Genomic DNA, 115,004 nt, shown 5'->3' on the forward strand with positions numbered 1-115,004 from the left:
GTGAGCATGTGCACTTCTTCACCGCGTTTGAGCTCGCGGGTAGCCAGGGACAGTTCGTAGTCACCGAAGGTCACGCTTTCATCTTCGCTGCCCGGCGCGCCCGGCACCGGTGCCGACTGACGGCGCAGTACGGCTTTGACACGGGCCATCAGCTCGTCGGGGTTGAACGGCTTGGCCAGGTAATCGTCGGCGCCCAGTTCCAGGCCCTTGATACGGCTCAGCTCATCGCCCTTGGCGGTCAGCATGATGATCGGAATCTGGTTGTTCGCGCTGCGCAGGCGGCGGCAAGCGGTCAGGCCGTCTTCGCCGGGCAGCATCAGGTCGAGGACGACCAGGTTGAACACTTCACGCGCCAGCAGGCGGTCCATTTGTTCAGTGTTCGGTACGGCACGGGCGCGGTAGCCCTTGCTGACGAAAAAACGCTCCAGCAGGCTGCTGAGGCCCGGATCGTCGTCAACAATAAGAATCTTTTCGCCTTCAGCAATGTTTGCAGTGCTGCTCATTGGATGCTCCTTTTAGCTCGGCGCGCATTATGGCGTAGCTGCCGTTATACGCACCGTGTGCATTGTTAGCAGATTTTTCCTGTACCGCCAGGAAACCGGCCTTTGCACCCGCAGCCCGTGATGCCCCGAATGACTGATCGCTGGTTATAATGCGCGGCCTTTTGTGTCAGGCAACGTCTGATCATTACGCCCGGTGGCCGCTTTTTATTTTCATGGCACCGGCAGTAATTGTTCGATTTCACGGGTCAACGGGATACCTTTTGATCCAGGCAGCGGCGCAGGCCAGGCCGCTCAACCAGACTCGCCAGGGCCCTAAGTTGCGCCTGCGAGCCTGCTTTCACAATTTGTCAGGTGGTTTTATGGACAGCATCAACAGCCGCATCGCCGAGGAACTCGGCGTCCGCCCACAACAGGTCGAAGCGGCCGTCGCGCTACTCGATGAAGGCTCTACCGTTCCCTTCATCGCCCGTTACCGGAAAGAAGTGACCGGCAGCCTCGATGACACCCAACTGCGTCATTTGGAAGAGCGTCTGCGCTACCTGCGAGAACTCGACGAACGGCGCATCAGCATCCTTGCCAGCATTCAAGAGCAAGGCAAGCTGACCCCTGCGCTCGAACGCGACATCAAGCTCGCCGACACCAAGACCCGCCTCGAAGACTTGTACCTGCCGTACAAGCAGAAGCGCCGCACCAAGGGCCAGATCGCCCTGGAAGCCGGCCTCGGCGAGCTGGCCGACGGTCTGTTCAACGACCCGAGCCTGACCCCGGAAACCGAAGCGGCGCGCTTCGTAAACGCCGAAAAAGGCGTCGCCGACGTGAAGGCCGCCCTCGAAGGCTCCAAGTACATCCTGATGGAGCGCTTCGCCGAAGACGCAAGCCTCTTGGACAAGCTGCGCAATTTCCTCAAGCAGGAAGCCACGCTCAGCGCCCGCGTGATTGCCGGCAAGGAAGAGGAAGGCGCCAAGTTCCGCGACTACTTCGAACACGACGAACCGCTGAAAAGCATGCCGTCGCACCGCGCACTGGCGATTTTCCGTGGTCGCAACGAAGGCATTCTGAGTTCCGCGCTGAAAGTCGGCGATGAACTGCCGGGCACCATGCACCCGTGCGAAGGCATGATCGGCCAGCACGTCGGCATCCAGAACCAGAACCGTCCGGCCGACAAATGGCTGGGCGAAGTGGTGCGCTGGACCTGGAAGGTCAAGCTCTACACCCACCTGGAAACCGACCTGCTGGGCGAACTGCGTGACGGCGCGGAAACCGAAGCGATCAACGTATTCGCGCACAACCTGCACGACCTGTTGCTGTCGGCCCCGGCCGGCCCCCGCGCCACCCTGGGCCTCGACCCGGGCCTGCGCACCGGCTGCAAGGTCGCCGTGGTCGATGCCACCGGCAAGCTGCTGGATCACGCCACCGTTTACCCGCACGTGCCGCACAACAAGTGGGATCAGACCATCGCGATCCTGGCCGCCCTGTGCGCCAAGCATTCGGTGGACCTGATCGCCATCGGCAACGGCACTGCCAGCCGCGAAACCGACAAGCTGGCGATTGAGCTGATCAAAAAATACCCAGCCATGAAAATGACCAAGGTCATGGTGTCCGAGGCCGGCGCATCGGTGTACTCGGCATCGGAACTGGCTGCCAAGGAATTCCCGGACCTGGACGTGTCGATCCGTGGCGCGGTCTCCATTGCCCGTCGCCTGCAGGATCCGCTGGCGGAACTGGTGAAGATCGATCCGAAATCCATCGGTGTCGGCCAGTACCAGCACGACGTGTCGCAGCTGAAGCTGGCCCGTGGCCTGGACGCCGTGGTCGAAGACTGCGTGAACGCCGTTGGCGTGGACGTGAACACCGCGTCCGTGGCGCTGCTGGCGCGCATTTCCGGCCTCAACGCGACCCTGGCGCAGAACATCGTCAGCCATCGCGATGAGCACGGTGCCTTCAAAACCCGCGCAGCCTTGAAGAAAGTCGCGCGCCTGGGTGAAAAAACCTTCGAACAGGCTGCCGGCTTCCTGCGGGTCATGAATGGCGAAAACCCGTTGGACTCGTCCGCTGTGCACCCGGAAGCCTATCCGCTGGTGCAGCGAATCGCCGCCGAGACCGACCGTGACATTCGTTCGCTGATTGGCGACGCCGCGTTCCTCAAGCGCCTGGACCCGAAAAAATTCACCGACGAAACCTTCGGCCTGCCGACCGTCACCGACATTCTGCAAGAACTGGAAAAGCCGGGCCGCGACCCACGTCCGGAGTTCAAGACCGCCGAGTTCCAGGAAGGCGTCGAGGACCTCAAGGACCTGCAATTGGGCATGATCCTCGAAGGCGTGGTGACCAACGTGACCAACTTCGGTGCTTTCGTCGATATCGGCGTTCATCAGGACGGTTTGGTGCACATCTCCGCACTTTCGGAGAAGTTCATCAAAGATCCGCGTGAAGCGGTGAAGGCCGGCGACGTGGTGAAAGTGAAGGTCATGGAAGTCGACATTCCGCGCAAACGCGTGGGCCTGTCGATGCGCATGAGCGACACCCCGGGCGAGAAAATCGACGGCGCTCGCGGTGCACGTCCGGGTTCGGCGCCGCGCCAGTCCCAGAACAGCGCACCACGCAAGGAAACCACGGCGGCGGCTCCGAGCAACAACGCCATGGCGTCGCTGTTCGCCAATGCCAAGCAGTTGAAGAAACGCTGATGGAGATCCCTGCCGGGTACACCGAAAGCGCGTTTTTCAAGCTGTTGGGCTGCCGTTTGCACAGCCTGGAAACCGGGGTGGCGCAAGTCGCCCTGGTGCTGGAACCCGAGCTGCGCAATCGCGCCGGCAAGCTGCACGGAGGGGCCTTGTTCAGCCTGGTGGACATTGCCATGGGGCTGGCCTGCTCCAGCAGCCACGGCTTTGACCAGCAGAGCGCGACCATCGAGTGCAAGATCAACTACATCCGCGCCGTCGAAGGCGGCGAGGTGATGTGCACGGCGCGGGTGATCCACCCGGGCCGCCGCACACTGGTGGTCGAGGCCGACGTCATGCAAGGCGACAAACTGGTCGCAAAAGCACAAGGCACGTTCGCTGTCCTGTAGCTAGTCGCCATCAATTTGAGTTAATTTCGGCGCAATGCCTTTCCCTGTAGGAGCGAGCATGCTCGCGATGGGCGTCAACGATGACGCTGCAACCCTGACACCCAGCGGTGTTCTCGGGTCCATCGCGAGCAGGCTCGCTCCTACAGGGGATCTGTGCAGTTTTTGATCAATCGGCGACAAAAACCAGGCGATAACGCCAGTTTTAACTTCACCCTTGTAGACCGTCTTGCCCACCCCCATATTGGGGCGACTGACGCGTGAAGGAATCCAACTTGAGCGAACTTCTCAACCGCCGCCTGGCCCTGCTCGGCGAGCGCGCTAACCTCTCTCTGCTCGAACAGTGCCTTCACGGCATCGAACGTGAATGCCTGCGCGTGACCGGCGAAGGTCGCCTGGCGCAAACGCCGCACCCGGAAGAACTGGGTTCCGCGCTGACCAATGAACAGATCACCACCGACTATTCCGAGTCGCTGCTGGAGTTCATCACCCCTGCCCTGACCGATCCGGCCGATACGCTGGCGAGCCTGGACAGCATTCACCGCTTTGCCTACAGCAAGCTCGGCAACGAGTACCTGTGGAGTCCATCGATGCCGTGCCCGCTGCCGGCCGAGGAAGATATCCCGATCGCCTACTACGGCACGTCCAACATCGGTCAGCTCAAGTACGTGTACCGCAAGGGCCTGGCCCTGCGCTACGGCAAGACCATGCAGTGCATCGCCGGGATTCACTACAACTTTTCCCTGCCGGAAAAACTCTGGCCGCTGCTCAAGGCGGCTGAAGGTTTTACCGGTACCGACCGCGACTTCCAGTCGTCGTCCTACATTGCCCTGATCCGCAACTTCCGCCGCTACAGCTGGCTGCTGATGTACCTGTTCGGTGCCTCGCCGGCGCTGGATGCCGGTTTCCTGCGCGGTCGCGCGCACCAGCTGGAACAACTGGACCCGGACACCCTGTACCTGCCATACGCCACCAGCCTGCGCATGAGCGACCTGGGTTACCAGAGCAACGCCCAGGCCGGCCTGACGCCGTGCTACAACGACCTCGTCAGCTACACCGACAGCCTGCGCAAAGCGGTGGCCACGCCCTATGCCCCGTACGTCGAAGTCGGTACGCACAAGGATGGTGAGTGGGTTCAGCTCAACACCAACATCCTGCAGATCGAAAACGAGTACTACTCCAACATCCGCCCGAAACGCGTGACCTATTCCGGCGAGCGTCCGATCCAGGCCCTGATGGCCCGTGGCATCCAGTACGTCGAAGTACGCTGCCTGGACATCAACCCGTTCCTGCCGATGGGCATCGACATCACCGAATCACGTTTCCTCGACGCCTTCCTGTTGTACTGCGCCCTGAACGACAGCCCGCTGCTGACCAACACCAGCTGCGGCAACGCGACTTCGAACTTCCTCAGCGTGGTCAAGGAAGGTCGTCGTCCGGGTCTGCAACTGCAACGCGACGGTCACCCGGTAGACCTGAAGGAATGGGCCAGCCAATTGCTGGAAAACATCGCGCCGTTGGCTGCATTGCTGGACCAGAGCCATGGCGGCGATGCTCACAGCAAGGCACTGGATGCGCAGATGGCCAAGGTCAAGGACCCGTCCCTGACACCATCGGCCCAGGTCCTCGCGGCGATGGCCGAGCACAAGGAAAGCTTTGCCCAGTTCTCCCTGCGCCAGAGCCAGGCCCATGCGGAATTTTTCCGTAGCGAGCCGCTGTCCAGTGAAGAACAGGCGAAATTCGAAGAGCGCGCGCGTTCGTCGCTGGCTGAGCAAGTGGAGCTGGAGCAGAACGAAGTCGGCGATTTCGATGTATTTGTCGGGTCGTATCAGGCCAGTATCCTTGCCATCAGCAATTAATCAGCGCCTGTAAAAAGATCGCAGCCTTCGGCAGCTCCTACATTGGAACGCATTCTCTTGTAGGAGCTGCCGAAGGCTGCGATCTTTTGCTTTTAAATGATCCCTAAAATCTTCCACTCATAAGCTCATTCGAAAAAGTTATTTATTTTCGAATTCTTAGATCATTTAGTCTCCATTCACGCCGAGCCTCGGTCGCCTGATATGGAGCTTCCCCATGAAACTGCACTTCCCTCTTCGCCTCCTGGCGGCCGCGTCTTTGGCTGCGGTGAGTTTCCTTGCCCAGGCGGCTGACGTCACCGTCGCCTACCAGACCACCGTCGATCCGGCGAAAGTCGCCCAGGCCGACGGCGCCTACGAAAAGGCCACCAAGGCCGATATCAGCTGGCGCAAGTTCGACAACGGTGCCGACATCATCGCCGCCATCGCCTCCGGCGACGTGCAGATCGGTTACCTCGGTTCCAGCCCGCTGACCGCGGCCATCACCCGCAAGGTTCCCGTGGAAACCTTCCTCATCGCCACCCAGATCGGTGCCGCCGAAGCCCTGGTGGCGCGCGACGGTTCCGGGATCAAGACGCCGCAAGACCTGATCGGCAAGAAGATCGCCGTGCCATTCGTTTCCACCGGCCACTACAGCCTGCTGGCCGCGTTGAAGCACTGGAACATCGACCCGTCGAAAGTCACCGTGCTCAACCTCGCGCCGCCCGCGATCATTGCCGCCTGGAAACGCGGTGACATCGACGCCACCTACGTCTGGGACCCGGCGCTCGGTGTGGCCAAGGAAAACGGCAAGGTGCTGATCACCTCCGGCGAGCTGGCCAAGTTCGGCGCGCCGACATTCGATGCCTGGATCGTGCGCAAGGATTTTGCCGAGAAGCACCCGGAAATCGTCACTGCGTTCGCCAAAGTGACGCTGGATGCCTACGCCGATTACCGCAAGGATCCGAAAGCCTGGCTCGCCAACCCATCCAATGTCGACAAGCTGGTGAAGCTCTCGGGTGCCAAGGCCAGCGACATTCCGCTGCTGCTGCAAGGCAACGTCTACCCGCTGGCGGCTGATCAGGTCGTCACCCTCGGCGCGCCAACCACCAAGGCCATCACCGACACCGCCGTGTTCCTCAAGGAGCAAGGCAAGGTCGAAGCCGTACTGCCGGACTACGCGCCGTACGTCAGCGCCAAGTTCATCACCAACTGATCGGGAGTTAATCGCGATGGCCTTGCTACAGCTGGAGCGCATCAGCGCACAGTACCCCGGCAGCCCTGAACCTGTGCTGGCGGACATCTCCCTGAGCCTGGGGCCCCAGCAATTGCTGGTCGCCCTCGGCCCGTCCGGCAGTGGCAAGACTTCGCTGTTGAACCTGATTGCCGGTTTCGTCGAACCCAGCGCCGGGCGCATCACCCTCGATGGCGTGCCGGTCAAAGGGCCGAGCGCCGAACGCGGCGTGGTGTTTCAGGACGATGCCCTTCTACCTTGGCAGGACGTGCTGGCCAACGTCGGCTTCGGCCTGGAACTGGCCGGCGTTGCACGAGAAAAACGCGAACTGCGCGCCCGCGAGATGCTCTCGCTGGTGGACCTTTCCGGCTTCGAACACCGTCGCATCTGGCAACTTTCCGGCGGCCAGAAACAGCGTGTCGGCCTGGCCCGCGCCCTCGCCGCCGACCCACGGGTGCTGCTGATGGACGAGCCGTTCGGCGCCCTCGACGCCTTTACCCGCGAACAAATGCAGGAACTGCTGCTGCAAGTCTGGCGGCGCACCGCCAAGCCGGTGTTCCTGATCACCCACGACATTGAAGAAGCGGTGTTCCTCGCCACCGACCTGATCCTGCTGGCACCGAACCCCGGGCAGATCGTCGAACGCCTGCACCTGGATTTCGGTCAGCGTTACGCCGCCGGCGAGTCGGCGCGCTCGATCAAGTCAGACCCGCGCTTTATCGAAACCCGCGAACACGTGCTCGCCCGAGTGTTCTCCCAACGCAGCGCCGCCCAGCGGCAGGAGCACGCATGAGCAGCTATGAAATTCCCGTCGCGACGGTAAAACCCGGCGCAACCGCGATACCGGTTCGCCGCAGCTTGAGCATTCGCTGGATCAGCCTACTGACACTGGCCGCCTTGGTAATCAGTTGGTGGGCCGTGACAGCCAGCGGACTGATCGAACCGCTGTTCCTGCCGCCACCCTCCGCCGTGCTGCAAAAAGGCTGGCTGCTGGCGACTACCGGCTACATGGATTCGACCCTGTGGCAGCACTTGGGCGCGAGCCTCAGCCGCATCGGCCTGGGCCTGGGTTTTGCGGTGCTGACCGCCGTGCCGGTGGGCATTGCCATTGGCGCCAATCGCATTGCGCGGGGCGTGCTCGATCCGCTGATCGAGTTCTACCGCCCTATTCCACCGCTGGCCTATCTGCCGCTGATCGTGATCTGGTGTGGCATCGGTGAGTTGTCGAAAGTCCTGCTGATCTACCTGGCGATTTTCGCGCCGATTGCCATCGCCACCGCCACCGGAGTGCGCACCGTCGACCCGGCGAAATTGCGCGCCGCACAGTCCCTGGGTGCAACCCGCACGCAATTGATTCGTCATGTGATTCTGCCAAGCGCCCTGCCGGACATCTTGACCGGCGTGCGCATCGGCCTGGGTGTGGGTTGGTCGACCCTGGTCGCCGCCGAGCTGATCGCCGCCACCAGCGGTCTGGGCTTCATGGTTCAGTCCGCCGCGCAGTTCCTGGTCACCGATGTGGTGGTGCTGGGGATTCTGGTCATCGCCCTGATCGCCTTCGCCATGGAAATGGGCCTGCGTGCCCTGCAGCGCAAACTGGTGCCGTGGCATGGCCAGGCTCACTGAAAAATTGAACCCTGAATCCTTGTGGGAGCGAGCCTGCTCGCGATAGCAGAGTGTCAGACGACACTGCGCCGACTGATAGACCGCCATCGCGAGCAGGCTCGCTCCTACAGTTTGTAATGAAGAGAACTTTCATGAGTATCTTGAACATCGTCCCTTTAAGCTCCGCCCTCGGCGCGCAAATCAGCGGCGTCGACATCAGCCAGCCTCTGAACCTGGAACAGCGCGATGCCATCCAGCAGGCGTTGCTCAAGCACCAGGTGTTGTTCTTCCGTAACCAGCCGGTCACCCCGCAACAGCAGGCGCGTTTCGCCGCTAACTTCGGCGATCTGCACATTCACCCGATTTACCCGAACGTACCGGAACAGCCGGAAATTCTGATCCTCGATACCGCCGTCACCGACGTGCGCGACAACGCGATCTGGCACACCGACGTTACGTTCCTGCCGACCCCGGCCATGGGCGCGGTGCTCAGCGCCAAGCTGTTGCCGGAGTATGGTGGCGATACGCTGTGGGCCAGCGGCATTGCCGCGTATGAGGCCTTGTCGGCGCCGATGAAAACCCTGCTCGAAGGGCTGACCGCCACCCACGACTTCACCCGTTCGTTTCCGCTGGAGCGCTACGGCAACACCCCTGAGGCGCTGGCGCAATGGGAAGAAGCGCGACGCAAGAATCCGCCGCTGTCGCACCCCGTGATCCGCACCCATCCCGTGAGCGGGCGTCGTTCGCTGTTCGTCAGTGAAGGCTTCACCTCGAAGATCAACGAGCTGTCGGAAACCGAGAGCGAGGCGATTCTGAAATTCCTGTTCGCCCACGCCACCCGCCCGGAATTCACCATTCGCTGGCGCTGGCAGCAAGACGACATCGCGTTCTGGGACAACCGCGTGACCCAGCATTACGCGGTGGACGACTACCGCCCGGCCCGGCGAGTGATGCAGCGGGCGACGGTGTTGGGGGATGTGCCGTTCTTTCGCTGATCCACTGATCGTTCCCACGCTCTGCGTGGGAATGCCTCAACGGACGCTCTGCGTTCGGCTTTGAATGGGACGCGGAGCGTCCCGGGCTGCATTCCCACGCAGAGCGTGGGAACGATCGGTACTCGTTTACTCCGCCGTCGAAGGCTTCTCCCAAAGATTGATCCCACCCTCTTGGGCAAACCGGTCAATCTCCGCCAGTTCCTCTGCGCTGAATTGCAAATTCTTCAACGCCCCGACGTTCTCGACAATCTGCTCCGGCCGGCTCGCGCCGATCAGCGCCGACGTCACCCGCGGATCGCGCAGGGTCCAGGCCAGCGCCAGTTGCGCCAGGCTCTGGCCACGACGCTGGGCGATCTCGTTCAACGCCCGCACCTGAGCGATGTTGGCCTCGGACAAGTGCGAGGCCTGCAACGAACCGCCGCCCGGACGATTGACCCGCGCATCCGCCGGCACGCCGTTGAGGTACTTGTCCGTCAGCAACCCTTGGGCCAGCGGCGTGAAGGCAATCACCCCGGTGCCGAGCTCGTCGGTGGTATCCAGCAGGTCCTTTTCCACCCAACGATTGAGCAGGTTGTAGGCCGGCTGGTGGATCAGCAACGGCACCTTCCACTCTTTCAGCAACGCGGCCATCTCACGGGTTTTCACACCGGAATAAGACGAGATCCCGATGTACAACGCCTTGCCCTGCTGCACCGCCGTGGCCAGGGCACTGGCGGTTTCTTCCAGCGGGGTGTCCGGGTCGAAACGGTGCGAATAGAAAATGTCCACGTAGTCCAGGCCCAGGCGTTGCAGGCTCTGGTCGAGGCTGGCCAGCACGTACTTGCGCGAACCGCCGCCCTGACCATAAGGACCGGGCCACATGTCCCAACCGGCCTTGCTGGAGATGATCAGCTCATCGCGATAGCGCTTGAAATCCTCGCGCAGCAAACGGCCGAAATTGATCTCGGCGCTGCCGTAGGGCGGGCCGTAGTTGTTGGCCAGGTCGAAATGGTTGATCCCCAGATCGAACGCCGTGCGCAACAGCGAACGCTGGATATCGATCGGCGTGCTATCGCCGAAGTTATGCCACAGGCCCAGGGACAACGCCGGCAGCACCAGCCCGCTGCGGCCCACGCGGCGGTAAGGGATGGAGTCGTAGCGGTTTTCGGCAGCGGTGTAAGTCATCGAATCCTCTCTTGTCTGTCTTGAATCTGGTCTCGACTGCTTCGCCAGTCGCCCAGCATACGCCCGGACAGACACCAAAAAACCTCTGACTCGACTAATTGCTGAAACGTTTCACATATTTCATCAAAACCCTATGCCGACAACTCGCGCAACGCTGCCGCGGCCAAAAAGCCGGATCGTGAACTGTAGCGCTGATCACGTTTGACGGTCTGGTCGATACGCTCAAGCAATTGCTCTGGCAGCGTGGCATTGAAACGCACCGACTTGCCGAAATAAGGCGTGATATCGAAATCCACCACCGCCCACACCCCACCGGCGTAATCGGGGTTATCCAGATGTGCGTCGATTTCCTGCACCTGCGGCAATGGCTCGCCGTCGGCCACCAGACCTTCGTAATGCAGGGACAGCGCCTCTTTCACGCTCTCGAGTGCCTGCGCCACTGTGCTGCCAGCGGAGAAACATCCCGGTACGTCCGGGATGATCACGCCGTACTCCGAGTCGGCATCCTTGTGCAGAACGACTGGAAATTTCATGTCGATGAATCCTTCCTGAAAGGTGTCCCTGCCGGGACTTTCGTATCCGATGACGGGCATCACTTCAGCCCTGCCTGTTTCAAAATGCTGTTGATCGTTCCTTTTGGAAGATCCGAATCAGGGTGCTTGATAGTCACTCTTCCCGACTTGCGGGGATGCTTGTATTGGTGATGGCTACCTTTCACCGCAACCAGATACCAACTATCGTCCTCGATCATCCTGATCATTTCCCGACTTCGCATTTCCTTCGCCTTTTTCGACAGCAACGGCTGCGCAATTTAGGCGGAACGACACAGCGAATATACACACCGTACACACTATGAAAAATAATAGCCGGTCCGTGCTGATGCGACTCTTCTCTCGGACCGAGGGCTACCGCGCATCGGCAAACACCTCCCCCAACCAATCCACAAACACCCGAACCCGTGGCGACATGTGTCGGTTGTGGGGGTACAGCACCGAGACCGGCATGGGTGGCGGTGGGGTGTCGGTGAGGATTTCCTTGATCAGGCCCTGGGCGATTTGCGTTTCCATGCGGTAGTGCGGGCATTGGATCAGGCCGAGGCCGGCGATGGCGGAGGCGGCGTAAATTTCGGCGCCGAAAACCGACACAGCGCTGTCGATGGCCACGTCCCTTTGTTCGCCATCGACCATGAATTCGAAGGGGAACACCTTGCCGTCGGTGCGCGAAACGTAGTTCACCGCGCGATGGTTTTTCAGGTCGTCGAGGCTTTTCGGTTCGCCGTATTTGCGCAGATAGGCAGGGCTGGCACAGGTGATCTGGCGCAGGCTGGCGACCCGTTTGCCGATCAGTGCCGAGTCGCTCAAGGTGCCCGCGCGCAGCACACAGTCGACGCCTTCGGCGATCAGGTCGACCAGGCGATCGGCCTCGCTGATGGACAGTTCGATGTCGGGATAGCGCGCCATGAATTGCGGCAGTGCGGGAATCACGAAATGCCTGCCCAGGGTGCCATGCAGATCCACCCGCAAGCGCCCTTTTGGCGCGACGCTGCGAAAGGCCAGTTCCGCCTCTTCGAGTTCCGCGAGCAATTGCACGCAGCGCCGGTAGTAGGCCTCGCCATCCAGCGTAGGGCGCACCTTGCGCGTGCTGCGCTCCAGCAGGCGCGTGCCGAGCCAGGCCTCGAACTGGTTCAAGGTGTGGGTCAGGGTTGCGCGCGGCAGGTTCAGGTCCTGCGCCGCCAGGGTGAAGCTGCTGCGCTCGTAGATACGTACGAAGACCTTCATCGCTTTGACTTGATCCACCACGATCTCCTGACCTTCGATTGTTGGCGATTATTGAACAGTCAAGGCAACTCTCGTGCATTTATCGGCCTGAGTAAACATGTGAAATTGGCTCCACACCTCATCAACTGGAACCACTGCCATGACGACTCAAGACTCGAAAGTTGCCCTCGTAACCGGCGCCTCCCGCGGCATTGGCGCGGTCATTGCCAAAACGCTTGCCAGCGAAGGTTTCGCGGTCGCCATCAATTACGCCAGCAGCGCCAGCGAAGCCTCCAGGCTGGTGGTGGAATTGCGCCAGGCTGGCCATCGGGCCATAGCGATCAAGGCGGACGTGGCCAAGGCCGACGACGTGCGGCGGATGTTCGACGAGGCTGAAGCGCAACTGGGCAAGGTCGATGTGCTGGTGAACAACGCCGGTATCCTCAAGGTCATGCCGCTGGCGCAGCACAGCGACGAGCTGTTCGAGCAGGCGTTCAACATCCACGCGCGCGGTACTTTCAACACCCTGCGCGAGGCTGCCACGCGCCTGAACGAGGGCGGGCGCATCATCAATTTTTCCAGCAGCACTGTCGGCCTGAACCTGCCGGGTTATGCGGTGTATATCGCGAGCAAGGCGGCGGTGGAATCCCTGACCCAGGTGTTCGCCAAGGAAATGCGCGGGCGCAATATCACGGTCAACGCCGTGGCGCCGGGACCGGTCGCGACCGAGCTGTTTTTGCATGGCAAGAGCGAAGAACAGATCCAGACCTTTGCCAAAATGGCGCCGCTGGAGCGTCTTGGGCAGCCGGAAGATATCGCCCGCGTGGTGTCCTTTTTGGCCGGGCCGGAATCGGCTTGGGTCAATGGGCAGATTTTGCGGGCCAATGGTGGGCTGGTCTGACTATGCTCTAGCCGGATACCGAGGTGACCCGATCGCGAGCAGGCTCGCTCCTACATTGGATCTGTGTCGTTCACAAAACCCCTGTAGGAACGAGCCTGCTCGCGATAGCGGTCTCAACGGCAATGAAAATCTGCAGGGTAAAACCCACCATGCACACCACCATCATCATCACCTTCGGCCTGATCCTCCTGGCGCTGATGCTCTACATCGGCGAGAAGATCGGCTTCACCCGCCAGACCCTGGCCTACTGCTTCATCGTGCTGTGGCTGGCGCTGACCTTGATCAATGGCGCGGTGGGCATGGTGCATGCCGGCCAGCCCCTGAGCACGGAACTGGCGGTTGGCAGTGCAGTGTTCGGTGTACCGGTGGCCGCGCTGGTGCTGTTCATGGTGCTGACCAGCGAGGCCTGAGGCCGATCAACGCACCAGATGCAAAAACTGCATGTGCCGCTCGTACTGATCGAGGATGTCGTTGATCACCTGCTCCTTGCTGTAACCCACCAGATCGTAGTCCTGGCTACCCTCGCTCAAATGCACCTCCGCCCGGTAGTAGCGACGGTTGTTGAGCTGCTTGGAGCCCATGCCGCCACGGGCGAACGACGGGGTGAAATAGCCGCGCATGCGCACCTGATAGATGAACGGATGCAGATCGCCGTGACCGATCTCCAGGCTGACGCTGTCGTGGGCCGGGTCCGGCACCGTGATAACGCTCAAGCCCTTCTCGACAAACACCGCGGTGACTTCTTCGATCGCCGGGCGAACCGTGGTTTCCATGAAACGGTACACCTCATCCCGCGACGGGAAATGCACGGCCTGGCTCAAGCGTTGACGCCAGCCACCTCGCCGCGCGCCGGACACCGGCGCCAGGGAATGCATCTGCGCAATCTGCTTCTGCGACTCCAGATAGAACGCCTTGTGCAGCCCCCACATCATCGTCAGCAAAATCAACGAGAACGGCAGCGAAGTCAGCACCACCGCCGACTTCAACGCATCGATGCTGCCGGAGAACAACAGCGCACTGGTCACCAGCGCCGTCATCGCGCCCCAGAACACCCGCAGCCATTTCGGTCCGTCTTCATCGGGGTTGCCGCCCTTGGCCGACAGCGTCGACAACACCACGGTGCCGGAGTCGGCCGAGGTGACGAAAAACACGAAACTGATGAACACCGTGACCGCGATGACGGTTTTGCTCCACGGGTAGGTTTCCAGCAACAGGTAGAGGGTCATCGACGGGTTATCGATGGCCGACATGCCCAGCGCCGACATGCCGTGGTTGAGCACCTGGTCGATGGCGCTGTTGCCGAAGATCGACATCCAGGCCAGGGTGAAACCGAGGGGAATCAACAGCACGCCGAAGACGAATTCCCGGATGGTCCGGCCACGGGAAATCCGCGCGATGAACAGCCCCACGAACGGCGACCAGGCAATCCACCAGGCCCAGTAGAACACGGTCCAGCCACCCAGCCAGTCGCTGGGTTTGTCGTAGGCGTACAGGTCGAAACTCTTCATCGGCAAGGCGCCGAGGTAATCGCCCAGGTTCTGGATCAGGGTGTTGAGCAGATGCTGGGTGGGGCCGGCAAACAACACGAACAGCAGCAACGCACAGGCCAGCAGCATGTTGATGTCGGACATCACCCGCACGCCCTTGTCGACGCCGGAGACCGCGACGATGATCGCCGCGCCCATCATCAGCGTGATCAGCCCGACCTGAACCCACTGGGTATGGGCGATGCCAAACAGGTAGTCCAGGCCCGAGTTGAGGTGCAACACGCCAAAGCCCATGTCGGCACCCAGGCCGAACACCGTGGCGATGATGCCGAAGCCGTCCACCGCGTAGCCGATGGGACCGTTGATGCGCTTACCGATTAGCGGGTACAGCGCCGAGCGCAGGGCCAGCGGCAGGTTGTGCCGATAGGCGAAGTAGGCCAGCGCCATGCCGACGAAGGCGAACACGCCCCAGCCATGCAGGCCCCAGTGCAGAAACAGGATCTGCATTGCCTGGCGCGCCGCATCCGCCGTACCCGCCTCGCCCTGGGGCGGCTGGATCATGTGGGTCAGGGGTTCGGACACGCAGAAGAAAAACAGGGTGATGCTGATCCCGGCGGCGAACAGCATGCCGGCCCAGGACAGGTAACTGAATTCGGGCTCGTCGTGGTCGGCACCGAGTTTTATCTTGCCGTAGCCCGATAACGCGGTGACCACCACGAAGACCAGATACAGGGTCATCGCCAGCAGGTAATACCAGCCAACCGTGTTGGCCGCCCAGTTTTGCGCCGCCAGAAGCCAGGCACCGGCCTGTTCGGGCATGGCGATGACCACGATGCCGAACAGCAGGATGAAGCTTGCGGCGAACCAGAACACCGGGGGATTCATGCGGACCAGGCCGCTGGAAGGAAGGGACGATGCACTCATGCAGGGTGCACCTCGAAGCGGTAAAACGCGGCTGTAGAAATCGGACTCAGCAAAGGCAAGCCTCCTGTTGTGAGCGGGCGGCGAACCACCGGTTTAACTTGAATGAACGTTCAAGTTAAACATGGATAGGGTGCTAAGGACTAATCGCAGGGCTGGGCGGTCGTGTTTGCAAGCCAGTTCAACGACCGAAATGACGCGGGGTTTGCGCCATGATCGTTCCCACGCTCTGCGTGGGAATGCAGCCCGTGACGCTCTGCGTCACATCGGTGTCAGGCGCAACGTCGGTGGCGATAGCGGAACGCGGAGCGTCCCTTGAGGCATTCCCACGCAGAGCGTGGGAACGATCAGTGAGAGGAGTTACTTCTGCGTCCCATCATCCAGCTGCAGACTCGCCTGGGTCAGGTTGCTGCCCGGTGGCACGCTGCGGGTCAGCCAGACGTTGCCGCCGATGGTCGTACCCTTGCCGATGGTGATCCGTCCCAGAATGGTCGCGCCGGCATAAATCACCACGTCGTCCTCGACAATCGGGTGCCGCGGCTGGCCCTTCTGCAACTGCCCATCCTCGTCCGCCGGGAAGCGCTTGGCGCCCAGGGTCACCGCCTGATAAATGCGCACCCGCTCGCCAATGATTGCGGTCTCGCCGATCACCACACCGGTGCCATGGTCGATGAAGAAACTGCGGCCGATCTGCGCGCCAGGGTGGATGTCGATACCGGTGGCTGAGTGGGCGATTTCCGCGCTGATCCGCGCCAGCAAAGGCAGCCCGGCGCGATACAAGTGATGAGCCAGGCGATGGTGGATCACCGCCAGAATGCCTGGATAGCACAGCAGCACTTCATCGACGCTACGCGCCGCCGGGTCACCGTGATAGGCCGCCAGCACGTCGGTATCCAGCAGGCTGCGCAGCCCCGGCAGGGCGAGGGCAAAGTCCTGAATGATCTGGATGGTCTTGGCTTCGACCTCGGTCTCGGCCTTGGCGCTGTGGCGCGCGGCATAACGCAGTTCGAGCCGTGCCTGGGCCAGCAATGCATTCAAGGCCACGTCGAGGGTGTGGCCGACGTAGAAATCTTCGCTCTCCTCCCGCAGGTCGACCGGCCCCAGACGCATCGGAAACAGTGCCCCACACAGCGCTTCGAGAATCTCCGCCATGGCCGCCCGGGAGGGCAACTCGCGACCGCCCTGCTCGGTGCTGGCGCGGCCGTTTTGCGCGCGCCACTGGTCACGTGCGCTGCGCAGTTGGGTGACGATGGTCTGCAATTGCCAATGGCTGGAACGCTCACTCACGGTAAAAACTCCTCACGGGCGACCGGACTGTCTGGCCGCGCTGACGGCGATTACTTTACGGCAAGGTTCGCGAGCCAAATTAAGAACCAATTGTGCTGGCATAAGCACTATTGGCTATAAGCGATTGGCGGTTGCCCCGGCTTTTGGCCGTGCCTATAGTCCTGAGATCATTCCCCGCCAGTACGGAACCATGACCAATCAACAGCAGATCAAACAACAGCTTGCCCGCTTTAACCGTCTCGACCTGCTTGGTCAGCCCACCGCCCTGGAAAAACTCGAACGCCTGTCGACCTGGCTGGGACGCGATGTGTACGTCAAACGCGATGACCTGACACCACTGGCGATGGGCGGCAATAAGCTGCGCAAACTCGAATACCTGTGCGCCGATGCCCTCGCCCAGGGTGCCGACACCCTGATCACTGCCGGTGCGCTGCAGTCCAACCACGTGCGCCAGACCGCAGCGATTGCCGCCAAACTCGGCCTGGGTTGTGTTGCCCTGCTGGAAAACCCCCTCAATACCGAAGACCCCAATTACATCGGCAACGGCAACCGCCTGTTGCTGGACCTGTTCGATGCCAAGGTCGAACTGGTGGAGAACCTCGACAACGCCGACGAGCAACTGCATGCCCTCGCGGCGCGCCTTCGCAGCAATGGCAAGAAACCCTATCTGGTGCCAATCGGCGGCTCCAATGCCTTGGGCGCCTTGGGTTACGTGCGCGCCGGCCTGGAACTGGCCGAGCAGATCAAGGACACCGGGCTGAACTTCGCCGCCGTGGTCCTCGCCTCGGGCAGTGCCGGCACCCACAGCGGGCTGGCGCTGGCGTTGAATGAAGCCTTGCCGGATCTGCCGGTGATCGGCGTCACGGTGTCGCGCAGCGAAGAAGATCAACTGCCGAAGGTCCAGGGCCTGGCCGAGCGCACCGCCGAACTCCTGGGCGTGAGCTTGCCGGAAAGCTTCAAGGTCGAACTGTGGGACGAGTATTTCGCGCCGCGCTACGGCGAGCCGAACGCCGGGACACTGGCGGCAGTGAAGCTGGTGGCGAGCCAGGAAGGCCTGTTGCTCGACCCGGTGTACACCGGCAAGGCCATGGCGGGGTTGCTGGACGGGATCGGTCGCCAGCGTTTCGATGATGGCCCGATCATCTTCCTGCACACCGGCGGGGCGCCGGCGTTGTTTGCCTACAAGGATTTTCTGTAATCGCCGTAAAACTGTAGGAGCGAGCCTGCTCGCGATGGATGACAGGGCACTGCGGGGTGTCAGGCTGCCAGCGTTATCGTTGACGACCATCGCGAGCAGGCTCGCTCCCACAGGTAAAAAATCGAATATTCCATTTGGGAATAAACGTTAGAAAAATCATTATTTTCTAATCTAAAAACGCCATCATATAGTCATCCTATAGGCGAATTTCCCGAGAGACGCATATGCTGCTTTAAGGCAGGATAGCGCTGTCGTCCAATTCCCGATTTCGCCAAACTTTCCAAACGCGTCTTCCATAAGAAAACACAGGGGCTAGTCATGAATTTTTCCGCACTACGTCGAAATCTGCTGGTGGGTTCGCTGGGCCTGGCATTGAGCGCTGGCCTGATCGGCCAGGCCGTTGCCGGTGAGCAGCTGCAAAAAATCAAAGATGCCGGCGTGATCAACATCGGCCTGGAAGGCACTTACCCGCCATTCAGCTTCGTCGACGCCGACGGCAAACTGGCCGGTTTCGAAGTCGAACTCTCCGAAGCCCTGGCCAAAGAGCTGGGCGTGAAGGTCAAACTGCAACCGACCAAATGGGACGGCATCCTCGCGGCGCTGGAATCCAAGCGTCTGGACGCCGTGGTCAACCAGGTGACCATCTCCGAAGAGCGCAAGAAAAAGTATGACTTCTCCGAGCCGTACACCGTTTCCGGGATTCAGGCGCTGGTGCTGACCAAGAACAAGGACACCATCAAGTCCGCCGATGACCTGGCCGGCAAGAAAGTCGGTGTGGGCCTGGGCACCAACTACGAGCAGTGGCTCAAGGACAATCAGCCAAAAGCCATCATCAAGACCTACGACGATGATCCGACCAAGTTCCAGGACCTGCGCATCGGCCGTATCGACGCCATCCTGATCGACCGTCTGGCTGCGCTGGAATACGCCCAGAAGGCCAAGGACACCAGCGCCGCCGGTGAAGCATTCTCCCGTCAGGAAGCCGGTATCGCCCTGCGCAAAGGCGAGCCTGAGCTGCTGGACGCGCTCAACAAGGCCCTCGACAAGCTGCGCGCCGACGGCACCCTGGCCAAGCTCTCGCAGAAATACTTCAACGCTGACGTCACCAAATAATGGAAGCAGCTTTTCAACTCGCACTGGACTCCGCGCCCTTTCTGCTCAAGGGCGCGTACTACACAGTGATCCTGAGCCTGGGCGGGATGTTTTTCGGTCTGGTGCTGGGCTTCGGCCTGGCACTGATGCGCCTGTCGCGTTTCAAGCTGGTGAGCTGGATCGCCCGCATCTACGTGTCGTTCTTTCGCGGCACGCCGTTGCTGGTACAACTGTTCGTGATCTATTACGGCTTGCCGCAATTGGGCATGGAACTCGATCCGATCCCGGCGGCCATGATCGGCTTCTCGCTGAACATGGCTGCCTACGCCTGTGAAATCCTGCGCGCCGCGATCAGCTCCATCGAGCGCGGCCAGTGGGAAGCGGCGGCCAGTATCGGCATGACCCGCGCGCAGACGCTGCGCCGGGCCATCATTCCGCAAGCGATGCGCACCGCATTACCACCGCTGGGCAACAGCTTCATTTCCCTGGTCAAGGACACCGCGCTGGCAGCCACAATCCAGGTGCCGGAGCTGTTCCGCCAGGCGCAGCTGATCACTGCCCGTACCTTCGAAGTGTTCACCATGTATCTTGCCGCCGCGCTGATCTACTGGGTCCTGGCCACGGTGCTGTCGCACCTGCAGAACCAGCTGGAAGCACGGGTCAATCGGCACGACCAGGAGTCCTGACCCCATGATTGTCGTGGAAAAACTGACAAAGCAGTTCAAGGGTCACGTCGTGCTCAACGGCATCGATCTGCAAGTGAAGGAAGGTGAAGTGGTGGCGATCATCGGGCCCAGCGGCTCGGGCAAGACCACGTTCCTGCGTTGCCTGAACTTCCTCGAAGAACCCACCAGCGGCCGGATCAAGGTCGGCGACATCGAAGTCGATACCAGTCGCCCGCTGAACCAGCAGCAAAGCCTGGTGCGCCGTTTGCGCCAGCATGTGGGCTTCGTGTTCCAGAACTTCAACCTGTTCCCCCATCGCACCGCTTTGGAAAACGTCATCGAAGGCCCGATCGTTGTCAAAAAGATCCCGCGCGACGATGCCATTGCCCTGGCGAAAAAGCTGTTGGCCAAGGTCGGCCTGGCGGGCAAGGAAGATGCTTACCCGCGCCGCCTCTCGGGCGGTCAGCAACAACGCGTGGCGATTGCCCGCGCGCTGGCGATGGAACCGGAAGTGATCCTGTTCGACGAACCGACCTCGGCACTGGACCCTGAGCTGGTGGGCGAAGTGTTGGCGACCATCCGCGGCCTGGCCCAGGAGAATCGCACCATGGTCATCGTCACCCACGAAATGGCTTTCGCTCGCGATGTGGCCAACCGTGTGGTGTTTTTCGACAAGGGCGTGATCGTCGAACAAGGTGAAGCCAAGGCACTGTTTGCCAACCCGAAAGAAGAACGTACGAAACAGTTTCTCAGCAAGTTCCTCAACAACTCGCACGCTTGAAACATCCATCGTAGAACCCCCAACTTCCATGGATGGAAGTTACCCACCTCCAAAACACCCACAACTAACTTCACTCATTGTGTGCGTTACATATATATGTGCCCCAACGCATGGGATGGTGGACACCGTCAACTGTAGGAGCGAGCCTGCTCGCGATGGACGTTAACGATTACGCTGGCTGTCTGGCTAAACGCGGCGTTCTTGAGTCCATCGCGAGCAGGCTCGCTCCTACAGGAACCGTGTTTATTTTCGGCGTTCCCTTAGCGTTAATTAACTAGCAAATGTAGGAATTTTCTGAATAACAGTTGAGCCATCCATTAACTAACCAACTCTATTGACTCAACTTACACCGCGCTCTTATCTGCCTTGGCTGTCTAACTTTCTGCTTATTCCCGATATGGATTTCGCTGAAATACTTCAAGGAGAGATACCCATGAACTGCATCCCACCCATCCCGTCTTTGCCGCCACCCACCCTGCCCCAGGCCAACAAGGCCGGTATCAATAGCCTCGCGTCCACCCACCTGCAGGTCGACGTAGGGCCGTACGCCGGCATGGACACCGGTGACCTGATCGAATTGTTCTGGGACGGCCTCTTCGTCGCCTCCCGCGTGCTGACGACGCAGGACGTTGGCCACACCGTCAGCCTGCGGGTGCCGGAAAGTTTTATCGTCAGCGGCGCCACCTGGGTGCACTACCGAGTGATGCGAGTCGGCAGGCAGCCGGCGTTGTCGGCGGCGACACGGGTAGCGGTCAAGCTCGAGTGTCCGGGTGGCCCGCTGGGCGATGGCGAAAACCAGTTCCTGGCGCCGGTCAATTTTCCCGCCGCCATTCGCCGCCGGGGTCTCAATGCGCGGCAGGTCCGGCGTGGCGTGCCGCTGACCATCGAGCCCTATATCAACATGGCCGAGGACGACGAAATCACCCTTCGCTGGGGTGACGTGCGAATGGATTTGCCAAGGCTCAAGGCCTGTGATGTGGGCCTGCCGGTTCAGGCCTGGGTGCCGCCGGCGATCATTCTTGAGGCTGGGGAAGACCTGCGGCTGGAGGTGACTTACTGCGTGCTCGACCGGGTCGGCAACAGCTCGCGCTGGGCACCGGCGCGGATGTTGAAGACCGGCCCCTATTCCCTGTAGGAGTTGCCGTCGACCGCGATCCTTTCTATGTATATTCCTAAAAGTTAGTTCATAACTTTTTTATAAACGCTTAGGGTATATAAACCGGACCACCGGACATTCTTGTTTTCGTTCGCCGCACAACGGCGTTTCCATGAGATGTGAGGTAGGTATGGTCCGGAACACAATCACCCCAGTGCAGATCGCCAGGGCATTGCGTGTCGCCAAGGAGTGGCAGTGATGTCCAGTCTGGCAGATGCAATCGTCCAGAGTGATCTGGATATCGCCCCGCTGTTGTTGCCCGCGCAAGTGCTGCGCAACGACGCACAAGCCATCAAGGCCGCCCAGGAGCTGGCGCAAGCCGCCCGCCTGCAGGCCGCCAAGCGTGACCAGCAGCGCAAGCTGCCGTGGTCGGAAATCGAACAATTCACCCGCAGCGGCCTTGGCAGCATCGGCATCCCGCGCGAGTACGGTGGGCCGCAGGTTTCTTTCGTGACCCTCGCCGAGGTGTTCGCGATCATTTCCGCCGCCGATCCGGCGCTGGGGCAGATCCCGCAGAACCAGTTCGGCATCCTCAATCTGGTGCTCGGCAGCGCCACCGAGGCGCAGAAAAAGCAGCTGTTCAAAACCGTGCTCGAAGGCTGGCGCATCGGCAACGCCGGGCCGGAACGCGGCACCAAAAACACCCTGGAACTCAAGGCGCGCATCACCGCCAACGGCGAAGGTTTTGTCCTCAACGGGCAGAAGTTCTACTCCACCGGCGCGCTGTTCGCCCACTGGGTAGCGGTCAAGGCGCTCAACGACGACGGCAAGCAAGTGCTGGCCTTCGTGCGCCGCGGCACACCGGGGCTGCGGATCGTCGATGACTGGTCAGGCTTCGGCCAGCGCACCACCGCCAGCGGCACGATCCTGCTCAACAACGTGCAGGTCGACGCCGAGCTGGTGATTGATAACTGGAAGATCAACGACAAGCCCAACACCCAGGGCGCCGTCTCGCAGCTGATCCAGGCGGCCATCGACGCCGGCATCGCCCGGGGCGCCATCGACGACGCCATCGAGTTCGTGAAAACCCGTGCACGGCCGTGGATCGACGCCAACGTTGAACGGGCCAGCGATGACCTGTACGTGATCGCCGACATCGGCAAGCTGAAAATCGAACTGCATGCCGCCGAAGCCCTGCTGCGCAAGGCCGGGCAAGTGCTCGACCAGGTGCATGCCGCGCCACTGACCGCCGAGTCCGCCGCCCGTGCTTCGATTGCCGTGGCCGAAGCCAAGGTGCTGACCACCGAAATCTCGTTGCTGGCCAGCGAAAAGCTCTTCGAGCTGGCCGGCAGCCGCGCCACCCTCGCCGAGTTCAACCTCGACCGCCACTGGCGCAACGCGCGGGTGCACACGCTGCACGACCCGGTGCGCTGGAAATATCACGCGGTGGGCGCTTATCACTTGAACGGCACTTTGCCGGCTCGCCATTCCTGGATCTGACGACCAGACATCTGGAGAAGCTAATGACTCTTTCTCAACACGTCGCGGTCATCACCAGCGATGAGCAAGCCCTGATCGTCGCCAGCGACCTGGCCGATGATTTCAAACGCGACAGCGCCTTGCGCGACCGCGAACGCCGCTTGCCACACCCGGAGCTGGAAGTGTTTTCCCGCTCGGGCCTGTGGGGCATCAGCGTGCCCAGGGAATACGGCGGCGCCGGTGTTTCCAACGTCACCCTGGCCAAGGTCATCGCCTTGATTGCCCAGGCCGACGGCTCGCTGGGGCAGATCCCGCAGAATCATTTTTATGCGCTGGAAGTGCTGCGGGTGAACGGCAGCCAAGAGCAGAAAAAACGCCTGTACGCCGAAGTATTGGCCGGCCAGCGTTTCGGCAATGCACTGGCAGAACTGGGCACCAAAACCGCCCACGATCGCGTGACCAGCCTCACCCGCGACGGTGACGGCTATCGCATCAACGGCCGCAAGTTCTACGCCACCGGCGCGATTTATGCCCAGCGCATACCAACTTCGGTGATCGATGAAAACGGCGTGCAGCAGCTGGCCTTCGTCCCCCGCGACAGCAAGGGCCTGACGGTGATCGACGACTGGAGCGGCTTCGGCCAGCGCACCACCGGCAGCGGATCAGTGGTGTTCGAAGATGTGTTCGTGGCCGCCGAAGACGTGATCCCATTCCAGACCGCCTTCGAGCGCCCAACCCCGGTCGGCCCGCTGGCGCAGATTCTCCACGCCGCCATCGACACCGGCATCGCCCGCGCCGCCTATGAAGATGCCCTGCACTTCGTACGCACCAAGACCCGGCCATGGATCGACGCCACACACGACACCGCCACTGAAGATCCGCTGACGCTCAAGAGCTTCGGCCACCTGAGCATTCGCCTGCACGCCACCGAAGCGTTGCTGGAACGTGCCGGTGAATTCCTCGACAAGGCCCAGGCCGACACCAACGCCGAGACCGTCGCTGCCGCGTCGATTGCCGTCGCCGAAGCCCGCGCCATCAGCACCGAGATTTCCCTCGCCGCCGGCACCACGCTGTTCGAATTGGCCGGCAGCCAGGCCACCCTGCGCGAACACGGCCTCGATCGCCACTGGCGCAACGCCCGGGTGCATACCCTGCACGACCCGGTGCGCTGGAAGTATCACGCCGTGGGCAATTACTACCTCAACGATGAAAACCCGCCACTGCGGGGGACCATCTGATGGCTGCCGCGAAAAAGAAGATCCTGCTCAATGCGTTCAACATGAACTGCATCGGGCACATCAACCATGGCCTGTGGACCCATCCGCGGGACAACTCGACCCAGTACAAGACCATCGAATACTGGACCGAACTGGCGCAGCTGCTGGAGCGCGGGCTGTTCGACGGCCTGTTCATCGCCGACATCGTCGGCGTCTATGACGTGTACCAGAACTCGGTAGACGTACCGCTGAAGGAGTCGATCCAGCTGCCGGTCAACGACCCGTTGCTGCTGGTGTCGGCCATGGCGGCAGTGACCAGGAACCTCGGTTTTGGCCTCACCGCCAACCTCACCTACGAGCCGCCGTACCTGTTCGCCCGGCGCATGTCGACGCTGGACCATCTGAGTCGCGGCCGAGTCGGCTGGAACATCGTCACCGGCTACCTCGACAGCGCCGCCAAGGCCATGGGCCTGAACGAACAGGTCGAGCACGACCGTCGTTACGACCAGGCCGACGAGTACCTGGAGGTGCTCTACAAGCTCTGGGAAGGCAGCTGGGAAGACGGCGCAGTGCTCAACGATCCGCAGCAGCGGATCTACGCGCAGCCGGAGAAAGTGCACAAGGTCGAGCACAAGGGCGAGTTCTATCAGGTCGAGGGTTATCACCTGTGCGAACCGTCACCGCAGCGCACGCCGGTGCTGTTCCAGGCGGGAGCTTCCGACCGTGGCTTGCTGTTCGCCGGGCGCCACGCCGAGTGCGTGTTCATCAGTGGCCAGAACAAACCGTCGACCAAGGTCCAGGTGGACAAGGTGCGCGCCAGTGCCGTCGAGGCCGGGCGCAATCCCGAGGACATCAAGGTGTTCATGGGCCTGAACGTGATAGTCGGCGCGACCGAAGAGCTGGCCTGGCAGAAGCACGCCGAATACCGCAGCTACGCCAGTGCCGAGGCCGGCGTGGCGCATTTCTCGGCGTCCACCGGGATCGATTTTTCCCAGTATGAAATCGACGAGCCGATCCAGTACGTGAAGAGCAACGCCATCCAGTCCGCCACCAAGCACCTGCAAAACAACGACTGGACCCGACGCAAACTGCTCGACCAGCACGCCCTCGGTGGACGCTACATCACCGTGGTCGGCTCGCCCGAGCAGGTGGCGGATGAACTGGAATCGTGGATCGCCGAAACGGGCCTGGACGGCTTCAACCTGACGCGCGTCGTCACGCCGGAAAGCTATGTGGATTTCATCGAACTGGTGATCCCGGAACTGCAACGGCGTGGTTCGTACAAGACCGCTTACGACGATGGCAGCTTGCGGGAAAAGCTGTTTCGCGAAGGGGCGTATTTGCCTGAGCAACATACCGGTTCGGCGTTTCGCCGCTAAAAGCATCGCTGGCAAGCCAGCTCCCACAGGTTTCTCGGGCGTTCACACAACCCTGTGGGAGCTGGCTTGCCAGCGATGAGGCCCGAATAGACACCCCAATTTTATGCACTGACTGGAAAACCTGATCATGACTAAGACTTACTTCTCTCACCCAGTCAAAGCACTGGCCCTGGCCCTCGGCCTCTTCAGCTCCGCCACCTTCGCCGCCGACCCGGCGCTGAAAATCGGCACCACCGCCGCCTTCGCCATTCCGCTGGAAGCGGCGGTCGCAGAGGCCAGCAAACAAGGCCTGAAGGTCGAACTCGTGGAGTTCACCGACTGGATCGCCCCCAACGTCAGCCTCGCCGCCGGCGACATCGACGTGAACTACTTCCAGCACATCCCGTTCCTGGAAAACGCCAAGGCCGCCTCGGGGTTTGATCTGGTGCCGTTCGCGCCGGGGATCATCAACAACGTCGGCCTCTACTCGAAGAAATACAAAAGCTTCGACGAGTTGCCAGAAGGCGCCAGCGTGGCCATCGCCAACGACCCGATCAACAGCGGTCGCGGCTTGCAGCTGCTGGCCAAGGCCGGCCTGATTACCCTCAAGCCAGGCGTGGGTTACAAGGCCACCGAAGACGACATCGTCGCCAACCCGAAAAAAATCAAGATTCTGCAGGTCGAAGCGGTGCAACTGGTGCGCGCCTATGACGATGCCGATCTGGTCCAGGGCTACCCCGCCTACATCCGTCTGGCGAAGACTTTCGACGCCGGTTCCGCGCTGCTGTTCGACGGCCTGGATCACAAGGAATACGTGATTCAGTTCGTGATCCAGCCCAAGAGCAAAACCGACCCGCGCCTGATCAAGTTCGTCGACATCTACCAGCACTCGCCGGCCGTTCGCGCTGCTTTGGATAAAGCCCACGGCAAGCTCTATCAAGCCGGTTGGGAAAGCTGAAAATGACCGCCGCCACCCAACTGCGACTGGAAATTCCAGAGCCTAAGCAAGCAATACAAACTGAGCTGCACCCGGAGCTGAACCACGCCCACGTGCGCTTCATCAACCTGGGCAAAACCTACGACGGCCAGCAAGGACCGGTGGCCGCCCTACACGGCATCGACCTGGCGATCCAGCGCGGTGAAGTGTTCGGCATCATCGGCCGCAGCGGCGCCGGCAAGTCGTCGCTGATCCGCACCATCAACCGCCTCGAACAGCCGAGCAGCGGTCGGGTGCTGATCGATCAAGTGGACATCGGCGAGTTCGATGAAGACCGTCTGGTGGCGCTGCGTCGGCGCATCGGCATGATCTTCCAGCACTTCAACCTGATGTCGGCCAAGACCGTCTGGCAGAACGTCGAACTGCCGCTGAAAGTCGCCGGTGTGCCGAAGGAAAAACGCGACCAGAAAGTCCGTGAGCTGCTGGAGCTTGTGGGTCTGGAAGCCAAACACAAGGCCTACCCTTCGCAGCTTTCCGGCGGGCAGAAACAGCGCGTCGGCATCGCCCGCGCGCTGGTCCACGACCCGGCGATTCTGCTCTGCGACGAGGCCACGTCTGCGCTGGACCCGGAGACCACGCAATCGATCCTCGGCCTGCTGCGCGAGATCAATCGGCGCTTGGGCCTGACCATCATTCTGATCACCCATGAGATGGCGGTGATCCGCGAAATCTGCGATCGCGTGGTCGTCCTCGAACGTGGGCGTGTGGTGGAACAGGGGCCGGTCTGGGAAGTCTTCGGCAACCCGCAGCATGAGGTCAGCAAGACCTTGCTCGCGCCGCTGCAGCATGCCCTGCCTGCGGAGTTGCAAAGCCGCTTGCAGGCGCAACCACAGTCTTCGGAAGACGCCGTGGTGCTGCGCCTGCAATTCACCGGTACCGCGCAGGACGAACCGGACATCGCCGCCCTGTTCGCCACCCTCGGCGGCTGTGTGCGCCTGCTGCAAGGTGGCGTGGAACGGATTCAGGGCCATGCGCTGGGGCAATTGCTGCTGGCGGTGACAGGCTCGTCCCTGGACGCCGAACAATTGCGTCAGCGCGCGGGCCAATGGGCGCAGCAGGTGGAGGTGTTGGGCTATGTGGTTTGATCGCTTGCTGCAAGGCTTTGTCGACACGTTTTTGATGGTCGGCGTGTCGTCGTTGATCGCCCTGCTGGCGGGCATTCCGCTGGCGGTGATCCTGGTCACCAGTTCCAAGGGCGGCATCTACGAAACCCCGACGGTGAACCGCGCACTGGGTGCGTTCGTGAACCTGTTCCGCTCGATTCCGTTCCTGATCCTGATGGTGGCGCTCATCCCGTTCACCCGCCTGATCGTCGGCACCACCTACGGCGTATGGGCGGCCGTGGTACCGCTGACCATCGCTGCCACGCCCTTCTTTGCGCGGATTGCCGAAGTGAGTCTGCGCGAGGTGGATCACGGCCTGATCGAAGCGGCGCAGGCCATGGGCTGCCGGCGCCAGCACATCGTTTGGCACGTGCTGCTGCCCGAAGCGCTGCCGGGTATTGTCGGCGGCTTCACCATCACCCTGGTGACCATGATCAACTCCTCGGCCATGGCCGGGGCGATTGGTGCCGGTGGGTTGGGGGACATTGCGTATCGGTATGGCTATCAGCGCTTTGACAGCCAGATCATGCTGACGGTGATTGTGCTGCTGGTGGCGTTGGTGGCGGTGATTCAGTTGGGCGGGGATCGCCTGGCGCGGGGGTTGAACAAGCGTTAAGCCCAATGGCCAAAGGGGTCTTTTGTGGCGAGGGAGCTTGCTCCCGCTCGATTGCGCAGCAATCGCAAAATCTGCCGCCCAATTTTCTCTGACACACCTCGTTGAATGGTTTTGGGCTGCTTCGCAGCCCAGCGGGAGCAAGCTCCCTCGCCACAAGAGCCTTTGCGCCAAAGGTAAGTTTTCGCACAGGAAAATCAGCTTTTCCGAAGGCCCGATCCCTTTCCTTTGCAGGACATTTCCTAGATCATTTCGCCCGCTTGCGCCTGCCAAATCCGGTGGCTAGTCTCGGCCGGTCACTGCTCATCAGTGATCGGGTTTAGTCGCCCGGATACCACACTAGGCGCATAGCACCACCTTATGTCAGGTGTTTTTTATTGCCTGAAATCTATGGTGGCTGTGCGCAGGGCACCCTCGGGTGCGCCGGTATTGCCTAGTGGCCGGTCGACTAACCTGTGTGCAGCCGCCACCCCTCTTCGTTTAGTCGCGAACTTGGTTGGCTCCAATCAATTACTAGGAGTTTTACCAATGGAAAAATCCGTTCCCGATCCACCAGAAAACCCCTCCAACGAAACCGTCACTGACGACCTGCTCAGAGACCGCTCCGCCCTCTACCGCGCCATCGATTTCTACCTCACCGGCGATCAGCCCTCGCCTCCCGATGAACTGCGGTTCTACAACGTCAGCAAGGACGTGAGCTTCGAAGACACCCAACTCTACATCGCCGACCTGCTGCGCTGTGCCTCGGTCACGGCGTATCAGTGTGGTGACCATCTCAAGGGTGCCGACCGGGCCATGGTGTTTTCGGTGTGGCATCTGTTGGAGATTGCCAAGGCGATGGTGGATCGGTCGATTGAGTGCCTGGGGATGAAGCAGGGCTGAAATCGCCATCGCGAGCAGGCTCGCTCCCACAATGGATCGCGTCGTACACAAATCTTGTGTTCACCAAAGATCAACTGTGGGAGCGAGCCTGCTCGCGATGGGCTGCGCAGCAGCCCCCTGCGCCATGGCGTATATTCGGCAAATCTCCCATTGCCGACGCGACCCACCATGAAGCAGACCCCCACCGACCTCGACCAGATCACCGCCACCACCCTGGCCCATTACAACTCGGTGGCGATCAGTTTTCGCGAGGGCACGCGTGATCATGATGTCAGCCAGAACATCGATGCGCTGCTGCGGCACATCCAGGGCGAGGCGCCGTTCCAGATCCTCGATTTTGGCTGCGGCCCGGGCCGTGATTTGCAAACCTTCACCCGCATGGGCCACGTCGCCGTCGGCCTCGACGGTGCGGAAAAATTTGCCCGGATGGCCCGCGAGGACAGCGGTTGCGAGGTCTGGCACCAGGACTTCTTGAAGCTCGATCTGCCGAGCGAGCGTTTCGACGGGATTTTCGCCAACGCCGTGTTGTTTCACATCCCGCGCCAGGAGCTGCCACGGGTGTTGAAGGAACTGCGTGAAACCTTGAAGCCAGGGGGCGTGTTGTTCAGCTCCAACCCCCGTGGCGAGAATCAGGAAGGCTGGAACGGGCCGCGTTATGGGGCCTATCACGACCTCGCGGCGTGGCAGCAGTTGCTGACCGAGGCGGGGTTTGTGGAGCTGGAGCATTACTACCGGCCGGCGGGGTTGCCGCGGGAGCAGCAGCCTTGGTTGGCGAGTGTCTGGCGAAAGGTTTGAAGCCTTGAGGGTGGCGGTGTTTGTACTGACGTCTTCGCGAGCAGGCTCGCTCCCACAATGGATCGTGCCGAACATCAATTTTGTGTTCACCAGAGATCAACTGTGGGAGCGAGCCTGCTCGCGATGAGCGCGAAGCGCTCGCCTTACCGCACTTCCTTCTTCGGCTCCCGAATCTTGTACCAGGCCACATAAAGCGCCGGCAGAAACAGCAAGGTCAGCAACGTGGCAATGATGATCCCGCCGATCATCGCGTAAGCCATCGGCCCCCAGAACACCTCCCGCGCGATCGGGATCATGCCCATGCTCGCCGCCGCCGCAGTCAGCAGGATCGGCCGTCGCCGATGGTCGGTGGCCTGCAGCACGGCGTCCCACTGTGAATAGCCTTCGCTGACGAACGCATCGATCTGCGTCACCAGGATCACCGAGTTGCGGATGATGATGCCGATCAGCGCCAGGATCCCCAGGATCGCCACAAAGCCCATGGGCGTTCCGGTCGGCACCAGCGCGATCACCACGCCGATCAGGCCCAGCGGCGCCACGCTGGCCACCAGGAACATCTTCTGCACGCTGTGCAGCTGGATCATCAGGAAAGTCGCCATCAAAAACACCATCAGCGGCACGACTTTGGCAATCGGCCCCTGGGCCTTGGCGCTTTCCTCCACCGTACCGCCGGTGGCGACTTTGTAACCCACCGGCAACCCCGCAGCGAACTTGTCCATGTCCGGCTTGAGCAGGGTCACCAGGTCCGTGGGTTGAATATCCCCCAGGGTGGCGGCCTTGATGGTCACGGTCGGCTTGCGGTCGCGACGCCACACCAGCGGCTGCTCCAGCTCATAGCGCACGGTGGCAAACGCCAGCAGCGGAATCGAGGTGCCGCTGGGCGTGACGATCTGCAGGTTTTGCAGGGTATCGGGCGTGCCGCGTTCGGCATCCACGGCGCGGCCGACCACGTTGATCAGGTAGATGTCGTCATCGACCTGGGTCACCGTCGAGCCGCTGACGATGCTGTTCATCAGGTTGGCCACGTCTTCGGAGGAAAGGCCGAGCTGGCGCGCCTTGTCCTGGGCGATATCGACGCGCAGCACTTTGCCCGGTTCGTTCCAGTCGAAAATGATCTCGCCGATGTACGGGCTCTTGTCCAGTTCGCTGGCCAGGTCGATGGCGTGCTTGCGCACCTGGTCGATGTTATTGCCGCTGACCCGGTACTGGATCGGCCGCCCCACCGGCGGGCCCATTTCCAAAGCCTGCACGTAGCTGCCGATGCCGACGAACTCCTTGCGCAGGCGTTCGCGCAGGCGGGCACTGAGCGCTTTGCGGGCCTCGAAGTCTTTGCTGACGATCACCAGTTGCGCGTAGTACGGGTTCTGCAATTGCTGGTCGAGGGGCAGGTAGAAACGGATCGCACCCTGGCCGATGTAGGTGCTCCAGCGCACGATGTCCGGGTCGCCCTTGAGCGTCGCTTCGAGCTTGTCCACGGCCTTGCGGGTTTCATTGATGGAGGCGTTTTGCGGCAGGTTCAGGTCCACCAGGATTTCCGGGCGATCCGAAGACGGGAAGAACTGGTTCTGCACAAAGCGCATGCAAAACACCGATAGCAAAAACAATAGGACGGTGATGCCGATAGCCCACCAGCGATTGCGCATGCTCCACAACAAACCGCTGTTGAACGCCCGCCCCATACGTCCCGGTTCCGCCGAATGGGGCTTCACCTGGGTGCTGAGGATGTGTACGCCGATCACCGGGGCGAACAGCACCGCAACGATCCACGAAACGATCATCGCCACGGCGATCACCGCAAACAGGGTGAAGGTGTACTCACCGGCAGAGCTGGCGTTCAGGCCGATGGGGACGAAACCGGCGACGGTCACCAGGGTGCCGGTGAGCATCGGGAAGGCCGTCGAGGTGTAGGCGAACGTCGCCGCCTGTTCCTTGGTATCGCCCAGCTCCAGGCGCGCGACCATCATCTCCACGGTGATCATCGCGTCGTCCACCAGCAAGCCCAGGGCGATGATCAGCGCGCCGAGGGAAATCCGCTGCATGGTGATGCCGCTGTATTCCATGAACACGAACACCATGGCCAGCACCAGCGGGATCGAGCACGCCACCACCAGCCCGGCGCGCACGCCGAGGCTGATGAAACTCACCACCAGCACAATCACCACCGCTTCGAACAGCGCGCTGGTGAAACCACCTACCGCCTCTTCCACCACTTGCGCCTGGTCGGAGACGTTGTGCACCCCCACGCCCACCGGCAAGTCGGCGGTCAGGTCGATCATCCGCTGGTGCAATACCTTGCCGAACTCCTGGATATTGCCGCCCTTCTGCATGGCAATGGCCAGGCCGATGGCTTGCTGGCCGTTGTAGCGAAATTCCGGGCTCATCGGGTCGACGTAGCCACGGCGGATGTCGGCGACATCGGCCAGCCGATAGAAGCGGTCATTGAGCCGCAGGTTGACGTCGGCCAGGTCCTTTTCCGAGGCGAACTGCCCGGAGGTGCGCACGGTAATCCGTTCGGGACCGGCCTCGATCACCCCGGCCGGGGTGATGGCGTTTTCCTTTTGCAGGCTTTGGATGACCTGGGCTTCATCGATGCCCAAGGCCGCCAGTTTGCGCGTGGAGAAGTTCAGATAAATCACTTCATCCTGCTGGCCGATCATCTGGATCTTGCCCAGCCCCGGCACATCATGGATCTCGGCGCGGGCCTGCTCGACATAGTCACGCAGCTGGCGCAACGACAAGCCGTCGGCGGTGAAGGCATAGACCGACCCGAACACATCACCGAACTCGTCGTTGAACGACGGCCCTTGCAGCCCCTGGGGGAACTGGCCCTTGATGTCGCCGATCTTCTTGCGCACCTGGTACCAGATTTCCGGAATGTCCTTGGCCTTGGTGGTGTCGCGCAGGTTCACGTAGACCGTGGATTCACCGGGGCGGGTGTAGCTTTTCACGTAGTCGAGGGAGTCGAGTTCTTCGAGTTTTTTCTCGATGCGGTCGGTGACCTGCTTGAGGGTTTCTTCCTGGGTCGCGCCGGGCCAGCGGCTCTGGATCACCATGGTCTTGATGGTGAACGAAGGGTCCTCCTCGCGGCCCAGGTTCATGTACGAGAACACGCCCATCAGCAAACCGACGAACATCAGGTACCAGACGAACGACTGATGTTTGAGCGCCCATTCGGATAAGTTGAAACTCCCTTTCATTGCGCGCTTCCTTCATCGACTTTCACTTTTTGCCCCGGCTTGAGGCTGTTCACGCCGGCACTGACGATGCGCTCGCCGGCCTTCACGCCACTGGCCACCAGCACGCGGCTGTCGGTGCGGCTGATGATGCTGACGTTGCGTGGGGACACGGTTTTGGTCTGCGTATCGACGACCCAGATGCGCGGCTTGCCATCGACTTCCTGCAAGGCGCTCAGGGGTAATTCGATCTGCGGTGTGATCGCCGAACTCAAGGTCACGCTGATCGCCGTGCCCAGGCGAAAGGCATTCGGGGTTTCGGTCAGGGTCAGGCGCGCGCGGCGGGTGCGGGTGGTGCTTTCGGCCTGGGGTTCGATTTCCCGCACGGTGGCGGTGGTGCTGATCTGCGGGTTGAGCTGCGAGGCGACCTGGAACACCACATCGGAAGGTAACTGGTCGACCAGGGTATCCGGCAGATCGATCACCGCTTCCTTGATGTCCGGCTGCGCAAGGGTCACCACCTGCTGGCCGGCGGTGACGACTTGCCCGGCCTCGGCGTTCCATGCGGTGACCACGGATTTGTGGTCGGCACGCAGTTCGACGTAGTTGAGCTGGTCCTTGGCCTGATTGACCGCGGCCTGGGCCTGATCGAGAGAGGCCTGGGTGGTCTTCAGGTCGGTCTGGGCATTGTCCAGTTGCGCCTGGGAACCCACGCCTTGATCGAACAGGCTCTGCTGGCGCCGCGCGGTCGCCTGGGCGTTGATCAGTTGCGCCTGGATGCTCGACAGGTTGCCCTGTGCCGAGCGCAGCTGGTTCTGCTGGTCCGTGGGGTCGAGCGAGGCGAGCAAATCGCCCTGCTCGACTTCGGCGCCGACATCGACGGCACGGCTGGCAATGCGCCCGGGAATGCGAAAGCCCACATTGCTTTCATAACGGGCCTGGATATTGCCCGCAAAACGCCCCAGGTTTTGCTCGCCCAGCGCCTCGACCTTGATCGACAGCACCGGGCGAATCGGTTCCGGCGGCGCTTCTTCCTTGGAACAGGCCGCCAGCATCAAACCGGCCAACACCACTGTCAGACGCCTCATGGCTGCTCCTCCGTGGCCAGTTCCTTGTAGGTGTTTTCGGCGATCTCCACGGCGACGCCGGGGTGCAGCAACTGGCCGCCGGCGATGACAACTTTTTGCCCCTCCTGGAGGCCGCCGCTGATGATGACTTTGCCGGTCAGGTAACGGCCGACGGTGACAGGGTGCAATTGCGCCTTGCCTTGGCCGTCCACCAACCACACGGCAGGCCTGCTGACATCCTTGGTCAACGCCGACCACGGCAATTGCACGGCGGTCTTGCTCTGCGCGGTGCCGGTGGCACTCACCACCGAGCCCAGCTGCATGCCCGGCGGCAGCGCGTCGAGGGTGATCTTGACCTGGACCGTACCGGTTTGCTCGGAGACCGCTGGAGTAACTTCACGCACGGTGCCGGTGGTTTTGATCTGCGGGTTGTCGAGCAGGCTGACCACGACTTTTTTATCCGGTGGCGGCTCGGCCAACAGCGACTCGTAGACGTTGAACACCGCGTCCCGCTCGCCGTCCTGGGCCAGGCTGTAGATCGGCACCGTGGCCTGCACCACCTGACCGACTTCAGCCTGACGCGCCGTGATCACACCCGGTGCCTCGGCAATCAGCGAGGTGTAGCTCAGTTGCTCCTTGGCATTGGCAAGCTGCGCCTGAGCCGCCGCCAACGAGCTTTGGCTGCTGCGCAAGGCGGCCTGCGCGGAATCGTATTCGCTCTGGCTGGTATAGCCCTTGGGCAGGAGTGTCTGCTGTCGCACGAAGGACGCGGCGTTCTGTTTGACCTTGGCCTGCTCGGCGACGACCTGCGCCTGGGCCGAATCGACATTGGTCTGCAGGTCTTTCGGATCAAGCCGGGCGAGGACCTGTTTGGCGGTCACCCGATCGCCAACGTCGACGGTGCGTTCGATGATCTTGCCGCCGACGCGAAACGACAGTTCAGTCTGCACCCGCGCCTGCACATCACCGGTCAAGGTGACGCTGGCACCGTATTGACCCGGTTTCACGACTTGCACGAAGACCCGGGGCCGATCCTTCTCGGCCATTTTCTTTTCACCGCAAGCCCCCAGCATGGCCAACAGGCACAGGCCAAGGGCTAATTTCATTCCGGGACCAACCATGCAGACTCCTTTGCGTTTTACGGGCGTGCCAGTGACGATACGACTCTGAGCTTAGAACAGGGTTCGGCCTTCGCCCGTGCTGACAGGAATTTCCTCCTACAGCGATTGCCGAAGACTCCTACATTGTTATTTCTAATACACCGCTATCTTGACGGCCGTTTGCGCGCCACAGAGAACCTCTTTCATGCTCAAAACCCTCGCGGTGGCCAATTACCGCTCGATCAACAAACTGGTCATTCCACTGGGCCGGTTGAACCTGATCACCGGCCCCAACGGCAGCGGTAAATCCAACCTCTACCGTGCGCTGCGCCTGCTGGCGGAAACCGCCCAGGGGGGCGTGGTCAATGCGCTGGCTCGCGAAGGCGGGCTGGATTCAACCTTCTGGGCCGGCCCGGAAACCCTCTCGCGACGCATGCGAAATGGTGAGGTGCCGATTGAGTCGACCGTACGACAAGGAGTGAAGCGCCTGCGCCTTGGGTTCGCCGGTGAAGATTTCAGCTACTCGATTGCCCTGGGGCTGCCCGAACCGAGCCGATCGGCGTTTTCCCTCGATCCGGAAATCAAGAAGGAATGCATCTGGTCCGGGCCGTTCTACCGCCCGGCCAGCCTGCTGGTGGAGCGCAACGGCCCGATGATCCGCGCCCGGGCCAACCGTAGCTGGGACGTGCTGGCGCAACACACGCCGAATTTCGACAGCCTGTTCGATCAGGTCGGCAGCCTGCGCACTTCGCCGGAAGTGCTGCAGATGCGCGAGTTCATCCGCCGCTGGCGCTTCTACGATCACTTTCGCAGCGACGCCGATGCCCCGGTGCGCCAGCCGCAACTGGGCACCCGCACGCCGGTACTGCATCACGACGGCAGGGACCTGGCGGCTGCGTTGCAGACCATCATCGAAATCGGCGATCCCGAGGCATTGCAGGCCGCCATCAGCGATGCCTTTCCCGGCGCGCGACTGCACATCCAGCCGCTGGCTGGCGGGCGCTTTGCCATCGAGTTTTATCAGGAAGGTTTGCTGCGGCCGTTGTCGGCGGCCGAGCTGTCGGACGGAACCTTGCGTTACTTGCTGCTGGTCGCGGCGCTGCTGACGCCACGGCCGCCGACGCTGATGGTGTTGAACGAACCGGAAACCAGCCTGCATCCGGATCTGCTACCGGCGTTGGCGCGCTTGATCATTCGCGCGTCCAAGCAGTGCCAGGTGTGGGTGGTGTCCCATGCGCGGCGGTTGATTTCGGCCTTGCAGGAGGACCCGGAATGCAATTGCATCGTGCTGGAGAAAGACCTCGGGCAGACCGGGATTGTCGGGCAGCGGATGCTGGATGAGCCGGCGTGGTATTGGCCGGATTGAGCGGCGTCTGAAAAATCGAATCGCGGGCAAGCCCGCTCCCACAGTTGATTTGCATCACACACAAAATGGTGCCCTGACACAGATCCAATGTGGGAGCGAGCCTGCTCGCGAAGGCGGCGGTGAGTCCACCACAAAGCCTAAAGACTTACCCCTGCCACTTCCCACCCTCGACAATCACACTCTCAGGCTTGGTGTCATCGCTCAGTTCCTTGCGCACGTATTGGTCGTAGAGCTTGAGCAGGTACTTGTCCTCACCCAGCTTCGCCAGCTCGGCATTGACCCAGTCACGCAGTTCGATGTTGCCCTTCTTCACCGCTGGCGCGATCGGTGCTTCGGCGCCGAGTTTCTGCTCGAGCACGCGGTAGCCAGGGTTCTGCTTGGCCCAGCTGAAGAGCACCAGATTGTCTTGCGCGTAGGCATCGCCACGACCATTGGCCAGGGCCTGCAGAGACTCGGAGTTTTTCTCGAACTTGAGCAGTTTCCAGTCCGGGTGGTTTTTGGTCAGCCAGATGTCGGCCGTAGTGCCGGTGGTGACGATGGTGGTGCGGGTCGCCAGGTCATCGAGATTTTTCACCCCGCTGTCCGCAGGTACCAGCGCCTGCACGGCCACCTTCAGGTTGGGGTTGGTGAAGTCCACCGCTTCCTTGCGTTCCGGGGTGACGGTCATGTTGGCCAGGATCAGGTCAACCTTGTCGCTTTGCAGGAACGGAATGCGGCTGGCCGGTTCCACGGCCACGAACTCGACCTTGTTTTCATCGCCCAGTAGATCCTTGGCGAATTGCCGGCCGATGTCGGTATCGAAGCCCACGTAGCGACCGGCCTCGTTGACGAAACCGAATGGCGGCTTGTCGGTGAAGACACCCACGATCAGCTTGTCCCGCGCCTTGATTTTTTCCAGGTAACCGCTGGGCGCGGTGCTTTCGCTGGCGACTTTCGGCTTGGCGGGTTCTTCGGTTTTGTTGCAGCCGGCCAGCAGCGCTAGGCCCAGCAGTGGCAGAAGCAAGAGTGAAGACTTGGCAGTTTTCATGGCAGTTCCAGTTCCTTTGTTTGAGTCGATTTGGGTAGTGCGGCGACGTAGGAGAACTTCTCCAGGAACTGCTGCGCTCGTGCGGTTTGCGGGTTCGTAAAGAAGATCTCGGGAGGGTTTTGCTCAAGGATGCGCCCGGCATCCATGAACACGATGCGATCGGCCACGGCGCGGGCGAAGGCCATTTCGTGGGTGACGATCAACAGGGTCATGCCCTCGCGGGCCAGGCCCTGAATCACTTCCAGCACTTCCTTGACCATTTCCGGATCAAGGGCGGCGGTGACTTCATCGAACAGCATGACCCGGGGGTTCATGCACAACGAACGGACGATGGCGATGCGTTGTTGCTGGCCGCCGGAGAGCTGCCTTGGAAAGGCATCGCGCTTGTCCGCCAGCCCCACGCGTTCGAGCAAGGCTTCGGCCTGGGCACGGGCTTCGTGGCGCTCGCGCTTCTGCACCTTCAGCGGGCCGAGCAGCAGGTTGTCGAGCACGCTCATGTGCGGGAACAGGTGATAACTCTGGAACACCATGCCGATTTGCTGGCGCACTTCGCGCCAGTCGGTGGACGTGTCCAGCAGTTCACGGCCGGCAAATCTGAGGCTGCCGCTGTGGGCGGCTTCCAGGCCGTTGAGGCAACGCAACAAGGTGCTTTTGCCGCAGCCGCTGGGGCCGAGAATGACGATGACTTCGCCCGCCTTCACGCTCAGGTCGATGCCCTTGAGCACCTGCTGCTCGCCGAAGAATTTGTTGAAACCCTTGAACTCGATCAATGCGCTCATGCTTGCGTCCAGCGCCGCTCCAGCACACGCGAGGCGGCCGACAACGGGTAGCAGATGAAGAAGAAAAACAGGAACAGCGCGCCGTAGATCAGCACCGATTCGTAGGTGCGTTCGATGATTTGCTGACCCACCTTGATCACGTCCACCACACCGATCAGCACCGCCAGGGAACTGGTCTTGATGATCCGCGTGTAGACGTTGATGGTCGGCGGCGTCATGCGTTTGAGCGCTTGGGGCAGCAGCACGTACCAGTACAGCTGCGGGCTATCCAGACCGAGCGACAGCCCGGCTTCTCGCTGGCCACGGGGCAACGAATGCAACGCCCCGCGCACCACCTCGCCGACCTCACTGGCAGCCCACAGCGACAGCACCAGCACCGCGCACCAGAAACTCGGAATGCTCAGGCCAAAAAAGATCGGCAAACCGAAGAACAGCAAATACAGCCAGACCAGTACCGGAATCGCCCGGAACAGTTCCAGATAGACCCGCAAAATGGCGTTCAACCACGTCACATTGAGCGTGCGCAGCACACCGTAGAACACGCCGCCGACGGTGCTGATAGCGATGCTCAGGAATGAAATCGACAGGGTTTGCGCAGCGCCCTTGCCCAGTTGCGGCAACGACACCCACAACAACTCAAGACCCGAACTGGCCATGCTGGAGCCTCCTTTCCAGACGGCTGAGCAGCAGCGACAACGGCAGGAACAGCAGCACGCAAATCAGCGTCAGCACGGCGAGCATTTCGTAGGTTTTGTAGTAGAGCGCGATGTAGCTCTTGGTGGTGTAGAGGATTTCCGGCACCGCCACCGCCGAGACCACGGTGGTTTCCTTGAGCAGGAAAATGAAATTGGCGAACAGCGACGGCAGGCTGAGGATGCCGGCCTGCGGCAGGATCACGTAGCGCAGCAATTGCCCGTGAGACAGGCCGATGGAGCGACCGGACTCCAGTTGCGCCTGGGGTACGGCGTCCACGCCGGCACGCAGCACTTCCGTCAGGTAGGCGCCACCGAGGAAGGTCATGGTGATGATCGCCGCGGCAAACCCCGAGACCTTGATGCCCAGCGCCGGCAAGGCGAAGTAGACAAAGAACAGCTGGATCAGCAGCGGCGTGTTGCGCGCAAGTTCCACATAGAGGCCGACCAGTCGCTGCAGGTATGGCGTGCGAAATACCAGAATTGTCGCGTTGATCAGTGCCACCAGCAGCGAGGTGCCGATGGCGATGAAGCCGACCTGCAGCGTCACGCCCACGGCCTTGAGAAACGCCGGCAAGGTGCTGAGGATAAATGCGTAATCGAAGTTCATTGAACATCCTGGACGCCGCTCGGTAAGCGACGGTGGTGCAGTCCACGGGCCATGGATGGCGGCCCGGCAAGCACCAACTTTAAAGGTATAAAAACCATAATTTAAATACCGTTAAGGCATATTGATATCACGCAAAAAACTATCCCGATGGATTTGCCGGGGCGGCGGATGACGACTATTTTCCCTTGCTCTGTAGGAAGGATCTTTTTTTCGAATTGCCCCTCCAAGGACGGACCGCTTCTGGCCAGACTCCCCGGCCGAACCATTACAAGGAAGACAGAAATGGAAAATGTGAAAGTGCCGCAACCGATGAGTCCGCAGGACTTCCTCAAGTTGTTGGTGGCGTTGCGCAGGGCGCTGAAGGCCAGGGTGGCCTAGTTCGTCAGGACAAATACATCCACTGTGGGAGCGAGCTTGCTCGCGATGACGGCCTGACATTCAACATTGATGTTGCCTGACAGCCCGCTATCGCGAGCAGGCTCGCTCCCACAGGAATAGCGTCCAACCCTTAACTCATTTGCCACAGAGAATGCGGGCATAAAAAAACGCCGACGCTATTGCTAGCCGTCGGCGTTGGAAACCTTGAAGGGGTTTTCCTGAAGAATCAGAACGCTGGCAGTACCGCGCCGCTGTATTTCTTCTCGATGAACGCTTTCACTTCCGGGCTGGTCAGGGCCTTGGCCAGTTTCTGGATGGCGGCGCTGTCCTTGTTGTCCGGGCGAGCCACCAGGAAGTTCACGTAAGGTGAGTCGGCACCTTCGATCACCAGTGCGTCCTTGGCCGGGTTCAAGCCAGCTTCAAGCGCGTAGTTGGTGTTGATCATGTCCAGGTCAACCTGGTCCAGCACACGCGGCAACATCGCGGACTCAAGCTCCTTGAACTTGAAGTTGTGCGGGTTCTTGGCGATGTCTTTCGGGGTCGCCAGGGCGTTTTTCGGGTCTTTCAACTCGATCAGGCCAGCCTTCTGCAGCAGGATCAGGGCACGGCCGCTGTTGCTGCCTTCGTTAGGAATGGCAATGGTCGCGCCGTCTTTGAGCTCGGCCAGGGTTTTGACTTTCTTCGAGTAGCCGCCGAAAGGTTCAACGTGAACACCGATCACGGTTTCCAGGTGAGTGCCTTTGCCTTCGTTGAAGCTTTTCAGGTACGGCAGGGTCTGGAAGTAGTTGGCGTCCAGACGCTTCTGGTCGACCTGCACGTTCGGCTGAACGTAGTCGGTGAACACTTTGATTTCCAGGTCCACGCCTTCTTTGGCGAGGGTTGGCTTGATCAGTTCCAGAATTTCAGCGTGTGGAATCGGGGTCGCCGCAACCACCAGTTTCTCGCCAGCCTGGGCCAGGCCCGCGGTCAGGGCAGCCGCCAGTGCGGTGAACAACAGAACCTTTTTCATGCAGTGTCCTTATCGAAAATCTTGGTCGCTTGTGGCGACGGCATTGAATACGAGTGCCAGTGAAGTGCTATCGCTGGCGTGAAGCGGACATTACCCGGATTTTTTATTCCCGAACAATATCTTTTATTCACTTTCATATTCCATTTTGCTCATACAGCTCTAGCCCGCGCTTTACCCTGTAGGAGCGAGCCTGCTCGCGATGGTCGTCAACGATGACCCGGGCTTTCTGGATGCCCGTGTTGTCCTTGCGTTCATCGCGAGCAGGCTCGCTCCTACAGGAGGCCGGTTTGCTTAAGTATCTGTTTCAGGAAATCTTTTTCGGCATCGGATGCGTTGCCGAGAATCTGCTTGAGCTGCTGTGCGAGCTGTTCAATTCCGTCATCCGGCAAATTCAAATGCTCCGGCAAAATCTCGTCGCCAGTGCTGACCAGCAGCGCAAAGTGAATGACGTTTTCCAGCTCGCGGGTGTTGCCCGGCCAGCTGTGTCGCTCCAGCACCTGTTGCGCGGCTTCGCTGATCAGCGGCACCGGCAGGTCCAGGCGCTGGCTGTAGATGCCGAGGAAGTATTCGGCCAACGACAGGATGTCGCCCACCCGCTCGCGCAAGGCCGGCAATTCCAGCTGGCCCTCGCTGAGGTAGTGATAAAGCCGCTCATGGAATTTTCCGGCGGCGACGGCCTGAGCCAGGTCAATGCTGGTGGCCGCGACCAGGCGCACATCCACCGGGCTCGGCTGATGGGCACCGACGCGGGTGACTTCGTGGTTCTCCAGGGCGGCGAGCAGTTTGATCTGGATCGGCAGCGGCAAGTCGCCGATTTCGTCCAGATAGAGCGTGCCGCCGTTGGCCGAGCCAAACCAGCCTGCGCGACTGCTGGCTGAACCGCTGTAGCTTCCGGCGGCATAACCGAACAATTCGGCGTCGGCGTAGGTCGGGCTGATCGCGCCGCAATTGACCGAGACGAACAACCCGCCGCGATCGCTGGCGCGGTGGATGTGCCGCGCCAGCAATTCCTTGCCGGTGCCGGTTTCACCGCGGATCAGCACGGAAATCGAACGCGGTGCCAGCTGCTCCAGCTCCTGGCGCAATTGCCGCGAGCGTGGATCGACGAACACCAGCGCCTTGGCGCGGATGCTCAGGGGACTTTTTTCAGCGTCGGGGAAGGTCAGCAGTGGCTGACCGAAGGTTTCAAAACTCATGGCAGTCTCCCGCCCAAAACCGCCGGGAGACGGGGGGCGTTGAATAAGGTTCAGGCGCGGCGCAGGGCGTGGTGTTCCATGCGGTTCTGCAGGCGATAGAGATAGGCAAAGCCCTGCTCCCAGCGCTGGTGACCGGATTTCACGTTGATGTGCCCGGCACCCGCCAGGATCCCCGCTTCCGCACCCCAGTTGCGCGCCAGCTCCAGGGCCCGCGACGCACTGACCGCGCTGTCATTGTCGGAACCGACCACCTGGCTTGGGAAAGGCAGCAGGTCGGTGGGAATCGGTGCAAAGTTGCGCAGGGCCGGCGCGCAGGCCGGGCGTTCGACGTCCGCCGGTGCGACCAGCAAGGCACCGCGCACCTGGCGCAACATCGGCAACGGTGCCGTGGCGGCCCAGTGGGCGACGGTGATGCAGCCCAGGCTATGGGCAATCAGGATCACCGGGGTGCTGTCGGCGGCAATCGCCTCGGCCAGCGCCGCGACCCAATCTTCACGACGGGGCGTCAGCCAGTCGGCCTGCTCCACCCGTGCGCTGTTCGGCAGGCTGTGGTGCCAATGGCTTTGCCAATGATCTTCTGGCGATCCTTGCCAGCCCGGCACAATCAGGTAGCGAATTGATTCGTTGCGCATGGGGAAGCTCTCCTGCGTGTCTGTTCCCGGACGAGTATAGGGAGGAGAGTTATATTCGTTAAGGAATAAGAAGCTATTTATTAAGACCTATATCGAATATCACGATTATTCCTGTAGGAGCCGAGCTTGCTCGCGATGGTGTGTCAGTCAACGTTGTGCCGCCTGACACACCATCGCGAGCAAGCTCAGCTCCCACAGGGGGTTGGTGCTTTTCCGGGGGGAATAAAAAAGGGACCGCACCCTGCCAAGGAGACGGCCCCGGAAACTCAAAATCTGCCAGTGTTGCTCAACAACTGTGAGCCGATGATTGGCGAAATCGGTTATCTAATAAAGGAATATTTAATTACTTTATTAGGCCTAAATCGCATATATCCATAAACCCTCGTCGGCCCACATGCATCACAAGCTAACGTCTGTTTGGGTCAACTTGATGACGGTGGTTTTTCCATTTGAGTTTCCGGATGGGTGGCTCAGACCCGAGCCGCCTGCACGGGCCGTGATTCTTCGGTTTCCTTGCGGATAAAACGGTTGGCCCGGGCGAAGGTGCCGATGTCGTTGAAACGCACGCCCATCTCACGCATCACTTTATGCGCCACCGGCGCCGTCATCTGACGGATGTAGAACGGTTCCTTCACCACGAAGTGATGGATGCCATGGGTGCTGCCGAAGTTGAAGCAGAACGCTTGCAACGGCCATAGCCACCAGGCATTCAGCACCTGGCACTGCTGCATCACGTTGCCCGATTCCACGTCACCGTAGTAGTGCATGTTGGAACTGATGAAGTGCAGGCAAAAGGTGCGCAATACGTTGGGGCCGATGATCACCACCGCGGCGATGTCGATCACGTTCATCACCGACAGCGTGGTCGCCGACCATTCGATAGGAGCGCCCATCAAATGTGCGACGCCATTGGCGGCATGGAAGCCGAGAAACACGTACCAGGCGCCCCAATGCAGCAGTGCCAAAGGTGCGTAGACCTTCAGCGTGCGCTGGATGATGCTGAATTTTTGCGCCCAGGTTTTCGCCCGCAGCATGCGAATGAACGACGACATCATGTTGTCGCCAACCATCAAAAAGCGCGCGATGCCCCAAGGTTCACCGTTGGTGATCGCGCGCTCTTCCATGTCGGTTTCCGTGCCGGAAACCTTGTGATGGTTGAGGTGCAGATGACGGCGAATCCACGGATTGATGGTGCTCGGCCGCGCCAGCCAGACCAGGCCCATCATCAGGTTGTGCGGCACCCGCTGTTTGCGGAAGTACATGCTGTGGATCAGGTCGTGCTCCAGCTCGTGGGTCAGGGACGCGAAAAAAGCGTTGAGCAACAGACACGCCCACCACGCCAGATGCCCGCTCATGTAGAGCGCCGCCGAACCGATCATGCCCGCCAGCGCGAAGGCCAGAATGCCGGCACCGAGGGCATCCTGGTGCTTGAGAATCGGGTAGCGCTCGCGCAACTCGACCCCCTTGGCCAGCACCACTTCACGAATTTGCGCTGATCGTTGAGCTGCATTCAGTCGTTGGGGACTTGCAGAAGTACCGTGCATGCTTCCATCCTCTGGTTATTGATGGTTCGCATCTTGATCGCTGCGCCTTCGTGCAGCGGTAGCCGTGAACGCCAACCTGTTGACCGGAAGCGCCAATCAGCATGACTGAACCGACCTCCCTCGCCAGCTGGACCCGCGCCCTGCGCAAGCAACTCGACGCCCTGGGCCTCGACAGCATCGCGCTGTGCCAGCAAGCCGGGCTCGACCCGCAATTGATGGATGACCCCAACGCCCGTTATCCGCTGTCCGGGACCACACGCCTGTGGGAACTGGCGGTACAGGCCAGCGGCGACCCGGCGCTCGGCTTGCGCGTCTCGCGTTTCGTCAGCCCCACCACATTTCACGCCTTGGGTTATGCGCTGGTGGCCAGCGGCAGTTTGCGCGAGGTGTTCGAACGCATCGTGCGTTATCACCAGGTGGTCAGCGACGCCCTGGAACTGGAGCTGACCCGTGCCGAAGACCGCTACCACTTCCGCCTGAAAATCCCTCCGGGAAATCTCGCCCCGGCCTTCGAAGCCATCGATGCCTTCACGGCCATTTACGTGCGCACTTGCCGCAACCGCCTGGGTCGCGACTACGCGCCGCTGGCGGTCTATCTGCGTCGCCCGGAGCCGGCGGATGCGCACCAGTGGCACAAGGTGTTCCGCTCGCCGGTGCATTTCGGCGCCAGCGAGGATCGACTGGAGTTCGCTTTCGTCGACTTCGACAGCCACCTGGATGACGCCAACCCGGAACTGGCCGAGCACAACGAAACCGTGCTCAAGCGCACCCTGGCGCAGCTCAAGCCGCTGACCTGGGAACGCAAGGTGCGCGATGCCATCGAGGAGCAATTGCCCGAAGGCGAACCCAGCGCCGAGCACATTGCCAAGGCCTTGCACCTGAGCCTGCGCAGCCTGCAGCGGCATCTGGCGGATGAGGGATGCCGGTTCGATACGCTGCTCAACGAAAGCCGCGAGAACCTGGCGCTGCTGCACCTGCGCGATCCGCAGGTGTCGCTGAGCGAGATCAGTTACTTGCTGGGGTTTGCCGATACCAGCAGTTTCAGCCGGGCGTTCAAACGCTGGACGGGGATGACGCCGGGGCAGTTTCGGGATGGGTTGCGCTGATCATAAGGCTTCAGTTCACATAGATTCTTTGTGGGAGCGAGCCTGCTCGCGATGGTGTGTCAGCTACATCGGTGTTGGCTGATAAAACATCGCGAGCAGGCTCGCTCCCACAGGGGATTAGTGTCGTCTTTAGAGGGTCGACAGATCCCGCAATCGCTCCGCATCGAGGATTTCGATTTCGCCGTAACTCAGCCCGATGATCCCCTGCCCCTGCAGTTCCTTGAGGATCTGGTTGGTGGTCTGGCGCGACAGCGACAACATTGCCGCCAGCTGTTCCTGCGGCAGTTGCAGGACGCGGCGGGGCTCGTCGAGCTGGCCGTAGCCTTCGGCGATCATCAGCAAGCGATGCGCCAGCCGTGCCGGGGCCGGCAGCAGGCTCAGCTGTTCGAGATTGATGAAGGTCATGCGCAGTTTCTGGCTCATCAGCAACGCCAGTTGTCGCCAGTGCGCCGGCTGTTCTTCGAGTAACGCCAGCAGTACCGATTGCGGGATGTGCAGCAGCGTGCACTGGCCCGCGGCAAACGCATCGTGGGTACGCGGCTGCCCGTCGAACAGGCAGATCTCGCCGAACCAGTGCGGCGCTTCCACCAGGCTCAGCAACGCCTCCTTGCCCTGCTCGTTGACAGCGCCGATGCGCACCGCGCCTTCCAGTACCGCGTACAGCCCGCAGGGTGGATCGCCGCGCTGGAACAGGCACTGGCCCGCTGGCAGCTGCCGCAACCGCGCAGCATTGAGCAGACTATCCTGTAGGGAAACAGGCAGATGGCTGAACCACTGACCGCGCATCAGGCGCGTACGCCAGACCTGCTTATCCATGAAAACTCCTAGAGATTGTCGCCTGCCCGACAGAGCGGGAAACGACCCGCGAGGCAAGATCAGTCACCCTACAGGAGGAATAACAATGAAAAAAAGCCTCGTTGACCATCTCAGTCAATATGCCGCCTACCACCGTGACCCGCGCAACATCGCCACCCACTTCGTCGGCATTCCGCTGATCGTCGTGGCAGTGGCTGTACTGCTGTCGCGCCCGCAATGGGGCGGTGGCTGGCTGTCGCCGGCGGTGCTGGCATCGCTGGCGTCGGCCTGGTTTTACCTGCGCCTGGAACTGCGCCTTGGCGTGCTGATGACAGTGCTGCTGGGGCTGTGCGTGTGGGCCGGTCAGGTGCTGGCGCAGCAAAGCACGCTGGTCTGGCTCGCGAGTGGCCTGGGAATGTTTGTGGTGGGCTGGGCGATCCAGTTTGTCGGCCATCACTACGAAGGGCGCAAGCCGGCGTTTGTCGATGACGTGTCGGGGTTGATTGTCGGGCCGCTGTTTGTGGTGGCCGAGCTGGCGTTCATGCTGGGGTTGCGGCATGAGCTCAAAGAGCAGATCGAGGCGCGGGCGGGAGGTGTGCGGATTAATCCGAATCGCGCTGCTGCGTAACACGCTATCGCGAGCAGGCTCGCTCCCACAGGGGTTTTCGGTCGGTCACAAATTTTGTGTTCAACCTCGATCCACTGTGGGGGCGAGCCTGCTCGCGATGCTTTTAGATGTTGGCGACTTTCTGCCAGACCTTGGGCTTGAAGAACAACGTCTCGCCCTTGGCCAGACCGATCAGGCTGTCGTGATCCTTCACCACTTCGGCCTCGATCAAATCAGTCTGCCCTTCCACCTTCAGCGTCACCCGGGTCGTTGCGCCCAGCGGACGGATGTCCCGCACTTCGGCCGCATGGTGGTCTTCCAGTTCATGCCGCGACAACGACACTTCGTGCGGGCGGAACAGCACGTGGTTGTCTTCGCCCAGATGCAGGCGGTTCGAATCGCCGAGGAAGTGGTAGACGAAATCGCTGGCCGGGTTTTCGTAGACGTCGCCCGGTGAGCCGATCTGCTCGATCACGCCCTTGTTCATCACCACGATGCGGTCGGCCACTTCCATGGCTTCTTCCTGGTCGTGGGTCACGAACACCGACGTCAGGTTGATGTCTTCATGCAGGCGCGCCAGCCAGCGGCGCAGCTCCTTGCGGACCTTGGCGTCGAGGGCGCCGAAGGGTTCGTCGAGCAGCAGCACTTTGGGCTCTACCGCCAGGGCACGGGCCAGCGCGATACGCTGACGCTGACCACCGGAGAGTTGTTCCGGGTAGCGATCCGACAGCCAGTCCAGCTGCACCATGTTCAGCAGCTCGTGAACCTTGGTCGCGATCTGGCTTTCGCTCGGGCGCTGGTTTTTCGGCTTCATGCGCAGGCCGAACGCGACGTTGTCGAACACCGTCATGTGGCGGAACAGGGCGTAGTGCTGGAACACGAAGCCGACGTTGCGATCACGCACGTCGTGGCCGGAGACGTCTTCACCGTGGAACACGATGTTGCCCTTATCCGGGGTTTCCAGGCCGGCGATGATCCGCAGCAGCGTGGTCTTGCCGCAGCCGGACGGGCCGAGCAGCGCCACCAGCTCACCGCTCTGAATGTCCAGGCTGATGTCGTTCAGCGCCTTGAACGCATTGAAATTCTTGCTGACGTTACGCACTTCGATTGACATGAAATCATTCCTCCGCGGCGCTGGCGCGCAGGCGGTTAATACGGTTTTCGCTCCACTGCTTGAGCAGCAGGATGAAGAGCGCCAGGATCAGCAACAGGCTCGCCACGGCGAACGCGGCCACGTGGTTGTATTCGTTGTAGAGGATCTCGACGTGCAGCGGCAAGGTGTTGGTCACCCCGCGAATGTGCCCGGACACCACCGACACCGCACCGAACTCACCCATGGCCCGCGCGGTGCACAACACCACGCCGTAAATCAGGCCCCATTTGATGTTCGGCACCGTGACGTGCCAGAACATCTGCCAGCCATTGGCCCCGAGCAGACGCGCGGCCTCCTCTTCCTGAGTACCCTGCTCCTGCATCAGCGGGATCAGCTCGCGCGCCACGAACGGCACGGTGACGAAGATCGTCGCCAGTACGATGCCCGGCAAGGCGAAGACGATCTGGATGTCGTGATCCTGCAGCCACGGGCCAAAAATGCCCTGGGCGCCGAACATCAGCACGTAGACCAGACCGGCGATCACTGGCGACACCGAGAACGGCAGGTCGATCAGCGTGACCAGCATGCTCTTGCCGCGGAACGAGTATTTGCTCACGCACCAGGCGGCACTGACACCGAACACCAGATTCAACGGCACCGAAATCAGCACGGCGATCACCGTGAGTTTCAGCGCCGACAGGGCGTCCGGTTCAAAGATCGCGGTGAAAAACGCACCCAGGCCATTCTTCAAGCCCTGGGACACCACGATGAACAGCGGCAACAACAGGAACAGGGCAAAGATCAGCCAGCCAAGGCCGATCAGGACGCGCCGCGCCGTGGCACTGCCACGGCGGGCAGCGTTGGCCGAGGAAGCGGCAGCAATAGACGATTGGGACATGTTCTGCGCCTCCTTATGGGGTTTCGATGCGCCGCTGAAGCAGGTTGATCAGCAGCAGCAGAATGAAGGAAACCACCAGCATCAGTACGCCGATGGAGGTCGCGCCGGTGTAATCGTACTGGTCGAGCTTGACCATGATCAGCAGCGGCAGAATCTCGGTTTTCATTGGCATGTTGCCGGCGATGAAGATCACCGAGCCGTACTCGCCGACCCCACGGGCAAAGGCCAGGGCAAAACCGGTCAACCAGGCGGGCAACAAGGCCGGCATCAGGATATGGCGAAACACCTGCAACGGCTTCGCGCCCAGGCACGCTGCCGCTTCTTCCACTTCTCGCGGGATATCGGCCAATACTGGCTGTACGGTACGTACCACGAATGGAAGCGTCACAAAAGTCAGGGCAAGGGTGATGCCCAGAGGGGTGTAGGCGATCTTGAAACCCAGATCCGCCGCAAACTGACCGACCAGGCCGGTGGGGGTGTAGAGCGCAGTCAATGCGATACCGGCCACGGCGGTGGGCAATGCGAAGGGCAAGTCGATCATCGCGTCGATGACTTTGCGTCCGGGGAAGGTATAGCGCACCAGCACCCAGGCCAGCAGCGTGCCGATGATGCCGTTGATGATCGCGGCATAGAGCGCGGTGCCGAAGCTGAGCTTCAACGCCGACAGCACCCGTGGCGCCGAAACAATCGCCCAGAACTGTTCCCAGGTGAGTTGAGCGGCATGCACGAACATCGCCGCCAGTGGAATGAGCACAATCAGACTGAGGTACACCAAGGTGTAGCCCAGCGTCAGCCCGAAGCCGGGTATGACGGGGGAGATACGACGCGACATAAAAGTCCTTGGTTGAGAACGCACAAAGCCCCGAAGGTAAACCCGGGGCTCGCTAGTGGCTATTTAAAATTACTGCGCCTGGTAGATCTGGTCGAACACGCCGCCGTCATTGAAGAATTTCGGCTGCGCGGTTTTCCAGCCGCCGAAGTCCTTGTCGATGGTCACCAGGTCCAGTTTCGGGAACTGGTTGGCGTACTTGGCAGCCACGTCCTTGTCACGTGGACGATAGAAGTTTTTCGCCGCGATTTCCTGGCCGGCCGGGCTGTACAGGTGCTTGAGGTAGGCTTCGGCGATCTGCTCGTTGCCCTTCTTCTCGGCGTTCTTGTCGACTACGGCCACCGGTGGTTCGGCGAGGATCGACAGCGAAGGCACGACGATGTCGAACTTGTCGGCGCCGCCATCTTCCTTCAGAGCCAGGAAGGCTTCGTTTTCCCAGGCCAGCAACACGTCACCCTGACCGTTGTTGACGAAGGTAATGGTCGAACCGCGAGCACCGGTGTCCAACACAGGTACGTGCTTGAACAGGGTTTGTACGTATTCCTTGGCCTTGGCTTCATCACCGCCGTTGGCTTTCAGGCCATAGGCCCAGGCCGCGAGGAAGTTCCAGCGCGCACCGCCGGAGGTTTTCGGGTTTGGAGTGATGACCGAGACGTCGTTCTTGACCAGGTCGCCCCAGTCCTTGATGCCTTTAGGGTTGCCCTTGCGCACCAGGAACACGATGGTCGAGGTGTAAGGCGTGCTCGCTTCCGGCAGACGCTTCTGCCAGTCGGCCGGCAGGGTCTTGCCCAGCTTGGCGATTTCGTCGATGTCACCGGCCAGAGCCAGGGTCACCACGTCGGCACGCAGGCCATCGATCACTGCCCGACCCTGCTTGCCCGAACCACCGTGGGATTGCTGGATTTTCACGGTGTCGCCCGGGTTGCTTTTCTTCCAGAAGTTGACGAATTCGGCGTTGTAATCCTGATACAACTCGCGAGTCGGGTCGTAGGACACGTTGAGCAGTTCGTAGTCCTTTGCAACCGCGGAACCGGCAAACAGGGCGCTGGCCAGGGCGGCCAAAGCGAAATGGCGAATCGACGACATGGTGAAAGCTCCTGGAATTCTTGGGTGTATTGGCTTTTTCTTATGATGAAATCGGTTACCAACTTGAGATCGCAGTCTGCGGCAGCCCCCGGCAGTCCTTTGCAGGAGCTGCCGCAGGCTGCGATCTCCTGATCGTTCGCCTCAGCCGGCTTTGTTACCTGGCTGCTGCAAACGAAATTTTTCCTTGCGCTCGATCTGAACCACCTGGGCGTTGTGGACGGTGATTTCCACGGCGCCGAAACGCAGATCGCGCAGGGCGCTCTGGATTTCACGCAGGATGGTTGCTTCGTCCTGGCCGTCGACGCTACGTAGGGATGCGCTCATGGTGCTGCTCCTTCGACTGTGGGGTTGCCTGGCAGTGGCGGCACTGCTTGCGGCGTGGAGCCCATAGTAGAGAGACGCGGATATTCTTAAAAAGACTATTTAAGAATGTTTATATAACCAGAAGACATTATTTGGCGGGACAAGGGTTTGCGGGGATTTATCTCTTTCAAACGCACACAAACCCCTGTGGGAGCGAGCCTGCTCGCGATGGTGGCAGGGGCACCGCGCCCTTTCAGGCAGCCCTGGTCATCGTTGACGACCATCGCGAGCAGGCTCGCTCCTACCGGGGGGCAATGGTTATCCAATCACCGGCGCATGCGTCCAATCCAGCTGCCCGGCCGGCACCGGTCGCCCGAACCAGTAGCCCTGCCCCAGCTGGCTGCCATGCTCCAGCAAGAACGCCGCCTGCTCGGCCTGTTCGATGCCTTCGGCGTGCACCTGCATGCCCATGCTCTGCGCCAGGGCGATGATCACCCGGACGATGGCCACGTCGTCCTCGTCCCACGGCAACCCGGCGACGAAACCCTGATCGATCTTGAGCTTTTGCACCGGCAGGCGCTTGAGCCGCAGCAGCGATGAATAGCCCGTGCCGAAGTCGTCGATGGCCAGGCGCACACCCAGTTCACGCAGGCGATACATCTGCTCCAGCGCCACTTCCGGGTCTTCCATCACCGCGCTTTCGGTGACCTCCAGCTCCAGGCAGGCCGGGTCCAGCCCGGTTTCGTGCAGCACCTGCGCCACTTGCTCATACAGCTCGCGGCGGGCGAACAGCCGCGACGAGATGTTCACCGCGACAGACGCCAATTCCACGCCGGCCTGCTGCCACTGGCACATTTGCCGACACGCCTGCTGCATCACCCAGGCGTCGATTTCGGCAATCAACCCGGTGCGCTCGGCGATCGGGATGAATTCTGCCGGCGATACCAGCCCCCGCTGCGGATGCTCCCAGCGCACCAGCGCTTCGACGCCGATCAATCGACTGGTTCGCAGGTCGTGCACCGGCTGGTAGTAAACCCGCAGTTGCTGCTGGTCCAGCGCATGACGCAATTCGAACGAGGTCTCGACCCGCTGTTGGGCATGGGCGGTCAACTCTTCGGTATAGAGCGCGTAATCGTTGCGACCGGCGCTCTTGGCCTTGAACAGCGCCGAATCGGCATTGCGCAACAGTTGCTCGGCGCCCAAGGCATCGCTGGGGAACAGGCTGATGCCAATGCTGGCATTGATGAACAACTGATGCCCATCAACAGCAAATGCTTCCTTGAGCCCATCGATGATGCGCCGGGCCAACGCCGCCGCCTGCTCCAGCTGTGGACAACTCTCGGCCAGCACGGCGAACTCGTCGCCGCTCAGCCGCGCCAGGGTGATGCCGGGTCCGAACATCGCCTTCAGGCGCTCGGCGACCGCCTTGAGCAGCTGGTCACCGATGGTGTGGCCGAGGCTGTCGTTGATCATCTTGAAATGATCCAGGTCGATCAGCAGCAGCGCGCAACCCCGCTTGTGCAGCTGCGCCGACGCCAGGGCCTGCTTCGCGCGATCGGTGAACAACAGGCGGTTGGGCAAATCGGTCAACGGATCGTGATGCGCCAGGTGCATCAGCTCCTGCTCGGAATTCTTGATGGCGCTGATATCGGAGAACACCGCGACGTAATGGCTGCGCTGACCCAGGTCGTCATGAATCACGCGGATGGTTTGCCACTGCGGGTAGATTTCGCCGCTTTTACGGCGATTCCAGATTTCTCCGCTCCACTCGCCTTCGCTGTCGAGGGTCGCAAACATCGTCTGGTAGAAGTCCGTCGAGTGACGACCTGACTTGAACAGGTTGGGTCGCTGGCCCAGTACCTCTTCGCGCTGATAACCGGTGATCCGCATGAAGGCCGGGTTGACGTGAACGATCAAACCCTCGCGATCGGTGACCAGCACCCCTTCGCGGGTGCAATCGAAAACCGCTGCTGCCTGGCGCAAACGCTCACGATCTTCGCCGTTGCCTGATGCTTTGGCGTCGAGCTTCAGGCTACGCAACAATCGCACACTGGTGACAAAGACAAACCCGGCACTGAACAGTAGCCAGGCATAACCGTTGATCAGTTGCCATCGCGATAGCTCGGCGGAATTATCGAAGAAACTGTTCAATAAGTAGCCACTGAGCTGCAGCCAGACCACGGAAAACATCAGATAAAACAACGCTGAACGCATGGCAGCGCGATAGCTGGCAGACATAAGACTGTCCATGTCCCTACAGAAATGCGGGGATTATAAAGCAAAGGGCCACTCTTATCTGAAAGGGCGACTGGTTTTCTCTGTGGGCATGGGGATAATGCAACGGCTGTTTTTCCTTTATCGAGGGCCCTATAGCCTATGTGGTACGAAGGTTTTCTCGGCTTGTCGGCCTGGTCACTGGTCGCAGTCACGCTGCTGATGACCCACGTGACAATCGTCGCCGTCACGGTCTATCTGCACCGCTATTCAGCCCATCGCTCCCTTGAGCTCAATGCCGGCCTGAAACATTTCTTCCGCTTCTGGCTGTGGCTGACCACGGCGCAGAACACTCGCGAGTGGACGGCCATCCACCGCAAGCACCACGCCAAGTGCGAAACCGTCGATGACCCGCACAGCCCGGTCATCAAGGGCCTGTCCACGGTGCTGCGCAAAGGCGCCGAGCTGTACCGCGCCGAGGCGGAAAACGCCGAGACCCTGCGCATCTATGGCAAGAACTGCCCGGAAGACTGGATCGAGCGCAACCTCTACAGCCGCTACCCGCGCCTGGGCGTGATGATCATGGGGGTCATCGACCTGCTGCTGTTCGGCACCATCGGCATCACCATCTGGGCCATCCAGATGATGTGGATTCCGGTCTGGGCCGCCGGCGTGGTCAATGGCCTTGGCCATGCGATCGGTTACCGCAACTTCGAATGCCGCGATGCGGCGACCAATCTGGTGCCCTGGGGCATCCTGATCGGCGGCGAAGAACTGCATAACAACCATCACACCTACCCGAACTCCGCCAAATTGTCGGTGAAGAAGTGGGAGTTCGACCTGGGCTGGGCCTGGATTCAAGTGTTCAGCTTCCTGCGCCTGGCCAAGGTGCAGCGCGTCGCACCAATTGCCCACCGTGTCGAAGGCAAGGGCAGCCTGGACATGGACACCGCCATGGCGATCCTCAACAACCGCTTCCAGATCATGGCCCAGTACCGCAAGCTGGTGATCGGGCCGCTGGTCAAGCAGGAGCTGGCCAAGGTCGATCATTCGGTGCGCCACCAGTTCCGCCGCGCCAAGCGCCTGCTCTCGCGGGAAACCAGCCTGCTGGACGACCGTCACCACGTGCGCATCCAGACCATGCTCGAACACAGCCAGGCGCTGAAGGTCATTTACGAAAAACGCCTGGCCTTGCAGCAGATCTGGGTCAAGACCAGCTCGAATGGCCACGACATGCTCGCCGCCATCAAGGACTGGGTGCATGAAGCCGAAGCCAGCGGGATTCAATCCCTGCGCGACTTCGCCGACCAGTTGAAAACCTACTCGCTGCGCCCTGCTGCCTGACTTTTCACCTGGCCTATGTAGGAGCTGCCGAAGGCTGCGATCTTTTGATCTTGCTTTAAAAAATCAAAAGATCGCAGCCTCGTTCCACTCGACAGCTCCTACACAGCCCCAGGCTCTCTACCGTTTGGCCGGACGCCTTGCAAAGCGGGAACTTCATCCCGTATCCCCTATCTCAAAGACACTTCGCCACCCAGGCGGGCTTCGTTGTGGCCGCTTTCGAACCTCAAGCGGCGCACGCCCTTTGAGAATTGTGCCGATGGTCAATAAAAACCCGAAAGACCTGTCCTCCCCGCAGTGGCCGGAAGCCGCGCAAACCCTGCTGGCGCTGATGCACGCCCAGGGTGAGGTAGCGCGCCTGAGCGAGCGTGAGCAATTGCTCAACACCCTGCTGGCGAGCGTCAACGCGGTGCTCTGGGCCTTCAACTGGGAAACCCGCCAGGTGCTGTATGTCAGCCCCGCGTATGAACGGATTTTCGGCCACAGCGCCGACCTGCTGCTGGCCGACTACAACCAGTGGCGCGACAGCATCTACCCCGACGATCTGGAATATGCCGAGCGCAGCCTTGCCGAGGTGCTGGTCAAGGGCGAGGTCGAAGACCGCGAATACCGGATCATCGACGCCGACGGCCACCTGCGCTGGATCAGCGATAAATGTTTTATCAACCGCCAGGCCGAACCGGGGCAGCCGGTGATCATCGTCGGCATCGCCGAAGACATCACTGACAAGAAGCAAATGGAAACCGAGCTGCAACGCCTGGCCACCACCGACGCCCTGACCCGCAGCAGCAACCGTCGACACTTCTTCGAAGGCGCCCACGAGGAATTCGAACTGGCGCGACAACACGGCACGCCGCTGTCGTTCCTGATGCTGGACATCGATGACTTCAAAGTGATCAACGACACCTATGGCCACCAGGAAGGCGACAGCGTGCTGCAACGCATCGCCGACAGTGGCCGCGCGGTGTTGCGCCGCGGGGACCTGTTCGGGCGCATTGGTGGAGAAGAGTTCGCCGCCGTATTCCCCGGCTGCACCCCGGACATGGCGCTGCAAGTGGCCGAGCGCCTGCAACGGGAGATCCAGCGCCTGAGTTTCGAGCATGACGGCCAGACGTTCGGGATTACCGTCAGCCAGGGCCTGACCAGCCTGACCGCCGGGGATGAAAACATCGAAAGCCTGTTCGCCCGCGCGGATGCGGCGATGTATCAGGCCAAGCGGGAGGGGAAGAACAGGATTGTCACGGGCTGACAGGCCCAACACATACCCACTGTGGGAGCGAGCCTGCTCGCGATGAGGGACTGACAGTCACCATTGAAGTTGACTGTGAGTACGCCATCGCGAGCAGGCTCGCTCCCACAGGGATTAGCGTGAAGCCTACTGTTTGCGCATCCGCATCAACTCCGGCAAACCGATCTTGAGCAGCCGCGCCGTCCGGCTCCTGGCCAGCTCTTCCACGCCCTCATGCTCCGTCAGTCGCGCCAGTTGCGCCGCCATGTTCATCACCAGCGCTTCACGAGAGTAAACCCCGCCACCGAGCTGATAGGCCGCTGCAATCAGCTGTCGCAGCTCCAGCGGCAAGCGCCAGCGGGTGCGCAGTGCCGAACCGTAGGCCGCGCCGAATTCGGCGAGCGCGTCGCCCACCTCCTCCTGCTCGTCCAGTTGGCCACCGGCCTGCTTCCACTCCTGCAAGCAACGCAACAGCGCCAGGTCACCCAGGCGATGCAGCATGCCGGCGCAATAGCAGCGTGCCTGATCCAGATCCAGCAGGCGCGCCAGGGTTCGCGCGTATTCGGCGGTGTGTAGCGACAGCTCCCAATAACGCTCGGCATAGTCCGCCAGGTTGGGATCACTGAGCCGGGCACTGCGTTTGAGGGTCAGCCCCAGGATCAGGTTCATGCTTTGCCCGGTACCCAGCCGATGCAAGGCCTGGGACAGGGTCTGTACCGCGGCGCCATGGTGCTGCGCAGCGCTGTTGGCGGCGGCAATCAACACGGCGGTGACCTGCGGATCGGTGCGGATCTCGTCTTCCAGTTTCGTCAGGTCGAGGCCATTGGGATTGAGACTGCGAGTGACCGCCAGCTGCACGTCGGTCATCAACGGCGCACCCTCTGCCAGTTCACGGCGCCGCTCCAGGTACACCGACAAGGTCATGCCGGGCGCCAGCGACGGCACCTCACAGGCGACTTCCTCACCGGCGTTGACCAGCAGGTCCTGCAAGCGATGGGTCAGGCCTTCCATGTTCAGCGGCTTGGTCAGGTACGCGGCGGGGGCCAGCGGCAAGGCTTCGCGCACGCTGGCGCTGTCATTGCGGCTGCTCATCAGGATGAAGGGCAAGGGTGGATTGCGTTTGCGCTGGCGAACGCTGCGCAACACATTCAGGCCATCAATGCCGGGCAACTCCCAGTCGGCGATCACCAGGTCATAAGGATTGGCCGCCAGCAACTCCAGCGCCTGCTGGCCATTGGCGCACAAATCCAGTCGCGCATCGCAGCGAACGTTCAACAACACTTCCTTGAGCAGGTCGCGAGACCAGGGGTCGGCCTCGGCGATCAGCACTCTCGGAGCGGCGGGTAAAATGACAACTGTCATACAGCTCTCCCTGGCAATGCGGAAACCTTAGCCAATGCTGGCCATTCGATACAGTGAAAAAGCATCGGGGGCATTTCAGCCGGCATGAAAAAACCCGCCGAAGCGGGTTTTTTGTGGATCAGGTCACACTTGGCGATCAGAGTTCAGCGAAGCACTCTTCGATGATTGCCAGACCTTTGTCCAGTTGCTCGTCCGGCGAGGTCAGCGGTACCAGGACGCGCAGAACGTTGCCGTAGGTGCCGCAGGACAGCAGGATCAGACCTTTTTCGCGAGCCTTGGCCACCACCGCTGCCACGGCAGTCGGGTTTGGCTTGTGGCTGTCGCCGCCTTCGAACAGCTCGACGGCGATCATCGCGCCCAGGGCACGGACTTCACCGATCACCGGGTACTTGGCCTGGATGGCCTTCAGGCCGGTTACCAGACGCTCGCCGACAGCCTTGCAGCGGTCCAGCAGGTTTTCTTCTTCGAACACTTCCATCACGGCCAGGGCCGCGGCGCAAGCGATCGGGCTACCGGCGTAGGTGCCGCCCAGGCCGCCTGGAGCGATGGCGTCCATGTATTCGGCCTTGCCGCACACACCGGCCAGCGGGAAGCCGCCAGCGATGGATTTGGCGAAGGTGGTCAGGTCGGCAGCAACGCCCATCTGTTCCATGGCGAAGAAGGTGCCGGTACGGCCAGCGCCAGTCTGTACTTCGTCAGCGATCAGCAGGATGCCGTGCTGGTCGCACAGGGCACGCAGACGCTTCATGAATTCTTTAGGAGCGACGTAGAAACCACCTTCGCCCTGAACCGGCTCGAGGATGATTGCAGCGATGTCACGCGGCTCGGCGTCGTTCTTGAAGATGCGCTCGATGCTGGCGATCGAATCGTCGATGCTCACGCCGTGCAGTTCGTTCGGGTACAGCGCGCGGAACACGCCACCTGGCATCAGGCCCATGCCAGCGGAGTAAGGAACGACTTTACCGGTCAGGCCCAGGGTCATCATGGTGCGACCGTGGTAAGCGCCGGTGAAAGCGATCACGCCAGCACGGCCAGTGGCGGCACGGGCGATCTTGATGGAGTTTTCCACGGCTTCGGAACCGGTGGTCACCAGCAGGGTTTTCTTGGCGAAATCACCTGGAACGCGAGCGTTGATTTTTTCGCACACTTCTACGTACGGCTCGTAGGCCAGAACCTGGAAGCAAGTGTGGGTCAGCTTGTTCAGCTGCTCGGTCACGGCGGCGATGACTTTCGGGTGCACGTGGCCAGTGTTCAGAACGGCGATACCGCCGGCGAAGTCGATGAACTCACGACCTTCAACGTCGGTCACGGTAGCGTTCTTCGCGGAGTCGGCGAAGATCGGGTGGATCTGGCCAACACCACGTGGAACAGCAGCGGTACGGCGGGCCATCAAATCAGCGTTAGTCTTGCTCATTACATTCCTCATTCGCCGCTCATCGGTCGGCGTGGCTCAAGGATTAAGCGGCGGGGAACAACAGCGACAGCATGCGATGATCGACTGTCACAGCGTTCCCGGCCACCGAGAAAATTCCGTTTGTTACACGCAAAGGGTCAGCGCTCTCGTGCCCTTTGCGTTTGAAGCAATGCCTTTGCCGGGCTTAGATGCCCAGGCAGAGGTATTTGATTTCCAGGTAATCTTCGATGCCGTACTTGGAGCCTTCACGGCCCAGGCCCGAAGCCTTGATGCCGCCGAATGGCGCGACTTCGTTGGAGATCAGACCGGTGTTGACGCCGACCATGCCGTATTCCAGGGCTTCAGCCACACGGAACACACGGCCCAGGTCACGAGCGTAGAAGTACGAGGCCAGACCAAACTCGGTGTCGTTGGACATCGCGATCACTTCGGCTTCGTCTTTGAAGCGGAACAGCGGCGCCAATGGACCGAAGGTTTCTTCCTTGGCCACGGCAGCGTTGGTCGGAACGTTGGTCAGGATGGTCGGTTCGAAGAAGTTGCCTTCCATCGCCTTGCCACCGGCCAGTACGGTCGCGCCTTTGCTCAGGGCGTCGGCGATGTGCTCTTGCACCTTGGCGACAGCTTTTTCGTCGATCAGCGGGCCAGTGGTGGTGCCCTCTTCCAGACCGTTACCGATCTTCAGCTTGGCCACAGCGGCCTTGAGCTTCTCGGCGAACGCGTCGTAGACGCCGTCCTGGATGTACAGGCGGTTGGCGCAGACGCAGGTCTGGCCGTTGTTGCGGTATTTGGAAATGATCGCGCCTTCGACGGCCTTATCCAGGTCCGCGTCGTCGAACACGATGAACGGAGCGTTACCGCCCAGTTCCAGGGACACTTTCTTGATGTCCTTGGCGCATTCGGCCATCAGTTGACGACCGATTTCGGTCGAACCGGTGAAGGACAGCTTGCGCACGATCGGGTTGCTGGTCAGCTCGCTGCCGATGTCGCCGGCGCTGCCGGTCACAACGCTGAACACGCCAGCCGGGATGCCGGCACGTTGTGCCAGTTCAGCCAGGGCCAGGGCCGAGAACGGGGTTTGCGAAGCAGGCTTGAGCACCATGGTGCAACCGGCGGCCAGGGCCGGGCCGGCTTTACGGGTGATCATTGCGGCCGGGAAGTTCCACGGGGTGATTGCAGCGGTCACGCCGATAGGCTGCTTGATCACGATCAGGCGCTTGTCAGGCTGGTGGCCAGGAATCACGTCACCGTAGATGCGCTTGGCTTCTTCGGCGAACCACTCGATGAAGGAAGCGGCGTAAACGATTTCACCCTTGGCTTCAGCCAGTGGCTTGCCTTGTTCCAGGGTCATCAGGCGAGCCAGGTCTTCCTGGTTCTCGATCATCAGTTCGAACCAGCGACGCAGTTTGCCCGCACGCTCTTTGGCGGTCAGCGAACGCCAGGCCGGCAGCGCCTTGTCGGCAGCTTCGATGGCACGGCGGGTTTCAGCAGCGCCCATTTTCGGCACGGAGCCCAGAATTTCGCCCGTTGCCGGGTTGTTGACCTTGATGGTCTGGCCATTGTCCGCATCGACCCAAGCGCCATTGACGAAGGCTTGCTGGCGGAACAACTGGGTGTCTTTAAGCTGCATGTCGGCTTTCCTTAACAGCACCGCAACGGATGCGGAGCAAATTATGATTGTAGAAAGGCGCCTCAGTAGGCTGCCGTCAGGGAAATCATTCACCGGGCTGAAGCACATAAATAGCGCACGTATTGGATTCGTGCGGTTCAGCACCCAGACAAGAGCGTTTGAAATCTCAAACGAATCCTAGGATCAAAGGGGGTAAAGGACAATAGGGCGTTCAAAAAAAAGAACGAAAAGCGCTTTTTTGCTGCGTTTTTCTGATCAACGTAACAAACGCGCGTTACAGCTTTAAAAAAACGCAAGCGATTCAGCAGCATGGACGCCTGCCATGCATATGAGTATCATGGCGCCCGCTGCACCAGTAGCTCAGCTGGATAGAGTACTGCCCTCCGAAGGCAGGGGTCGTGGGTTCGAATCCCGCCTGGTGCGCCATACGCAAGAACGAAAAAGCCCCAGACCGCGAGGTCTGGGGCTTTTTTATTGCCGCTGGATCCCGTCAGATCCGGAAGCTGCCCACCAATTGCTTCAAGCGGCTGGCCTGCTGTTCCAGGTCCGAGCAGGCGCTCAAGGTGAACTGCAGGTTCTGCATGCCTTCCTGGTTCAACATGTTGATCTCATTGATGTCCATGTTGATCGAGTCGACCACGGCCGTCTGCTCTTCCGTGGCGGTGGCCACCGACTGGTTCATCCCGTCGATTTCACCGATGCGCTGGGTCACGCTGCCCAGGCGCTCGCCCGCCTGGTTGGCAATCGACACGCTGTCCTGGCTGTGGCGCTGGCTTTCGCCCATGGTATTGACCGATTCACGGGCGCCGACTTGCAGCTCCTCGATCATGTTCTGCACTTGCTGCGCCGATTCCTGGGTGCGGTGGGCCAGGTTGCGAACTTCGTCGGCTACCACGGCAAAGCCACGACCCGCCTCGCCGGCACGCGCCGCTTCGATGGCCGCGTTGAGCGCCAGCAGGTTGGTTTGCTGGGAGATGCTGGTGATCACTTCGAGGATCTGACCAATGTTCACGGTCTTGCTGTTCAGCGTTTCGATGTGCGAACTGGAGGTGACGATCAGGTCCGACAGGCGATTCATGGCCTCGATGTTGCGATTGACCACTTGCTGGCCTTCTTCGGCCAAGTGCCTGGCGGAGCTGGCGTGTTGCGAAGCTTGCGCGGCGTTGTGTGCGATTTCCTGAGCGGCAGCCCCCAATTGATTGATCGCGGCGGCGACGCTGTTGGTGCGGTTGACCTGCTCGTCGGAATTGACCATCGACGAGTTCGATGCGTTCACCACACGCAGGGCCACTTCGTTCACCTGCTCGGTAGCCGATGACACTTCGCGGATCGAGGTGTGAATACGTTCCACGAAGCGGTTGAAAGCATTCCCGAGAATGCCGAACTCGTCCTGGGTATGAACGACCAGGCGTTTGGTCAGGTCGCCCTCACCTTCGGCGATATCTTCCATCGCCTTACTCATGGCCTGCAGCGGTTGCAGCAGCAGACGAATCAGCATGCCCAGCAGGGCAATGATGAAGACCACGGCGATCACGGTGGCAACGACAGCCGACGCACGGAACTCACTGAGCCTGGAAAACGCCTTGTCCTTGTCGATGGACAGGCCGATGTACCAGTTCACCGAAGGCAGGCCCTTGATCGGGGTGAACGTGACGATGCGGGTCTGGCCATTGGCCTGGACTTCGGTCAACTCGCCGTTGATCCGTGGCGCACCCTCCGGGAAGAGGTCGCTCAGGCTCTTCATCTGCATGTTTTTGTCGGGGTGGACCAACACCTTGCCATCGGAACTGACCATGAAGGCGTAACCCACTCCGCCCAGATCCAGCTTGTTGATGATGTCGACCAGCGCACCGAAGCTCACATCACCGCCGACGACCCCGACGCTCTGCCCCGACTTGCGGATGGCCGCAACCATCGAGACCACCAGCGTGTTAGTGGCCATTTCAACGTACGGCTCGGTCATGGCGACGGAGTTGTTGGCCTCGGCAAGCTTGTACCAAGGGCGTGTGCGAGCATCGTACCCGTCGGGCATCTTCGCATCAGGCAGGATGGCGAACTCGCCTTTGGCGGTACCGACGTAGGTGCTGGGGAAGCTCGACACCAGGGTTTTCTGCGCCATCAACGTGGTGATGCTGGTCATCTCCGGGTTCAAGGCCGCGTTTTGCGCCAGGTTTTCAACCAGCAAAGTGCGACCGTCAAACCAGTTCTTGATGTTGGCCGCAGTCACTTCGCCCATTTCATGGAGGTTGTTTTCCAGATCCTTGCGGATGGCGTTGCGCTGCAGGTAGTCGTTGTACAACGTGAATAGCGCGAAGGCGACTACCACGATCAGCGACGCCGCAAAAAGGATCTTGTGGCTGAATCGGAGGTTTTTATTCATAACGGGTCGTGTCCACGAAGGCGTTATTGTTGATTGGCACGAGCTATATCGACCGCTTGAATAAAATACTGAACATCTTTGTTCGTTTTTCTATACGCGGAAAAATCCAGTCATTTCGACACTGGATTCGAACCCATGCCACTGCCTTCGTGGACGTGAACGCCGACGCTCAGAATCGCATCACCAGTTCGCACCCCCCGATTGCGTTGCCTGTTTCTCGAATTTGGCGCAGGCGTTGTAGGTTTTCACGTCGTCGACCACATTGGAAACGCACCGGCCATAAGCGATCAATTCGTAAACCTGCAGGCCATGCCGCTTGGTCAGGTAATACTCCACCGGTAATAACTGCGCCATGTAGCCCACCTCCAGGTGTGAGTCTTCGATGGCCTTCGATACCTGTTTACTGTCACCGCTGCGGTCGACCTCCTTGAATAGCATGTTGAATGTCCATGCCGTGCGTCCGGTGCTCTGCAGGCTAGTGCGCAAATAGGATGACGCACGCGCCGAGTCACCAGCGACGGCGTAAGCCTTGGCCAGTGTGTCGGTGACGGCGACGTTGCCCTGCAGGGTCGCAGGCACGGGCTGCGCCTCGATGCGAGCCAGAGTCACCTTGAGCTGCTCGCGATTGCTGGACACCAGATCATTCAGCCGGAACAGGTAATCGGTCGAAGAGAAGACCGGTGGCGGCGCGGCAGGCCGACGACGGCGCTGCTCTGGCGGCAGGCCGGCGGCGAATTTCACGACAGGCTCAAGCCGCTGCTCGGACGATAGGTAAACACTATCCTCCACGTGACTCAGCTCCTTGCTGCAGCCCTTGAAGTTGATCTGATAGTTACCGCCCTTGCCCGTCAGGCAACGGGGCGTTTGCGGGGCGTGCGCCAACAGCGCGCCTTCACCGTACTTGCCGAGACGGCGCACAGCCATCTTCAGGCCATCAAGGGAATATCCGGCTTTCACCAGCAACTGGGCGGAGAAGCGATCCGCTGCTATTTCCTGCTCCTGGTTCCAGTGCCGGTAGACAAGGCCGTTGGTCATATCATCGACAGTCTCGCCAAACAGCAGGCTGTAACCGCCGGCTCCAGCGGCCCAGGCGCCAAGCTTGGTCATATCCAATGCCGTCTGTTGCAAGCCACCCTTGGTGGTATCGCCCTGATAGACATGCCCCAGTTCGTGGGCGATGACCGCTGCAACTTCATCTTCGGATCCGGCCTGGGCTATCAAGCCGGCCGATACCACGATGGTTGTATTGGAGAGTGAGTAGGCTTCATACCCGCCGAACGAATCCACAATCACGACGCAGTTGCACGGCACTCCCCAGGCAGCTTCAAGACGCTGACGGACACGCTGCACATATCCGACCAGCGCCGGGTCCAGGACCGGGGTGCGGTTCATCTGCCGCAAGTCCCTCACGTCATTGATATTGACTTTGCGGTCGGCGCCCTCCAACGGTTTGAACGCATCGTACTTCGGGTCGACAGCGCAACCGGACAGCGCCGCAAACGTGAGTGCAAGCAGGCAGACGCACAGCCTGATCATTTGCATCCCTCGCCCGCGCCTTTGACGCTGGCGGATTTGGCATCGCCGGCCCGAGTCACGGAGATGGTGCTACAGGCGTCGACCACCAGCTTTTCGTTCACCAACTCCACATCGGCACGCGAAACCCTCCACGCCGTGGCGCCCTGGCGGAATTCCAGGCGGCCGCCTTCCACTGCCTTGGCCGGCAGCGGGAAAGACAATTTGCCCAACTCGGAAATCAACCGATACTCACCACCCTTTGCGGCCTCGGCCTCGACTTCCTCGGGGTGGGGAATTCTCTGGATCTGAAGCGTATCGGCCCAAACCGGAACGATGTTCAAACTAGCAAGCAGGAGCAAGTGGATCGCAAATCGGTTTTTCATGGGGTACATCCTTGTGATAGTTCGACTCATTCGACACGATCGCCTCCCACAGAAACGGGATGAAGGCGCTTAACGACATCCAGCCCTCGGGCGCCAAGTTCAGCCTGTAGCACGCGAAGTAACTTGATGTGACCAGCAGCATGGAGATCAGGGTGAAACCCAATGCCTTGAACACTTTTACGAGAATTAAATCGTTGTCGGCCTTGGCAGCCATCCTCTGCTGAACCTTCAAGCCAAGGGTGTCGCTCTTAAACATCAAGAACAGGACCATCAAAGACAAACAGAGAACCATAAGTCCTCGCTGGTCGCTTTGGCGTACGTATCCCTGGCCCTTTTCGCTTAAGTTCGCCAACGCATGGGCATGCAGGTATACGCCAGCCACCTGCCCATAAAGTGGTGACGCCACGTAGTCGTTCAGGCTGGGCATAACGCTCCCCACCAAAACCACGAAGGGTTCATCGGGCTTGAGGTGAGGCGGCCTGAGGCTGACCGGATGCTCTCCATACAACTGGGACAGCCTCACCTGATGGACTGGCAGGCATTCAGCCGGTGGGTTTTGGACGGTTGCCTCGAGACTGGCAAGGCGTTTGAGAATGGCGGCGACATCCTGCCCCGTGCTCTGCCATCCGGACGGGCAACCGTCCCTGGCCGTGATACTCCACTGAATGGCCATATCCGGCTGGCCTGCGGCTTCAATCCAGTGACAATCATCACCGCGTGCTCTGCACAACTCCTGATAAAGCGCGCTCGCCGCCGTCGCGACAGGTCTGTCTCCCGTCGCATTTCCCAGCGGCGCCTGCAACGGATAGAGATCGCCAGCGCCTTCCCAGGCAGAAACGGCCAGTGGAACAGGCTGCAACTGTTCGTGGGACGCAGGAGACATCGGCACAAACCGCCCGCCACCGGCCAGATAAATCCTCGATGCGGCCGGATTGGTGTCCAGTCGCTTCAAATTGCGGCCCAGTTGCCCCAAATCACCGCTCGTTGCACGTGGGCGCTCAAAGAAGATGTCGTAGAAAATAGCGGCCGGCGCAGCCTCGCCGGCTCTGGGTAGAGCGAGATCTCGCAAAATCCGGCCATGATCGGCGTATGTCAGTGGCCAGTCATTGGCCTCCATCCAGCCCTTTCCTTCATTGTTCAACCCGGCGATGCTGGGGTAATCAATGGTAACGACCGTCACGGGTGCAGGATCGATGGGCCAAACGAACGCTCGAAATCGCCCGAATTGTTCCGATAATGCCTTGTCAGCCGCAGAGGACAGGCCGAAGGGATCACTGAACAGCACCCAGTATGCAAAGCCCAGATAAAACAAGACACGAACCAGTGGGCACCGACGCAACCACTGTATTACGCACTCCACCAAGCTGAAGAAGCGCTTAGCCCTGGACCAGCCCCAAGATAACCATTCACACAACATCTTCACGCCATCACTCCATGATGTCACTTGGCCATTCCGGCGCGGAGAATATCCAAATGTTTCATGTTGTGTAAATTCAAATAAAAAACAGCCAGCCCATCCCTGGATAACCGCTGGAAACGAGAAAGCCCCAGGCCTTATGGGCCTGAGGCTTTCTCGTTGGGCGATGCCAAGCCGCTTTTTCAGCGCACCAGAAACCCCAGGATCACTTCCGTCACATGGGACAGCCGCTCATTGAGCGCCTTGGGTGTCACCAGATCGCGACCATGTATGGTCGACAAGGTGTGCTGGTTGGCCAGATAAAAGTAGGTCAGGCCGACCAGAGTGAAATACAGCTGCACGGGATCGACCCCGCCACGAAACACCCCGTCCACCCGCCCCTGCTCGAGAATCCTGCCCAGGCTGTCCACCAGCGATGAACGAATCTCGGGCAATCGTGCAGAGGTCGCCAGGTAGCGGGCGCGATGCAGGTTTTCGTTGTTCACCAGCGCCATGAAATCGGGGTGTTCGTTGTAGTAGCGCCACGAGAATTCGATCAACCGGCGAATGGCGTCCATCGGCTTCAGGCTTTCCAGATCCAGCTCGCGCTCGGCCTGGCGCAACTCCAGGTAGCCCTCTTCCAGCACGCAAAGAAACAGTTCTTCCTTGCTGGCGTAGTAGTAATAGATGAGGCGCTTATCGACACCGGCACGCTCGGCGATGTCTTCCAGCCGGGCGCCTTCGAGCCCTTGCTCGGCAAATACCGAGCGGGCTGCCAAGAGGATTGTTTGCTGCGAACGCTTGGCGTTGCGCGAACGCTTGCCCTGGGTTGCTTCGTTGATTGAGTCGGCCATGAGCGGGAGAGTGGTCGAGATCCTGATGACTGAGGTCTCGCAGAATACCCGAAGTCGACGACTGCGGTGGAGGCCTGATCCCGGGCCTCCACCCCGGTTATCAGTCAGTGCTCATCTGATACAGGCCATCTGGCTTTACCTGTGGTTTTTCGGCGACGGCATCGCGCCCCAGATTCTCCATCTCAACGTTGTAGGTTTCCCGTGCCGTCCAGGTCGCATAAGCGGCGATGGCGCAGGCCAGTAGCGTCAGACAGGCTGCGGGCAACCATGGTCGGGCACTGCTGGTCATGAACGCGGCCGCGATGATCGGCGCGAACCCCGACAGCGCAAAGCCGACCTGGGTACCGATGGCCATCCCCGACAGGCGCACCCGCGTACTGAACATCTCTCCGAAGAACGCCGGCCAGATACCGTTTGCCGCACTGAAGCAGATACCCGACATCAATATCCCCAGGACAAAGGTCAGCGGCAGGTTGTGCTGCTCGATCGACCACAGGTATGGAAACATCATCACGCCGCTTGCCAGCACCCCAAACAGATAAACCGGCCGTCGTCCGACACGGTCGGCCAGCTTTGCCCACAGGGGAATGACAATCAGCGCGACAACGTTGGTCATGATGGTCAGCCACAGCATGGTGCTGCGCTCTATGCCGGCAATGTTGACCGCATATGAAAGCGAGAAGATGCCGAACACCGTGCTGACCGTGGAAACCAGCGCAGCCAGCGCAACCCGCACGACATCGCTCTTATAGTCCGTGAACAGTGTCGCCAGTGGCATCCGTGCCGTCTGGTTGCGCTCCTGCTCTTCCTGGAAAACCGGTGTCTCTTCGATATTGCGGCGAATCAGATAACCTACAATCAGCACCACGACACTCAACCAGAACGGAATGCGCCAGCCCCAGGACAACAGTTGTTCCTCTGGCAGGCTGGAGATGGGCAGAAACACCAGCGTGGCCAGGATCAGGCCGGCCTGGGTGCCGCTCAAGGTGAAACTGGTGAAGAAGGCGCGTTGCCTGGACGGAGCGTGCTCAAGCGTCATCGAGTTCGCACCAGCCTGTTCGCCAGAGGCGGAAAAGCCCTGACACAACCGCAATATCACCAGCATGATCGGCGCGGCGACGCCAATGCTGTCGTAACTCGGCAGGCATCCGACCAAAAACGTCGAGACCCCCATCAACAACAGGGTCAGAACCAGCACCCGCTTGCGTCCGAACTTGTCACCAAGATGCCCGAGAAATAGCGCGCCAATGGGCCGGGCGACATAACCCACGCCAAAGGTGGCCAACGCCAGCAAGATGCCCGTGGCCGGGGCAGACGCCGGGAAGAAAACCTTGCCAAAGACCAGCGCTGCCGCCGTGCCATAAATGAAGAAGTCGTAATACTCCATCGCGCTGCCGATCCAGCCTGCGAACGCAGCTTTGCCCGGCGTTTTTTTATGCTCTGTTGCCTGGGTGCTCATACTTTCCTCCGGTACCACTTTACGGCCGTCCAGGGGCAACGAAGATCGCTGCGCGCCCTGGATGCCTTATTGTTTTTGTTGTTACATCAGGCCAGTCGAACACCTGATCGAGAGCCAGTCATTCAGTGACAAGCAGACGGTTTCTCGAGGCACGCGGCGGCAGTGTGCGGCTCCAGGCTGGCAAGCAATGCACGGGTCTTCTCCAGCATGCGCCTGGCACGCTCTACCGCCGGTATTTCCCGCGACAGGTGCCGCATCGGCACTTCCAGGCTCAGCGGGATACCGGCGGGCATTGCCCTCAACAGACCCGATAAATCCAGGCCACCGTCACCCGGCATCAGGCGCTCATTGCGCGCCTGATACAGCAGCGTTTCAAGGCGGCCCGGACGCTCCGCCGGGGCATCGCACAACTGCATCAACCGGAAGTACTGCGGTGGCAATCCGGCCAGTGCCTCGACGCTATCGCCGGCTCGGTCGAAGTGAATCGGGTCGACCAGAATGCCGGTATTCGCAAAACCCGCCGCTTCGATCAGGCGCACCGAAGCAGCCAGGTTGTCGACGGCCGCCCAAGGCGTGGGCTCCAGATTGGCAGTGATATCGAACTGCGCCGCCAGCTCGCAGAAACCGGCGAACAAGTCGACCATCTGCGAGAAATCATCCACCTGCCCTGACACCACGGCATTGCGCGCGCCAAGCAGCGCACCGGTTTCCAGCGCGGCGCGAAAGCCGTCCAGCTGCGTGGTGGGTTGCAGGCGAAATAGCTCGATGTCCGAGACTTGCACACCGGTATCGCGCAAGCGCCGGGCGACCTCGCGAATCAATGGGGTATCACCGACGCTATCGTGCCGGGGCTCATCCGGTGTCGCCGGAATCAAACGCAGGCCGACGCAGTCGAAGCCGGTCAGTGCCGCACATTCGATCATCGCCACCGGCGTCAGCTCCAGGTGCGAAAGCGGCGCCAGGCCGATCAGGCGCCCCATGATGTGTCACCGTCCAGTTGCACGGTGCCGCCGGAACGAGCGGCTTCATGCACCGCCAATGTCGCCTCCAGAGTGCGCAGGCCGTCCTCGGCGGAGCACACCGGTTGTTCGGTTCCGTCGATCACGGCACAGAAGTGGCGAATTTGCTCGGCATACGGACAACCGATGTGCGGCACGGCCCGCTCGACCGTGATCGCGTCATGCCAGCCCGGATTATCGCGATAACGCCAAAGCTCCAGACGCGGCAGCGTGAGCGAACCTTCGGTGCCGGAGAAAAAGTGCGAGTTGACGTCATCCTGCCGTGGAAAACGTTCAGCCTCGCCCGCCGACAAGTCCCAGTTCCAGGGCGCTGCGGTGGTATCAGAGACCGATACGGTGCCGAGCGCGCCGTTGCGGAATCGCAGCATCACGGCCGCCGTATCTTCTACTTCAAAGCGGCGAACGCGGTTCGACGTGATCGCTTGCAGGCTATCGATCTCACCAAAGAGAAAACGCAGCAGGTCAATGTCGTGAATCAGGTTGATCAGCACCGGCCCGCCGCCGGCCTGCCGGCGCCACGAGGTTTCAAAATACTCATCAGGCTTGAGCCAGGTGCATAGCGCGGTGACGCTGACCGGACGACCGAGCAAACCGGCGTCCACGATCGACTTGGCCTGGCGCATGATCGGATTGTAACGACGCTGATGACCGACCAATGCCGGCACCCCGTAAGTAGCAGCGGCGGCACAGATGCGCCGGGCGTTTTCCAGGGTATCGGCGATCGGCTTTTCTACGAGCACGGCCACCTTGTGTGCCAAGCAATCGACCGCCACATCGGCATGAGTGACGTTAGGGGTAGCCACGACAACACCGCGCGGTTTCGCCACTTGCAGCATCGTGCCGTAGTGCTCGAACCATGGCACACCCAGGCTGGCAGCCAGTGCCTTCGCCTCGGGCGTAGGGTCGGCAATACCCACCAACTCCACATTGTCAGCCGCCATGGCGCGCTCGATATGTGTCCTGCCGATCAACCCTGCACCAATGACGCCGATAGGGATTTTGTTCACGTTATTTCCTTTTTCGGGGAATTAAATCATGGAGGCCAGCTCTGAGAAGCGCTTGAACAGGCATCCATCTGTAGCAGCATTCACCGCCACGGCTAGATTATTTCCCCTAAAAAGGAATTTCAACTAATTATCCATTTGGTTCAATTTGGACTAATTCTATGTAAATCATCAATTTGTCTGATTTTTATTCTATGAAACTGAAAATATTCTGAATTTTGATGAAAAATAGAATAAAGCTATTCCCGAATTAGTGAATTAATTACCCATTCATTCTTCCGAAAATCCACAACTCACAACCGCCAAATTTGGCGCACAAAAAAACCGCCGAAGCGGTTTTTGTCATTCCGTCGTCCAATCGAACTCGTCGTACTCATCATCTTCATCGTCCTCGAAGAATTCCTCTTCAAGGTCGTCGGCCTCAGCCTCTTCCGGCTGGTTCAGCAGAAAATCCTTACGACTTTCGGTAATCGCACGCCGAAGTTCTTCGCCCTTTTCCGGGCAGCTGAGCATTTGGGCGATGCGGTCGATTTTTTTTGTCACGGCATGCTCCAACGCATCGACTATGGCCCGATAGTGCGCGCTTTCGGGCCTTTTTGCCAAATGATGGTGTGGTTTGCCGATCAGTTTTTCTGCATTTCCTTGAGTCGATTGCCGAGGTTTTCTTTGGGGAAGCGTTTTTGCAGGTCGGCCAGGAGTTTGTCGGCTGCTTGGGTTTTTCCGGCTTTTTGCAGGTGGATGACTTCGCGCAGCTGGTCGTCCAGGGATTTCGCCGGGGCTGCTGCGCGCTTGCTGACCTTGGCTTCATCGGCCATGTCGGCGCTGAAGGATTCGCGTTGTGCCGGCACTGCCGATTCCGCCATGGGTGCTGCGGGTGCAGGCATGGCTCCGGCGGGGGCGGTGAGTGAGCGGGCAGTGGCTGGCGAGGCGAGTTCGGCTTTCTGTTCGGCTTTCTGTTTGGCTTCCTTTTTGGCCAATGGTGCGGCGGCTTTGGGCGCGGGTGCGAAGTCGTAGCTCGGCACCGATTCGGGTGCGCGTTGCACCAGCGCCAGCATCAGCCCGACGCCGACGAGGCTGGCGAATGCCACTTGCCAGCGCGGTTGCTGGCAGGCGCGGATCCAGCGTTGCCACAGACCTGGCTTCGGCGTCGGCACTTCGCGCTGCGCGGCGGCCAGGATGAATGCATCGAGGTGGGCCGGCGGTTCGCCGCTGCCGTGTTCGCGGTAGTGTTCCAGCAGCTGGTCTTGCGCTGTTCGCTTGGCGTCAGTCATGTCAGTACCTCCTCGGCCAGCAGCCGACGCAGTTTTTGCTGGGCGTAGCGCAGGCGGCTCTTGACCGTTTCCAGCGGTGTTTCGGTGAGGGCAGCGATCTGCGGCAGGTCGAGATCGCTGTAGGCGCGCAGCAGGAACACTTCGCGCTGGTCGGCGGGCAAGGCTTGCAGGGCCGTGTCGAGGCGCAGGCTGTCGCGGCTCAGGCTCAGCAGTTGCTCGGGATCGCTGGTTTCGTCGGCCAGGCCGTGGGCCTGCTCGTCGTAGCTGTCGTGCAGCGGTTGATGAACACCGTGCTTGCGCCAGTGATCGATCAGGCGGTTGCGGGCAATCTGGTACAGCCATGTACGAAATGTCGCCCTGCCCTGTGGCTGACTTGTGCTGCGGATCAGGCTCAACCAGGTTTCCTGATAGACCTCCTCGGCTCGCTCCGCACTGCCGCTGAGTCCCAGCAAGAATCGATACAGGCCTTGGCGATGGCGCGTGTACAGAATCTCGAACGCCGCGCCGTCGCCCTCGCGATAACGGGCCAGCAGCGATTCGTCGCTGCTGGCATCGGTGCTGTTGGCAGGAGCAAACAGCTGGCTGATGAACCCCTTCAATCGGCTCATTCAATCCGTCGCTCAGGGGTGGTCGGGTTCGACGCCGTTGTGGTGCGCAGGCTCTGCGCCAGCTCCACCAACTGCACGAACTCGCCGCGCAGGCCGAAGCGATCATCACCTCGCGCGCCACGGGCCAGCGCTTCGGTGTCCTTGAGGCTGAATTCGCCGGTGTAGCGACCATCCTTGAGCTGCTGGGAAAACGCCGCCACCGCTGCGGCAAAGCGCAGGTCATCGCTGGCTTGGCCGACCGCCGTGTTCAGGATCGGCCGTTCGATCAGGCGACTTTTCCCACCTTCCGGCAGCTGATAACGCACGCGCAGCATCGCCACTTCCCCGTTCTTGTCGGCAGCCACGGCGCCCGGCTTTCCATAGCGCAGTGGTTCCAGCCAGCCCTTCTCGCCTGTGGGGACAATTTCGTACAGCGCCGTCACCGTGTGTCCTGCACCGATTTCACCGGCATCGACCTTGTCGTTGCTGAAGTCCTCACGCTTGAGTGCGCGGTTTTCATAGCCCAGCAGCCGGTATTCACTGACCTGCGCCGGGTTGAACTCCACCTGCAGCTTGACGTTTTTGGCCACCGTGGCGAGGGTCGAGCCGAGTTGATCCACCAGCACTTTGCGGGCCTCGCGCAGGTTGTCGATGTAGGCGTAGTTGCCATCGCCGGCATCGGCCAATTGCTCCATCAACTGTTCATTGTAGTTATCCACACCGAAACCCAGGGTGGTCAGGGACACGCCGGTTTTGCGTTTATCCACAGCCATTTGCTTGAGGCTGTCGAAGTCGCTGATACCGACGTTGAAGTCACCGTCAGTCGCCAGCAGTACGCGGTTGATGCCCTTGGGGATAAACGCCTGTTGCGCCTGTTGATAAGCCAGCTCGATGCCCGAGGCCCCGGCGGTGGAGCCGCCTGCGGTCAATTGATCGATGGCTGTACGAATCTTCGTTTTTTCCCGTCCGGAAGTAGGCTCCAGCACCACGCGGGACTCGCCGGCGTAGACCACCAGCGACACCTTGTCCTGTTCACGCAGTTGATCGACCAGCAATTTCAGCGTGCTTTTGACCAGCGGCAAGCCCTCGCGGCGGTCCATCGAGCCGGACACATCCACCAGAAACACCAGGTTCGCCGGAGCCAGTTCCGCCACCGCTCGGTCCGACGCCTTGATGCCGATGCGCAGCAAGCGGGTATGCGGGTTCCACGGCGAGGCCGCCAGTTCGGTGGTCACGCCAAAAGGCGAGCCATCGGTGGGCAAGGCGTAGTCGTAGGGGAAGTAGTTGACCATCTCCTCCAGTCGCACCGCCCCTTCCGGTGGCAGGCGCCCCTGGTTGAGCAAGCGGCGGACGTTGGCGTAGGCGCCGGTGTCGACATCGGCGCTAAAGGTCGAGACGGGGGCTTCGGCGACGCTGTGGATAGGGTTATCCACAAGCGTTTGATATTTCTCCCGCTGCTCGTCGCGATAGCCCTGTGGATAAATTTCACCGACGGGCATCGGCGCGAAATTCACCACCGACTCACTGCGCTTGGCCATCGCGCCAGCGGCCGCAACCGAATCGGCCATGGGGGCTTCGTGTTGCACCAAGGCTTCGCTTTTCAGCTCGGGTTGCGCCGGTGGCGGCACCGCCGCGGATTCGGGTTTGGACGAAACGCCGCAACCGGCAACGGCCAGCAGCAAGCCGACGGCGAAACCCTGGGCCGCGGGGCGGAGGTAATGCTGAGGAAGGGACTGTAGAAGAAGAGGCTGTAATGGAAGGAGCATGGGGCTGACCTCAGGATGAATTTGATCCATTCATCCTGTGAGACGGGCAGCCCCTTCGATTCGGGTTAAACCGCTTTGGAAATTTTTCAGCGGTGATAACGCCGCACTACGCTGCTGTTGCGCAGCACATGGCCTTTGATTTTTTCCAGGAACTGCGCGCGGGTCAGGCCGGCAGGCAAGGCCTCCGGCGCCAGGTCCAGGGCGTAGATCTGGATGATGTAGTGGTGCGCGCTGTCGCCCACGGGCGGGCACGGGCCGATGTAGCCGGTGGTGCCTTTGCTGTTGGTGCCCCCCATGCCTTCAAACGCGGATTTGGCGCCGACACCGGCCGGGATCTGGCGGGTGCTGGCCTTAATGCCGTAATGCAGCCAATGATCGGAGCCCTGCCCTTTCTGGCCGTCCGGGTCGTGCATGACGATGGCGTAGCTGAGGGTGCCCGCCGGGCCTGCGTTCCAGGCCAATGCCGGGGAAACGTTGTGCCCGCCGCAACCTGCTGCGTCGCTGGCGGCGGCCGAGGTGAACAGGCGGTCATCCGACACACCCGGAATGTTCAGGGTGAAGCGCTCCTGGGTGGCAGCCTGTGCCGGCAATTGCACGCAAAGGGCGACTGCCAAAGCCGCCAGCCAAGGGTTCAATGAGGTCAATCGGGTCATACCGGAGCACCTAGTGCGGGGTTGGGCCATCGTCGGCGTGCAAACTATAGCCGGACCGTTCGCGCCTTGGCAGTGGGAATTGGCTGAACCACAGAATTGGCACCAGACTCTTAAATGAAATGCCCGTCTGGAGAGCGATCATGACCTTGCATCGCGTCGCCCATGTCAAAGACGTCCCCGAAAACCGTGGCCTGGAAGTGCAGGCCGGGGACGCGAAAATACTTTTGCTCAAAGTCGCGGATCAATGGCGCGCCTATCAAGGCGAATGCCCCCACGCCGGCGCGCCGCTGGTGGAGGGCGCGCTGTGCAACGGCCGCCTCACCTGCCCATGGCACAAGGCTCAGTTCCGCATCGAGGACGGTGCATTGTGCGAACCACCGGCCCTCGACAGCCTCAAGCGCTACCCGCTCGAAGTGCGCGAAGACGAAATCTGGGTAGATGACCAACCGCTGTCGGACCCACACACGCCGCCGGCCGATGACGACCGTACCTTTGTGATTGTCGGTGCCGGCGCCGCTGGCACGGCGGCTGCGGCAGCGCTGCGAGAGAAGGGTTTCGGCGGTCGGGTACTGTTGATCGACCGCGAAGCCGAGGCCGGTTATGACCGTACGGTGTTGAGCAAATTCGTGATTGCCGGAGAAACGCCGCCTGAGGACGTCCCGCCATTGCGCGATGAAGCGTTTTACCGCGAGCAACGCGTCGAGCGCCTGCATGCCGAAGTGGCGCGCCTGGACCCGGCCGGCAAAACCCTGCACTTGGCCAACGGTCAATCAGTGGCGTATGACGCGGCCTTGCTGGCAACGGGCGGCAAGCCAAAATCGCTGGAGTTGCCCGGCGCCGACTTGCCCCAGGTGTTCGTCTTGCGCTCGAAGGCCCACGCGCAGCAGATTCTGCACAGTGCCAAACCCGGCGAGTGCGTCGTGATCATCGGCGACAGCTTTATCGCCATGGAGTCCGCTTCGGCCCTGCGCGAGTACGGGCTCGACGTCACCGTCCTGGCCCGTCAACCCGTGCCCTTCGTCAAACAGTTCGGCGAGACCGTGGGCAAGGCGATCCTGGCCCTGCATCAGGCCCACGGCGTGGTGTTCCGTACCGAGGGCGAAGCCGCGCAGATCGAAGGCACGGACAAGGTCGAAGCGGTCCGCCTGAACAACGGCGAACGCGTGCCGGCGGATCTGGTGCTGGTCGGGATCGGGGTGAGCCCGGCGACCGCGCCTTTTGCCGACCTGCCCAGGGAAAAGGATCAGTCGTTGCGCGTCGATGGCGGCATGCGTGTATCGGATGGGCTGTGGGCGGCGGGCGACATTGCGACCTTCCCGCTCAACGGCCAGCCACGGCGCATCGAGCACTGGCGCCTGGCGCAACAACAGGCGCGGATCGCCGCCGCGAACATGCTCGGGGGCGATGAACATTATCTCGACGTGCCGTATTTCTGGACCTGGCATTTCGGCAAAAGCTACGACTACCTCGGCCACGCCGAGGCATGGGACGAAGTGGAGTTCAAGGGTGACCCGTTCAATCCGCCCTTTGTCGGGCTGTTTGGCAAAAACGGTGTGGTGGTGGCGGCGGTGGCCTGCGAAGAAGACCGGACAATGGCGATGCTCGCCGAGCGGATGAAGCAGCCGTTGTCGGTGGATGAGGCCTGGCGGTTGATCAGAGAGTGAATCTGAATCGCACTGCCCCTGTGTAGGAGCTGCCGAAGGCTGCGATCTTTTGATCTTGTTTTCTAAAAAATAAAGATCAAAAGATCGCAGCCTTCGGCAGCTCCTACATGGGGGGAGCGCGGTGTTACTGGACTTCGACAGTCGCGCCGAACTTGCTCATCAGGAAACCGACAAACTGTTCAACCGTCATTTTCTGCCCGTTGAAATCCACCTCGTTGTTGGCGTAGTGCAGTTTGCTCACGACGTTGTTGCCGTCCAGTTTTGCCAGCTGCGAACCCACCGCCATGCTGCTGAACATGTCGGCCGAGGCGGTGGCCTGGTCGGCGATCAGTTTGGCGTCGGTCTGGCCGTCCAACTGCGATTGCAGACTGAGCACATCGACGATCATCGGCTTGGACACCAGCACGTTGACGTCCAGCAAGGCGATCAACTGCCGGACCAGTTGGTCGGCGGGCACTTCCACCGATGGTGGCTTGGTCAGGTCGAGCTTCAGGTTGGCACGGCTCTCGCCATTGGCGGTCTTGAGCGACAGGTTTTCCAGCGCGAGCTGTGGGCCGGCGGCGAGCAGCGTCTCCAGATTGGTCTTGAGCAGCGCCTCTTCGGCTTCAGTCAGGTTCAGTTCCGGGGCTGGCAGATTGGCCTCGGTTGCCTCGGCGACTGCCTGTTCGTACGGCTGCAGTTTGGTCTGGTAAATCTCCATCAACGCCAGGGTCGACGGGATGTCGAGATTCTTCAGGCTCATGGCCATCTGAACGGAACCGACCTTTTTGTCATTGAGCGAGACTTCGTCAATCTTGTAATCGGCACGCCCCGAAGCGCTGGTGCCCGATTCCTGGGTCTGGTTCTTCATTTCGAAATTCTTGAAGCCCAGCACCGACTGTTTCGCACTGAAGGTGGTTTTGCTGTTGCTCAGGGTGAGGGTGTTCTCGCCGGTGTAATAGCCGTAGGTGCTTTTGCTCAGGTTGCTGGCCAGGGTCAGGCCGTTCAATTCCACCTGCACCGGCGCCTGATCTTCAGCGACGGTCACCAGCTTGAGGCTGTCCATGTAGCCGTCGGCCTTGACCTTCTGTGCCTGGGCGCTGGCAGAAACGTCGACCTTGAGGCCCGAGAATTTCAGGCTGGACTTGTCATCCAGCGCGGTTTCCAGCGGCAGCAATTCCAGCGAGCCGTTGGTGGAGTTGTCGTAGCCGATGTTGACCACGCCCTTGAGCGGCGAAGCATCCTTGGTGGCAGCGAACCATTTTTCCGTGAGCGGCGTTTTTTCCAGCTCGTAGTGACTGCTGGCCATGACGGGCAGCCACTTCAGCGACACCAGGCGCGAGAATGGCAGCGGACCGTGCTCGAGCTTATCGACGAACAACAACTCGACCGGCGCCTCGCCGAACATTTCACCTTCGGCGGTCAGGCGGTAGTGGGCGGTGCTGCTGAATACGTGGCGTTCCAGCGATACCAGTTCCACTTTTGCCGTGCCTTTGTGCCCGACCAACGCAGCCTGCAATTGCTGGTTGGCGTCGGCCAGGGAAGTGTTGAGCACACTTTCGATTTTGGTGCCGGTGTACCAGGCACCGCCGGCGCTGATTGCACCGATGGCCACGACAATTCCCAGAAGCACGCCTGCTGATTTATTCATGAATGACCCGATCAATGTCCGTTGTTGATGGTGTGGTCGTCTTCCCTGAACCCATGGCGGGTTATGGTCACGACTGCGCTTTGAGTGGGGTGCAGATTAGCATCAGGCAGGCGTTCATACGAACGCCATCGCGGGCAAGCCCGCTCCCACAGGGATCGCAAAAACCCTGTGGGAGCGGGCTTGCCCGCGATGGCGTCAGATCAGTCAGCAAGAAAATCAGGAATACTGAACCTCAATCTCATCCAGCTGATGATCAAAGGTCTTGAGCCTTGCGCTCCAGGTGTACACCAGCACTTCGAAATCCCGATTGATCACCGCTCCGCCCGTCACTTCCCCACGGGGGTCGCAGAAATCCAATTGATAGCGCTCGCGGGCCATGGCCGTGGCGACGTCCGCCAGCTCCCGGGCGTTGTCGAGCCAGTGCCGACCGTCGTCCGCCACTTGCTTGTCCAGCGCCAGGCATTGCTTCTTCAAGGTCTCCAGGCTCTTTTCCAGCGGCGTGCCGGTCAGTTCGCCCATGACTTCCTGGAAGGTGCGCCCCGGCTGCCAGTAACTGCCCCAGAAATAGCGGTCGAACACCGTTTCGACACGGCGCAGCGCCACCTTGGTGTCCCAGATCAGCACCAGGGTCTTGCCTTGTTCGAGTTGTTTTTTCTTGATTCGCCGGGTCTGGACGGACGCCCAGGCCACCACCGAGACAGACATCACGGCTATCAACGCCACGGCACTGTCGAGAAATGCCAGGGCCTTGTCGATCTGATAGGCCAGCATGATGCCGTAGAAGTAGGTGGCCGTGAGCAGCACGAGGGCCACGACGGCACACCAGAAGCCGAGAGCATAAGGGTTTTTCATTATTGGTTTCCCCCTGACCTGCGCAAGCTTTGTGCACTGAAAAGGCGCCTTTGCACAAGCGCCCCTTCAACACTTCAAAGCATAGCAACGGCCTCAGGGTTTGCCGGAGTTCGACGCTTGCGTTCGTCCGCTTTCCCAACCGCCACCCAGGGCCAGGAACAAATCGATCTGGCTCAGCGCGACTTGCGTATTGGCGGCAGCCAGTTGCGCCGTCACGTCGGTGTAGGTGCGCGTGGCTTGCAGGTCGGCCAGGAACGACTCGCGGCCCGCCTGGAAGAAGCGGTGAGTCTGGTCCGCGGCCAGCTTCGCCGATTGCTCGGCGTCCGCCAGGGCATCCCGGCGCTGCAGCAATGCCGTGTACTGGGCCAGGCTGGTCTGGGTTTCGCGAATGGCGTTGAGCACCACGCCATCGAAGTGCGCCAGGGTTGCCTGGGTCACGGCTTCAGCTTCGCGGATGCGCGCCCGGGCGCCGTTGGTCGGCACATTCCAGGTCAGCGACGGACCGAAGCCCCAGCGATTGGTGGACGGCTCACCCAGGTTTTCCAGGATACCCACGGTACCGATGGTCGCGCCGAAGCGGATGTCCGGGTACAGCTCGCCCGTGGCGACGCCGATGTCCGCGGTCGCGGCTGCCAGGCGACGTTCGGCCTGGCGGATGTCGGGACGGCGCTTGAGCAGGGAGGCGCCATCGCCCACCGGCACCAGTTGCGCGATTTTTGGAAGTTCTGCACAGCTGGCGGTGCCGGCCGGCAGTTGATCCACCGGCTTGGCCAGCAACATCGACAGACGGAACAACCCGGCCTGGCGCGCAGCCTCATAACGCGGCATGTCGGCGCGCAAGGATTTGAATTGGGTTTGCGAACGGGTGACCTGGGTTTCGTCGCCACGACCGGCATCGCGCAGGCGCTGGATCAGCGAGGTGCTTTGCGATTGCAGATCGAGGGAGTGCTGGGCAATTTCCCGCTCTTCGTTGGCCGCGCACACCTGGGTGTAGGCTCGCACCACATCAGCCACCAGGGTGATGCGTGCGGTATCGGCGGCGGCCTGGGTCGCATCGGCATTGGCCTTGGCCGCTTCGATGCCGCGCTTGAGCGTACCGAACAGGTCGAACTGGTACGACGCGCTGATGCCGATATCGCCGATGTTGGCCACCGGCACTTTTTCCGGCAGCAGGAAGGCTTCGCCGGACTCCTGCAAACGCTGGGCGCCCATCTTCACGCCGCCGCTCCAGCCACCGGCGGCCTCGGCTTCGTCCACCTGGGCGCGGGCCCGCAGCAGACTGGCCGCCGCTACCCGCAGATCGGTGTTGGACGCCAGGGCTTGCTGGACCAATTGGTCGAGCCGCGGGTCCTGATACAGGCGCCACCAATCGCCGGGCACCGGTGCCGAAACCACCGGCTTGCCGTTCACGTCCAGTTCACCCTGAAAATCTTCGCGGTGGATGGCCGCCTCTTCCGGCAAGTGATAATCCGGCCCGACCATCTGGCACGCCGACAACAGCAGGCCCAGACCTGCAACCGCCAAACCCGAGGCTTTGTTCATTGCGCGGGCTCCCGGTCTTTGTCGTCAATGATCGACACGGTGGCAGTGCGCCCGGCGATCATGCGGAAGTCCGCCGGTACATCGTCAAAGGCAATGCGCACGGGAATCCGCTGGGCCAGGCGCACCCAGCTGAACGCCGGGTTGACGTTGGGCAGCAGGTTGTTGCCGCTGGTGCGATCACGGTCTTCGATACCGGCGACGATGCTGACCACATGCCCGCGCAACCGCGCGCGGTCGCCGATCACCCGGATGTCGACGCTCTGGCCGACATGAATGCCATCCAGCTTGGTTTCTTCGAAATAGCCGTCGATGTGGAAGGAGTTGCTGTCGACCACTGACAACACCGGCCGACCGGCGCTGACAAACTCCTGGGTACGCGGCGCGCGGTCGTTGACGTAACCGTCCACCGGGCTGCGGATCACGGAGCGATCGAGGTTCAGTTGTGCACTGTCGACCGCCACCTGGGCTTCCATCAGCGCCACTTGCGCACGGGCCACGCGGGACTGGCTTTCTTCCAACTGCTCGGCCGGCACCAGGTTGCCCAGGCCCTTGTTGCGCTTGGCTTCACGCTGGGCCTGCGCGAGGGTTTCCTCACGATCGGCCACCGCCGCCTTCGCCTGGCGCAGGGCCAGTTTGAAGCGATCCTGATCGATGCTGAACAGCACCTGGCCGCGCTTGACCGGTTGGTTATCAAGCACGTCCACCTGCTGGATCAGACCGGACACGTCCGGGGCTATCTGCACGATGTCGGCACGGATGTGACCGTCGCGGGTCCAGGGGGCGAACATGTAGTACATCACCATGCGCCAGACCACGACCACGGCGAAGCTCACGATCAACAGGGTCAGAATCACACGGCCGAGGGTTAGAAACGGTTTTTTCATGTCATCAGGTATCGACTGAGTGAGTCCACGACGCCCAGCAGCAAGGCGTAGAGGGCCACGTTAAACAATGCCCGGTGCCAGACCAGGCGGTAGAAGTGCAAACGCGTGAGCAACCCGTGCACCAGCAGGTAAAGCAGATAGGTAATGCCCATCAGCACCAGCAGCGTCGGCAGGAACACGCCGCTGATATCCAGATCTCCGATCATAGGGGTGCTCCATCGATGCCATGGGGAAGCGGTTCCTCAAGCTCGGTGGAACCGACAAATTCAACGCCTGGCAACAAGGCCAGACGCAAGCCGCTCAAGGCGTGCAACAGGTGTAGACGGGTTTCATCATCGCCTTCGCCATTGAGGGCGCGGCGTGTCCGGTCCATGGTCATCAACAAGGCGCTCGGCGCCGGCAAACGCTCACCGGCCTTGAGGCAAGCCCTGAAGTATTCACCGACCTCGGCCACCACTTGGCGCAACAGCGCCTGGGAGGCGCCCTGAATGCGCGGCGTATAGGCGAGCAGGTCGAGCATGTTCAGCGCCACCCGCACTTCCCGCAGGGCGATGCCGGTGTCCTGGCCGGTCATGGCCAGGCGCGGCAAGTGCTGCATCAGGCGATCGAGCACCTGCACGCCCAGGTGCCGATGTTCGGCCAGGGTCGCAGGCTCGGTCAGGCTGACAATGTCGCGCCAGCTGAAACGGGTCAGGCGCTTGGCCGCCAGCTCGGCCCCGAAAGGCCGGGCGATCAGGGTCCAGATGAAGGCAAACAGCAAGCCCACGGGCCCGGCCAGGTTGGAATTGACGAAGCTGAGGAAGTCGGCGTCGTAGGCCCCCTGAATGCTGATGAACGACGAGGTGTTGACCAGCGTCAGCAACATGCCCAGGTAGAACTGCGGCTTGACCGTCAGGGTGCCGACAACGATGAACGGCACGGAAAACGCCAGCACCAGCATCGGGAAATCGTGCAGGTTCGGCAACACCAGAAACAGGTAGAGGCTGGCGAACAACACCGACATCGCCGTCCAGAAAAAGAACCGGTAAATCTGCGGCGCCGGGTCGTCCATCGAGGCAAAGAAGCTGCAGGACACCGCCGCCAGAATCACCGCGGCACCGCCGTCGGTCCAGCCGAGCAGAATCCACAACACACAGGCGACAATGATCGCGCTGACAGTGGACGCCGCCGAATACAACATCAGGCCACGATCCAGAAAAGGCGTCAGCCGACCCAGGCGCCAGTGCCGATACACCGCGCGCCAGCTGTCCTGGTCTTCGCACTGAATGGCAATTTGCAGGCTGCGACAGTCCTGCCACAAGTCAATCCATTCGCCGAGGCGATACAGCGCGTTGGAGAACAACAGTTGCTTGCGATCCTCCAGCGCCTCGGCACTGGGTTGCAGGGCTTCGAGCTGGTCTTTCAAGGCCTGCCAGCGCTCGATGTCGGCGTCCTTGTGCTGCAGCCATTCACCGGCGGCGGCGAGCAGAGGCGCGAACTTGTCCACCAGCTCCGGCGTACGTCGTTCGAGGGCATAGAGCGCGTCGTCGAGGGCATCGATGACCGGCAGCAAATGAATCATGCGCCCGCGCAATTCCTTGGTGTTGCGCACGGTCTGTGGCCGCGAACCTTCGTGGGGCAACTGGCCGATCATCAGCTCCAGGCTATTGAAGGTCGCCACCATCGAGGCGCGCAGCGCACTGACTTCCTCGGGCTGCACATTGCGGCTGAGAAAGCGCTGGCTGTAGGTCGTGGCGTCGGCAAACCATTTGCCTACCGAATCGTTGAACACCGGCGCCAGCCGCCTTGGCCAGAACATCGCACCGACCACGGCCGCAACGGCGATGCCGAGGAAAATTTCTTCCGTGCGCGCTTCGGCCACGTCCCACACGGCGAGTGGGTTATCCACCACCGGCAGGGCAATCAGCGGCAAGGTGTAGCCAGCCAGCATCAGGGCGTAGTTGTTGGCCGTGCGCAGGTGCAGCGACAGGAACAACAGCGTGCCGGTCCACAGGGCAATCACCAGTACCAGCACGTAGGGACTCTGGACGAACATCGGCACGAACAGCACCGCCGCCGCTGCACCAAGAAAGGTACCGATGGCGCGATACAGCGCCTTGGACGTGGTCGGGCCGAGGAACGGATTGGAAACGATATACACCGTCGCCATCGCCCAGTAAGGACGCGGCATTTGCATGAGCAATGCGATGTACAGCGCGATCATCGAGGCGGCGAAGGTGCGTACGCCGTAGAACCAGTCTCGCGCCGGGGGCATGCCGCTGAAGAAACCGCTCAAGAGTTGATCACCTGAGTCTGGCTGGCTGATTCGAACGCGCGCAAAACACGCAGCGCCGCTTCCAGATCGCGCCGGTCGATACCTTCCAGGGTTTCATTGCGCAGACGCACCAGCTCGGCTTCGACCTTTTGCACCAGCGCTCTCCCCGTGTCGGTCAGGCTCAGGCATTTCGCGCGACGATCCTGGGCATCGCCGGTGCGGCAGACGTGGCCTGCATGACACAGCTGATCCAGAAGGCGCACCAGCGACGGGCTTTCCATCCCGGACGCCTGCGCCACCGCGACTTGCCGCACACCATCGCCCAGACGCCCGATCATCAGCAACGGGACGGCACAGGCTTCGGAAATTCCATAGTTGACCAGCGTAGTCTGGCAGATCTTCCGCCAATGCCGGGCGGCCACCACCATGGAGCTGCTGATGTTCATCTGGAGAGCGTCGAGGTCATTCGGCACGGGGTCATACACACACTGTTAGTTTGCTAACTATCAATATGGCATTGATGGGGATTTTCCGTCAAGTTTTGAAACATATCGGCAGCCATCTGTCGTGCCTCCCGGATAGTTGACCAGCCAAGGTAATGAATTTGTATATACTTTTTCATCACACCACCGGGAGGTTTACCGATGTCAAAACAAGCCGTTTTCACGATGAAACTCGAGGCAGATTTGCGCGAACAGTTCATGGCCGAAGCGGAGGCCGCTCACCGTCCTGCCTCGCAAATTGTTCGGGAAATGATGCGTCAGTTTGTTCAAACGCAACGAGAATCCCGTGAGTACGAAGCATTCCTGCAACGCAAAGTGGATATCGCTCGTGCATCCATGCATAGAGGCGATGGTCTGACGAATGAGGAAATTGAAGCAGAGTTCGCCGCCAGGCGTGGACGGGCCGCCATAGACGAATGAAGATAATCTGGACGAAGGAAGCAGCACAGGATCGTGCAGACATTTGGGATTATCTGTACGCCGTTAACCCAAAAGCGGCCATCGACATGGACAATCGCTTTAGCGATGCAGTATCCCGGCTTGGCCAATATCCCGAACACGGTCACGCCGGAATCATCCCCGGCACTCGCGAACTCATTCCGCATCAGAGCTATCGCATTGTTTACGAACAGGCGCTGGGTGCCATTTGGATCCTTGCCCTGGTTCATACCTCCCGACAGTGGCCACAATCGAATTGAACCTCTACACCCCCCGCCCCTTCCTCAACATCACATCCAACTGATCCACCACTTCCGCCCAGTCGGCATCATCCAGAATTTCATTGCGCAGCAGATCCGCCTGGCACGGGCTCCAGAAAAAGGCGTCGGCCAGGTGCAGGTCCGGCTTGAGCGGTGAGTGGGTGGCGATGAATTTGTCGATGCTTTCGGCGTCGTCGGCCAGGCCGAGTTGTTTGAACAGGGATGGGAGGCTGTGGGTTGGGTTTTCCATGTCGGGCTCCTGTGTATCAATCAATGGACCGCTGCGCGGTCATCGCGAGCAGGCTCGCTCCCACAAGGAAAGCGTTCTCCCTGTGGGAGCGAGCCTGCTCGCGATGACGCCGGTAAACACAGCGCAAATCTAACTGCTCAATTCCCGCACCTGCGCATGCGGCACCATTTTCAGGAACTCCGGCATGTCCATGTGCAGCAGGTTGATGTGGTTGCCCGCTTCCAGGTAGATGTCCTTTTGCCGGGTCAGCAGTGGGTCGATCACCACGTCCAGCCCATAGGCTTCGCCCAGGGCGGGCACGGCACCGCGTTCGCAGTCTTCGAACAGATGCGGCAGATTGCTTTCGCGGGAAACCTGCCATTCGCCACTGCTGCGGACCTTGCTCAGGTCCAGGTGACGGCTGGCGGGGAGCACGGCCATCAGGTAGTGGCCATGGTGGTCGTCGAGGATGACCGATTTGGCGACCCGCTCGGCGGGAATGCCTGCGACCCGCGCCGTTTCGAGGCTGCTGGCCGAGTGGGGATGGGTGACGATGTCATATGCGCATTGAGCCCTGTCGAGGCTGCGCTGCACGGTTTTTGCCATTCGCATGATGCACCTCCGTGCCCGCCATGATGCTCGGCGGACGATGGTTGACGCTTTTCTTCGTACTCAAAGTCTAGGCCTGCAGGGCCAATCCGGCGGGAAATCCGCCCACCGGACAGGTCAACATCTGAGCAAAATTCATACAACTGGCGCGTCAACTAAACTGTATACAGAACCACCAGCGGCTCTCCTGGAGGGTCACGTGAATACGCGCTGTTGTGCCATCGCATGGTTATTGCTGTTGAGCGCCTCCGCCCTCGCTGCGGACACCGCCGCAATGCCGCCCCCCGATCCGATCGGCATGTGGCTGATCACATTCGGCATCGCGTTTTTGATTGCCGAGGCCGCCCTGCCCAACTACGGCGTAATCGGCCTGGGCGGGATCGTGATGTTCGTGATCGGCGCGCTGATCCTGACCAATGCCCAGCTGCCCGTGCCCTTGATGATCGGCCTGGGCCTGCTCAGTGCGCTGCTGTTGATCGCCCTGCTGATCCGCGCCCTGAAAACCCGACCGCGCCATGCCGTCAGCGGCGATGCCGGATTGCTGGGCAGTGTCGCGCCGATATTGTCGTTGCAGGCTGGCGATGCCTGTCACGGCTGGGTGCATTTGCAAGGCGAACGCTGGCAGGTGTCGAGCGCCAAGCCGTTGCAGGTCGGGCAACGGGTGCAGGTCGTGGCACGCAAGGGATTAATGCTGGAAGTGGCCGCGACTGACGCGGTATCGGTTGGAGAATAGTCATGGGCTTGCAGCTGGGTTTTGTCGCGCTCCTGTTGTTGCTGATCGCGTTGGCCAGCGCGACCTTCCGCATCCTGCGCGAGTACGAGCGTGGGGTGGTGTTCCAGCTCGGACGCTTTTGGCAGGTCAAGGGCCCGGGCCTGATCCTGCTGATTCCGGTCATCCAGCAAATGGTTCGCGTCGATTTGCGCACCGTGGTGCTGGACGTACCGGCGCAGGACGTGATCACCCGCGACAACGTTTCGGTCAAGGTCAACGCCGTGCTGTATTTCCGCGTCCTCGATCCGCAGAAAGCCATCATCCAGGTCGAAGACTTCCTCATGGCCACCAGCCAACTGGCGCAAACCACCTTGCGTGCGGTGCTCGGTAAACACGAACTCGATGAACTGCTGGCTGAACGGGAACGGCTGAACATCGACATCCAGCAAGTGCTGGACGCCCAAACCGATGCCTGGGGCATCAAGGTGGCCAACGTCGAAATCAAACATGTGGACCTCAACGAATCGATGATCCGCGCCATCGCCAAACAGGCCGAAGCCGAGCGCGAACGCCGGGCCAAGGTGATCCATGCCGAAGGCGAATTGCAGGCCTCGGAAAAACTCATGCAAGCCGCCGAAATGCTCGGCCGCCAACCCGGCGCCATGCAGTTGCGCTACATGCAGACGCTGAGTTCGATTGCCGGCGACAAGAGTTCGACCATCGTCTTTCCGTTGCCGATCGAATTGCTAAAGGGCATGGCGGATCTGTCGCCGAAAGCGTGAGCGCCACCCCTTACTGTGGGAGCGAGCCTGCTCGCGATGGCGGCCTGACAGTCAACATTGATGTTGAATGTGAAGGCCCCATCGCGAGCAGGCTCGCTCCTACAGTTTTGTCCATCAACGCGGCTCGGTGCCCATGACGAACAACCGCGCCCGATTATTGCCCGCCTCGGTTTCGCTGATTTTTTGCCAGCCATTGGGCAGCGGAGCGAATTCGTCCGGCTGATCGGCGGTGCTGATCAACCACACACGTCCTGTCCCTCTGGGCAATTGACTGAGACGGTCGAGATAGATCCTTGGCGCGTCGCCATTGACCAGCGTGCCGAAACCGTAATCGTTGGGGCGACTGGAACTGCCATTGGCCAAAGGCGGCGTGTAGAGCATCGGCGCCGCATCGGTGCGGTTGTAATAGACATAAGGCATGTACCAGAGCATGTCGCTGATAACGATCCGGTCGCCTTCGACGTAATGCTGGTTGATGAACTCGACCATCACGCTGGTCTGGTCGTTCACATCCACCGTGGCATTGGTTTTCAGCCCGACCAGCTCGGTGCCGACAAACAGCGCCAGCAAGCCGAACGCCAATAGGCGAAAGACATTGAGCAAGCGGTCGATGGCCAGCGCCATGATCAGCGGCAGGCCCAGTGCATAGGCGTTGAGATAGCGCTCGATGAACACCGGTGAAATGAACGAAACACCGTAAACCAGCAACAGCGGCAGCAGCGTGTAGAGCGCCAGCAAGACACTCCAGCGATGACGGCTGCGATCACGCAAGCCCGTTATCACGATCACCGCCAGCAACAGCATCGGTAGCGCGCCGAACAGCAGCCACGGCAAGGCATCCCCATCTTCCTGGATCAGGAAATCCCACACCATCGATGGCAGGGAGCTGAGCGTGACTGGCAATTCCCAGCCCACATCACCGTTGGCCTTGAGCTGGTCCATGTGCTGGATCAGGTCCATCAAACTGGGGATCCACGGGGAAAACAGCACCACGATGGCGACATTCGCTAGCCACCAGGCCGGGCGGTCGATGAGTTTCAGGGGATGGTTCGGCTGCAGGCGCAGCACCAGCAAATACGCCCAATGGACCAGCACGCACAACGCGGTGAAATAGTGGGTGTAAAAACCGGCGGTCATCAGCAGCGCGTAAACCACCAATGCCCGGGTGTCGCGAGGTTGCTTGACCCAATACACCAGCGCAATCGTCGCGCCGAGCAGCCACATGCCCAGCCACGCGTACATCCGCACTTCCTGGCTGTAACGCACCGCTGTGGGCAGCAGCGCCAGCATCAGCCCGGCCAGCAACGCCGCACGGGGATTGGCCATCAATCGCACCAGCCACATGCCCAGCATCACCGCGGCAATACCCGGCAGCGCACTCAGGCAGCGGATCGAGAAAATGCCGTCGCCAAACAACTCGATCCAGCCATGGAGCAGCATGAAATACAGCGGCGGGTGCACGTCGTGAGCGGCATGAACCCAGATGTCGGCCACGGCATACCTGCTCATCAACAGGCTGGAGCCCTCGTCGCCCCAGATGGCCGCGGCAGTCAGGCCGTAAAAGCGCGCCACTGCGGCCAGTGCCAGGACCAGCAGCCCACCGATCAGGGTACGCGACCACTGCCGGTTGTCAGGCAAACGCCGGTTCACGCCAGATCGCAGAGGCTTCACCTGCGGTTCTTTGCTTTCCACCACCACCATCCGTCTTCCACCCGCGCGACCTGAATACTTTGCTCACTCTAGGCCACTGCCTATCGCGATGTCGCGGTCCGGAACGGCGAACCGATGAAGTGAGCGTCAGGCTCAGCGTTGCGCTGCCAACGGGTACACCGACTCCCATCCGCCACCCAGCGCCTTGTACAACCCGACGGCGGCCAACGATACGCCGGTGGAGCTCTCGACCCATTGCTCCTGCGTCGCCAGCAACGCACCTTGCACGGTGAGGACGTTGACGAAATCCACCACGCCCTCGGTGTATTGCCGCTGCGCGGTTTGCAGGGCGACCTGGTTCTGCCGCACCGCTTCGGCCAGGCTGTCGCGGCGCAATTGGCTGGCGTTGTAGGCGCTCAGCTGGTCGTCGATTTCATGCCAGGCCCGCAATACAGTCTGCTGGTAGGCAATGGCGGCTTCCTGTTGCTGGGCTTCGCGCAGATTCAGCACGCCACGCAGGCGCCCACCGTCGAACAGCGGCAGGCTGAATTGCGGGCCGATACCGAACGTACGCGAGCCCCAGGAACCGAAATCGCTCAACTGCATGGCTTGCGAACCGACATTGCCTGACAGGGTAATGCGTGGATAGAAATCGCCCTTGGCCACGCCGATGCTCGCGGTGGCGGCATGCAGTCGGGCTTCGGCCTGGCGAATGTCCGGGCGCCGCTCGGCCAGTTGCGACGGCAGGCCGATGGCGACCTGACGTGGCGTCTGCGGCACCGGTGCGTCGCTGGACAATTCGCTCGCCAGCGCCTGGGGCGGCTCGCCCATCAACAGGCTCAAGGCGTTGATCAGCTGTGCCTGGCGCTGTTCCAGCGCTGGCAGGCGCGACTCGATGGCGGCGACTTGCGCGGCCGCTTCAGCGACATCCAGATCGGTCGCCACACCATCGCCCAGGCGCAGTTGCGACAGCTTCAGGCTGTGGCGAGCCACCTCTAGGTTCTGCTCGGTGACCGCCCGGGTGTTTTGCACGCCGCGCAGCTGAATGTAGTCCTGAGCGGTCTCGGCGAGCACCGACAGCAACACGCCCCGGCGGTCGTTTTCCGCGACTTCCAGCGTGGCGTCGGCAGCTTCGGTTTCGCGGCGCACGCGGCCCCACAAATCCAGTTCCCAGGAGGCCGAGAAACCGGCATCCCACAGGTTGAACGCGGAATTGCCGTTATTCCCCGATGGGTCCATCAAACCTTCGCTGCTGTTGCGTTTACGGCTGTAACTGCCGCCGACGGCGGTGGTTGGATAACGGTCGGCGGTGATCACCTGACGCACCGCCCGGCTTTGCTCAAGGCGACTGCTGGCGAGCTTGAGGTCGAGGTTATCGGTCAGGGCGCGATGGCTCAGCGCCGAGAGTTTTGGATCGTTGAAAACTTCCCACCAGCGCTCGCCCAGGGTGTCGGCGATGGCCTGGCTGGGGGCGGCTTTTTTTGGTTTTGCCCATTCGGTGACGGGCTGGGACTCAGGTTTGTGGAAGTCCGGGCCGACGGTGCAGGCTGAGAGGCTCATGATGAACAAGGCACAAAGGGTGAGGCGAGGCTTATGGCCTCTTCGCGAGCAGGCTCGCTCCCACATTGGGTCTGTGTCGTACCGAGAATCTCCATTCAGAAGCGGATCCCCTGTGGGAGCGAGCCTGCTCGCGATGGCGTCGGCCGGGGCAACGAAACTCTTCATCGCTGAACAACCTCATTGGCCTTCACACTCGCCGTATCAATCCGCGCCTCCACCGACATCCCCACCCGCAACCGCTCGGCCAACGGCTGCCCCGGTTCCAGCACGATCTTCACCGGAATCCGCTGCACAACCTTGGTGAAGTTACCCGTCGCGTTGTCCGGCTTGACCGAGGCGAAGGTCACGCCGGTAGCGGGTGCAATGCTCTCCACCCGCCCGTTCAGCGCTTCTCCGCCAAAGGTGTCGACGCGCACCTGCACATCCTGCCCCGGCTGCACATGGGTCAACTGGGTTTCCTGGAAGTTGGCCACCACATAGGCTTGGGCCAGGGGCACCACCGCCAGCAGCTTGCTGCCCGGTGTGACATAGGCGCCGACACGCACGGCACGCTCACCGACCATGCCATCCTGCGGCGCGACGATGCGGGTGTAGGACAAATCAAAACGGGCGATTTCCAGTTTCGCCTGTGCCCGCTTCAGTCCACCTTCGGCACCGTCGCGCTGCGCGGTAAGGATGTCCACCTGCTTGCGCTCGGCGGCCAGCACCGCCGTGGCATTGGTCAAGCGGGCGCTGGCCTGGTCGATGCGGGTACGCGCCTGCTGCGCATTCTGCACGGTGCCTGCGCCCACCCCGGCGAGATGGTTGTAGCGATTGAGTTCATGCTCGGCGAAGGCCATTTCCGCCTTGGCGGACACCACCGTCGCCTGCGCCTGGGCGATCACCGACGCCTGGCGCTCGAGGGTCGCCCTGGCATTTTGCAGCTGCGCCTGCGCCACCAGCGCCTCGGCGGCGGCGGCATCGGCGGCGGCGCGCAGATCGCGGTCATCGATCAGCGCCAGCAACTGTCCGGCCTTGACCTGTTGGTTGTCTTCCACCAGCACTTGCTTGATAAACCCGGCCACGCGCGGCACCACCAGCGTGTAGTCCGCCGAGACATAAGCGTCGTTGGTGGTCTGTTGCGTACGTTGGCCGAACAGGCCAGGCGTCAGCAAGTAAACCATCGCGCCCACCGCGATCACGACGGCAACGCCCACGGCCACTTTTTGCTTTGATTGAGTCGTCATAAAAACCTCGGTTTCAGTGGAGCATTCAAGTCGGAGCGCGCGGTGGATAGATCCGCGTCGGCATCCAGAAAATCAGCAGGATCAGCGCGACGGCGATGCCGGCCATGCACAGATAAAGATCTGAGGAGGTCAGCACCACGGCCTGCTCGTGCAGCCGGTGGGCAAGGCCTGCACTATCGGAATCGGCCAGGGGCGAGTTGCCCAGGCGATCGACCAGCATCGTCGAGTGAAAGTGCAAGCGGGCGGTGGTCAAGGTCTCCAGCACGCCGGTGGCAATCACCGCCGCCAGGCCTTTCACGGTGTTGAACCAGGACGAGGCGAACGGCCCATCCATCGGCTGGATACTGCCGGTGGACAGCATCAACAGCGGCAGCACCGCCATGGGCTGGCCGAAGATCTGCAGCAGCTGCAGCACATAGAAGTCATCGCGAATCCACTCCGACGTCAGCTGCGATCCGCCCAGGCAAGACAGCGCCAGCATGCTCAAGCCAATCCCCAGCACCCAACGGCAATCGACCCAACGCAGGTTGCACAGCGCCGCCACCAACGGCAGCGCGATCAACTGCGGTAGCGCCGCCAACAGCGTGATCGGCGCGGTCTGCACCGGGCGATACCCCTGAACCTGCGCAAGGTAACTGGACGGAATGATGATCACCGCCAGCAAAATCACCAGTACCCCGGACAGGGTCAGCAAGGCGAACGACAGGTTGCGGATGCCGAGCATCTGCATCTTGAAAAACGGCACCGGCTGCGACCATTCGTTGATCAGAAATGCCACCAGCAGCAACGAACCACCGGCCAGCAAGGCGCTGATCAGATTCGACTCGAACCAGTCCAGCCGATTGCCTTGCAGGATGCCGATCACCAGCATGCAGATCGCCGGAAAACCCAACAGCAGACCGCGCCAGTTGAACTGCTTGAAACGCTCCAGCCGCAGCGGGTCCTGGGGGATGCCATAGGCCACCGCCGCCATGGCGATCAGGCAGGGCGCAACGATCTGCCAGAACGTCCATTGCCAGCCGACATACTCGCTCCACAGCCCCGCCAAGGGTGTGCCGAGCCCCGGGCCGAAGGTGGCGGTCAAGGTATAACCGGCCAGGCCGAAGACCTTTACATTGGCCGGCAGAAAACGCAGTGCGACGGTCATCAGCATCGGAGGCAGCGCGCCGCCCGCCAGGCCTTGCAGGGTGCGCAACACCAGCAGGCTTTCGTAGTTCGGCGCCAGCGGGCACAGCACCCCCAACAGGGTGAACGCGCTGATGGCGCAGAGGGTGAAACGGCGCAACGAGAACGTCACCGCACACCAGGGCGCGAAGGCTGCGGCCGCCACCGAGGTCGCGGCATAGCTGGCGACCAGCCAGGTGCCCTCGTCGTAGCCAATGCCCAGGCCGCCACGAATGTCGGCCAGCGCGACCTTGGTCACCATTTCGTTCAGGCCCGCCACCAGCACCGCCAGCAACACGCCCACCAGGCCAACAATGATCCGCAGACCAAACACCGTGGGTGCGGCGGCCGGCGCGGGCGCAGCCAAAGGCACCGAGGCCGTTATTGAGGTCATCGGTTCACAACTCCGAATTAATTGAGGTGGCAGTCTACGAAGGCCAATCGCTGTCGAAAACTGACTTATTGGCAATGTATAAGTGCGCTGGACGCAGCAATTGAATGACAAAAATGAGCGAGAACTGATCGCTGATTCGGAAAGAAATTATGGGGAAAACTAACACCGCCGTGTCGGGGGGACCACCATCCATAGGTGTTAGGAAGTGCGGTTTCGGTTTAGTAGAAGAATCTGTGGCGAGGGAGCTTGCTCCCGCTGGACTGCGCAGCAGTCCCTCTTTTGGGGCCGCTTCGCGACCCAGCGGGAGCAAGCTCCCTCGCCACAAAGTCTGTTTGCTCTCTTCAGGATTGAGCTGCCAGCCATGTCTCTTCGCAGCAACGCTTCAGTGTTTCACGCAGCCAGCGGTGTGCGGGGTCGTTATCGAATCGCGGATGCCAGGCCTGGCTCAGCACGACAGTCGGCAAAGGGATCGGCAAGGTGAACGAGCGCAACTTCATGCCCAGCCGGCGAACACTCAACAGCGTTTCCCTGGGCACTGGCAGAATCAGATCTGTATCAGGCAGCGCGAACATCGCCGCATGGAAGCTCGGCGCGATCAACGCCACATGCCGCTCCAGCCCCAGGGCATTGAGTGCCGTATCGATCGGCCCGCGGGCGATTCCGCGGCGGGACATGCTGATATGGGAATACCGAGCGAATCGCTCGGCAGTGATCTCTTCATCGAGCAGCGGATGATCCTCACGCACCAGGCCGACAAACTGGGTGGAAAACAGGTTTTGCACCTTCACTTCCGGCATCAGCGGGCGGTTATTGCTGACGCTCAGATCGATACGCCCCTCCCGCAGGGCCTCATCATCGCCATCGCCCTCAGGCGCAAAGCGCAGTTCGCAATGCGGCGCCTGACGCTGCAGGGTGTCGAACAACTTACCGCCGTAAATGCCCACAAAAAAATCATTGGCCCGAATGCTGAATCGCCGACGCAGACTGCTCAGGTCCACGACCCGGGCCGAGTGAAACAACTGCTCGGCCTGCTCGACCAGATCCCGAACCTGGTCGCGCAGCTCCAACGCCTTGGGCGTGGGTACCAGACCACGGCCGGCACGCACCAGGATCGGATCGCCAATGGCCTCGCGGATACGCGTCAGCGTTCGGCTCATGGCCGCCGGGCTGAGGTTCATCCGTCGCGCGGCGCCCACCACGCTGCCTTCGTCGAGCAGGGCGTCGAGGGCGATCAGAAGGTTCATGTCGGGGAGTTGCATGGCGAGCACTCTTGTTTGATCAGAGTTGATTCAAACGCAATGCTAGCAAACATACTTCCAATGTTGTGTCGGCTGTCCCGGCCTCTTCGCGAGCAGGCTCGCTCCTACAGTGGCTCTTCAGTGAGCGCAGAATTTGTGCACGACAAATAACCCTTGTAGGAGCGAGCCTGCTCGCGAAAGCGTCGGCACTGTCACCATCACCACCCGCCCCAGCCACTATCAGTTCTGCTAGTTCTCAACCTTGGTCGTGAAGGGTGAAACTAAGCCAGACATTCACCTCTATCCTCCCGCAGAGGTCTTCGGCATGACTCAAGCCAAGAAACAGAACCCAACCGGGCAATACACGGTGCTGCTGGCGACAGATCTCAAAAACTCGGTACACGCCGAAATCCATGCGAATAACACCAATCTCATTCGGTACTCACCCTACGGCCAACATTCGGCGCAACTTGCGGTCATGACGCGGCTAGGGTTCAACGGTGAACTGCGCGAGCCGGGATTCGATTTGTATTTGCTGGGCAACGGCTACCGTGCTTACAACCCTCGGTTGATGCGTTTTCACAGTCCGGACAGCTTGAGTCCGCACGATAAGGGGGGGAGGAATGCGTATATGTATTGCCACGGGGAGCCGCTGATGAATTCGGATCCGTCGGGGCATGCTCTTCTCCCCCTTGTCCGCACTGGTTTCACCTATTTTATAGAGGCAAAAAATACTTTTTTTAGCACCTATCAAGCACAAAGAACTGTTGGCCAAAACCCGTTGAAAGCCTTGGTTTCAACCATTAGCGACCGCGGAAGATTGCTCCAGACAATGGGAGCATCAAATCCGAAAACGATACAGTTCGGGAATGCGTCAACCTCAAAGGTATTACCCACAGCTCGAAGCGGCGGGTTGCATCAAAACGTTGTAGGAGAGAGCTCAGCATCCGGGAACGCTTCTAACTATTTCGGGGGCTCTTCGAGGCAACCTGCAAACTCATCGAATCCACCTGGCTATGGCAACAGTCCTCATTTGAAGAAGCTACAAGAAAGGTCTGATGCCCATCCACGCAATCTAAAAAATGGAGCTACCAATACCTCAACTGGGCACCCTTCCAGCTATGGGCCGTCAAACGCTCCCCCCCCCGTTAGCCAACGCCGAATCCCCTCTTCATCAAGTCCATATGCTGAGGTTGACCCCAACTCCCTGGACACTGGCCGCGACAACATCAGGAAGACATGAGCTGATTCGAACTGGTGCGCTGTGTGGACAATTACTGGTTCCTACTAATTTCCACACATCGGCCACGTTCTATTGGCTTAGCGCTGCATCCCCCACCGCTTCACCGTCACCCGCTCCAGCGAATCAAACACCAGATTCTCCACCAGCAACCCAATCAGAATCACCACCGCCAACCCGGCAAATACCTTGTCGGTGTACAGCTCATTACGGTTCTGGAAGATGTACCAGCCCAACCCGCCCTTGCCACTGGTCGCACCGAACACCAGTTCCGCCGCAATCAATGTACGCCAGGCAAAGGCCCAGCCAATTTTCAGCCCGGCCAGGATCGACGGCAGCGCCGCGGGGATTAGGATGAACAGCACGAAGCGCATGCCCTTGAGGCCGTAGTTGCGTCCGGCCATGCGCAGGGTTTCGGAGACGCCGAGGAAACCGGCGTAGGTGTTCAGCGCCAGCGCCCAGAGCACCGAGTGCACCAGCACGAAGATCAGGCTGTTCTGCCCCAGGCCGAACCACAGCAGCGCCAGCGGCAACAGAGCGATGGCCGGCAACGGGTTGAACATCGAGGTCAGGGTGCTCAGCAGGTCGCGACCGAACTGGGTCGAGACCGCCAGGGTGGTCAGGCCGAACGCCAGGACGATGCCGATCAGATAGCCCTTGAGCAGCACCACCAGGGAAATCCACACCTTGCCCAGCAACTCGCCGCTGAGCAGACCGTCGTACAGCGCATGGGCGGTTTGCAGGAAGCTCGGCAGCAGCAGGTCGTTGTTCTGATAACGGGCGACGGCTTCCCACAGCACGGCGAGCAAAATCAGGATCAGGCTTTTGCGCAGCCAGCCCTGTTGCCACAGGCGTTGGCCAAGGGGCAATTCACGCTCCAGCGGCACGCTGGTCAGTGGCTGCAATACGGTTTCGAACTCTTCACGCGGGGATGATAAATGGCTCATCGGGCCCTCCTCGAAAACTGGCTCAATAAGCGATGCGGATGTCGGCGAAATCCAGTTCGCGCTCGGTCTCCGGCGACTGGCCTTCATCGAACAACAATCTGTGAATGCGTCGCGCCGATTCCTGGAACGCCACGCCGCCCAGACTGTGCAAATCGTATTGATGGCTGTGGACTTCCGCCCTCACCCGCCCCGGATGCGGCGACAGCAGCAGGATGCGATTACCCACCACCAGCGCCTCTTCGATGGAGTGTGTGACGAACAGCAGAGTGAAGCGCACCTCTTCCCAAAGCAGCAGCAATTCTTCCTGCATCTTGCGCCGGGTCAGGGCGTCGAGGGCGGCGAAGGGTTCGTCCATCAGGAGGATTTTCGGCTGCATCGCCAACGCCCGCGCGATGGCCACTCGCGCCTTCATGCCGCCGGACAAGGTATGCGGATAGGCATCGGCAAACGCCGCCAGGCCAACCTTCTCCAGGTAGTGCAGCGCGCGCTCTTCGGCCTCTTTGCGCTTGAGGGTTTTCGAGGCCAGCAGCGGAAACATCACGTTTTGTTTGACGGTTTTCCACGGTGGCAGTTGATCGAATTCCTGAAACACCACGATCCGGTCCGGCCCCGGCGCATCCACGCGCTGGCCTTGCAGACGGATCTCGCCCTCCACTGGCTGAATGAATCCGGCGGCAGCCTTGAGCAGGGTCGACTTGCCGCAACCGGATGGCCCGAGCAGGACAAAACGGTCTGCCGGGTCGATCTCGAAACTCACTTGATGGGTCGCCCGCACCACCCGTTGCGGCGTGCGGTATTCCAGGCTGACGTTATCGACCGACAGCAGCGCTTGGGCTGCCGTGGCCGGTTTGCTGACCGTGTGGCCTTGCAAAGGGGCGTTCATGTGCGTCAGCTCCCTTGCAGCGGCTTGGCGTCCTGGAAGAAGTAATCCTTCCACGAGTCCGGTTTGTTTTTGATCGCGCCGACGCGGTAGAGGAACTCGGCCAGCGGGTAGGTGTTTTTCGGCGTGACACTGAATTCGAACTGCGGGTTGTCGATGATTTTCAGCAACTCTGCGCGCTCGATCTTCGCCTTGGTGACACGAATGTAGGTGTCCGCCGCAGCGCCTTTATCGTTCTGGGCGAATTGCGCAGCTTCGGTCAGGGCATCGACGAAGGCTTTGTAGGTTTTCGGGTTTTCGTTGCGGAATTTCTCGGTGGCGAACAGCACCGTCGGCGAGTTCGGGCCGAGCAGGTCGTAGGTGTTAAGCACCACGTGCACGTTCTTGTTTTCCAGCGCCTGATCCTGGAACGGCGGGTTGGAGAAGTGCCCGGTCAGCTCGGTGCCGCCAGCGACCAGCGCTGCCGTGGCATCAGGGTGCGGAACGGCGATGGTGTACTTGTCGAGGCGATTGAACTCCTTGTCGCCCCACTGCTTGGCCGCCGCGTATTGCAGGAAGCGCGACTGCACGGAAACGCCCACCGCCGGCACCGCGATGCGGTCCTTCTCGGTGAAGTCGGCGATGGTTTTGACGTTCGGGTTATTGCTCACCAGGTAGTACGGGAAGTTGCCCAGGGAGGCCACGGCCTTGACGTTCTGCTTGCCGTGGGTGCGGTCCCAGATGGTCAGCAGCGGGCCGACGCCGGCACCGGCAATGTCGATGGAGCCGGAGAGCAACGCATCGTTGACTGCCGCGCCACCGGAGAGCTGAGTCCAGTCGACCTTGATGTCGATGCCTTCCTGCTTGCCGTACTTCTCGATCAGGTTTTGATCGCGCACGACGTTGAGCAGCAGGTAGACGATGCCGAACTGTTCGGCGATGCGGATTTCACCTTCGGCGTGGGCCACGGTCGGCGCCACCAGGCTGCCGGCGATCAGGCTGAAACCCAGGCCGATGGCCGCGGCCAGCGGTGCGAATGGAAGACGTTTGGACATGATCGGATCTCCGGCAAATCAGAAAGGCGCGTCGCCCTGGATGGTGGTGCGATACAGCTTGCGGCGCAGATGGCTGGGGCAGCCGGCGGCAAGGTGGATTAGCGAACGGTTGTCCCAGAACACCAGGTCGTGGGGCTGCCATTGATGGCGGTAGATGTTTTGCGGCAAGACGCTGTGGGCGTAGAGCTCGGCCAGCAGTTGCTGGCTCTCGTCCTCCGGCAGGCCAACGATGCGGGTGGTGAAGCCCTCGCTGACGAACAGCGCCTTGCGCCCGTTTTCCGGGTGCGTGCGCACCACCGGATGAATGACTTCGGCGACTTGCGCGAGCTGCTCCGGGGTCAGCGTCGGGCGCCAGTTGCCTTCGAATTTGGTTTCGCTGTAACGCGCCGTGTAGGAGTGCGCCGCGGAGCGACCTTCGACCGCTTTGCGTAGCGCCTCGGGCAGGCTGTCCCAGGCTTTGTGCATGTCGGCGAACAGGGTGTCGCCGCCTTCGGACGGCAGCTCCTGGGCGTGCAGCATCGAGCCCAGGCTCGGCAGTTCCTTGTAGGAAAGATCGGAGTGCCAGAATTTGCCGGCATCACCCAGGCCGATGTTCTGGCCGTTCTCGATGATGTTGGAAACGATGAGGATTTCCGGGTGACCGGTCAGCAGGAACTGCTTGAGCACATGGATCTGCAACACGCCGAAACGGCGACTGAAGGCGATCTGTTGTTCGGGGGTGATGCGCTGGTCGCGGAACACCACGACGTGATAGTCCAGATGTGCGCGGTGAATGCGCGCGAAGTCCTGATCGTTGATCGGGCGGGACAAATCGAGGCCAAGGATTTCGGCCCCCACCGCACCGCTGAACGGGCGGATTTCAAAGTGTTGTGGCGCGATGACTGGCGATGCTGAAACGGCTGACATAAATCACTCCCACGCACGGCACGCTCAAGGGCGCGCGCGTCGATCAGAAACTCACGGAGGTCCCGTGTTGGTTCGTGTCGTGCGGCGCGCCGATTGGTCGGCAGGTACGCAGGGGTGTGACTTTATAGGTATAAGAACGCGATTTTAAATACCGTTAGCGAATAACCATATGGCGTATTTCGCCTATGCTGCTGACAGCATGACGCTGTTCACTTCTGAGGGATGCTCAATGTTCTACGTGCAACGCAATACAGAAGGGCAACTGATGCGCGTCGAAGCCGAAGCCTATGCCGAGTCCACGGAAACGCTGCCGGCCGACCACCCCGACCTGCAGGCCTGGTTCGCCAACGAAGTCATGGCCACCAGCCTCAAACAGCTCAAGCAGATAAAACAGCTCAAGCAACTCAAGCAGAGCGACCTGGAAATGATCCGGGTACTCGACGACTTGATCGAAGTGCTGATCAGCAAGGGCGTGATCCTGGTCACCGACTTGCCGGCTGCCGCACAGGCCAAACTGATGGACCGGACCCAGGCCCGGGAGGCTTTGGGGGGGTTGAGTCATTTGGTTGATGATGATGAGGAAGGGTTTATCTAAGCCTCGAGATCTTCAGCGTCGGTACTGCCGTCATCGCGAGCAGGCTCGCTCCTACAGTTGATCGGTGTGGTCGCAGGATTTGTGTGCAATATAGGACCATTGTGGGAGCGAGCCTGCTCGCGATGACGGCATGACATTCAACTCAAATCCCAAGTCTTACTGCCAAGGCTTCGGCTCACCCACCAACCGCCCCTGAACCCCATACACCCCCATCTCCCGAATCACCGCCAGCTCGCCCTCGGTTTCAACCTGCTCGGCAATCAACGGCAAATCGATGCTATGGGCCGCGCGCTGGATGGCTTCGATGAACAGGCGCTTGTCGCTCTCCTGGTCGATCGCGCGGATGTAGCTGCCATCTATCTTCAGGTATGCCAGGCCGAGCCGCGCCAAGTTGCCGATCATGCTGAAGCGCCCGCCGAAGTGTTGCAGGCTCAATGAGAACCCGAGGCTGCGCAAACGCCTCGTCAGGTCTTCCAGCTGGGCTTGCTCCGGCAATTGTTCTTCGCCGATTTCCAGGGTCAGGCGCGGTCCCAGATTGGAATGCGAACGCAGCAGGTCGAGCAGCGCATTCAACGCCTGCGGATCATCCAGGGTGGCCGACGACAGGTTCAGCGCCAGCGATGCTTCGTGATCGTCCATCTGCTCCAGCACCAATTCCAGCATCAGGCGATCGAGCCGGGCCGCCCAGCCGAAGCGCTGCAGCCACGGCAGGAAGCGACCCGCCGGAACGCTCTGGCCCTGGTCGTCGATCAGCCGGGACAGCACCTTGTAATGCAGCACCAATTGCGTGTCCTGGCTGGCCACCACCGGCTGGAAATACAAACGAAAGCGCCGTTGGTTCAGGGCCACGTCCAGCAGCTTGTGCCAGGCATGATGATCATCGCCGACATCGACCGAGGCGCTGTGATCCAGGCACACCCAATGAGAATCCACCTGGCCTTCGGCCTGCGCCAATGCCTGGTCCGCCAGGCCGAGCACCGCTTGCGGTGTGTCACCGTGAACAAAGGGTGCCAGGCCGATCGCGGCGACCGAGGCCACGTCGGTGGCGCCGGTCGCATGCAGGCTGGCCAGTGCCGAGTCGAGGTGTTGCGCCAGTTGCAGCGCTTCTTCGCGCATCAACCCTGGCGCCAGCACGGCAAACTCGCCGCCACGGATGCGCGTGACGAGGTTTTGCGTGGCCGGATAGCGGGCGCATTCGCGGGATAATTGCTCGCCCACCGCCTTCAGCAATTCATCGGTGCGCTGACCGCCCAAGCGCTGGTTGAGGCCCGCCAGATCCTGCACCCGCAGCAACAACAGGTAGCCGGAGCTGGCCTGTTCCGGGTTACTCACCCGCGCGTTCAATTGCATCTCGAAATAGCGGCGATTGGCGAGCCCCGTCAGGTTGTCCTGATAGGACTCGGTCCGCAGTTTTTCACTGCGCTCGGCCTGTTCCTGAAACAGCGCCTTGAGCTTCTCGACCATCTGGTTCATGGCCTGCACCACGCGCCGCAACTCAGGTGTACGCGGCAATTGCGGCAGGCTGAGAAACTCGCGACGGGCGATGGCGTGGGACTGTTGCACCATGTAGTCGAGCGGTTTGAGTTGTCGACGCAGCAACAGCGCCCCCAACACCGCGCTGACCACGCCGCAGATCAACAGCCAGGCCAGGCTGCCCAGCGCGCTTTGCCACAACTTGGCCAGGGCGAACATCGGGTGGCTGACCACCTCGACGCGCGCTGCCTGCTCCCAACCGCGGCTGACAATCGCATCGCCCCCGGCAGCCTCCAGGCCGATCAGCCTGACGAACCAATCCGGCACTTGGGTATCGGCCGGAATGCCGCTGCGTTCGACCAGCGTTTTGCCGTTGGACAGATCGACCACCCGGATGCTCGCGTAGTAGCCGCTATCGAAAATCGAGCTGACCAGCAATTCGGTCATCGCCGGGTCATCGATGTTCGGCGTCAGCGACAGCGCCAATGCCGTCGCGGCGTCCTGGGCGTGGGAGCGCAGCTGGTTGACGTATTGGGTGCGCGAGCTTTCCAGGCTGACCATGAAGCTGCCGGTGAAGGCGACGACCAGGAACAGACAGATTGCGATCAATAGCTGTTTGAACAAGGACATCTGTGGGCATGCTCCTAGTGAGTGGTCTCGACCGGAAATCCTTCGGCCTGCATTTTCTTCAGCAGATCCTGCCAACGGGACAGGCGCTTGGTATCACTGACCTTCTGGTTGCCCTTGGCACCGGGCAACCACAACCCTTCTGCATTGAAAGAGTAGACCGGCAGCAAATCCGTACGCTCGCTGGCCGGCTGGATACTGTCGGTCAGGCTGTCGAGCACCAGCGGCATGGCATCGGGGCGTGCGTAATAGGTCAGCACCATGTGCGCGCGATTCAAGCGCAAGGCCTTTACGTAGGTGATGCGCAATTTGTCGCTGGCCACCCCGAGATGGCGCAAGCTGAAATACTTGGCAATAGCGTAGTCTTCGCAATCGCCGGCGCCTTTCCACAAGGCTTCGATCGGCGTTTCCCAGTAATCGACCTGATGCCACAGGTCGATGTCTTCGACGTAACGCATTCGCTGATTGAAGAACCGATTGACCCGGTTGAGCTGTTCCAGCTCGCTGATTGACTGTTGGGTGGCCAGCAACTGTTGCCAATCATCAATACGCTTCTGGCCTTCACCCAAAGGTCCGTACAATGCCTGCGCTTGACGGACGATCAGGGAAAAATCCCAATCGACCTGCGCATCGCCCAACACATCGCCCAGCATCACGCCAGCGAGCAGCAAGGCGCCGCACAGCCCGCGCAATATCCGGGAGGTTGGGAAAGGTAAAGCCAATGCAAGGCACCCTGGAAAGGCAGGTCGAAGTCGGTTGATGGTGTAGGTTAGCCCTTGAAAAAACAATGGCACGGTGAGATCACCCACGGCGGGCTAGAATTAGGAAAAGCCTCGGTGTTGCAAGTTTGACAAGCCGTCAGGTGGTACTAGTGTCAGTTGGATCCAAAAATAAACCAGTCAATCAGGGTGAGTTGTAGTGACACAAAAGCCCAACCCTCTCAGCAGCATCAAGGTCAACGGGCCGATTCCGGCGCACCTGGCTCGTTCAATCATTGAAGAGACCTTGCGTGCGGCGATTCTGGATGGTCGCCTGCCTTGCGGCATTGCACTGCGCCAACAGGATCTGGCCGATCTGTTCGGGGTCAGCCGCATGCCCGTGCGCGAAGCCCTGCGCCAGCTCGAAGCCCAGTCACTGCTCAACGTGGTTGCCCACAAAGGGGCCGTGGTGGCGCCTCTGGTCCAGGGCGATGCCGTGGAAACCTATGCGCTGCGCATCCTGCTGGAGTCCGAGGCCCTGCGTCTTTCGGTCCCGCTGTTGGACGCCGCGGATCTGGAACAGGCGGCCCGCTATATCGACGAACTGGAAACGGAACACGACTACACCGAAATCGGCCGTCTCAATCGTCTTTTCCACATGTCGCTGTACTGCAAGGCGGGCAACAAACGCCTGCTGAAACTGGTGGAGGACGGGTTGAACGAGGAAGAACGTTTCCTGCGTTTCAACCTGGAGGCCATGGGACTGGGCAAACTGTCCCAGGAAGACCACCGCGCATTGTTGCGAGCCGCCGAAAATCGCGACGTCGACGGTTCGGTGGAATTGCTGACACATCACCTCAATCGAGGTGTCGAAGTCATTACCCGCTACCTCGAAAGCCCCGAGGCCCAGAGCAGAAAAGCCTCTAAATAGAACGCTCTTCAGTCACAACCTTCAGAAGCATGGACAGCCTGCGATAGCGACCTGGTGACGCTATCGCAGGCATGTCGTGCTCCTGCCAAAAGCCGTCGGCGAACCATCCGCTTACATTTTCTCCCCCTATACATCCGCCACCGACTCGCATGTCTCGGTGATAGCCCCCGCCTTGAATTACGCTAAATCCTGGGTCGACAACGAGCCATGAACGGGCGACACCTGCAGCAGTGACGCAGACCCCACACCAGGAACCAACGGAAGGAGTCTTGCCACGGGATTGGAGAGCGTCGACGCCATCCTCGGCTCACTTGCATCCCCTCAAACACCTCGACGAACGTCATTGGAAAGTTGCTTCGAGTGAGGCATTCACTCTTTATAAAAATTCTGACTTATATAAGGCGGAAGGAGTAACTACGCACAAATAAAACTTTAATCAAAAGTCTTATTGGAAGTTGTCGCACCTACGAAAGTTAAACTTCTGAATATTTACTAAATAACTTGCCCGACACTAAATTTGTGTACTAACTTTTCCAGCGCCGCCGCAGCATGCGGCCTACAGGTACACAACCAGAGCTTTCAGCCATCAATAACCATCAATTCCGTTGAGGCGCCTGCTCGCCAACAGAAAACTTTCAATTGCGATCAAGCCGTATCCGAACACAACTTCCGATCATTCAAGGATGTATCCATGAACGCAACTAAAGAACGTCTAGAGCAAAGAAAATCCGAACTTAGCGCGCACCCCATCTTCTCGGAAATCAATTCGCTTCCGGTATTGCAGCGCTTCATGGAAAGCCATGTATTTGCCGTGTGGGATTTCATGTCGCTGACCAAACGCCTGCAACAGGAACTGACCTGCACACACCTGCCCTGGCTGCCGCCGCGCGATCCGCAGGCAGCCCGGTTGATCAATGAAATCGTGCTGGGTGAAGAGTCCGATGACCGTCCGGCCCAGGGTCACTACAGCCATTTCGAGTTGTATCTGGATGCCATGCGCGAAGTCGGCGCCAGTACCGCCGCGGTGGAACGCTTCGTGGCGCTGCAACGGGAAGGCGTGAGCTACGACGTGGCGTTGCAAAGCGTGGATGTCGACCCGGCCGCTGCGCGCTTCGTGCGCCATACCCTGCACACCGCGCTGCATGCGCCGGGGCACAGTGTCGCGGCGGCGTTCCTGCATGGTCGCGAGAGTGTGATCCCGCAGATGTTCCAGCGCATTCTCGATGACTGGGGCATCGGCATTGAACAGGCCCCGACCTTTCGCTACTACCTTGAGCGACACATTGAAGTCGACTCGGAGGACCACGGCCCCGCCGCGGAAAAACTCCTGGCACGGCTGATCGGTGCCGACCCGCAGCGTGAACAGGACGTGTACGCCAGCGCCCTCGCCGCCGTGGAAAGCCGCATCGCCCTGTGGGACGGCCTGCGCCTGAGCATGAGCGAGCCGCTGGTGGAGGTGAACGTATGAACGCCGCCGATTACCTGTCGTTCGCCGATGCCTGGGAGAGTCGCGCCACCATCCGCACCCGCCCCCGTCGTGTGCTGGAGAACGACGACAAATTGATCTACCCCTTGAGTCGCCAGCCACTGGTGCTCAGCGAAACCTTCCTGCGCGAATGCCCCGGACAACGTGATTTTGCGCTGGTGCAGACGCTGTACAAATTCATCAACGACGTGGTGATTTTCGAAACCGAGATCGTCGACAAGACAGCGCGCAGCATCGCCAAGAATCGCTTCGACCTGGCCTTCCCGTTTGCCTGTCGCTACGACGCCATGACCGTGGTGGTCGATGAGGATTACCACGCGCTGGTGGCCATGGACTTCATGCAGCAGACCGTGGCCATGACCGGCATCGAGCCCATCGAGCTACCGGGTGAAATCGAATTGAGCCGGGCGATTCCGGCGGCCATCGACCTGGCACCACCACACCTGCGCAGTGCCGTGGAACTGATCTGCGTGGCGATCGCGGAGAACACCGTGACCGGCGATGTCGCCGCGTTCGCCAAGGACGACACGGTCAAGCAATCGATCAAGGGGCTGATGGCCGATCACTTGCTCGACGAAGGTCGGCACTCCGGTTTCTGGTCGCGGATGGTGCGTATCTACTGGCACACCGCGAGTGAAGAGGACCGCCAGTGCATCGCGCAGATCCTGCCGGTGTTTATCGGCCATTACCTGACCAACGATATCCAGAAGTCCTTCGACTTGCGCCTGATCAATGCCTTGCCGATCAGCGACGCAGCGCGCCATGCCCTGCGCAGCGAGGTGTCGGGGCTGGCCTTCCCGATCAATCGACACCACCCGTTGGTGACCAACATCGTGCGGTTCTTTCGCAGCAGCTCGCTGCTCGATTCGCCGTGCGTGCAAAGCGCCTTGAGCGACTACCTGATTTGACGAGGAGTACATCATGAGACGTCTCGACATTCTGCTCATTGGACGAAGCCAGGCCCTGACCGACCTGCAGCTGGAACTGGAACAACACGGACATACGCTGGCCCGGGTGACGACGCTCGATGTACCTTCGCCGGCTGGCGTAGACCTGTTGATCGATGATGCAAGCCTCGATTGGCCGCTGCTCAGTGATGCACCGCGCCTGACGCTGCAGTTAGGCATCGGCCTGCCCGGCGCTTCGGGCCTGCCTTCGCTGGACCTGTTATGCACAGTCGATTCCAGGCGGCTGCGCCCCGTGCCGATCGCCGATGAGCCTTCGGGAAACGGACAGGCACTGCGTCTGCGCGCCGTCGCGGAGCTGGTGGATCAGGTGGCCTTGCTGGTCAGTCGCTATTCGCGGGACGCCGAGTATTTCCGGCTCGCCGAATCGATTACTGGCGTTCACTTCGAACAGATTGAAAACCTGCTGTTTCTCGACAGCCTGGCCTTCGTTCACCAGCGCAACGCGACGGCCGATCCTCGATTGCTGGCTCAGGCCCAGGTGCCAATGATCGAGCGCCTTGAACAACGCTTCATTCAGTGTGCCCGGCGACCGGCGCTGAGGGTTGCTGGCAGCTCGCTCGACTATGGCCAACTCCATGCCCTGAGCCTCGCTATCCAGCAACGCTTGCAACCCTTGCTTGATCAACGGGAGGGGCCGTTGGTGGTGGGCATTTGCCTGCCGAAGTGCAGCGAATTGTATGCGGGGATTCTGGCGATCCTGGGCTGCGGCGCGGTGTACCTGCCGCTGGAGCCGAGCCATCCGCTGCAACGTCAGCAGTACATCCTGTCGAACGCGGGTGCGGTGGTTCTGCTGCATGACGGGCAGCATCCGCTCGCCGCCGACTTGCCTGGCCTGGACATCACTGCCATCGACGCCGAGGGGGTGAACCTCGACCAACCGCTGATGCGCCATCGCCCCGATCTCGAAGCGCCGTGCATGGCGCTGTATACCTCGGGCACCACCGGCCAGCCCAAAGGCGTGCTGCTCAGCCAGGCCAATCTCGCCCATTTCACCGCCTGGTACGCCGACTATGTGCAACTGACCGGGCAGAGTCGGGTGCTGCAGTTTTCTTCGCTGGGTTTCGACTCGTCGCTGATCGACATTTTCCCGACCTTGTTGCAGGGCGCGGAGCTGATCGTGCCTGACGAAGACCAGCGTCGCGACCCTCTGCAACTGGTGGAGCTGATCCGCCAGCATCGGCTGAGCCACGCTTTTTTGCCGCCGGCGCTGTTGAGCATTCTGCCGCTGGAGCAACTGCGCGGCCTCGACCACGTGATGACGGGGGGCGATGTCTGCGAGCCGTGGGTCATCGAACAACTGACCCGCCAGGGCAAGCTCTACAACCTCTATGGCCCTACTGAAGCCACGGTGCTGGTCACCGCGCGTCAAATGCAGGCCGGCGATCACAATCGCTGCCTGGGCGGTCCCATCGCCAACAGTCAGGTGCTGGTTCTCGATGAGGATTTGCAGCCCGTGATGGAGCAGACACTCGGCGAGCTGTACATCGTCGGGCCGGGTGTGTGCCTGGGCTACTTGAACAATCCACAACAGACCGCCGAGCGCTATCTGCACCTGAACCTGCCGGATGGCCGGAGCCTGCGGGCCTATCGCACCGGTGATATGGCGAAGTGGACGGCAAGCGGGATCGAGTTGTGCGGTCGGCGTGACCATCAGGTGAAGATTCGCGGTTTTCGGGTCGAGCCGGAAGAGATCGAGCGCTGCCTGCGCGATAGCCAGTTGTACCGTCAGGTGGCGGTGGTGATCGACAGCCAGCGACGGGTTCTGGCCTTCCTCGCCCAGCCTCGGGAAGACGAGCCTGGCGACGCGCGTGAGGCGTTGCGAGCCCATGCGACGCAGCATCTGCCGGACTACATGCAGCCTGCTGCTTGGACTGAGCTGGCGAGCCTGCCGTATGCGAGCAACGGCAAGGTGGATCGCAAGGCGTTGCTGGAGCTGCCGGTGAGCCTCAGCAAGAGCAGCGTGCGCTGCCTGCCGGTCAATGCCGATGAAGCGCTGTTGCGGGAGATATGGGCCGAGTTGTTGGACTTGCCGGCGAGCGATATCTCAACCGACGAAAGCTTTTTCAATCTCGGCGGTCATTCAATCCTACTGTCGCGCATGCTGCTGCGCTTGCGCGAGGAGTTCGGCCGCAGCATTTCGATCAACCGCTTCATCGAACTGCCCACCATCGCGAAGCTGGCAACGCTGGTCCGTGGCTGCGGCACCGAAGAAGTGCTCAGCGAACAGGCCTTGGCTGACGCCTCGCGCGAGCTTCAGGTGCAGCCATTGCCTATGGGGCGTCTGGGCGATGTACACAAGGTGATTGTTACCGGTGCCAATAGCTTTGTCGGGGTGCATATCGTCGAAGCGCTGCTGGCGTGGGGCGCGAGCGAAGTGGCGTGCCTGGTTCGCGACGGCAACGGGCAATCGGCTGCCGAACGTTTCGCCCTGGCGCTGCGGGAGAACCGGCTGGAGCATCTGGATCTGAGTCGGGTGCGGGTTTATGCGGCGGACATCACCCAGCCGTCCCTGGGGCTCCCACAGGAGGTTTACGAACGACTGGATCGGGAGTTCGGCGCATTGGTGCACAACGCCGCCAACGTCAATCACGTGCTCGATTACGAGTCGCTGGCACGGGACAACGTCGAGCCGATTTTCGAGTGCTTGCGACTGTGTGAAGGGCGCAGCAAAAAGATCTTCAACTTCGTCTCGACGCTGTCGGCCTCCAGCACCATTGCCAGCGATGGCAGGGTGCTCGAACTGCCTGCCGCACAAACCCCGCCGATCTACATCAAGAATGGCTACAACCTGTCGAAGTGGGTGGGCGAGCGGATCCTCGAACGCGCACGCGAGCGCGGCGTGTGGGTCAATCTCTATCGCCCGGGCAACATCAGCTTCAACAGCCTCACGGGCGTGTGCCAGCCGCACAAGAACCGTTTGATGCTGATGCTTAAGGGTTCGATCCAGCTCGGTCAGGTGCCGGAGTTCGCGCTCAATTTCGACTTGATGCCGGTGGATTTCCTCGCTCGCTTCATCGCTTTCCATGCCAGCCGCTACCAGCCGGAAAAAGCGGTGTTCAACCTGCACAACCCCGAGCCCCTGAGCTGGGAATGCTATGTGGCGTCCTTTCGTGAATCCGGCCGGGAATTCTCTCTGGTCAGCGTCGCCGACTGGCAGCAGCAACTGGGGCGGGTCGATAGCGATAACGCGTTGTTCGGTGTGCTGGGGTTCTACCTCAACGGCTTCGAGGAAGACATCGGCGACATCTCAATGATTGGCCACGACAACGCCCAGGCCGGCGTGCGGCAGATGGGTGCGCGTTACCCGGAAAAGTCGGCGGCGCTGCTGCGTCGTGGTTGCGACTACCTCAAGGAAATCAATTTCATCTGATTCATCACAACCCGCAATGGAGCAAAACCATGATCAATCTGAAACCCGATACCCTGATCAAGAATCCGAATGGCTGCCATGTCGTCTCTTCGGTGGAGGTGCCTGCCGATGCCGCGAAGGTCTGGGCTGTGGTCGGCAACTTTGCCGGCTTTCACCAATTCATCCCGGCGCTGTCACATATCGAGATGACGGGGGAAGGTGTGTCGTCCTTGCGCAAGAAGTTTTTCAAGGATGGCAACCTGGTGGTTGAGCAGCTCAACTCCCGCGATGACCGGGCCATGAACATGACTTGGACCACGATCTACAACACCTTGGGTGTGCTCAATCTGTGGGCGGCGATGCAGGTTGAAGCTGTTGGCCAGGACCGATCCATCGCGACCTGGAGCATCATTGCCGAACCTGTTCAGGGCGACGCCGAAGCTGGCTTCAAGACGTTCGTTCAGGGGTTTGCCGATGATGCGATGGAGAATGTGTCGAGGCTGTTTGCCTGACGCATTTGGCCAGCCAAGAAAGACAAAACCCCTGTCTGCGCGAGCAGACAGGGGTTCTGGAATTCAATCTTGACGATGACCTACTCTCACATGGGGAAACCCCACACTACCATCGGCGATGCATCGTTTCACTTCTGAGTTCGGGATGGGATCAGGTGGTTCCAATGCTCTATGGTCGTCAAGAAATTCTGTGACCAGCCCGTTACGAGCGTAACGTTCCGGCGAAAATTGGTGACTTCTACTAAAACAAAACCCCAACTGCTTTCGCAATTGGGGTTTCGGAATTTAATCTTGACGATGACCTACTCTCACATGGGGAAACCCCACACTACCATCGGCGATGCATCGTTTCACTTCTGAGTTCGGGATGGGATCAGGTGGTTCCAATGCTCTATGGTCGTCAAGAAATTCTTGAGCTGACGCGTCTATCGACGTTCCAGCGAATCGGGTATGTGACAGCTTTGTGTGTTGTGCGAACTTTCGGCTCATTGCGTCTTCACACACCGCAATCTGGCCTCTTTCGAGTTCGCAAATTGCTTGGGTGTTATATGGTCAAGCCTCACGGGCAATTAGTATTGGTTAGCTCAACGCCTCACAGCGCTTACACACCCAACCTATCAACGTCGTAGTCTTCGACGGCCCTTCAGGGAACTCAAGGTTCCAGTGAGATCTCATCTTGAGGCAAGTTTCCCGCTTAGATGCTTTCAGCGGTTATCTTTTCCGAACATAGCTACCCGGCAATGCCACTGGCGTGACAACCGGAACACCAGAGGTTCGTCCACTCCGGTCCTCTCGTACTAGGAGCAGCCCCTCTCAAATCTCAAACGTCCACGGCAGATAGGGACCGAACTGTCTCACGACGTTCTAAACCCAGCTCGCGTACCACTTTAAATGGCGAACAGCCATACCCTTGGGACCGGCTTCAGCCCCAGGATGTGATGAGCCGACATCGAGGTGCCAAACACCGCCGTCGATATGAACTCTTGGGCGGTATCAGCCTGTTATCCCCGGAGTACCTTTTATCCGTTGAGCGATGGCCCTTCCATACAGAACCACCGGATCACTAAGACCTACTTTCGTACCTGCTCGACGTGTCTGTCTCGCAGTCAAGCGCGCTTTTGCCTTTATACTCTACGACCGATTTCCGACCGGTCTGAGCGCACCTTCGTACTCCTCCGTTACTCTTTAGGAGGAGACCGCCCCAGTCAAACTACCCACCATACACTGTCCTCGATCCGGATAACGGACCTGAGTTAGAACCTCAAAGTTGCCAGGGTGGTATTTCAAGGATGGCTCCACGCGAACTGGCGTCCACGCTTCAAAGCCTCCCACCTATCCTACACAAGCAAATTCAAAGTCCAGTGCAAAGCTATAGTAAAGGTTCACGGGGTCTTTCCGTCTAGCCGCGGATACACTGCATCTTCACAGCGATTTCAATTTCACTGAGTCTCGGGTGGAGACAGCGCCGCCATCGTTACGCCATTCGTGCAGGTCGGAACTTACCCGACAAGGAATTTCGCTACCTTAGGACCGTTATAGTTACGGCCGCCGTTTACCGGGGCTTCGATCAAGAGCTTCGCGTTAGCTAACCCCATCAATTAACCTTCCGGCACCGGGCAGGCGTCACACCCTATACGTCCACTTTCGTGTTTGCAGAGTGCTGTGTTTTTAATAAACAGTCGCAGCGGCCTGGTATCTTCGACCGGCGTGGGCTTACGCAGCAAGTGCTTCACCCTCACCGGCGCACCTTCTCCCGAAGTTACGGTGCCATTTTGCCTAGTTCCTTCACCCGAGTTCTCTCAAGCGCCTTGGTATTCTCTACCCAACCACCTGTGTCGGTTTGGGGTACGGTTCCTGGTTATCTGAAGCTTAGAAGCTTTTCTTGGAAGCATGGCATCAACCACTTCGTCACCCAAAGGGTAACTCGTCATCAGCTCTCGGCCTTGAAACCCCGGATTTACCTAAGATTTCAGCCTACCACCTTAAACTTGGACAACCAACGCCAAGCTGGCCTAGCCTTCTCCGTCCCTCCATCGCAATAACCAGAAGTACAGGAATATTAACCTGTTTTCCATCGACTACGCTTTTCAGCCTCGCCTTAGGGACCGACTAACCCTGCGTCGATTAACGTTGCGCAGGAAACCTTGGTCTTTCGGCGTGGGTGTTTTTCACACCCATTGTCGTTACTCATGTCAGCATTCGCACTTCTGATACCTCCAGCAAGCTTCTCAACTCACCTTCACAGGCTTACAGAACGCTCCTCTACCGCATCATCCGAAGATGATACCCGTAGCTTCGGTGTATGGTTTGAGCCCCGTTACATCTTCCGCGCAGGCCGACTCGACTAGTGAGCTATTACGCTTTCTTTAAAGGGTGGCTGCTTCTAAGCCAACCTCCTAGCTGTCTAAGCCTTCCCACATCGTTTCCCACTTAACCATAACTTTGGGACCTTAGCTGACGGTCTGGGTTGTTTCCCTTTTCACGACGGACGTTAGCACCCGCCGTGTGTCTCCCATGCTCGGCACTTGTAGGTATTCGGAGTTTGCATCGGTTTGGTAAGTCGGGATGACCCCCTAGCCGAAACAGTGCTCTACCCCCTACAGTGATACATGAGGCGCTACCTAAATAGCTTTCGAGGAGAACCAGCTATCTCCGAGCTTGATTAGCCTTTCACTCCGATCCACAGGTCATCCGCTAACTTTTCAACGGTAGTCGGTTCGGTCCTCCAGTCAGTGTTACCTAACCTTCAACCTGCCCATGGATAGATCGCCCGGTTTCGGGTCTATACCCAGCGACTAAACGCCCTATTAAGACTCGCTTTCGCTACGCCTCCCCTATTCGGTTAAGCTCGCCACTGAATATAAGTCGCTGACCCATTATACAAAAGGTACGCAGTCACAGAACAAAGTCTGCTCCCACTGCTTGTACGCATACGGTTTCAGGATCTATTTCACTCCCCTCTCCGGGGTTCTTTTCGCCTTTCCCTCACGGTACTAGTTCACTATCGGTCAGTCAGTAGTATTTAGCCTTGGAGGATGGTCCCCCCATATTCAGACAAAGTTTCTCGTGCTCCGTCCTACTCGATTTCATGACTAAGAGACTTTCGCGTACAGGGCTATCACCCACTATGGCCGCACTTTCCAGAGCGTTCCGCTAATCTCAAAGCCACTTAAGGGCTAGTCCCCGTTCGCTCGCCACTACTAAGGGAATCTCGGTTGATTTCTTTTCCTCAGGGTACTTAGATGTTTCAGTTCCCCTGGTTCGCCTCTTGCACCTATGTATTCAGTACAAGATAACCATCTTATGATGGCTGGGTTCCCCCATTCAGACATCTCCGGATCAAAGTCTGTTTGCCGACTCCCCGAAGCTTTTCGCAGGCTACCACGTCTTTCATCGCCTCTGACTGCCAAGGCATCCACCGTATGCGCTTCTTCACTTGACCATATAACCCCAAGCAATCTGGTTATACTGTGAAGACGACATTCGCCGAAAATTCGCATTGCTCTAAGAGCAACTCACAAATTTTACCTTAGCCTGATCCGTTACCAGTGAAAGTAACGTTCAGTCTATCTTTCTATCACATACCCAAATTTTTAAAGAACGATCTAGTCAAAGACTAGAAATCAACATTCACCATCCTTCGATGGAATGCTCATTTCTAAGCTTTATACGTCAGAAGCAGTAGTGGTGGAGCCAAGCGGGATCGAACCGCTGACCTCCTGCGTGCAAGGCAGGCGCTCTCCCAGCTGAGCTATGGCCCCGTATTTCTACAGGCGTTTCCCACACAAAATTGGTGGGTCTGGGCAGATTCGAACTGCCGACCTCACCCTTATCAGGGGTGCGCTCTAACCAACTGAGCTACAGACCCAATTTCGGGCTGCTTCTATCGTCTTCTTCAATGAATCAAGCAATTCGTGTGGGAGCTTATGGCGCAGCTGAGTCGTCGATTAAGGAGGTGATCCAGCCGCAGGTTCCCCTACGGCTACCTTGTTACGACTTCACCCCAGTCATGAATCACACCGTGGTAACCGTCCCCCCGAAGGTTAGACTAGCTACTTCTGGTGCAACCCACTCCCATGGTGTGACGGGCGGTGTGTACAAGGCCCGGGAACGTATTCACCGCGACATTCTGATTCGCGATTACTAGCGATTCCGACTTCACGCAGTCGAGTTGCAGACTGCGATCCGGACTACGATCGGTTTTGTGGGATTAGCTCCACCTCGCGGCTTGGCAACCCTCTGTACCGACCATTGTAGCACGTGTGTAGCCCAGGCCGTAAGGGCCATGATGACTTGACGTCATCCCCACCTTCCTCCGGTTTGTCACCGGCAGTCTCCTTAGAGTGCCCACCATTACGTGCTGGTAACTAAGGACAAGGGTTGCGCTCGTTACGGGACTTAACCCAACATCTCACGACACGAGCTGACGACAGCCATGCAGCACCTGTCTCAATGTTCCCGAAGGCACCAATCCATCTCTGGAAAGTTCATTGGATGTCAAGGCCTGGTAAGGTTCTTCGCGTTGCTTCGAATTAAACCACATGCTCCACCGCTTGTGCGGGCCCCCGTCAATTCATTTGAGTTTTAACCTTGCGGCCGTACTCCCCAGGCGGTCAACTTAATGCGTTAGCTGCGCCACTAAAGACTCAAGGTCCCCAACGGCTAGTTGACATCGTTTACGGCGTGGACTACCAGGGTATCTAATCCTGTTTGCTCCCCACGCTTTCGCACCTCAGTGTCAGTATCAGTCCAGGTGGTCGCCTTCGCCACTGGTGTTCCTTCCTATATCTACGCATTTCACCGCTACACAGGAAATTCCACCACCCTCTACCATACTCTAGCTTGTCAGTTTTGAATGCAGTTCCCAGGTTGAGCCCGGGGCTTTCACATCCAACTTAACAAACCACCTACGCGCGCTTTACGCCCAGTAATTCCGATTAACGCTTGCACCCTCTGTATTACCGCGGCTGCTGGCACA

Annotated in this window: 100 protein-coding genes, 3 tRNA genes, 4 rRNA genes and 1 pseudogene (2 of these 108 running past the window's edge); 40 read left to right on the forward strand and 68 right to left on the reverse strand. The window is 60.4% G+C overall.

The window, feature by feature from the left end:
- On the reverse strand, positions 1-503 hold the 5' portion of the coding sequence (gene ompR / locus ABTV29_RS29830; protein ID WP_433768081.1) for an osmolarity response regulator transcription factor OmpR. It extends 238 nt beyond the left edge of the window; 503 of the gene's 741 nt are visible here — the first part of the coding sequence; the start codon lies at positions 501-503; its stop codon lies beyond the left edge, outside the window.
- 359 nt (positions 504-862) lie between these two features.
- Between ompR and ABTV29_RS29835 the strand changes: the two genes are divergently transcribed.
- From ABTV29_RS29835 to tauD, 7 genes are all read left to right on the forward strand, one after another.
- Positions 863-3,187, forward strand: coding sequence for a Tex family protein (locus tag ABTV29_RS29835; protein ID WP_433768082.1), 2,325 nt, complete (start codon positions 863-865; stop codon positions 3,185-3,187).
- A complete protein-coding gene (locus ABTV29_RS29840) occupies positions 3,187-3,570 on the forward strand; it encodes a PaaI family thioesterase (protein WP_433768083.1) in 384 nt (127 codons plus the stop codon). Before ABTV29_RS29835 ends, ABTV29_RS29840 begins: the two co-directional genes overlap by 1 nt.
- Positions 3,571-3,842: 272 nt before the next feature.
- Positions 3,843-5,426, forward strand: coding sequence for a glutamate--cysteine ligase (gene gshA / locus ABTV29_RS29845; RefSeq protein WP_433768084.1), 1,584 nt, complete (start codon positions 3,843-3,845; stop codon positions 5,424-5,426).
- A 214-nt stretch (positions 5,427-5,640) separates the two neighbouring features.
- Positions 5,641-6,618 carry a taurine ABC transporter substrate-binding protein gene (gene tauA / locus ABTV29_RS29850; protein WP_433768085.1) on the forward strand — a complete coding sequence of 326 codons (978 nt, stop codon included), beginning with the start codon at positions 5,641-5,643 and terminating at the stop codon, positions 6,616-6,618.
- A 16-nt stretch (positions 6,619-6,634) separates the two neighbouring features.
- Positions 6,635-7,429, forward strand: a complete 795-nt coding sequence (gene tauB, locus ABTV29_RS29855) for a taurine ABC transporter ATP-binding subunit (RefSeq protein ID WP_433768086.1) — start codon at positions 6,635-6,637, stop codon at positions 7,427-7,429.
- Complete coding sequence (tauC, locus tag ABTV29_RS29860; protein WP_433768087.1) at positions 7,426-8,259, forward strand: taurine ABC transporter permease TauC; 834 nt, start codon at positions 7,426-7,428, stop codon at positions 8,257-8,259. Before tauB ends, tauC begins: the two co-directional genes overlap by 4 nt.
- Before the next feature lie 131 nt (positions 8,260-8,390).
- Positions 8,391-9,233 carry a taurine dioxygenase gene (gene tauD / locus ABTV29_RS29865; protein ID WP_433768088.1) on the forward strand — a complete coding sequence of 281 codons (843 nt, stop codon included), beginning with the start codon at positions 8,391-8,393 and terminating at the stop codon, positions 9,231-9,233.
- 126 nt (positions 9,234-9,359) lie between these two features.
- Here tauD and mgrA read toward each other — a convergent pair whose 3' ends face one another.
- The 4 genes from mgrA to ABTV29_RS29885 form a co-directional block, all read right to left on the reverse strand.
- Positions 9,360-10,397 (reverse strand): L-glyceraldehyde 3-phosphate reductase, encoded by a 1,038-nt coding sequence (gene mgrA, locus ABTV29_RS29870; RefSeq protein ID WP_433768089.1) that lies wholly within the window; start codon positions 10,395-10,397, stop codon positions 9,360-9,362.
- A 131-nt stretch (positions 10,398-10,528) separates the two neighbouring features.
- Positions 10,529-10,930 carry a type II toxin-antitoxin system HicB family antitoxin gene (locus tag ABTV29_RS29875; protein WP_433768090.1) on the reverse strand — a complete coding sequence of 134 codons (402 nt, stop codon included), beginning with the start codon at positions 10,928-10,930 and terminating at the stop codon, positions 10,529-10,531.
- A 59-nt stretch (positions 10,931-10,989) separates the two neighbouring features.
- Positions 10,990-11,172, reverse strand: a complete 183-nt coding sequence (locus ABTV29_RS29880; protein ID WP_433768091.1) for a type II toxin-antitoxin system HicA family toxin — start codon at positions 11,170-11,172, stop codon at positions 10,990-10,992.
- A 130-nt stretch (positions 11,173-11,302) separates the two neighbouring features.
- Positions 11,303-12,193, reverse strand: coding sequence for a LysR family transcriptional regulator (locus ABTV29_RS29885; protein WP_433768092.1), 891 nt, complete (start codon positions 12,191-12,193; stop codon positions 11,303-11,305).
- A gap of 121 nt (positions 12,194-12,314) precedes the next feature.
- On the opposite strand from ABTV29_RS29885, the gene ABTV29_RS29890 reads away from it, so the two are divergent.
- Entirely contained in the window at positions 12,315-13,055 is a 741-nt protein-coding gene (locus ABTV29_RS29890; RefSeq protein ID WP_433768093.1) for an SDR family oxidoreductase, read from the forward strand.
- Between the two features lie 149 nt (positions 13,056-13,204).
- Complete coding sequence (locus tag ABTV29_RS29895) at positions 13,205-13,465, forward strand: hypothetical protein (protein ID WP_110965809.1); 261 nt, start codon at positions 13,205-13,207, stop codon at positions 13,463-13,465.
- Positions 13,466-13,471: 6 nt separating this feature from the next.
- Here the strand turns inward: ABTV29_RS29895 and betT are convergent, their stop codons facing one another.
- Positions 13,472-15,427: a choline transporter BetT gene (gene betT / locus ABTV29_RS29900; protein ID WP_433772073.1), complete on the reverse strand. Its 1,956-nt coding sequence runs from the start codon at positions 15,425-15,427 to the stop codon at positions 13,472-13,474.
- A gap of 396 nt (positions 15,428-15,823) precedes the next feature.
- Complete coding sequence (gene epsC / locus ABTV29_RS29905) at positions 15,824-16,750, reverse strand: serine O-acetyltransferase EpsC (RefSeq protein ID WP_433768094.1); 927 nt, start codon at positions 16,748-16,750, stop codon at positions 15,824-15,826.
- A gap of 190 nt (positions 16,751-16,940) precedes the next feature.
- Between epsC and ABTV29_RS29910 the strand changes: the two genes are divergently transcribed.
- The 13 genes from ABTV29_RS29910 (at position 16,941) to ABTV29_RS29970 (ending at position 30,026) form a co-directional block, all read left to right on the forward strand.
- On the forward strand, positions 16,941-17,948 hold the full coding sequence (locus ABTV29_RS29910; RefSeq protein WP_433768095.1) for a D-cysteine desulfhydrase: 1,008 nt from the start codon (positions 16,941-16,943) through the stop codon (positions 17,946-17,948).
- A 318-nt stretch (positions 17,949-18,266) separates the two neighbouring features.
- Positions 18,267-19,061, forward strand: a complete 795-nt coding sequence (gene tcyJ / locus ABTV29_RS29915) for a cystine ABC transporter substrate-binding protein (RefSeq protein ID WP_433768096.1) — start codon at positions 18,267-18,269, stop codon at positions 19,059-19,061.
- Entirely contained in the window at positions 19,061-19,726 is a 666-nt protein-coding gene (gene tcyL, locus ABTV29_RS29920; protein ID WP_433768097.1) for a cystine ABC transporter permease, read from the forward strand. The genes tcyJ and tcyL overlap by 1 nt, the downstream gene beginning before the upstream one ends.
- Before the next feature lie 4 nt (positions 19,727-19,730).
- Entirely contained in the window at positions 19,731-20,486 is a 756-nt protein-coding gene (gene tcyN / locus ABTV29_RS29925) for an L-cystine ABC transporter ATP-binding protein TcyN (protein ID WP_433768098.1), read from the forward strand.
- 433 nt (positions 20,487-20,919) lie between these two features.
- On the forward strand, positions 20,920-21,621 hold the full coding sequence (locus ABTV29_RS29930) for a hypothetical protein (RefSeq protein ID WP_433768099.1): 702 nt from the start codon (positions 20,920-20,922) through the stop codon (positions 21,619-21,621).
- A gap of 219 nt (positions 21,622-21,840) precedes the next feature.
- Complete coding sequence (locus ABTV29_RS29935) at positions 21,841-23,082, forward strand: SfnB family sulfur acquisition oxidoreductase (protein WP_433768100.1); 1,242 nt, start codon at positions 21,841-21,843, stop codon at positions 23,080-23,082.
- 23 nt (positions 23,083-23,105) lie between these two features.
- Complete coding sequence (locus ABTV29_RS29940; RefSeq protein WP_433768101.1) at positions 23,106-24,299, forward strand: SfnB family sulfur acquisition oxidoreductase; 1,194 nt, start codon at positions 23,106-23,108, stop codon at positions 24,297-24,299.
- On the forward strand, positions 24,299-25,657 hold the full coding sequence (locus tag ABTV29_RS29945; protein ID WP_433768102.1) for an LLM class flavin-dependent oxidoreductase: 1,359 nt from the start codon (positions 24,299-24,301) through the stop codon (positions 25,655-25,657). The genes ABTV29_RS29940 and ABTV29_RS29945 overlap by 1 nt, the downstream gene beginning before the upstream one ends.
- Before the next feature lie 127 nt (positions 25,658-25,784).
- Positions 25,785-26,594 carry a MetQ/NlpA family ABC transporter substrate-binding protein gene (locus ABTV29_RS29950; protein WP_433768103.1) on the forward strand — a complete coding sequence of 270 codons (810 nt, stop codon included), beginning with the start codon at positions 25,785-25,787 and terminating at the stop codon, positions 26,592-26,594.
- A gap of 2 nt (positions 26,595-26,596) precedes the next feature.
- Positions 26,597-27,718 carry a methionine ABC transporter ATP-binding protein gene (locus tag ABTV29_RS29955; RefSeq protein ID WP_433768104.1) on the forward strand — a complete coding sequence of 374 codons (1,122 nt, stop codon included), beginning with the start codon at positions 26,597-26,599 and terminating at the stop codon, positions 27,716-27,718.
- Positions 27,708-28,352 (forward strand): methionine ABC transporter permease, encoded by a 645-nt coding sequence (locus ABTV29_RS29960; protein WP_433768105.1) that lies wholly within the window; start codon positions 27,708-27,710, stop codon positions 28,350-28,352. The genes ABTV29_RS29955 and ABTV29_RS29960 overlap by 11 nt, the downstream gene beginning before the upstream one ends.
- Before the next feature lie 525 nt (positions 28,353-28,877).
- Positions 28,878-29,231: a DUF6124 family protein gene (locus ABTV29_RS29965; RefSeq protein WP_433768106.1), complete on the forward strand. Its 354-nt coding sequence runs from the start codon at positions 28,878-28,880 to the stop codon at positions 29,229-29,231.
- A gap of 168 nt (positions 29,232-29,399) precedes the next feature.
- Positions 29,400-30,026, forward strand: a complete 627-nt coding sequence (locus ABTV29_RS29970) for a class I SAM-dependent methyltransferase (RefSeq protein WP_433768107.1) — start codon at positions 29,400-29,402, stop codon at positions 30,024-30,026.
- A 143-nt stretch (positions 30,027-30,169) separates the two neighbouring features.
- Here the strand turns inward: ABTV29_RS29970 and ABTV29_RS29975 are convergent, their stop codons facing one another.
- The 3 genes from ABTV29_RS29975 to ABTV29_RS29985 are packed head-to-tail and all read right to left on the reverse strand — an operon-like array spanning position 30,170 to position 35,387.
- Entirely contained in the window at positions 30,170-33,223 is a 3,054-nt protein-coding gene (locus tag ABTV29_RS29975; RefSeq protein WP_433768108.1) for an efflux RND transporter permease subunit, read from the reverse strand.
- Positions 33,220-34,287 (reverse strand): efflux RND transporter periplasmic adaptor subunit, encoded by a 1,068-nt coding sequence (locus ABTV29_RS29980; RefSeq protein WP_433768109.1) that lies wholly within the window; start codon positions 34,285-34,287, stop codon positions 33,220-33,222. Before ABTV29_RS29980 ends, ABTV29_RS29975 begins: the two co-directional genes overlap by 4 nt.
- Positions 34,284-35,387 (reverse strand): efflux RND transporter periplasmic adaptor subunit, encoded by a 1,104-nt coding sequence (locus ABTV29_RS29985; RefSeq protein WP_433768110.1) that lies wholly within the window; start codon positions 35,385-35,387, stop codon positions 34,284-34,286. The genes ABTV29_RS29980 and ABTV29_RS29985 overlap by 4 nt, the downstream gene beginning before the upstream one ends.
- 184 nt (positions 35,388-35,571) lie before the next feature.
- On the opposite strand from ABTV29_RS29985, the gene ABTV29_RS29990 reads away from it, so the two are divergent.
- Positions 35,572-36,732 carry an AAA family ATPase gene (locus tag ABTV29_RS29990; protein WP_433768111.1) on the forward strand — a complete coding sequence of 387 codons (1,161 nt, stop codon included), beginning with the start codon at positions 35,572-35,574 and terminating at the stop codon, positions 36,730-36,732.
- Between the two features lie 145 nt (positions 36,733-36,877).
- Here ABTV29_RS29990 and ABTV29_RS29995 read toward each other — a convergent pair whose 3' ends face one another.
- The 8 genes from ABTV29_RS29995 to ABTV29_RS30030 all read right to left on the reverse strand — a co-directional run bounded on the left by ABTV29_RS29995 (position 36,878) and on the right by ABTV29_RS30030 (position 44,599).
- Positions 36,878-37,759 (reverse strand): transporter substrate-binding domain-containing protein, encoded by an 882-nt coding sequence (locus ABTV29_RS29995; RefSeq protein ID WP_433768112.1) that lies wholly within the window; start codon positions 37,757-37,759, stop codon positions 36,878-36,880.
- Positions 37,756-38,538 carry an amino acid ABC transporter ATP-binding protein gene (locus ABTV29_RS30000; RefSeq protein WP_433768113.1) on the reverse strand — a complete coding sequence of 261 codons (783 nt, stop codon included), beginning with the start codon at positions 38,536-38,538 and terminating at the stop codon, positions 37,756-37,758. The genes ABTV29_RS29995 and ABTV29_RS30000 overlap by 4 nt, the downstream gene beginning before the upstream one ends.
- Entirely contained in the window at positions 38,535-39,194 is a 660-nt protein-coding gene (locus ABTV29_RS30005) for an amino acid ABC transporter permease (RefSeq protein ID WP_433768114.1), read from the reverse strand. The genes ABTV29_RS30000 and ABTV29_RS30005 overlap by 4 nt, the downstream gene beginning before the upstream one ends.
- Entirely contained in the window at positions 39,175-39,840 is a 666-nt protein-coding gene (locus ABTV29_RS30010; RefSeq protein WP_008148239.1) for an amino acid ABC transporter permease, read from the reverse strand. The genes ABTV29_RS30005 and ABTV29_RS30010 overlap by 20 nt, the downstream gene beginning before the upstream one ends.
- Positions 39,841-40,444: 604 nt before the next feature.
- Positions 40,445-41,227, reverse strand: a complete 783-nt coding sequence (locus ABTV29_RS30015; RefSeq protein ID WP_368556474.1) for a MetQ/NlpA family ABC transporter substrate-binding protein — start codon at positions 41,225-41,227, stop codon at positions 40,445-40,447.
- A gap of 272 nt (positions 41,228-41,499) precedes the next feature.
- Positions 41,500-42,423 (reverse strand): sigma 54-interacting transcriptional regulator, encoded by a 924-nt coding sequence (locus tag ABTV29_RS30020; protein WP_433768115.1) that lies wholly within the window; start codon positions 42,421-42,423, stop codon positions 41,500-41,502.
- Positions 42,424-42,473: 50 nt separating this feature from the next.
- Positions 42,474-43,055 carry an alpha/beta hydrolase gene (locus ABTV29_RS30025; RefSeq protein WP_433768116.1) on the reverse strand — a complete coding sequence of 194 codons (582 nt, stop codon included), beginning with the start codon at positions 43,053-43,055 and terminating at the stop codon, positions 42,474-42,476.
- 470 nt (positions 43,056-43,525) lie between these two features.
- Entirely contained in the window at positions 43,526-44,599 is a 1,074-nt protein-coding gene (locus ABTV29_RS30030; protein WP_433768117.1) for a fatty acid desaturase, read from the reverse strand.
- 101 nt (positions 44,600-44,700) lie between these two features.
- On the opposite strand from ABTV29_RS30030, the gene ABTV29_RS30035 reads away from it, so the two are divergent.
- Entirely contained in the window at positions 44,701-45,705 is a 1,005-nt protein-coding gene (locus tag ABTV29_RS30035; RefSeq protein ID WP_433768118.1) for an AraC family transcriptional regulator, read from the forward strand.
- Positions 45,706-45,834: 129 nt separating this feature from the next.
- Here ABTV29_RS30035 and ABTV29_RS30040 read toward each other — a convergent pair whose 3' ends face one another.
- The gene (locus tag ABTV29_RS30040; RefSeq protein ID WP_433768119.1) at positions 45,835-46,521 is read right to left on the reverse strand and encodes a Crp/Fnr family transcriptional regulator; all 687 of its coding nucleotides are present in this window, start codon (positions 46,519-46,521) and stop codon (positions 45,835-45,837) included.
- 85 nt (positions 46,522-46,606) lie between these two features.
- On the opposite strand from ABTV29_RS30040, the gene ABTV29_RS30045 reads away from it, so the two are divergent.
- The gene (locus tag ABTV29_RS30045; RefSeq protein WP_433768120.1) at positions 46,607-47,128 is read left to right on the forward strand and encodes a DUF962 domain-containing protein; all 522 of its coding nucleotides are present in this window, start codon (positions 46,607-46,609) and stop codon (positions 47,126-47,128) included.
- Between the two features lie 103 nt (positions 47,129-47,231).
- Here the strand turns inward: ABTV29_RS30045 and ABTV29_RS30050 are convergent, their stop codons facing one another.
- The 6 genes from ABTV29_RS30050 to dibA form a co-directional block, all read right to left on the reverse strand.
- Complete coding sequence (locus tag ABTV29_RS30050) at positions 47,232-48,221, reverse strand: sulfate/molybdate ABC transporter ATP-binding protein (RefSeq protein ID WP_433768121.1); 990 nt, start codon at positions 48,219-48,221, stop codon at positions 47,232-47,234.
- A 4-nt stretch (positions 48,222-48,225) separates the two neighbouring features.
- On the reverse strand, positions 48,226-49,098 hold the full coding sequence (cysW, locus tag ABTV29_RS30055; RefSeq protein WP_433768122.1) for a sulfate ABC transporter permease subunit CysW: 873 nt from the start codon (positions 49,096-49,098) through the stop codon (positions 48,226-48,228).
- Between the two features lie 13 nt (positions 49,099-49,111).
- Positions 49,112-49,930 carry a sulfate ABC transporter permease subunit CysT gene (gene cysT / locus ABTV29_RS30060; RefSeq protein ID WP_433768123.1) on the reverse strand — a complete coding sequence of 273 codons (819 nt, stop codon included), beginning with the start codon at positions 49,928-49,930 and terminating at the stop codon, positions 49,112-49,114.
- A gap of 69 nt (positions 49,931-49,999) precedes the next feature.
- Positions 50,000-51,013, reverse strand: a complete 1,014-nt coding sequence (locus ABTV29_RS30065) for a sulfate ABC transporter substrate-binding protein (protein WP_433768124.1) — start codon at positions 51,011-51,013, stop codon at positions 50,000-50,002.
- A gap of 141 nt (positions 51,014-51,154) precedes the next feature.
- A complete protein-coding gene (oscA, locus tag ABTV29_RS30070; RefSeq protein WP_110965774.1) occupies positions 51,155-51,337 on the reverse strand; it encodes a sulfur starvation response protein OscA in 183 nt (60 codons plus the stop codon).
- A gap of 297 nt (positions 51,338-51,634) precedes the next feature.
- Positions 51,635-53,554: a phosphodiesterase DibA gene (gene dibA / locus ABTV29_RS30075; protein WP_433768125.1), complete on the reverse strand. Its 1,920-nt coding sequence runs from the start codon at positions 53,552-53,554 to the stop codon at positions 51,635-51,637.
- A 138-nt stretch (positions 53,555-53,692) separates the two neighbouring features.
- Here dibA and desA point away from each other — a divergent pair, with 138 nt between their 5' ends.
- Both desA and ABTV29_RS30085 read left to right on the forward strand, forming a co-directional pair.
- A complete protein-coding gene (desA, locus tag ABTV29_RS30080) occupies positions 53,693-54,874 on the forward strand; it encodes a delta-9 fatty acid desaturase DesA (protein ID WP_433768126.1) in 1,182 nt (393 codons plus the stop codon).
- Between the two features lie 256 nt (positions 54,875-55,130).
- The gene (locus ABTV29_RS30085) at positions 55,131-56,120 is read left to right on the forward strand and encodes a GGDEF domain-containing protein (RefSeq protein WP_433768127.1); all 990 of its coding nucleotides are present in this window, start codon (positions 55,131-55,133) and stop codon (positions 56,118-56,120) included.
- Between the two features lie 126 nt (positions 56,121-56,246).
- Here ABTV29_RS30085 and ABTV29_RS30090 read toward each other — a convergent pair whose 3' ends face one another.
- From ABTV29_RS30090 to gabD, 3 genes are all read right to left on the reverse strand, one after another.
- Positions 56,247-57,461 (reverse strand): HDOD domain-containing protein, encoded by a 1,215-nt coding sequence (locus tag ABTV29_RS30090; RefSeq protein ID WP_433768128.1) that lies wholly within the window; start codon positions 57,459-57,461, stop codon positions 56,247-56,249.
- A gap of 136 nt (positions 57,462-57,597) precedes the next feature.
- Complete coding sequence (gabT, locus tag ABTV29_RS30095; RefSeq protein ID WP_433768129.1) at positions 57,598-58,875, reverse strand: 4-aminobutyrate--2-oxoglutarate transaminase; 1,278 nt, start codon at positions 58,873-58,875, stop codon at positions 57,598-57,600.
- A 184-nt stretch (positions 58,876-59,059) separates the two neighbouring features.
- Positions 59,060-60,502: an NADP-dependent succinate-semialdehyde dehydrogenase gene (gabD, locus tag ABTV29_RS30100; RefSeq protein ID WP_433768130.1), complete on the reverse strand. Its 1,443-nt coding sequence runs from the start codon at positions 60,500-60,502 to the stop codon at positions 59,060-59,062.
- A gap of 349 nt (positions 60,503-60,851) precedes the next feature.
- Here gabD and ABTV29_RS30105 point away from each other — a divergent pair.
- Positions 60,852-60,928: transfer RNA gene (locus tag ABTV29_RS30105), tRNA-Arg, on the forward strand.
- Positions 60,929-60,992: 64 nt separating this feature from the next.
- On the opposite strand, the gene ABTV29_RS30110 is transcribed toward ABTV29_RS30105, so the two are convergent.
- The 14 genes and pseudogenes from ABTV29_RS30110 to ABTV29_RS30175 all read right to left on the reverse strand — a co-directional run bounded on the left by ABTV29_RS30110 (position 60,993) and on the right by ABTV29_RS30175 (position 74,789).
- The gene (locus ABTV29_RS30110) at positions 60,993-61,757 is read right to left on the reverse strand and encodes a methyl-accepting chemotaxis protein (protein WP_433772075.1); all 765 of its coding nucleotides are present in this window, start codon (positions 61,755-61,757) and stop codon (positions 60,993-60,995) included.
- A gap of 141 nt (positions 61,758-61,898) precedes the next feature.
- Positions 61,899-62,882, reverse strand: a pseudogene (locus ABTV29_RS30115) (cache domain-containing protein); the annotation flags it as partial.
- Positions 62,883-63,062: 180 nt separating this feature from the next.
- Entirely contained in the window at positions 63,063-64,418 is a 1,356-nt protein-coding gene (locus tag ABTV29_RS30120; protein WP_433768131.1) for a M48 family metallopeptidase, read from the reverse strand.
- On the reverse strand, positions 64,415-64,780 hold the full coding sequence (locus ABTV29_RS30125; protein WP_433768132.1) for a hypothetical protein: 366 nt from the start codon (positions 64,778-64,780) through the stop codon (positions 64,415-64,417). The genes ABTV29_RS30120 and ABTV29_RS30125 overlap by 4 nt, the downstream gene beginning before the upstream one ends.
- Positions 64,740-66,092, reverse strand: coding sequence for a CHASE2 domain-containing protein (locus ABTV29_RS30130; RefSeq protein WP_433768133.1), 1,353 nt, complete (start codon positions 66,090-66,092; stop codon positions 64,740-64,742). The genes ABTV29_RS30125 and ABTV29_RS30130 overlap by 41 nt, the downstream gene beginning before the upstream one ends.
- 287 nt (positions 66,093-66,379) lie before the next feature.
- Positions 66,380-67,030, reverse strand: a complete 651-nt coding sequence (locus tag ABTV29_RS30135) for a TetR/AcrR family transcriptional regulator (protein WP_433768134.1) — start codon at positions 67,028-67,030, stop codon at positions 66,380-66,382.
- Positions 67,031-67,130: 100 nt separating this feature from the next.
- Positions 67,131-68,489 (reverse strand): MFS transporter, encoded by a 1,359-nt coding sequence (locus ABTV29_RS30140; RefSeq protein WP_433768135.1) that lies wholly within the window; start codon positions 68,487-68,489, stop codon positions 67,131-67,133.
- Between the two features lie 122 nt (positions 68,490-68,611).
- Positions 68,612-69,469: a sugar phosphate isomerase/epimerase family protein gene (locus ABTV29_RS30145; protein WP_433768136.1), complete on the reverse strand. Its 858-nt coding sequence runs from the start codon at positions 69,467-69,469 to the stop codon at positions 68,612-68,614.
- Entirely contained in the window at positions 69,457-70,515 is a 1,059-nt protein-coding gene (locus tag ABTV29_RS30150) for a Gfo/Idh/MocA family protein (RefSeq protein ID WP_433768137.1), read from the reverse strand. Before ABTV29_RS30150 ends, ABTV29_RS30145 begins: the two co-directional genes overlap by 13 nt.
- Positions 70,516-70,854: 339 nt before the next feature.
- Positions 70,855-71,115, reverse strand: a complete 261-nt coding sequence (locus ABTV29_RS30155; protein WP_433768138.1) for a hypothetical protein — start codon at positions 71,113-71,115, stop codon at positions 70,855-70,857.
- 20 nt (positions 71,116-71,135) lie between these two features.
- Positions 71,136-71,783: a hypothetical protein gene (locus ABTV29_RS30160; RefSeq protein WP_433768139.1), complete on the reverse strand. Its 648-nt coding sequence runs from the start codon at positions 71,781-71,783 to the stop codon at positions 71,136-71,138.
- A complete protein-coding gene (locus ABTV29_RS30165) occupies positions 71,780-72,391 on the reverse strand; it encodes an RNA polymerase sigma factor (protein WP_433768140.1) in 612 nt (203 codons plus the stop codon). Before ABTV29_RS30165 ends, ABTV29_RS30160 begins: the two co-directional genes overlap by 4 nt.
- A complete protein-coding gene (locus tag ABTV29_RS30170; protein WP_433768141.1) occupies positions 72,388-74,136 on the reverse strand; it encodes a vWA domain-containing protein in 1,749 nt (582 codons plus the stop codon). Before ABTV29_RS30170 ends, ABTV29_RS30165 begins: the two co-directional genes overlap by 4 nt.
- 86 nt (positions 74,137-74,222) lie before the next feature.
- Positions 74,223-74,789 (reverse strand): YbhB/YbcL family Raf kinase inhibitor-like protein, encoded by a 567-nt coding sequence (locus ABTV29_RS30175; RefSeq protein WP_433768142.1) that lies wholly within the window; start codon positions 74,787-74,789, stop codon positions 74,223-74,225.
- A gap of 140 nt (positions 74,790-74,929) precedes the next feature.
- Between ABTV29_RS30175 and ABTV29_RS30180 the strand changes: the two genes are divergently transcribed.
- Positions 74,930-76,453, forward strand: coding sequence for an FAD-dependent oxidoreductase (locus ABTV29_RS30180; protein WP_433768143.1), 1,524 nt, complete (start codon positions 74,930-74,932; stop codon positions 76,451-76,453).
- 124 nt (positions 76,454-76,577) lie between these two features.
- Here the strand turns inward: ABTV29_RS30180 and ABTV29_RS30185 are convergent, their stop codons facing one another.
- The 7 genes from ABTV29_RS30185 to ABTV29_RS30215 form a co-directional block, all read right to left on the reverse strand.
- On the reverse strand, positions 76,578-78,083 hold the full coding sequence (locus tag ABTV29_RS30185) for a YdgA family protein (protein ID WP_433768144.1): 1,506 nt from the start codon (positions 78,081-78,083) through the stop codon (positions 76,578-76,580).
- A gap of 216 nt (positions 78,084-78,299) precedes the next feature.
- On the reverse strand, positions 78,300-78,935 hold the full coding sequence (locus tag ABTV29_RS30190; RefSeq protein WP_433768145.1) for an NADH:ubiquinone oxidoreductase subunit N: 636 nt from the start codon (positions 78,933-78,935) through the stop codon (positions 78,300-78,302).
- A gap of 93 nt (positions 78,936-79,028) precedes the next feature.
- A complete protein-coding gene (locus ABTV29_RS30195) occupies positions 79,029-80,477 on the reverse strand; it encodes an efflux transporter outer membrane subunit (RefSeq protein ID WP_433768146.1) in 1,449 nt (482 codons plus the stop codon).
- Entirely contained in the window at positions 80,474-81,361 is an 888-nt protein-coding gene (locus ABTV29_RS30200; protein WP_433768147.1) for an efflux RND transporter periplasmic adaptor subunit, read from the reverse strand. The genes ABTV29_RS30195 and ABTV29_RS30200 overlap by 4 nt, the downstream gene beginning before the upstream one ends.
- Positions 81,358-81,567, reverse strand: coding sequence for a DUF1656 domain-containing protein (locus ABTV29_RS30205; protein ID WP_110965752.1), 210 nt, complete (start codon positions 81,565-81,567; stop codon positions 81,358-81,360). Before ABTV29_RS30205 ends, ABTV29_RS30200 begins: the two co-directional genes overlap by 4 nt.
- On the reverse strand, positions 81,564-83,636 hold the full coding sequence (locus ABTV29_RS30210; protein WP_433768148.1) for an FUSC family protein: 2,073 nt from the start codon (positions 83,634-83,636) through the stop codon (positions 81,564-81,566). Before ABTV29_RS30210 ends, ABTV29_RS30205 begins: the two co-directional genes overlap by 4 nt.
- Complete coding sequence (locus tag ABTV29_RS30215) at positions 83,633-84,061, reverse strand: MarR family winged helix-turn-helix transcriptional regulator (RefSeq protein ID WP_433768149.1); 429 nt, start codon at positions 84,059-84,061, stop codon at positions 83,633-83,635. Before ABTV29_RS30215 ends, ABTV29_RS30210 begins: the two co-directional genes overlap by 4 nt.
- A gap of 198 nt (positions 84,062-84,259) precedes the next feature.
- Here ABTV29_RS30215 and ABTV29_RS30220 point away from each other — a divergent pair, with 198 nt between their 5' ends.
- Complete coding sequence (locus ABTV29_RS30220) at positions 84,260-84,538, forward strand: antitoxin of toxin-antitoxin stability system (RefSeq protein ID WP_433768150.1); 279 nt, start codon at positions 84,260-84,262, stop codon at positions 84,536-84,538.
- A complete protein-coding gene (locus ABTV29_RS30225) occupies positions 84,535-84,816 on the forward strand; it encodes a type II toxin-antitoxin system RelE/ParE family toxin (RefSeq protein WP_433768151.1) in 282 nt (93 codons plus the stop codon). The genes ABTV29_RS30220 and ABTV29_RS30225 overlap by 4 nt, the downstream gene beginning before the upstream one ends.
- Before the next feature lie 4 nt (positions 84,817-84,820).
- On the opposite strand, the gene ABTV29_RS30230 is transcribed toward ABTV29_RS30225, so the two are convergent.
- A complete protein-coding gene (locus tag ABTV29_RS30230) occupies positions 84,821-85,066 on the reverse strand; it encodes a DUF2789 domain-containing protein (RefSeq protein WP_433768152.1) in 246 nt (81 codons plus the stop codon).
- 129 nt (positions 85,067-85,195) lie between these two features.
- Positions 85,196-85,657, reverse strand: a complete 462-nt coding sequence (locus tag ABTV29_RS30235; RefSeq protein ID WP_110965748.1) for an aminoacyl-tRNA deacylase — start codon at positions 85,655-85,657, stop codon at positions 85,196-85,198.
- A 196-nt stretch (positions 85,658-85,853) separates the two neighbouring features.
- Between ABTV29_RS30235 and ABTV29_RS30240 the strand changes: the two genes are divergently transcribed.
- Both ABTV29_RS30240 and ABTV29_RS30245 read left to right on the forward strand, forming a co-directional pair.
- Positions 85,854-86,387 carry an NfeD family protein gene (locus tag ABTV29_RS30240; protein WP_433768153.1) on the forward strand — a complete coding sequence of 178 codons (534 nt, stop codon included), beginning with the start codon at positions 85,854-85,856 and terminating at the stop codon, positions 86,385-86,387.
- Positions 86,388-86,389: 2 nt separating this feature from the next.
- Positions 86,390-87,148, forward strand: a complete 759-nt coding sequence (locus ABTV29_RS30245; protein WP_433768154.1) for a slipin family protein — start codon at positions 86,390-86,392, stop codon at positions 87,146-87,148.
- A gap of 114 nt (positions 87,149-87,262) precedes the next feature.
- Here ABTV29_RS30245 and ABTV29_RS30250 read toward each other — a convergent pair whose 3' ends face one another.
- The 5 genes from ABTV29_RS30250 to ABTV29_RS30270 form a co-directional block, all read right to left on the reverse strand.
- Positions 87,263-88,849, reverse strand: coding sequence for a glycosyltransferase family 39 protein (locus ABTV29_RS30250; RefSeq protein ID WP_433768155.1), 1,587 nt, complete (start codon positions 88,847-88,849; stop codon positions 87,263-87,265).
- A 102-nt stretch (positions 88,850-88,951) separates the two neighbouring features.
- Positions 88,952-90,523 carry an efflux transporter outer membrane subunit gene (locus ABTV29_RS30255; RefSeq protein WP_433768156.1) on the reverse strand — a complete coding sequence of 524 codons (1,572 nt, stop codon included), beginning with the start codon at positions 90,521-90,523 and terminating at the stop codon, positions 88,952-88,954.
- A complete protein-coding gene (locus tag ABTV29_RS30260; protein WP_433768157.1) occupies positions 90,520-91,584 on the reverse strand; it encodes an HlyD family secretion protein in 1,065 nt (354 codons plus the stop codon). Before ABTV29_RS30260 ends, ABTV29_RS30255 begins: the two co-directional genes overlap by 4 nt.
- 25 nt (positions 91,585-91,609) lie before the next feature.
- On the reverse strand, positions 91,610-93,142 hold the full coding sequence (locus ABTV29_RS30265; RefSeq protein WP_433768158.1) for an MFS transporter: 1,533 nt from the start codon (positions 93,140-93,142) through the stop codon (positions 91,610-91,612).
- A gap of 341 nt (positions 93,143-93,483) precedes the next feature.
- Complete coding sequence (locus ABTV29_RS30270) at positions 93,484-94,401, reverse strand: LysR family transcriptional regulator (protein WP_433768159.1); 918 nt, start codon at positions 94,399-94,401, stop codon at positions 93,484-93,486.
- A gap of 304 nt (positions 94,402-94,705) precedes the next feature.
- Here ABTV29_RS30270 and ABTV29_RS30275 point away from each other — a divergent pair, with 304 nt between their 5' ends.
- Complete coding sequence (locus ABTV29_RS30275; RefSeq protein ID WP_433768160.1) at positions 94,706-95,623, forward strand: RHS repeat-associated core domain-containing protein; 918 nt, start codon at positions 94,706-94,708, stop codon at positions 95,621-95,623.
- Positions 95,624-95,700: 77 nt separating this feature from the next.
- On the opposite strand, the gene ABTV29_RS30280 is transcribed toward ABTV29_RS30275, so the two are convergent.
- From ABTV29_RS30280 to ABTV29_RS30295, 4 genes are read right to left on the reverse strand one after another with little or no spacing between them, the layout of a single operon-like run.
- Complete coding sequence (locus ABTV29_RS30280) at positions 95,701-96,567, reverse strand: ABC transporter permease (protein WP_433768161.1); 867 nt, start codon at positions 96,565-96,567, stop codon at positions 95,701-95,703.
- Between the two features lie 22 nt (positions 96,568-96,589).
- Complete coding sequence (locus tag ABTV29_RS30285; protein WP_150702583.1) at positions 96,590-97,450, reverse strand: ABC transporter ATP-binding protein; 861 nt, start codon at positions 97,448-97,450, stop codon at positions 96,590-96,592.
- Between the two features lie 5 nt (positions 97,451-97,455).
- Positions 97,456-98,481: an ABC transporter substrate-binding protein gene (locus ABTV29_RS30290; RefSeq protein WP_433768162.1), complete on the reverse strand. Its 1,026-nt coding sequence runs from the start codon at positions 98,479-98,481 to the stop codon at positions 97,456-97,458.
- An 18-nt stretch (positions 98,482-98,499) separates the two neighbouring features.
- Positions 98,500-99,387, reverse strand: a complete 888-nt coding sequence (locus ABTV29_RS30295; protein WP_433768163.1) for a TauD/TfdA dioxygenase family protein — start codon at positions 99,385-99,387, stop codon at positions 98,500-98,502.
- A 229-nt stretch (positions 99,388-99,616) separates the two neighbouring features.
- On the opposite strand from ABTV29_RS30295, the gene ABTV29_RS30300 reads away from it, so the two are divergent.
- A complete protein-coding gene (locus ABTV29_RS30300) occupies positions 99,617-99,982 on the forward strand; it encodes a tryptophan synthase subunit beta (protein ID WP_110967954.1) in 366 nt (121 codons plus the stop codon).
- Positions 99,983-100,138: 156 nt separating this feature from the next.
- Here ABTV29_RS30300 and lapD read toward each other — a convergent pair whose 3' ends face one another.
- The gene (gene lapD / locus ABTV29_RS30305) at positions 100,139-102,085 is read right to left on the reverse strand and encodes a cyclic di-GMP receptor LapD (RefSeq protein WP_433768164.1); all 1,947 of its coding nucleotides are present in this window, start codon (positions 102,083-102,085) and stop codon (positions 100,139-100,141) included.
- A 14-nt stretch (positions 102,086-102,099) separates the two neighbouring features.
- Positions 102,100-102,735 (reverse strand): cysteine protease LapG, encoded by a 636-nt coding sequence (gene lapG, locus ABTV29_RS30310; protein ID WP_433772077.1) that lies wholly within the window; start codon positions 102,733-102,735, stop codon positions 102,100-102,102.
- Between the two features lie 265 nt (positions 102,736-103,000).
- Here lapG and ABTV29_RS30315 point away from each other — a divergent pair, with 265 nt between their 5' ends.
- From ABTV29_RS30315 to ABTV29_RS30335, 5 genes are all read left to right on the forward strand, one after another.
- Positions 103,001-103,711, forward strand: a complete 711-nt coding sequence (locus ABTV29_RS30315) for a GntR family transcriptional regulator (RefSeq protein ID WP_433768165.1) — start codon at positions 103,001-103,003, stop codon at positions 103,709-103,711.
- 691 nt (positions 103,712-104,402) lie between these two features.
- Positions 104,403-105,179: a DUF3050 domain-containing protein gene (locus ABTV29_RS30320; protein ID WP_433768166.1), complete on the forward strand. Its 777-nt coding sequence runs from the start codon at positions 104,403-104,405 to the stop codon at positions 105,177-105,179.
- Complete coding sequence (locus ABTV29_RS30325; RefSeq protein WP_433768167.1) at positions 105,176-106,105, forward strand: diiron oxygenase; 930 nt, start codon at positions 105,176-105,178, stop codon at positions 106,103-106,105. Before ABTV29_RS30320 ends, ABTV29_RS30325 begins: the two co-directional genes overlap by 4 nt.
- Before the next feature lie 13 nt (positions 106,106-106,118).
- Positions 106,119-109,535 carry an amino acid adenylation domain-containing protein gene (locus ABTV29_RS30330; RefSeq protein ID WP_433768168.1) on the forward strand — a complete coding sequence of 1,139 codons (3,417 nt, stop codon included), beginning with the start codon at positions 106,119-106,121 and terminating at the stop codon, positions 109,533-109,535.
- Between the two features lie 29 nt (positions 109,536-109,564).
- Positions 109,565-110,026, forward strand: coding sequence for an SRPBCC family protein (locus ABTV29_RS30335; RefSeq protein ID WP_433768169.1), 462 nt, complete (start codon positions 109,565-109,567; stop codon positions 110,024-110,026).
- A gap of 67 nt (positions 110,027-110,093) precedes the next feature.
- Here the strand turns inward: ABTV29_RS30335 and rrf (ABTV29_RS30340) are convergent.
- The 6 genes from rrf (ABTV29_RS30340) to ABTV29_RS30365 all read right to left on the reverse strand — a co-directional run.
- A 5S ribosomal RNA gene (gene rrf / locus ABTV29_RS30340) occupies positions 110,094-110,209 on the reverse strand.
- Positions 110,210-110,315: 106 nt separating this feature from the next.
- A 5S ribosomal RNA gene (gene rrf / locus ABTV29_RS30345) occupies positions 110,316-110,431 on the reverse strand.
- Between the two features lie 143 nt (positions 110,432-110,574).
- Positions 110,575-113,468: ribosomal RNA gene (locus ABTV29_RS30350) — 23S ribosomal RNA — on the reverse strand.
- Between the two features lie 243 nt (positions 113,469-113,711).
- Positions 113,712-113,787 (reverse strand) — tRNA-Ala (locus ABTV29_RS30355).
- Between the two features lie 30 nt (positions 113,788-113,817).
- Positions 113,818-113,894: transfer RNA gene (locus tag ABTV29_RS30360), tRNA-Ile, on the reverse strand.
- A gap of 80 nt (positions 113,895-113,974) precedes the next feature.
- Positions 113,975-115,004 (reverse strand): 16S ribosomal RNA (locus ABTV29_RS30365) (it continues 507 nt past the right edge of the window).
- The 16S, 23S and 5S rRNA genes sit together here with 2 tRNA genes alongside, the layout of an rRNA operon.

Source organism: Pseudomonas putida (assembly GCF_050989985.1).
GTDB lineage: Bacteria > Pseudomonadota > Gammaproteobacteria > Pseudomonadales > Pseudomonadaceae > Aquipseudomonas > Aquipseudomonas putida_AI.

Coding starts and splice junctions, on each gene's coding strand:
- ABTV29_RS29835 (WP_433768082.1), top strand. CDS start 863: ATGGACAGCATCAACAGCCGCATCGCCGAGGAACTCGGCGTCCGCCCA.
- ABTV29_RS29840 (WP_433768083.1), top strand. CDS start 3,187: ATGGAGATCCCTGCCGGGTACACCGAAAGCGCGTTTTTCAAGCTGTTG.
- tauA (WP_433768085.1), top strand. CDS start 5,641: ATGAAACTGCACTTCCCTCTTCGCCTCCTGGCGGCCGCGTCTTTGGCT.
- tauB (WP_433768086.1), top strand. CDS start 6,635: ATGGCCTTGCTACAGCTGGAGCGCATCAGCGCACAGTACCCCGGCAGC.
- tauC (WP_433768087.1), top strand. CDS start 7,426: ATGAGCAGCTATGAAATTCCCGTCGCGACGGTAAAACCCGGCGCAACC.
- tauD (WP_433768088.1), top strand. CDS start 8,391: ATGAGTATCTTGAACATCGTCCCTTTAAGCTCCGCCCTCGGCGCGCAA.
- mgrA (WP_433768089.1), bottom strand. CDS start 10,397: ATGACTTACACCGCTGCCGAAAACCGCTACGACTCCATCCCTTACCGC.
- ABTV29_RS29875 (WP_433768090.1), bottom strand. CDS start 10,930: ATGAAATTTCCAGTCGTTCTGCACAAGGATGCCGACTCGGAGTACGGC.
- ABTV29_RS29880 (WP_433768091.1), bottom strand. CDS start 11,172: ATGCGAAGTCGGGAAATGATCAGGATGATCGAGGACGATAGTTGGTAT.
- ABTV29_RS29890 (WP_433768093.1), top strand. CDS start 12,315: ATGACGACTCAAGACTCGAAAGTTGCCCTCGTAACCGGCGCCTCCCGC.
- ABTV29_RS29895 (WP_110965809.1), top strand. CDS start 13,205: ATGCACACCACCATCATCATCACCTTCGGCCTGATCCTCCTGGCGCTG.
- betT (WP_433772073.1), bottom strand. CDS start 15,427: ATGAATCCCCCGGTGTTCTGGTTCGCCGCAAGCTTCATCCTGCTGTTC.
- ABTV29_RS29910 (WP_433768095.1), top strand. CDS start 16,941: ATGACCAATCAACAGCAGATCAAACAACAGCTTGCCCGCTTTAACCGT.
- tcyJ (WP_433768096.1), top strand. CDS start 18,267: ATGAATTTTTCCGCACTACGTCGAAATCTGCTGGTGGGTTCGCTGGGC.
- tcyL (WP_433768097.1), top strand. CDS start 19,061: ATGGAAGCAGCTTTTCAACTCGCACTGGACTCCGCGCCCTTTCTGCTC.
- tcyN (WP_433768098.1), top strand. CDS start 19,731: ATGATTGTCGTGGAAAAACTGACAAAGCAGTTCAAGGGTCACGTCGTG.
- ABTV29_RS29930 (WP_433768099.1), top strand. CDS start 20,920: ATGAACTGCATCCCACCCATCCCGTCTTTGCCGCCACCCACCCTGCCC.
- ABTV29_RS29935 (WP_433768100.1), top strand. CDS start 21,841: ATGTCCAGTCTGGCAGATGCAATCGTCCAGAGTGATCTGGATATCGCC.
- ABTV29_RS29940 (WP_433768101.1), top strand. CDS start 23,106: ATGACTCTTTCTCAACACGTCGCGGTCATCACCAGCGATGAGCAAGCC.
- ABTV29_RS29945 (WP_433768102.1), top strand. CDS start 24,299: ATGGCTGCCGCGAAAAAGAAGATCCTGCTCAATGCGTTCAACATGAAC.
- ABTV29_RS29950 (WP_433768103.1), top strand. CDS start 25,785: ATGACTAAGACTTACTTCTCTCACCCAGTCAAAGCACTGGCCCTGGCC.
- ABTV29_RS29955 (WP_433768104.1), top strand. CDS start 26,597: ATGACCGCCGCCACCCAACTGCGACTGGAAATTCCAGAGCCTAAGCAA.
- ABTV29_RS29960 (WP_433768105.1), top strand. CDS start 27,708: ATGTGGTTTGATCGCTTGCTGCAAGGCTTTGTCGACACGTTTTTGATG.
- ABTV29_RS29965 (WP_433768106.1), top strand. CDS start 28,878: ATGGAAAAATCCGTTCCCGATCCACCAGAAAACCCCTCCAACGAAACC.
- ABTV29_RS29970 (WP_433768107.1), top strand. CDS start 29,400: ATGAAGCAGACCCCCACCGACCTCGACCAGATCACCGCCACCACCCTG.
- ABTV29_RS29975 (WP_433768108.1), bottom strand. CDS start 33,223: ATGAAAGGGAGTTTCAACTTATCCGAATGGGCGCTCAAACATCAGTCG.
- ABTV29_RS29980 (WP_433768109.1), bottom strand. CDS start 34,287: ATGAGGCGTCTGACAGTGGTGTTGGCCGGTTTGATGCTGGCGGCCTGT.
- ABTV29_RS29985 (WP_433768110.1), bottom strand. CDS start 35,387: ATGGTTGGTCCCGGAATGAAATTAGCCCTTGGCCTGTGCCTGTTGGCC.
- ABTV29_RS29990 (WP_433768111.1), top strand. CDS start 35,572: ATGCTCAAAACCCTCGCGGTGGCCAATTACCGCTCGATCAACAAACTG.
- ABTV29_RS29995 (WP_433768112.1), bottom strand. CDS start 37,759: ATGAAAACTGCCAAGTCTTCACTCTTGCTTCTGCCACTGCTGGGCCTA.
- ABTV29_RS30000 (WP_433768113.1), bottom strand. CDS start 38,538: ATGAGCGCATTGATCGAGTTCAAGGGTTTCAACAAATTCTTCGGCGAG.
- ABTV29_RS30005 (WP_433768114.1), bottom strand. CDS start 39,194: ATGGCCAGTTCGGGTCTTGAGTTGTTGTGGGTGTCGTTGCCGCAACTG.
- ABTV29_RS30010 (WP_008148239.1), bottom strand. CDS start 39,840: ATGAACTTCGATTACGCATTTATCCTCAGCACCTTGCCGGCGTTTCTC.
- ABTV29_RS30015 (WP_368556474.1), bottom strand. CDS start 41,227: ATGAAAAAGGTTCTGTTGTTCACCGCACTGGCGGCTGCCCTGACCGCG.
- ABTV29_RS30020 (WP_433768115.1), bottom strand. CDS start 42,423: ATGAGTTTTGAAACCTTCGGTCAGCCACTGCTGACCTTCCCCGACGCT.
- ABTV29_RS30025 (WP_433768116.1), bottom strand. CDS start 43,055: ATGCGCAACGAATCAATTCGCTACCTGATTGTGCCGGGCTGGCAAGGA.
- ABTV29_RS30030 (WP_433768117.1), bottom strand. CDS start 44,599: ATGCACGGTACTTCTGCAAGTCCCCAACGACTGAATGCAGCTCAACGA.
- ABTV29_RS30035 (WP_433768118.1), top strand. CDS start 44,701: ATGACTGAACCGACCTCCCTCGCCAGCTGGACCCGCGCCCTGCGCAAG.
- ABTV29_RS30040 (WP_433768119.1), bottom strand. CDS start 46,521: ATGGATAAGCAGGTCTGGCGTACGCGCCTGATGCGCGGTCAGTGGTTC.
- ABTV29_RS30045 (WP_433768120.1), top strand. CDS start 46,607: ATGAAAAAAAGCCTCGTTGACCATCTCAGTCAATATGCCGCCTACCAC.
- ABTV29_RS30050 (WP_433768121.1), bottom strand. CDS start 48,221: ATGTCAATCGAAGTGCGTAACGTCAGCAAGAATTTCAATGCGTTCAAG.
- cysW (WP_433768122.1), bottom strand. CDS start 49,098: ATGTCCCAATCGTCTATTGCTGCCGCTTCCTCGGCCAACGCTGCCCGC.
- cysT (WP_433768123.1), bottom strand. CDS start 49,930: ATGTCGCGTCGTATCTCCCCCGTCATACCCGGCTTCGGGCTGACGCTG.
- ABTV29_RS30065 (WP_433768124.1), bottom strand. CDS start 51,013: ATGTCGTCGATTCGCCATTTCGCTTTGGCCGCCCTGGCCAGCGCCCTG.
- oscA (WP_110965774.1), bottom strand. CDS start 51,337: ATGAGCGCATCCCTACGTAGCGTCGACGGCCAGGACGAAGCAACCATC.
- dibA (WP_433768125.1), bottom strand. CDS start 53,554: ATGTCTGCCAGCTATCGCGCTGCCATGCGTTCAGCGTTGTTTTATCTG.
- desA (WP_433768126.1), top strand. CDS start 53,693: ATGTGGTACGAAGGTTTTCTCGGCTTGTCGGCCTGGTCACTGGTCGCA.
- ABTV29_RS30085 (WP_433768127.1), top strand. CDS start 55,131: ATGGTCAATAAAAACCCGAAAGACCTGTCCTCCCCGCAGTGGCCGGAA.
- ABTV29_RS30090 (WP_433768128.1), bottom strand. CDS start 57,461: ATGACAGTTGTCATTTTACCCGCCGCTCCGAGAGTGCTGATCGCCGAG.
- gabT (WP_433768129.1), bottom strand. CDS start 58,875: ATGAGCAAGACTAACGCTGATTTGATGGCCCGCCGTACCGCTGCTGTT.
- gabD (WP_433768130.1), bottom strand. CDS start 60,502: ATGCAGCTTAAAGACACCCAGTTGTTCCGCCAGCAAGCCTTCGTCAAT.
- ABTV29_RS30110 (WP_433772075.1), bottom strand. CDS start 61,757: ATGGTCAATTCCGACGAGCAGGTCAACCGCACCAACAGCGTCGCCGCC.
- ABTV29_RS30120 (WP_433768131.1), bottom strand. CDS start 64,418: ATGATCAGGCTGTGCGTCTGCCTGCTTGCACTCACGTTTGCGGCGCTG.
- ABTV29_RS30125 (WP_433768132.1), bottom strand. CDS start 64,780: ATGAAAAACCGATTTGCGATCCACTTGCTCCTGCTTGCTAGTTTGAAC.
- ABTV29_RS30135 (WP_433768134.1), bottom strand. CDS start 67,030: ATGGCCGACTCAATCAACGAAGCAACCCAGGGCAAGCGTTCGCGCAAC.
- ABTV29_RS30140 (WP_433768135.1), bottom strand. CDS start 68,489: ATGAGCACCCAGGCAACAGAGCATAAAAAAACGCCGGGCAAAGCTGCG.
- ABTV29_RS30145 (WP_433768136.1), bottom strand. CDS start 69,469: ATGGGGCGCCTGATCGGCCTGGCGCCGCTTTCGCACCTGGAGCTGACG.
- ABTV29_RS30160 (WP_433768139.1), bottom strand. CDS start 71,783: ATGACTGACGCCAAGCGAACAGCGCAAGACCAGCTGCTGGAACACTAC.
- ABTV29_RS30165 (WP_433768140.1), bottom strand. CDS start 72,391: ATGAGCCGATTGAAGGGGTTCATCAGCCAGCTGTTTGCTCCTGCCAAC.
- ABTV29_RS30170 (WP_433768141.1), bottom strand. CDS start 74,136: ATGCTCCTTCCATTACAGCCTCTTCTTCTACAGTCCCTTCCTCAGCAT.
- ABTV29_RS30175 (WP_433768142.1), bottom strand. CDS start 74,789: ATGACCCGATTGACCTCATTGAACCCTTGGCTGGCGGCTTTGGCAGTC.
- ABTV29_RS30180 (WP_433768143.1), top strand. CDS start 74,930: ATGACCTTGCATCGCGTCGCCCATGTCAAAGACGTCCCCGAAAACCGT.
- ABTV29_RS30185 (WP_433768144.1), bottom strand. CDS start 78,083: ATGAATAAATCAGCAGGCGTGCTTCTGGGAATTGTCGTGGCCATCGGT.
- ABTV29_RS30190 (WP_433768145.1), bottom strand. CDS start 78,935: ATGAAAAACCCTTATGCTCTCGGCTTCTGGTGTGCCGTCGTGGCCCTC.
- ABTV29_RS30195 (WP_433768146.1), bottom strand. CDS start 80,477: ATGAACAAAGCCTCGGGTTTGGCGGTTGCAGGTCTGGGCCTGCTGTTG.
- ABTV29_RS30200 (WP_433768147.1), bottom strand. CDS start 81,361: ATGAAAAAACCGTTTCTAACCCTCGGCCGTGTGATTCTGACCCTGTTG.
- ABTV29_RS30205 (WP_110965752.1), bottom strand. CDS start 81,567: ATGATCGGAGATCTGGATATCAGCGGCGTGTTCCTGCCGACGCTGCTG.
- ABTV29_RS30215 (WP_433768149.1), bottom strand. CDS start 84,061: ATGAACATCAGCAGCTCCATGGTGGTGGCCGCCCGGCATTGGCGGAAG.
- ABTV29_RS30220 (WP_433768150.1), top strand. CDS start 84,260: ATGTCAAAACAAGCCGTTTTCACGATGAAACTCGAGGCAGATTTGCGC.
- ABTV29_RS30225 (WP_433768151.1), top strand. CDS start 84,535: ATGAAGATAATCTGGACGAAGGAAGCAGCACAGGATCGTGCAGACATT.
- ABTV29_RS30230 (WP_433768152.1), bottom strand. CDS start 85,066: ATGGAAAACCCAACCCACAGCCTCCCATCCCTGTTCAAACAACTCGGC.
- ABTV29_RS30235 (WP_110965748.1), bottom strand. CDS start 85,657: ATGCGAATGGCAAAAACCGTGCAGCGCAGCCTCGACAGGGCTCAATGC.
- ABTV29_RS30245 (WP_433768154.1), top strand. CDS start 86,390: ATGGGCTTGCAGCTGGGTTTTGTCGCGCTCCTGTTGTTGCTGATCGCG.
- ABTV29_RS30250 (WP_433768155.1), bottom strand. CDS start 88,849: ATGGTGGTGGTGGAAAGCAAAGAACCGCAGGTGAAGCCTCTGCGATCT.
- ABTV29_RS30255 (WP_433768156.1), bottom strand. CDS start 90,523: ATGAAGAGTTTCGTTGCCCCGGCCGACGCCATCGCGAGCAGGCTCGCT.
- ABTV29_RS30260 (WP_433768157.1), bottom strand. CDS start 91,584: ATGACGACTCAATCAAAGCAAAAAGTGGCCGTGGGCGTTGCCGTCGTG.
- ABTV29_RS30265 (WP_433768158.1), bottom strand. CDS start 93,142: ATGACCTCAATAACGGCCTCGGTGCCTTTGGCTGCGCCCGCGCCGGCC.
- ABTV29_RS30270 (WP_433768159.1), bottom strand. CDS start 94,401: ATGCAACTCCCCGACATGAACCTTCTGATCGCCCTCGACGCCCTGCTC.
- ABTV29_RS30275 (WP_433768160.1), top strand. CDS start 94,706: ATGACTCAAGCCAAGAAACAGAACCCAACCGGGCAATACACGGTGCTG.
- ABTV29_RS30280 (WP_433768161.1), bottom strand. CDS start 96,567: ATGAGCCATTTATCATCCCCGCGTGAAGAGTTCGAAACCGTATTGCAG.
- ABTV29_RS30285 (WP_150702583.1), bottom strand. CDS start 97,450: ATGAACGCCCCTTTGCAAGGCCACACGGTCAGCAAACCGGCCACGGCA.
- ABTV29_RS30290 (WP_433768162.1), bottom strand. CDS start 98,481: ATGTCCAAACGTCTTCCATTCGCACCGCTGGCCGCGGCCATCGGCCTG.
- ABTV29_RS30295 (WP_433768163.1), bottom strand. CDS start 99,387: ATGTCAGCCGTTTCAGCATCGCCAGTCATCGCGCCACAACACTTTGAA.
- ABTV29_RS30300 (WP_110967954.1), top strand. CDS start 99,617: ATGTTCTACGTGCAACGCAATACAGAAGGGCAACTGATGCGCGTCGAA.
- lapD (WP_433768164.1), bottom strand. CDS start 102,085: ATGTCCTTGTTCAAACAGCTATTGATCGCAATCTGTCTGTTCCTGGTC.
- lapG (WP_433772077.1), bottom strand. CDS start 102,735: ATGCTGGGCGATGTGTTGGGCGATGCGCAGGTCGATTGGGATTTTTCC.
- ABTV29_RS30320 (WP_433768166.1), top strand. CDS start 104,403: ATGAACGCAACTAAAGAACGTCTAGAGCAAAGAAAATCCGAACTTAGC.
- ABTV29_RS30325 (WP_433768167.1), top strand. CDS start 105,176: ATGAACGCCGCCGATTACCTGTCGTTCGCCGATGCCTGGGAGAGTCGC.
- ABTV29_RS30330 (WP_433768168.1), top strand. CDS start 106,119: ATGAGACGTCTCGACATTCTGCTCATTGGACGAAGCCAGGCCCTGACC.
- ABTV29_RS30335 (WP_433768169.1), top strand. CDS start 109,565: ATGATCAATCTGAAACCCGATACCCTGATCAAGAATCCGAATGGCTGC.